120 protein-coding genes, 3 pseudogenes and 3 riboswitches are annotated in these 105,348 nt (G+C 54.5%); of the genes and pseudogenes, 54 read left to right on the top strand and 69 right to left on the bottom strand.

What is annotated here, in order from left to right:
* A pseudogene (locus AC3WQH_RS11570) lies at window positions 1-170 on the top strand (IS30 family transposase); the annotation flags it as partial.
* Between the two features lie 77 nt (window positions 171-247).
* Here AC3WQH_RS11570 and AC3WQH_RS11575 read toward each other — a convergent pair.
* Entirely contained in the window at window positions 248-856 is a 609-nt protein-coding gene (locus tag AC3WQH_RS11575) for a superoxide dismutase (protein WP_005827667.1), read from the bottom strand.
* Between the two features lie 192 nt (window positions 857-1,048).
* On the opposite strand from AC3WQH_RS11575, the gene AC3WQH_RS11580 reads away from it, so the two are divergent.
* Window positions 1,049-1,819, top strand: a complete 771-nt coding sequence (locus AC3WQH_RS11580) for a TSUP family transporter (RefSeq protein WP_005827665.1) — start codon at window positions 1,049-1,051, stop codon at window positions 1,817-1,819.
* Window positions 1,820-1,954: 135 nt separating this feature from the next.
* Here the strand turns inward: AC3WQH_RS11580 and AC3WQH_RS11585 are convergent, their stop codons facing one another.
* Both AC3WQH_RS11585 and AC3WQH_RS11590 read right to left on the bottom strand, forming a co-directional pair.
* A complete protein-coding gene (locus AC3WQH_RS11585) occupies window positions 1,955-2,140 on the bottom strand; it encodes a hypothetical protein (protein ID WP_005827663.1) in 186 nt (61 codons plus the stop codon).
* Window positions 2,141-2,158: 18 nt separating this feature from the next.
* A complete protein-coding gene (locus AC3WQH_RS11590; protein ID WP_005827661.1) occupies window positions 2,159-2,389 on the bottom strand; it encodes a YneF family protein in 231 nt (76 codons plus the stop codon).
* Between the two features lie 152 nt (window positions 2,390-2,541).
* Here AC3WQH_RS11590 and AC3WQH_RS11595 point away from each other — a divergent pair, with 152 nt between their 5' ends.
* Window positions 2,542-3,345 carry an N-acetylmuramoyl-L-alanine amidase family protein gene (locus AC3WQH_RS11595; protein WP_005827659.1) on the top strand — a complete coding sequence of 268 codons (804 nt, stop codon included), beginning with the start codon at window positions 2,542-2,544 and terminating at the stop codon, window positions 3,343-3,345.
* Window positions 3,346-3,364: 19 nt separating this feature from the next.
* Entirely contained in the window at window positions 3,365-3,658 is a 294-nt protein-coding gene (locus tag AC3WQH_RS11600) for a hypothetical protein (protein WP_005827657.1), read from the top strand.
* On the opposite strand, the gene prpE is transcribed toward AC3WQH_RS11600, so the two are convergent.
* The 7 genes from prpE to AC3WQH_RS11635 all read right to left on the bottom strand — a co-directional run bounded on the left by prpE (window position 3,643) and on the right by AC3WQH_RS11635 (window position 9,111).
* Window positions 3,643-4,464 (bottom strand): bis(5'-nucleosyl)-tetraphosphatase PrpE, encoded by an 822-nt coding sequence (gene prpE, locus AC3WQH_RS11605; RefSeq protein WP_005827655.1) that lies wholly within the window; start codon window positions 4,462-4,464, stop codon window positions 3,643-3,645. The genes AC3WQH_RS11600 and prpE overlap by 16 nt on opposite strands.
* Window positions 4,465-4,573: 109 nt before the next feature.
* Complete coding sequence (locus tag AC3WQH_RS11610) at window positions 4,574-5,203, bottom strand: response regulator (protein WP_005827653.1); 630 nt, start codon at window positions 5,201-5,203, stop codon at window positions 4,574-4,576.
* A gap of 7 nt (window positions 5,204-5,210) precedes the next feature.
* Entirely contained in the window at window positions 5,211-6,359 is a 1,149-nt protein-coding gene (locus AC3WQH_RS11615; protein WP_005827651.1) for a HAMP domain-containing sensor histidine kinase, read from the bottom strand.
* Window positions 6,360-6,372: 13 nt separating this feature from the next.
* Window positions 6,373-7,260 carry a cell wall-active antibiotics response protein LiaF gene (gene liaF, locus AC3WQH_RS11620; protein WP_005827649.1) on the bottom strand — a complete coding sequence of 296 codons (888 nt, stop codon included), beginning with the start codon at window positions 7,258-7,260 and terminating at the stop codon, window positions 6,373-6,375.
* A 14-nt stretch (window positions 7,261-7,274) separates the two neighbouring features.
* The gene (locus tag AC3WQH_RS11625) at window positions 7,275-7,853 is read right to left on the bottom strand and encodes a class I SAM-dependent methyltransferase (RefSeq protein WP_005827648.1); all 579 of its coding nucleotides are present in this window, start codon (window positions 7,851-7,853) and stop codon (window positions 7,275-7,277) included.
* Between the two features lie 92 nt (window positions 7,854-7,945).
* Window positions 7,946-8,641, bottom strand: coding sequence for a PspA/IM30 family protein (locus AC3WQH_RS11630; protein WP_005827645.1), 696 nt, complete (start codon window positions 8,639-8,641; stop codon window positions 7,946-7,948).
* Window positions 8,642-8,706: 65 nt separating this feature from the next.
* Window positions 8,707-9,111 (bottom strand): LiaF transmembrane domain-containing protein, encoded by a 405-nt coding sequence (locus AC3WQH_RS11635; protein WP_221843042.1) that lies wholly within the window; start codon window positions 9,109-9,111, stop codon window positions 8,707-8,709.
* Window positions 9,112-9,418: 307 nt separating this feature from the next.
* A riboswitch (cyclic di-AMP (ydaO/yuaA leader) is annotated at window positions 9,419-9,557 on the top strand.
* Between the two features lie 4 nt (window positions 9,558-9,561).
* Here AC3WQH_RS11635 and AC3WQH_RS11640 point away from each other — a divergent pair.
* The 3 genes from AC3WQH_RS11640 to AC3WQH_RS11650 all read left to right on the top strand — a co-directional run bounded on the left by AC3WQH_RS11640 (window position 9,562) and on the right by AC3WQH_RS11650 (window position 12,386).
* Window positions 9,562-10,083, top strand: coding sequence for a C40 family peptidase (locus AC3WQH_RS11640; protein WP_327953722.1), 522 nt, complete (start codon window positions 9,562-9,564; stop codon window positions 10,081-10,083).
* A gap of 218 nt (window positions 10,084-10,301) precedes the next feature.
* Window positions 10,302-11,021, top strand: coding sequence for a response regulator transcription factor (locus AC3WQH_RS11645; protein ID WP_005827638.1), 720 nt, complete (start codon window positions 10,302-10,304; stop codon window positions 11,019-11,021).
* Window positions 11,022-12,386 (top strand): sensor histidine kinase, encoded by a 1,365-nt coding sequence (locus tag AC3WQH_RS11650; protein ID WP_005827636.1) that lies wholly within the window; start codon window positions 11,022-11,024, stop codon window positions 12,384-12,386.
* A 154-nt stretch (window positions 12,387-12,540) separates the two neighbouring features.
* On the opposite strand, the gene AC3WQH_RS11655 is transcribed toward AC3WQH_RS11650, so the two are convergent.
* The 3 genes from AC3WQH_RS11655 to AC3WQH_RS11665 all read right to left on the bottom strand — a co-directional run bounded on the left by AC3WQH_RS11655 (window position 12,541) and on the right by AC3WQH_RS11665 (window position 15,206).
* Window positions 12,541-13,884, bottom strand: a complete 1,344-nt coding sequence (locus tag AC3WQH_RS11655) for a cytochrome P450 (RefSeq protein WP_005827634.1) — start codon at window positions 13,882-13,884, stop codon at window positions 12,541-12,543.
* A gap of 115 nt (window positions 13,885-13,999) precedes the next feature.
* A complete protein-coding gene (locus tag AC3WQH_RS11660; protein ID WP_492332048.1) occupies window positions 14,000-14,563 on the bottom strand; it encodes a biotin transporter BioY in 564 nt (187 codons plus the stop codon).
* A 79-nt stretch (window positions 14,564-14,642) separates the two neighbouring features.
* Entirely contained in the window at window positions 14,643-15,206 is a 564-nt protein-coding gene (locus AC3WQH_RS11665) for a hypothetical protein (RefSeq protein WP_327944534.1), read from the bottom strand.
* 170 nt (window positions 15,207-15,376) lie between these two features.
* On the opposite strand from AC3WQH_RS11665, the gene AC3WQH_RS11670 reads away from it, so the two are divergent.
* Window positions 15,377-15,682, top strand: a complete 306-nt coding sequence (locus AC3WQH_RS11670; RefSeq protein WP_007777213.1) for a hypothetical protein — start codon at window positions 15,377-15,379, stop codon at window positions 15,680-15,682.
* 234 nt (window positions 15,683-15,916) lie between these two features.
* On the opposite strand, the gene yhfH is transcribed toward AC3WQH_RS11670, so the two are convergent.
* The 3 genes from yhfH to AC3WQH_RS11685 form a co-directional block, all read right to left on the bottom strand.
* On the bottom strand, window positions 15,917-16,078 hold the full coding sequence (gene yhfH, locus AC3WQH_RS11675; RefSeq protein ID WP_005827625.1) for a protein YhfH: 162 nt from the start codon (window positions 16,076-16,078) through the stop codon (window positions 15,917-15,919).
* Window positions 16,079-16,260: 182 nt separating this feature from the next.
* Window positions 16,261-17,508 carry a threonine ammonia-lyase IlvA gene (ilvA, locus tag AC3WQH_RS11680; RefSeq protein ID WP_221843046.1) on the bottom strand — a complete coding sequence of 416 codons (1,248 nt, stop codon included), beginning with the start codon at window positions 17,506-17,508 and terminating at the stop codon, window positions 16,261-16,263.
* A gap of 498 nt (window positions 17,509-18,006) precedes the next feature.
* A complete protein-coding gene (locus AC3WQH_RS11685) occupies window positions 18,007-18,348 on the bottom strand; it encodes a hypothetical protein (protein WP_005827620.1) in 342 nt (113 codons plus the stop codon).
* Between the two features lie 175 nt (window positions 18,349-18,523).
* On the opposite strand from AC3WQH_RS11685, the gene rlmD reads away from it, so the two are divergent.
* Window positions 18,524-19,918 carry a 23S rRNA (uracil(1939)-C(5))-methyltransferase RlmD gene (rlmD, locus tag AC3WQH_RS11690; protein WP_290426517.1) on the top strand — a complete coding sequence of 465 codons (1,395 nt, stop codon included), beginning with the start codon at window positions 18,524-18,526 and terminating at the stop codon, window positions 19,916-19,918.
* Between the two features lie 7 nt (window positions 19,919-19,925).
* On the opposite strand, the gene AC3WQH_RS11695 is transcribed toward rlmD, so the two are convergent.
* Window positions 19,926-20,258, bottom strand: a complete 333-nt coding sequence (locus tag AC3WQH_RS11695) for a hypothetical protein (RefSeq protein WP_241752903.1) — start codon at window positions 20,256-20,258, stop codon at window positions 19,926-19,928.
* A gap of 68 nt (window positions 20,259-20,326) precedes the next feature.
* On the opposite strand from AC3WQH_RS11695, the gene AC3WQH_RS11700 reads away from it, so the two are divergent.
* The 3 genes from AC3WQH_RS11700 (at window position 20,327) to AC3WQH_RS11710 (ending at window position 22,615) form a co-directional block, all read left to right on the top strand.
* A complete protein-coding gene (locus tag AC3WQH_RS11700; RefSeq protein ID WP_129552246.1) occupies window positions 20,327-20,503 on the top strand; it encodes a transposase in 177 nt (58 codons plus the stop codon).
* A gap of 55 nt (window positions 20,504-20,558) precedes the next feature.
* A protein-coding gene (locus AC3WQH_RS11705) for an IS3 family transposase (protein ID WP_100225778.1) occupies window positions 20,559-21,679 on the top strand; the annotation gives its coding sequence in 2 pieces (ribosomal slippage) (window positions 20,559-20,808 and window positions 20,808-21,679; 1,122 coding nt in all).
* A 234-nt stretch (window positions 21,680-21,913) separates the two neighbouring features.
* Window positions 21,914-22,615 (top strand): VanZ family protein, encoded by a 702-nt coding sequence (locus tag AC3WQH_RS11710; protein WP_005830095.1) that lies wholly within the window; start codon window positions 21,914-21,916, stop codon window positions 22,613-22,615.
* Between the two features lie 377 nt (window positions 22,616-22,992).
* Here the strand turns inward: AC3WQH_RS11710 and AC3WQH_RS11715 are convergent, their stop codons facing one another.
* Window positions 22,993-23,079 (bottom strand): putative holin-like toxin, encoded by an 87-nt coding sequence (locus AC3WQH_RS11715; RefSeq protein WP_221175368.1) that lies wholly within the window; start codon window positions 23,077-23,079, stop codon window positions 22,993-22,995.
* A gap of 261 nt (window positions 23,080-23,340) precedes the next feature.
* Here AC3WQH_RS11715 and AC3WQH_RS11720 point away from each other — a divergent pair, with 261 nt between their 5' ends.
* Window positions 23,341-24,216, top strand: coding sequence for a radical SAM/SPASM domain-containing protein (locus AC3WQH_RS11720; protein ID WP_005830093.1), 876 nt, complete (start codon window positions 23,341-23,343; stop codon window positions 24,214-24,216).
* Between the two features lie 34 nt (window positions 24,217-24,250).
* Window positions 24,251-24,778 carry a DinB family protein gene (locus tag AC3WQH_RS11725; protein WP_005830091.1) on the top strand — a complete coding sequence of 176 codons (528 nt, stop codon included), beginning with the start codon at window positions 24,251-24,253 and terminating at the stop codon, window positions 24,776-24,778.
* Window positions 24,779-24,821: 43 nt separating this feature from the next.
* Here the strand turns inward: AC3WQH_RS11725 and AC3WQH_RS11730 are convergent, their stop codons facing one another.
* Window positions 24,822-25,250: a GNAT family N-acetyltransferase gene (locus AC3WQH_RS11730; protein ID WP_492332049.1), complete on the bottom strand. Its 429-nt coding sequence runs from the start codon at window positions 25,248-25,250 to the stop codon at window positions 24,822-24,824.
* 206 nt (window positions 25,251-25,456) lie between these two features.
* On the opposite strand from AC3WQH_RS11730, the gene AC3WQH_RS11735 reads away from it, so the two are divergent.
* Complete coding sequence (locus AC3WQH_RS11735; protein ID WP_007779537.1) at window positions 25,457-26,056, top strand: hypothetical protein; 600 nt, start codon at window positions 25,457-25,459, stop codon at window positions 26,054-26,056.
* A 94-nt stretch (window positions 26,057-26,150) separates the two neighbouring features.
* The gene (locus AC3WQH_RS11740; RefSeq protein WP_492332050.1) at window positions 26,151-26,597 is read left to right on the top strand and encodes an NUDIX domain-containing protein; all 447 of its coding nucleotides are present in this window, start codon (window positions 26,151-26,153) and stop codon (window positions 26,595-26,597) included.
* Window positions 26,598-26,773: 176 nt separating this feature from the next.
* Here AC3WQH_RS11740 and AC3WQH_RS11745 read toward each other — a convergent pair whose 3' ends face one another.
* The 8 genes from AC3WQH_RS11745 to AC3WQH_RS11780 form a co-directional block, all read right to left on the bottom strand.
* Complete coding sequence (locus AC3WQH_RS11745) at window positions 26,774-27,244, bottom strand: ankyrin repeat domain-containing protein (RefSeq protein ID WP_007779533.1); 471 nt, start codon at window positions 27,242-27,244, stop codon at window positions 26,774-26,776.
* Window positions 27,245-27,448: 204 nt separating this feature from the next.
* Entirely contained in the window at window positions 27,449-27,934 is a 486-nt protein-coding gene (locus tag AC3WQH_RS11750; protein ID WP_007779530.1) for an RrF2 family transcriptional regulator, read from the bottom strand.
* Window positions 27,935-27,953: 19 nt separating this feature from the next.
* On the bottom strand, window positions 27,954-28,676 hold the full coding sequence (locus AC3WQH_RS11755) for a DsbA family oxidoreductase (protein ID WP_005830077.1): 723 nt from the start codon (window positions 28,674-28,676) through the stop codon (window positions 27,954-27,956).
* Between the two features lie 133 nt (window positions 28,677-28,809).
* Complete coding sequence (locus AC3WQH_RS11760; RefSeq protein ID WP_005830076.1) at window positions 28,810-29,451, bottom strand: ABC transporter ATP-binding protein; 642 nt, start codon at window positions 29,449-29,451, stop codon at window positions 28,810-28,812.
* The gene (locus AC3WQH_RS11765) at window positions 29,448-31,103 is read right to left on the bottom strand and encodes an ABC transporter permease (protein ID WP_005830074.1); all 1,656 of its coding nucleotides are present in this window, start codon (window positions 31,101-31,103) and stop codon (window positions 29,448-29,450) included. The genes AC3WQH_RS11760 and AC3WQH_RS11765 overlap by 4 nt, the downstream gene beginning before the upstream one ends.
* A gap of 3 nt (window positions 31,104-31,106) precedes the next feature.
* Window positions 31,107-32,216 carry a Fe(3+) ABC transporter substrate-binding protein gene (locus AC3WQH_RS11770; RefSeq protein WP_005830072.1) on the bottom strand — a complete coding sequence of 370 codons (1,110 nt, stop codon included), beginning with the start codon at window positions 32,214-32,216 and terminating at the stop codon, window positions 31,107-31,109.
* 117 nt (window positions 32,217-32,333) lie between these two features.
* On the bottom strand, window positions 32,334-33,758 hold the full coding sequence (locus tag AC3WQH_RS11775; protein WP_005830070.1) for an ATP-binding protein: 1,425 nt from the start codon (window positions 33,756-33,758) through the stop codon (window positions 32,334-32,336).
* Window positions 33,755-34,432: a response regulator transcription factor gene (locus tag AC3WQH_RS11780; RefSeq protein WP_005830069.1), complete on the bottom strand. Its 678-nt coding sequence runs from the start codon at window positions 34,430-34,432 to the stop codon at window positions 33,755-33,757. The genes AC3WQH_RS11775 and AC3WQH_RS11780 overlap by 4 nt, the downstream gene beginning before the upstream one ends.
* A 161-nt stretch (window positions 34,433-34,593) precedes the next feature.
* Here AC3WQH_RS11780 and AC3WQH_RS11785 point away from each other — a divergent pair, with 161 nt between their 5' ends.
* On the top strand, window positions 34,594-35,118 hold the full coding sequence (locus AC3WQH_RS11785) for a superoxide dismutase family protein (RefSeq protein WP_492332051.1): 525 nt from the start codon (window positions 34,594-34,596) through the stop codon (window positions 35,116-35,118).
* A 216-nt stretch (window positions 35,119-35,334) separates the two neighbouring features.
* Here the strand turns inward: AC3WQH_RS11785 and AC3WQH_RS11790 are convergent, their stop codons facing one another.
* Window positions 35,335-36,180 (bottom strand): 1,4-dihydroxy-6-naphtoate synthase, encoded by an 846-nt coding sequence (locus AC3WQH_RS11790; protein ID WP_005830065.1) that lies wholly within the window; start codon window positions 36,178-36,180, stop codon window positions 35,335-35,337.
* Complete coding sequence (locus AC3WQH_RS11795; protein WP_310669972.1) at window positions 36,181-36,840, bottom strand: futalosine hydrolase; 660 nt, start codon at window positions 36,838-36,840, stop codon at window positions 36,181-36,183.
* Window positions 36,841-37,131: 291 nt separating this feature from the next.
* Here AC3WQH_RS11795 and AC3WQH_RS11800 point away from each other — a divergent pair.
* The 5 genes and pseudogenes from AC3WQH_RS11800 to AC3WQH_RS11820 form a co-directional block, all read left to right on the top strand.
* Window positions 37,132-37,394: pseudogene (locus tag AC3WQH_RS11800) on the top strand (nitroreductase family protein); the annotation flags it as partial.
* A gap of 348 nt (window positions 37,395-37,742) precedes the next feature.
* Entirely contained in the window at window positions 37,743-37,943 is a 201-nt protein-coding gene (locus tag AC3WQH_RS11805) for a cold-shock protein (protein ID WP_005830059.1), read from the top strand.
* A 408-nt stretch (window positions 37,944-38,351) separates the two neighbouring features.
* Entirely contained in the window at window positions 38,352-39,632 is a 1,281-nt protein-coding gene (eutH, locus tag AC3WQH_RS11810) for an ethanolamine utilization protein EutH (RefSeq protein ID WP_005830057.1), read from the top strand.
* A gap of 133 nt (window positions 39,633-39,765) precedes the next feature.
* The gene (locus AC3WQH_RS11815) at window positions 39,766-40,275 is read left to right on the top strand and encodes an FkbM family methyltransferase (protein WP_492332052.1); all 510 of its coding nucleotides are present in this window, start codon (window positions 39,766-39,768) and stop codon (window positions 40,273-40,275) included.
* A 249-nt stretch (window positions 40,276-40,524) separates the two neighbouring features.
* Entirely contained in the window at window positions 40,525-41,406 is an 882-nt protein-coding gene (locus tag AC3WQH_RS11820) for a YitT family protein (protein WP_005830053.1), read from the top strand.
* Window positions 41,407-41,477: 71 nt separating this feature from the next.
* On the opposite strand, the gene AC3WQH_RS11825 is transcribed toward AC3WQH_RS11820, so the two are convergent.
* Window positions 41,478-43,235, bottom strand: a complete 1,758-nt coding sequence (locus tag AC3WQH_RS11825; RefSeq protein WP_007779511.1) for a sensor histidine kinase — start codon at window positions 43,233-43,235, stop codon at window positions 41,478-41,480.
* Complete coding sequence (locus tag AC3WQH_RS11830; RefSeq protein ID WP_005830049.1) at window positions 43,232-43,954, bottom strand: response regulator transcription factor; 723 nt, start codon at window positions 43,952-43,954, stop codon at window positions 43,232-43,234. Before AC3WQH_RS11830 ends, AC3WQH_RS11825 begins: the two co-directional genes overlap by 4 nt.
* 137 nt (window positions 43,955-44,091) lie before the next feature.
* Here AC3WQH_RS11830 and AC3WQH_RS11835 point away from each other — a divergent pair, with 137 nt between their 5' ends.
* Genes AC3WQH_RS11835 through AC3WQH_RS11845 form a run of 3 tightly spaced genes read left to right on the top strand, consistent with a single transcriptional unit; the run spans window position 44,092 to window position 45,859 of the window.
* Window positions 44,092-44,775, top strand: coding sequence for an ABC transporter permease (locus tag AC3WQH_RS11835; protein ID WP_007779505.1), 684 nt, complete (start codon window positions 44,092-44,094; stop codon window positions 44,773-44,775).
* Window positions 44,775-45,710 carry an ABC transporter ATP-binding protein gene (locus AC3WQH_RS11840; RefSeq protein WP_429787755.1) on the top strand — a complete coding sequence of 312 codons (936 nt, stop codon included), beginning with the start codon at window positions 44,775-44,777 and terminating at the stop codon, window positions 45,708-45,710. The genes AC3WQH_RS11835 and AC3WQH_RS11840 overlap by 1 nt, the downstream gene beginning before the upstream one ends.
* Window positions 45,686-45,859, top strand: a complete 174-nt coding sequence (locus AC3WQH_RS11845) for a hypothetical protein (RefSeq protein WP_007779499.1) — start codon at window positions 45,686-45,688, stop codon at window positions 45,857-45,859. The genes AC3WQH_RS11840 and AC3WQH_RS11845 overlap by 25 nt, the downstream gene beginning before the upstream one ends.
* A gap of 313 nt (window positions 45,860-46,172) precedes the next feature.
* Here AC3WQH_RS11845 and AC3WQH_RS11850 read toward each other — a convergent pair whose 3' ends face one another.
* Complete coding sequence (locus tag AC3WQH_RS11850; protein ID WP_274388545.1) at window positions 46,173-46,877, bottom strand: HAD family hydrolase; 705 nt, start codon at window positions 46,875-46,877, stop codon at window positions 46,173-46,175.
* A gap of 148 nt (window positions 46,878-47,025) precedes the next feature.
* Here AC3WQH_RS11850 and AC3WQH_RS11855 point away from each other — a divergent pair, with 148 nt between their 5' ends.
* Complete coding sequence (locus AC3WQH_RS11855; protein WP_025845431.1) at window positions 47,026-47,526, top strand: hypothetical protein; 501 nt, start codon at window positions 47,026-47,028, stop codon at window positions 47,524-47,526.
* Window positions 47,527-47,585: 59 nt separating this feature from the next.
* On the opposite strand, the gene AC3WQH_RS11860 is transcribed toward AC3WQH_RS11855, so the two are convergent.
* Entirely contained in the window at window positions 47,586-47,996 is a 411-nt protein-coding gene (locus AC3WQH_RS11860) for an acyl-CoA thioesterase (protein ID WP_005830039.1), read from the bottom strand.
* A 153-nt stretch (window positions 47,997-48,149) separates the two neighbouring features.
* Between AC3WQH_RS11860 and AC3WQH_RS11865 the strand changes: the two genes are divergently transcribed.
* The 3 genes from AC3WQH_RS11865 (at window position 48,150) to AC3WQH_RS11875 (ending at window position 50,165) form a co-directional block, all read left to right on the top strand.
* Window positions 48,150-48,566: a DinB family protein gene (locus AC3WQH_RS11865; protein ID WP_492332053.1), complete on the top strand. Its 417-nt coding sequence runs from the start codon at window positions 48,150-48,152 to the stop codon at window positions 48,564-48,566.
* A gap of 22 nt (window positions 48,567-48,588) precedes the next feature.
* Window positions 48,589-49,113, top strand: coding sequence for a GNAT family N-acetyltransferase (locus AC3WQH_RS11870; protein WP_492332054.1), 525 nt, complete (start codon window positions 48,589-48,591; stop codon window positions 49,111-49,113).
* A 143-nt stretch (window positions 49,114-49,256) separates the two neighbouring features.
* On the top strand, window positions 49,257-50,165 hold the full coding sequence (locus tag AC3WQH_RS11875) for a DMT family transporter (protein ID WP_005830035.1): 909 nt from the start codon (window positions 49,257-49,259) through the stop codon (window positions 50,163-50,165).
* A 188-nt stretch (window positions 50,166-50,353) separates the two neighbouring features.
* Here the strand turns inward: AC3WQH_RS11875 and AC3WQH_RS11880 are convergent, their stop codons facing one another.
* The 7 genes from AC3WQH_RS11880 to AC3WQH_RS11910 all read right to left on the bottom strand — a co-directional run bounded on the left by AC3WQH_RS11880 (window position 50,354) and on the right by AC3WQH_RS11910 (window position 58,294).
* The gene (locus AC3WQH_RS11880; protein WP_005830033.1) at window positions 50,354-51,370 is read right to left on the bottom strand and encodes a S66 family peptidase; all 1,017 of its coding nucleotides are present in this window, start codon (window positions 51,368-51,370) and stop codon (window positions 50,354-50,356) included.
* Between the two features lie 579 nt (window positions 51,371-51,949).
* Window positions 51,950-52,348, bottom strand: a complete 399-nt coding sequence (locus tag AC3WQH_RS11885; protein ID WP_081494685.1) for a hypothetical protein — start codon at window positions 52,346-52,348, stop codon at window positions 51,950-51,952.
* Window positions 52,349-52,500: 152 nt separating this feature from the next.
* Window positions 52,501-53,952, bottom strand: coding sequence for a sensor histidine kinase (locus tag AC3WQH_RS11890; protein ID WP_005830031.1), 1,452 nt, complete (start codon window positions 53,950-53,952; stop codon window positions 52,501-52,503).
* Entirely contained in the window at window positions 53,952-54,647 is a 696-nt protein-coding gene (locus AC3WQH_RS11895; RefSeq protein WP_005830029.1) for a response regulator transcription factor, read from the bottom strand. Before AC3WQH_RS11895 ends, AC3WQH_RS11890 begins: the two co-directional genes overlap by 1 nt.
* Before the next feature lie 222 nt (window positions 54,648-54,869).
* A complete protein-coding gene (brnQ, locus tag AC3WQH_RS11900; RefSeq protein WP_197187280.1) occupies window positions 54,870-56,225 on the bottom strand; it encodes a branched-chain amino acid transport system II carrier protein in 1,356 nt (451 codons plus the stop codon).
* A 117-nt stretch (window positions 56,226-56,342) separates the two neighbouring features.
* Entirely contained in the window at window positions 56,343-57,272 is a 930-nt protein-coding gene (locus AC3WQH_RS11905; RefSeq protein ID WP_492332055.1) for a DNA-3-methyladenine glycosylase family protein, read from the bottom strand.
* Window positions 57,273-57,373: 101 nt separating this feature from the next.
* Window positions 57,374-58,294 (bottom strand): proline dehydrogenase family protein, encoded by a 921-nt coding sequence (locus tag AC3WQH_RS11910; protein WP_005830024.1) that lies wholly within the window; start codon window positions 58,292-58,294, stop codon window positions 57,374-57,376.
* Window positions 58,295-58,531: 237 nt separating this feature from the next.
* On the opposite strand from AC3WQH_RS11910, the gene AC3WQH_RS11915 reads away from it, so the two are divergent.
* Genes AC3WQH_RS11915 through AC3WQH_RS11925 form a run of 3 tightly spaced genes read left to right on the top strand, consistent with a single transcriptional unit; the run spans window position 58,532 to window position 62,702 of the window.
* On the top strand, window positions 58,532-60,262 hold the full coding sequence (locus tag AC3WQH_RS11915; protein ID WP_290426715.1) for a sigma-54 interaction domain-containing protein: 1,731 nt from the start codon (window positions 58,532-58,534) through the stop codon (window positions 60,260-60,262).
* Window positions 60,253-61,395: a winged helix-turn-helix domain-containing protein gene (locus tag AC3WQH_RS11920; RefSeq protein ID WP_238501808.1), complete on the top strand. Its 1,143-nt coding sequence runs from the start codon at window positions 60,253-60,255 to the stop codon at window positions 61,393-61,395. Before AC3WQH_RS11915 ends, AC3WQH_RS11920 begins: the two co-directional genes overlap by 10 nt.
* 59 nt (window positions 61,396-61,454) lie before the next feature.
* Window positions 61,455-62,702 (top strand): MFS transporter, encoded by a 1,248-nt coding sequence (locus tag AC3WQH_RS11925; protein WP_122952696.1) that lies wholly within the window; start codon window positions 61,455-61,457, stop codon window positions 62,700-62,702.
* On the opposite strand, the gene AC3WQH_RS11930 is transcribed toward AC3WQH_RS11925, so the two are convergent.
* Window positions 62,674-63,120 (bottom strand): PQQ-dependent sugar dehydrogenase, encoded by a 447-nt coding sequence (locus tag AC3WQH_RS11930; protein WP_005830018.1) that lies wholly within the window; start codon window positions 63,118-63,120, stop codon window positions 62,674-62,676. The genes AC3WQH_RS11925 and AC3WQH_RS11930 overlap by 29 nt on opposite strands.
* Before the next feature lie 445 nt (window positions 63,121-63,565).
* Window positions 63,566-64,186 carry a PilZ domain-containing protein gene (locus AC3WQH_RS11935; RefSeq protein WP_005830015.1) on the bottom strand — a complete coding sequence of 207 codons (621 nt, stop codon included), beginning with the start codon at window positions 64,184-64,186 and terminating at the stop codon, window positions 63,566-63,568.
* Window positions 64,187-64,304: 118 nt separating this feature from the next.
* Here AC3WQH_RS11935 and AC3WQH_RS11940 point away from each other — a divergent pair, with 118 nt between their 5' ends.
* Complete coding sequence (locus tag AC3WQH_RS11940; protein WP_005830013.1) at window positions 64,305-64,478, top strand: DUF5325 family protein; 174 nt, start codon at window positions 64,305-64,307, stop codon at window positions 64,476-64,478.
* A gap of 11 nt (window positions 64,479-64,489) precedes the next feature.
* On the opposite strand, the gene AC3WQH_RS11945 is transcribed toward AC3WQH_RS11940, so the two are convergent.
* Together AC3WQH_RS11945 and AC3WQH_RS11950 are read right to left on the bottom strand one after the other, a co-directional pair.
* Window positions 64,490-65,545: a tetraprenyl-beta-curcumene synthase family protein gene (locus tag AC3WQH_RS11945; protein WP_007783385.1), complete on the bottom strand. Its 1,056-nt coding sequence runs from the start codon at window positions 65,543-65,545 to the stop codon at window positions 64,490-64,492.
* A gap of 62 nt (window positions 65,546-65,607) precedes the next feature.
* Window positions 65,608-66,540, bottom strand: a complete 933-nt coding sequence (locus tag AC3WQH_RS11950) for a response regulator (RefSeq protein WP_492332056.1) — start codon at window positions 66,538-66,540, stop codon at window positions 65,608-65,610.
* A 344-nt stretch (window positions 66,541-66,884) separates the two neighbouring features.
* Here AC3WQH_RS11950 and AC3WQH_RS11955 point away from each other — a divergent pair, with 344 nt between their 5' ends.
* From AC3WQH_RS11955 to AC3WQH_RS11965, 3 genes are read left to right on the top strand one after another with little or no spacing between them, the layout of a single operon-like run.
* Window positions 66,885-67,832, top strand: a complete 948-nt coding sequence (locus AC3WQH_RS11955; RefSeq protein ID WP_005830008.1) for a TAXI family TRAP transporter solute-binding subunit — start codon at window positions 66,885-66,887, stop codon at window positions 67,830-67,832.
* Window positions 67,833-67,838: 6 nt separating this feature from the next.
* Window positions 67,839-68,372, top strand: coding sequence for a DUF1850 domain-containing protein (locus AC3WQH_RS11960; protein ID WP_005830006.1), 534 nt, complete (start codon window positions 67,839-67,841; stop codon window positions 68,370-68,372).
* Window positions 68,369-70,312, top strand: a complete 1,944-nt coding sequence (locus tag AC3WQH_RS11965; RefSeq protein ID WP_290426713.1) for a TRAP transporter permease — start codon at window positions 68,369-68,371, stop codon at window positions 70,310-70,312. The genes AC3WQH_RS11960 and AC3WQH_RS11965 overlap by 4 nt, the downstream gene beginning before the upstream one ends.
* Window positions 70,313-70,413: 101 nt before the next feature.
* Here AC3WQH_RS11965 and AC3WQH_RS11970 read toward each other — a convergent pair whose 3' ends face one another.
* A complete protein-coding gene (locus AC3WQH_RS11970; protein ID WP_005830003.1) occupies window positions 70,414-71,325 on the bottom strand; it encodes a CvfB family protein in 912 nt (303 codons plus the stop codon).
* 190 nt (window positions 71,326-71,515) lie between these two features.
* Between AC3WQH_RS11970 and AC3WQH_RS11975 the strand changes: the two genes are divergently transcribed.
* Window positions 71,516-72,295, top strand: a complete 780-nt coding sequence (locus AC3WQH_RS11975) for an undecaprenyl-diphosphate phosphatase (RefSeq protein WP_005830002.1) — start codon at window positions 71,516-71,518, stop codon at window positions 72,293-72,295.
* A gap of 51 nt (window positions 72,296-72,346) precedes the next feature.
* Here the strand turns inward: AC3WQH_RS11975 and AC3WQH_RS11980 are convergent, their stop codons facing one another.
* Both AC3WQH_RS11980 and AC3WQH_RS11985 read right to left on the bottom strand, forming a co-directional pair.
* Window positions 72,347-72,553, bottom strand: coding sequence for a hypothetical protein (locus tag AC3WQH_RS11980; protein ID WP_005830001.1), 207 nt, complete (start codon window positions 72,551-72,553; stop codon window positions 72,347-72,349).
* 80 nt (window positions 72,554-72,633) lie between these two features.
* Window positions 72,634-72,972, bottom strand: a complete 339-nt coding sequence (locus AC3WQH_RS11985) for a toprim domain-containing protein (protein WP_005829999.1) — start codon at window positions 72,970-72,972, stop codon at window positions 72,634-72,636.
* A gap of 154 nt (window positions 72,973-73,126) precedes the next feature.
* Between AC3WQH_RS11985 and AC3WQH_RS11990 the strand changes: the two genes are divergently transcribed.
* The 6 genes from AC3WQH_RS11990 to AC3WQH_RS12015 all read left to right on the top strand — a co-directional run bounded on the left by AC3WQH_RS11990 (window position 73,127) and on the right by AC3WQH_RS12015 (window position 78,512).
* Window positions 73,127-73,285: a hypothetical protein gene (locus AC3WQH_RS11990; protein WP_007783398.1), complete on the top strand. Its 159-nt coding sequence runs from the start codon at window positions 73,127-73,129 to the stop codon at window positions 73,283-73,285.
* A gap of 163 nt (window positions 73,286-73,448) precedes the next feature.
* Window positions 73,449-74,696 carry an MFS transporter gene (locus AC3WQH_RS11995; RefSeq protein ID WP_005829996.1) on the top strand — a complete coding sequence of 416 codons (1,248 nt, stop codon included), beginning with the start codon at window positions 73,449-73,451 and terminating at the stop codon, window positions 74,694-74,696.
* Between the two features lie 123 nt (window positions 74,697-74,819).
* Complete coding sequence (locus AC3WQH_RS12000; RefSeq protein WP_005829994.1) at window positions 74,820-76,154, top strand: ammonium transporter; 1,335 nt, start codon at window positions 74,820-74,822, stop codon at window positions 76,152-76,154.
* A 22-nt stretch (window positions 76,155-76,176) separates the two neighbouring features.
* The gene (locus tag AC3WQH_RS12005) at window positions 76,177-77,217 is read left to right on the top strand and encodes a DUF294 nucleotidyltransferase-like domain-containing protein (protein WP_007783404.1); all 1,041 of its coding nucleotides are present in this window, start codon (window positions 76,177-76,179) and stop codon (window positions 77,215-77,217) included.
* 12 nt (window positions 77,218-77,229) lie between these two features.
* Window positions 77,230-77,964 carry an exonuclease domain-containing protein gene (locus tag AC3WQH_RS12010; protein WP_005829991.1) on the top strand — a complete coding sequence of 245 codons (735 nt, stop codon included), beginning with the start codon at window positions 77,230-77,232 and terminating at the stop codon, window positions 77,962-77,964.
* Between the two features lie 44 nt (window positions 77,965-78,008).
* Window positions 78,009-78,512 carry a GNAT family N-acetyltransferase gene (locus tag AC3WQH_RS12015; protein WP_007783406.1) on the top strand — a complete coding sequence of 168 codons (504 nt, stop codon included), beginning with the start codon at window positions 78,009-78,011 and terminating at the stop codon, window positions 78,510-78,512.
* 145 nt (window positions 78,513-78,657) lie between these two features.
* Here the strand turns inward: AC3WQH_RS12015 and AC3WQH_RS12020 are convergent, their stop codons facing one another.
* The 4 genes from AC3WQH_RS12020 to AC3WQH_RS12035 all read right to left on the bottom strand — a co-directional run bounded on the left by AC3WQH_RS12020 (window position 78,658) and on the right by AC3WQH_RS12035 (window position 81,297).
* Entirely contained in the window at window positions 78,658-79,143 is a 486-nt protein-coding gene (locus tag AC3WQH_RS12020; RefSeq protein ID WP_492332057.1) for a YbaK/EbsC family protein, read from the bottom strand.
* Window positions 79,144-79,201: 58 nt separating this feature from the next.
* Window positions 79,202-79,921, bottom strand: coding sequence for an MOSC domain-containing protein (locus AC3WQH_RS12025; protein ID WP_327920757.1), 720 nt, complete (start codon window positions 79,919-79,921; stop codon window positions 79,202-79,204).
* Between the two features lie 24 nt (window positions 79,922-79,945).
* Entirely contained in the window at window positions 79,946-80,743 is a 798-nt protein-coding gene (locus tag AC3WQH_RS12030; protein WP_005829985.1) for an NAD kinase, read from the bottom strand.
* Window positions 80,744-80,847: 104 nt separating this feature from the next.
* Window positions 80,848-81,297, bottom strand: coding sequence for an NUDIX domain-containing protein (locus AC3WQH_RS12035; RefSeq protein ID WP_005829984.1), 450 nt, complete (start codon window positions 81,295-81,297; stop codon window positions 80,848-80,850).
* A 217-nt stretch (window positions 81,298-81,514) separates the two neighbouring features.
* Here AC3WQH_RS12035 and AC3WQH_RS12040 point away from each other — a divergent pair, with 217 nt between their 5' ends.
* Complete coding sequence (locus tag AC3WQH_RS12040) at window positions 81,515-81,853, top strand: hypothetical protein (protein WP_429779504.1); 339 nt, start codon at window positions 81,515-81,517, stop codon at window positions 81,851-81,853.
* Window positions 81,854-82,061: 208 nt separating this feature from the next.
* Here the strand turns inward: AC3WQH_RS12040 and AC3WQH_RS12045 are convergent, their stop codons facing one another.
* From AC3WQH_RS12045 to AC3WQH_RS12065, 5 genes and pseudogenes are all read right to left on the bottom strand, one after another.
* Complete coding sequence (locus tag AC3WQH_RS12045) at window positions 82,062-82,460, bottom strand: YugN family protein (RefSeq protein ID WP_005829981.1); 399 nt, start codon at window positions 82,458-82,460, stop codon at window positions 82,062-82,064.
* Window positions 82,461-82,609: 149 nt separating this feature from the next.
* Entirely contained in the window at window positions 82,610-83,419 is an 810-nt protein-coding gene (locus AC3WQH_RS12050) for an LSm family protein (RefSeq protein WP_492332058.1), read from the bottom strand.
* Between the two features lie 80 nt (window positions 83,420-83,499).
* The gene (gene thiO, locus AC3WQH_RS12055) at window positions 83,500-84,636 is read right to left on the bottom strand and encodes a glycine oxidase ThiO (protein ID WP_005829978.1); all 1,137 of its coding nucleotides are present in this window, start codon (window positions 84,634-84,636) and stop codon (window positions 83,500-83,502) included.
* Window positions 84,637-84,792: 156 nt separating this feature from the next.
* Window positions 84,793-84,908, bottom strand: a riboswitch (TPP riboswitch).
* Window positions 84,909-84,987: 79 nt separating this feature from the next.
* Window positions 84,988-85,206, bottom strand: a complete 219-nt coding sequence (locus AC3WQH_RS12060; RefSeq protein WP_307723519.1) for an excisionase family DNA-binding protein — start codon at window positions 85,204-85,206, stop codon at window positions 84,988-84,990.
* Window positions 85,207-85,227: 21 nt separating this feature from the next.
* Window positions 85,228-86,577 (bottom strand): annotated as a pseudogene (locus tag AC3WQH_RS12065) (glucose-6-phosphate isomerase); the annotation flags it as partial.
* A 197-nt stretch (window positions 86,578-86,774) separates the two neighbouring features.
* Here AC3WQH_RS12065 and AC3WQH_RS12070 point away from each other — a divergent pair.
* Genes AC3WQH_RS12070 through AC3WQH_RS12080 form a run of 3 tightly spaced genes read left to right on the top strand, consistent with a single transcriptional unit; the run spans window position 86,775 to window position 89,999 of the window.
* Entirely contained in the window at window positions 86,775-88,052 is a 1,278-nt protein-coding gene (locus AC3WQH_RS12070; protein ID WP_005829973.1) for an efflux RND transporter periplasmic adaptor subunit, read from the top strand.
* 40 nt (window positions 88,053-88,092) lie between these two features.
* Window positions 88,093-88,812 carry an ABC transporter ATP-binding protein gene (locus tag AC3WQH_RS12075; RefSeq protein ID WP_429779503.1) on the top strand — a complete coding sequence of 240 codons (720 nt, stop codon included), beginning with the start codon at window positions 88,093-88,095 and terminating at the stop codon, window positions 88,810-88,812.
* Window positions 88,809-89,999, top strand: coding sequence for an ABC transporter permease (locus AC3WQH_RS12080; protein WP_005829970.1), 1,191 nt, complete (start codon window positions 88,809-88,811; stop codon window positions 89,997-89,999). The genes AC3WQH_RS12075 and AC3WQH_RS12080 overlap by 4 nt, the downstream gene beginning before the upstream one ends.
* Window positions 90,000-90,050: 51 nt before the next feature.
* On the opposite strand, the gene AC3WQH_RS12085 is transcribed toward AC3WQH_RS12080, so the two are convergent.
* From AC3WQH_RS12085 to AC3WQH_RS12095, 3 genes are read right to left on the bottom strand one after another with little or no spacing between them, the layout of a single operon-like run.
* On the bottom strand, window positions 90,051-90,227 hold the full coding sequence (locus tag AC3WQH_RS12085) for a hypothetical protein (RefSeq protein WP_007783427.1): 177 nt from the start codon (window positions 90,225-90,227) through the stop codon (window positions 90,051-90,053).
* Window positions 90,228-90,278: 51 nt separating this feature from the next.
* A complete protein-coding gene (locus tag AC3WQH_RS12090; protein ID WP_155808584.1) occupies window positions 90,279-90,428 on the bottom strand; it encodes a hypothetical protein in 150 nt (49 codons plus the stop codon).
* The gene (locus AC3WQH_RS12095; RefSeq protein WP_007783428.1) at window positions 90,425-90,700 is read right to left on the bottom strand and encodes a YqkE family protein; all 276 of its coding nucleotides are present in this window, start codon (window positions 90,698-90,700) and stop codon (window positions 90,425-90,427) included. The genes AC3WQH_RS12090 and AC3WQH_RS12095 overlap by 4 nt, the downstream gene beginning before the upstream one ends.
* A 97-nt stretch (window positions 90,701-90,797) precedes the next feature.
* Here AC3WQH_RS12095 and sspK point away from each other — a divergent pair, with 97 nt between their 5' ends.
* Window positions 90,798-90,929, top strand: a complete 132-nt coding sequence (sspK, locus tag AC3WQH_RS12100) for a small acid-soluble spore protein K (protein WP_007783429.1) — start codon at window positions 90,798-90,800, stop codon at window positions 90,927-90,929.
* A gap of 27 nt (window positions 90,930-90,956) precedes the next feature.
* Here sspK and AC3WQH_RS12105 read toward each other — a convergent pair whose 3' ends face one another.
* Window positions 90,957-91,793, bottom strand: coding sequence for a glycosyltransferase family 2 protein (locus tag AC3WQH_RS12105; protein WP_005829962.1), 837 nt, complete (start codon window positions 91,791-91,793; stop codon window positions 90,957-90,959).
* 173 nt (window positions 91,794-91,966) lie between these two features.
* On the opposite strand from AC3WQH_RS12105, the gene AC3WQH_RS12110 reads away from it, so the two are divergent.
* The 4 genes from AC3WQH_RS12110 to AC3WQH_RS12125 all read left to right on the top strand — a co-directional run bounded on the left by AC3WQH_RS12110 (window position 91,967) and on the right by AC3WQH_RS12125 (window position 95,486).
* Complete coding sequence (locus AC3WQH_RS12110) at window positions 91,967-92,320, top strand: DUF3905 domain-containing protein (RefSeq protein WP_005829960.1); 354 nt, start codon at window positions 91,967-91,969, stop codon at window positions 92,318-92,320.
* Between the two features lie 108 nt (window positions 92,321-92,428).
* A complete protein-coding gene (locus AC3WQH_RS12115; protein WP_005829958.1) occupies window positions 92,429-92,731 on the top strand; it encodes an iron-sulfur cluster biosynthesis family protein in 303 nt (100 codons plus the stop codon).
* A gap of 63 nt (window positions 92,732-92,794) precedes the next feature.
* The gene (locus tag AC3WQH_RS12120) at window positions 92,795-93,910 is read left to right on the top strand and encodes a site-2 protease family protein (RefSeq protein WP_197187269.1); all 1,116 of its coding nucleotides are present in this window, start codon (window positions 92,795-92,797) and stop codon (window positions 93,908-93,910) included.
* 235 nt (window positions 93,911-94,145) lie between these two features.
* A complete protein-coding gene (locus tag AC3WQH_RS12125; RefSeq protein ID WP_005829954.1) occupies window positions 94,146-95,486 on the top strand; it encodes a hemolysin family protein in 1,341 nt (446 codons plus the stop codon).
* Between the two features lie 84 nt (window positions 95,487-95,570).
* Here the strand turns inward: AC3WQH_RS12125 and AC3WQH_RS12130 are convergent, their stop codons facing one another.
* The 3 genes from AC3WQH_RS12130 to AC3WQH_RS12140 all read right to left on the bottom strand — a co-directional run bounded on the left by AC3WQH_RS12130 (window position 95,571) and on the right by AC3WQH_RS12140 (window position 97,396).
* On the bottom strand, window positions 95,571-96,548 hold the full coding sequence (locus AC3WQH_RS12130) for a cation diffusion facilitator family transporter (protein WP_005829952.1): 978 nt from the start codon (window positions 96,546-96,548) through the stop codon (window positions 95,571-95,573).
* Window positions 96,549-96,731: 183 nt separating this feature from the next.
* Window positions 96,732-97,046, bottom strand: a complete 315-nt coding sequence (locus AC3WQH_RS12135) for a DMT family transporter (RefSeq protein ID WP_005829950.1) — start codon at window positions 97,044-97,046, stop codon at window positions 96,732-96,734.
* Window positions 97,043-97,396: a DMT family transporter gene (locus AC3WQH_RS12140; protein ID WP_005829948.1), complete on the bottom strand. Its 354-nt coding sequence runs from the start codon at window positions 97,394-97,396 to the stop codon at window positions 97,043-97,045. Before AC3WQH_RS12140 ends, AC3WQH_RS12135 begins: the two co-directional genes overlap by 4 nt.
* 112 nt (window positions 97,397-97,508) lie before the next feature.
* A riboswitch (guanidine-I (ykkC/yxkD leader) is annotated at window positions 97,509-97,612 on the bottom strand.
* 210 nt (window positions 97,613-97,822) lie between these two features.
* Between AC3WQH_RS12140 and AC3WQH_RS12145 the strand changes: the two genes are divergently transcribed.
* Window positions 97,823-98,284, top strand: a complete 462-nt coding sequence (locus AC3WQH_RS12145) for a low molecular weight protein-tyrosine-phosphatase (RefSeq protein ID WP_007783436.1) — start codon at window positions 97,823-97,825, stop codon at window positions 98,282-98,284.
* A 28-nt stretch (window positions 98,285-98,312) separates the two neighbouring features.
* On the opposite strand, the gene AC3WQH_RS12150 is transcribed toward AC3WQH_RS12145, so the two are convergent.
* The 3 genes from AC3WQH_RS12150 to AC3WQH_RS12160 all read right to left on the bottom strand — a co-directional run bounded on the left by AC3WQH_RS12150 (window position 98,313) and on the right by AC3WQH_RS12160 (window position 101,944).
* Window positions 98,313-99,122: an alpha/beta hydrolase gene (locus tag AC3WQH_RS12150; protein WP_005829944.1), complete on the bottom strand. Its 810-nt coding sequence runs from the start codon at window positions 99,120-99,122 to the stop codon at window positions 98,313-98,315.
* A 159-nt stretch (window positions 99,123-99,281) separates the two neighbouring features.
* Window positions 99,282-100,268 carry a hypothetical protein gene (locus tag AC3WQH_RS12155; RefSeq protein WP_197187266.1) on the bottom strand — a complete coding sequence of 329 codons (987 nt, stop codon included), beginning with the start codon at window positions 100,266-100,268 and terminating at the stop codon, window positions 99,282-99,284.
* 1,121 nt (window positions 100,269-101,389) lie between these two features.
* Entirely contained in the window at window positions 101,390-101,944 is a 555-nt protein-coding gene (locus AC3WQH_RS12160; RefSeq protein WP_025845385.1) for a DJ-1/PfpI family protein, read from the bottom strand.
* A gap of 156 nt (window positions 101,945-102,100) precedes the next feature.
* On the opposite strand from AC3WQH_RS12160, the gene AC3WQH_RS12165 reads away from it, so the two are divergent.
* Window positions 102,101-102,529, top strand: coding sequence for a winged helix-turn-helix transcriptional regulator (locus AC3WQH_RS12165; protein ID WP_005829938.1), 429 nt, complete (start codon window positions 102,101-102,103; stop codon window positions 102,527-102,529).
* 28 nt (window positions 102,530-102,557) lie between these two features.
* Here the strand turns inward: AC3WQH_RS12165 and motB are convergent, their stop codons facing one another.
* The 3 genes from motB to AC3WQH_RS12180 all read right to left on the bottom strand — a co-directional run bounded on the left by motB (window position 102,558) and on the right by AC3WQH_RS12180 (window position 105,016).
* The gene (gene motB / locus AC3WQH_RS12170) at window positions 102,558-103,361 is read right to left on the bottom strand and encodes a flagellar motor protein MotB (protein WP_005829936.1); all 804 of its coding nucleotides are present in this window, start codon (window positions 103,359-103,361) and stop codon (window positions 102,558-102,560) included.
* The gene (gene motA, locus AC3WQH_RS12175; RefSeq protein WP_007783444.1) at window positions 103,354-104,169 is read right to left on the bottom strand and encodes a flagellar motor stator protein MotA; all 816 of its coding nucleotides are present in this window, start codon (window positions 104,167-104,169) and stop codon (window positions 103,354-103,356) included. The genes motB and motA overlap by 8 nt, the downstream gene beginning before the upstream one ends.
* Before the next feature lie 115 nt (window positions 104,170-104,284).
* Window positions 104,285-105,016, bottom strand: coding sequence for a ZIP family metal transporter (locus AC3WQH_RS12180; protein ID WP_005829932.1), 732 nt, complete (start codon window positions 105,014-105,016; stop codon window positions 104,285-104,287).
* Between the last annotated feature and the right edge of the window lie 332 nt (window positions 105,017-105,348).

Consider the following 105,348-nt stretch of genomic DNA (forward strand, 5'->3'; position numbering starts at 1 on the left):
ATGCCAATGGGCTTCTCCGTGAATTTTTCCCTAAAGGTAAAGATTTTGCTGAAGTATCAACGGAAGAATTGATCCATGCGTTATATCTCATTAACAATCGTCCAAGAAAGTGTTTGGGTTGGAAGACCGCCTACGAATCATTCATGGAGGCAGTGTCGCACTTGGCTTGACAATCCGTCACACGATAAAAAAGGCTTGTCGCCCATACAGATGCGACAAGCCCTTTATGATTGCTCAAAAACCAAGATTACTTCGCAGCAGCAAAGCGTTTGCTTACTTCATCCCAGTTTACTACGTTCCAGAACGCGCTGATGTAGTCAGGGCGTTTGTTTTGGTAGCGCAGGTAGTAAGCATGCTCCCAAACGTCCAGGCCGAGGATAGGTGTTTTGCCTTCCATGATCGGGCTGTCTTGGTTAGGAGTGGAGGTGATTGCCACTTTGCCGCCTTCAGCAGTCAGCCAAGCCCAGCCGGAACCGAAGCGAGTAGTTGCTGCTTTTGCAAATTCAGCCTTGAAGTTGTCGAAGCTGCCAAAAGCCGCGTTGATCGCGTCAGCCAGTTCGCCAGTTGGGGCGCCGCCGCCGTTCGGGCTGAGGATTTCCCAGAACAGAGTGTGGTTAGCATGTCCACCACCGTTGTTGCGAACAGCAGTGCGGATCGACTCAGGCAGAGCGTCCAGGTTGCTAATCAGCTCTTCCACGCTTTTTTGTTGCAGGTCAGGATGAGCTTCCAGAGCTGCGTTCAGGTTGTTCACATAAGTAGCATGGTGGCGTCCGTGGTGGATTTCCATGGTTTGCGCGTCGATATGAGGTTCCAGTGCGTCATGTGCGTAAGGCAATGCAGGAAGTTGATGTGCCATTGTAACATTCCTCCTCAAAATATGTATGGGTCAAGCTACGACCTTATTATACTGCAAGACAACTACTTTTACAACAAATCGGTATGCAAAGTATATTAATCTAGCAATTCTTTTTAAACATTTCCAACTTGCAATCAAAAAGGAGAGTGCTAGACTTGGTTTATTACATACTTAGAGAATCAGGTGATTTCAATGGAAATGGACTTACTCACGGTATTGTTTCTCGCATTCTTCGGATTTGTCGCCGCTTTCATCGACAGCACGGTCGGCGGCGGCGGTCTTATCTCCCTGCCTGCGCTGCTCGGTCTCGGCCTGCCTCCCTATCTGGCGCTCGGCACCAACAAGCTCGCAGGCACGATCTCTTCTGCGACCAGCTCCTTCACTTTTATCCGCTCGGGCAAATACGACAAGAAACTGATGTTCATTCTTTTCCCGGTTTCGCTCGTAGGCGCTTATTTCGGAGCAAAGACGGTGCTGTTCGTTCCCCAGGAGCTGTTGAAGGTGCTCGTCATCGTGATGATGGCGCTGATTTTTGTCTATACCTTGTTCAACAAACGGTTCGGGCAAGACTCCAACTACAAAGGGATGACCAAGTTTACCCTTGGCATCGGCATTCCTTTTACCTTTTTGATCGGATTTTACGACGGCTTCTTCGGACCGGGCACCGGTTCTTTTTTCGTTTTTTTGATGGTGCTGCTGTTCGGCTATGACTTCGTGATCGCGGCAGGAAACGGGCGGATTTTGAATCTGGCCAGCAACCTCTCTGCGCTGTTCGTCTTCTGTCTGGAGGGCAAGGTCATTTTCCTGACCGGGCTTGTCATGGGGATCGCCATGCTGCTCGGCGCGAGCATCGGCGCCAAGGTCGCTATCAAAACCGGGGTTCGCTACGTCCGGCCGCTGTTTTTGATCGTCTCGATCACCTTGATTACGAAAATGATCTACGAGCTGATTTTTACCCAATAAGCAAAACCGCTATCGAGGCATGCTCAAGAATGAGCGTCCGCGGGCAGTTTCCTCCCGCAAGTTTAGCCGGATTGCCGTATGGCGATCCGGCTTTGTCATGCCCAAAATAAAAAGCCTGGCCAAAGCCAAGCTCCCCTACTCTTCTTTCCCTTTTCGTTGCTTCATGCGCAATATGATGCCGTCGATGAGAAGACCAATGCCCGCTCCGTAAAAAGGTGCTGCGAATCGGGTCCCTTCCCCCATCGGCAGATCTTTTAAATACACGACCAATACACCTGCAATAAAACCGATCATCGTGTAACGCAGACGGGTCGGTCCCATAACGACACCCCCTCCGCACTACTTCCCGAATTTATTTGGCATTTTCATATTTTTCATGGTACGGCTCATTTGTTTGAGCTGCTTTTGATTGAGGTTCATCCCCATAGAACGGGCCATGGCTTGCAGTTGTTTTTCGTCCATCTGCATGTTGGACATTTGTTTTTTCAAGTAATAAGTGCCTCCGGCAAAACCGCCCACGAGGCCGAGTAACAGTGTAACGATCGGGATTACCCAGTTGTACCAAGCCATCAATACATTACCATCCTCTTTGCGTAGTTACGAACTCTTTTATTGTACCATAGATGGGCATTCTGTACATTGCAACCCGCGAAATTGGTGAGACTGCCCCAAGCCATCTCGGCCATTCCAAGCATATCCTAATGGCAAGAGGTGATGCACAAATGGCTCCTATCCTGATTGTGGACGCCGGGCACGGTGGAGTCGATCCTGGCGGCGGCAACAACGCCCAGTTTCTCGAAAAAGATATGACTCTGCAAATTTCTTTGTATCAGTTCAATCGCTTCAAGGAACTGAACATTCCGGTCGCGATGACGCGAACAAACGATACTACGCTTTCCAGCGATGCACGGACGACTCTTGTGCGAAACAGCGGCGCGCGCTACTGCATATCCAACCATATCAACGCAGGTGGCGGCCGAGGCTCCGAGGTCATCTACTCGATCTATGGCTCCGCCGCCTTTCCCCGCATAATCCAGGAGGAGCTGGAAGCGGAGGGAATGCCCAATCGCCGGATTTTCACCCGGACGCTCCCGAACAATTCCAATCGGGACTACTACTACATGCACAGGGAAACCGGCAGCGTCGAAACCGTGATTATTGAGTACGGCTTCGCCGACAACCCGCTGGACGCCGACAAGCTCGCCAGGGATTGGAAACGGCTCGCCGAAGCGGTCGTCCGCGCTTTTTGCGAATACGCCAAGCTGCCTTACCGTCCTCCGGCCACACCAACCCCCGCTCCGACTCCAGCCCCTACTCCCGCTCCCACGCCGTCGCCAACGACTACTCCCAGCCCAGGAAACGGAGGTGGAGGAACGTTGCCAGATTGGAAACAGGAAGCAATCGACTGGATGTTTGACCAGGGTCTTTTGACCAACGAAGATTGGCGCAGCCAGGCTGACAAGCCTTTGCCGCTCTGGGCGGAGGCGATCATCTTGAAGCGCCTGTATGAGCTATTGAAAAAATAAGAAATGGAGGCAGTGTCCCGTGGGCTTCGATCTCGGCTTAATCATCGCCTTTGCCCTGGCAGGCACCGCTACCTTGTCTGATGTGCTTCGCATCCCCAAAAAGCTGCGCAGTTGGGTAGCCGTTGTCTTGATTGTCGGGCTGTACATGGTCAACCAATGGCTGTACTCGCCGGGCTTTGACTGGAAAACAGCGCTGATGGAAGGCGTAACAGCGGGCTTGGCCAGTGTCGGTATTCACTCGTCCGCGAAGAATACGATCGAGCAAGTCAGCAACAGAAAAAACCAGAAAAACGATTCTCAATCCGCCGTATAGCGCGTCAGCGGCGTATCTGCCAGACCTGAATAATTTTTCTTGGCCGGCACACTCAACACCTCGTCCTCCGGAAAGCGATAGGCGGTCAGCATTCCGCCAAACACGCACCCTTGGTCGATGTTGATTGTGCCGTTTTTTCGTTTCGGCTCCGGGTGGGGATCGTGTCCCCAGACGATAATCGGGCTTGTCACTTTTCGTTCCTTTGCCCACTCCCGGCGAATCGGACGGCCATCAGGCCCGGTCCCGGCTACGTCCCCGTAACGGCAAAACGTATAGACAGCCGGCGATTCCATGCCGATGTAGTCATCCTTAATGCCTGCGTGCACGGCAACGGCTTCCAGCTTGTCATGGCGGCGAATCATCATGTGCGATGGCGAGGAGAACAAGAGGCGCCGACTCTGCTCCCGCAAAAGAGACGCTTTTTTCGGCCCGAACTCTTGCTGGTAGAGCCGCAGCTCCTCCTCCACCTTTTCATCGCCATGTGCCAGTGTAACAGGTCTTCCGTCCAGCCAGCGGGCGATTTTCCAGCCGTGATTGCTGTCGACCATCTCCGCCAGCCCGGCTGTGACGTGGAGGTGGAAAAATTGCAGCATCTTGATGGAGTACGGCCCGCGACTTGTAATGTCTCCGAGGGAAAGGAGCTTTCGGCCCTGGGGGTGACGATAGGTGCCGTCCTGGCTCCGTTCGTACCCCAGACGCTGGATCAATTCCATAAACTCGTCGTAACAGCCGTGAACATCTCCGATAATGTCCACGCCATTGTCCGCCGAAAGCACCTTGGAGCGTGTCTGAGGTTTGTGCCTCATAGCCCGTCCCCTCCTTTCCCAATCTGTTACTTACTATCTTTACCACATCCGCAAAAAAAACTCAAAAAAGCCCCTCATAACGAGAAGCATTTTCGCTTTTTTCACGCTGTTAGCCAAGATTATGCGTGTGCACGTAAATGGCCGCCTGTGTGCGGTCCTCGACATTCAGCTTGGCGAGGATATTGCTGACGTGCGTCTTTACCGTTTTGATCCCGATAATCAGCTCGTCGGCAATTTCCTGGTTGGACTTGCCCTGGCCGATCAGCTTTAAAACTTCAAGCTCGCGCGGGGTCAACTGCTCGTGCGGGTGCGATTCCTGTCCGTGCCGGAAACGGGCCATGATTTTTCCTGCCACTCGCGACTCCAGTACAGGCTCTCCTGCTGCAGCCGAGCGGATCGCCTTGGCGATTTCGGCCGCACGCGAAGTCTTGAGCAAGTAACTGAAGGCCCCCGCTTCGATGACCGGATATACTTTTTCGTCGTCGATAAAGCTGGTGAGGACGATGACTTTGCTCGCTGGACAAGCTTCACGAATGCGCCGGGTCGCTTCCACACCGCCAATGCCCTCCATGACCAGATCCATGAGCACGACATCCGGTCGCAGCTCTACCGCCATCCGCACTCCTTCTTCTCCGCTGCCCGCTTCTGCCACCACCTCGATATCATCCTCGGTTGACAAGTAAGCAGCCAGCCCCATCCGCACCATCTCATGATCGTCTACCAGTAATACGCGAATCACAGAAATTTCACCCTTCCCGTTCCGGCTGTGACATCAAGGGAATCCGCACCTCGATTTGCGTCCCCTTGCCGATCGCTGAATAAATCTCCATCGAGCCGCCTACCTCGGCCACCCGCTCCTGCATGCTGCGCAGGCCGTACGACGTCATTTTTTCTCCATCCGGATCAAAGCCGACGCCGTCATCGGTTACCCTGAGCCGCACCTGCTCCTGCAAGGTAAACAACTTGACCGCAATCTGGCTGGCTTTGGCGTGCCGCAGCGTATTGGACAACGACTCCTGCAAAATCCGGAACAGATGATCCTCAATGCCGCTCGGCAAGCCTTCGACGTCTTCAATCTCCCACGTCAGCTCCATCGTATTTTTACGTTCCAGTTCATCCAAAAGTTCCAAGATCGCTTCTTTCAGCGACTTGTTTTGCAGCGTGGCGGGGCGAAGATGCAAGAGCAATGCCCGCATCTCCGCCTGGGCGGCCGCTGCCATTTCTTCCACCAGCTCAATCTGCTGGGCGGCGCGCTGCGGATTTTTCTCCACCAGCCGCCGCATCGCTGCCGTCGTCATGGCGATCGCAAACAACTGCTGACTGACCGCATCGTGCAGTTCGCGTGCCAAGCGCTGCCGCTCCTCGGTGACGGCTGCCTGCTTGACCTGCTCTGCCAGGGCCGCATTGTGATTGGACAGACGCTGCAAGGACGCGACCTGCTCCTCCCACTGCGAGGCCAGCCGATTCAACTGCCAGCCCAGCTCGCCGACTTCATCGACGCCCAAATCCGGCACGCGGTAGGAGAGCATCCCCCGCCCGAGCTTCATGGCGGCTTCCCACAACACGCTGAGCCTTTTCTTGAGCAGGTTCCCGACGATGTAGGAGATAATCAGCGCCACCAGCACACCGACCGGAAGCGACACGACAAACGCCGCCAGTTGCACCAGCCCGTCAGGCTGCGCGGGCAAGGTCACTCCCAAATAATCTTCCATCCACAAAACGACCTTCGGATCGCCAATCAGGCTGTTGTACCAGCGATGAACCTCCGGCATATCTTTCCACACAAAATAGAGCCAAAAGAAACAAATAAACGAAACGACCACTGCACTTCCGGCAAGCAGGACGCCGTAGCGCACATATTGCCACTGAATACTCGCTAATCGCTGTCGACGCATCCGCCAGTACCTCCTAGATGTACTTGACTTTTATATCGCCGACGAGCAGCGAGATATGCACATTCACTTTTTGAGCCGCCTCTTCGTATTGATCGGAGCGAATCATGACGCTGCGGTTGATTCCGCCCTGACGGTGGCTCAGCACTTCCAGATCGCCCAGACTCAGCTCTGCGTTGACAGAAACCGGGAGATCGACGGGAACGTATATCGTGACATCCCCCACCCAGCCTTCCACAACCAGCACCGCTTCATCCTGCATCAGCACCGCGCGGGACAGGTCTATGACCACATCCCCGATCCCGTGCCACACATGCAGGGCGCTCAGTTCAAAACGTCCCGAGGTCAGATGGTAATCCCCGATCAGGGAGCTGCGAGAATCTTTGGGCAAAATCCGTTCACGGTAGGCAGATTCTCCCTCCTGCTCAGGCAGCTTGCCGCGTGAAGGCTTCCATTTGTTCAAGCTGTCCAGCCATTGGGCAGCTTCCTGGCGAATCCCGCTCGGCTGAGCCGTTTGACTCCCGCCGCCCATGGCGGAAGCTGGCGTCTCATCCGGAGCTGAAAACGGCGGAAGGGGCGGACGATTTCCTCTTTCTTTGGTCTTGCCGCGAATCAATCGAAAGCCAAAATAAATAAACAGGACAGGCACAGCGAGTTGGAACAAATCGTCCACGCCGATGCCAAACCACATATCCAGCGCGATAATGAATCCTAAACAAAACAGAATGCCGCCGCCAATCCGCTTGTTCTGTCCCCACAGGCGAACGCCGAAGTAGACGAGCACCATGGGCCACAGGTCAAACAGACCGAACGAAATAATATGCAAACTGTCTAATAAAAGGCCGATTCCTGTCAAAATAATCAGGACGCCGGCCAACATTGTGTGCAAGCGGGACAGTTTCACAAAAGTCTCCTCTCTTACGCCCCATGCCGATCTTTTTCACTTTGTCCGTTACGACATGTATAAATGAATGCAGGTGGGATATTCAGCAAGGTGAAGTCTGTCTCTACCAAGGAAAAACGCGCCTGCAGCTCAGCCTGGAGTTGTAGCGAATATTGGAATGTAATGAACAGACCGCCTGGTTTCAATACCTTTTGCACTTCGTCCAGGATCGCTGTTCGCAACTCTTGCGGAAAATTGGCAAACGGCAGGCCGGAAATAATGACATCTGCCTTGCCAAGCTCCAGCTCCTCCAAATATTGTCCGAGTCTCGTCGCTTCTTCCCTGACAGGAAGATCAGGAAAGCGTGATTGAAGGATGGATCGAAACTGGCTGTCACGCTCCACAAGCACATAGTCGGTATCAGGATTGATTTTTTGATAAATGGTTTGGGTAAAAGCGCCCGTGCCAGGTCCCAGCTCAAGAATGACATCTGTTGAAGCCCAATTGACGTGGCTCAACATTCGCTCACATAAATACCGAGAGCTGGGGATCACGCTGCCTACACGTCCAGGCTCAGCGATGAACCTTCGCAAAAAGACCATGAAGTCTGCCAAGAATCGTACCTCCTAGGGGAAAAGCAGCCTGCTATACAGGCTGCCTGATTGACACACTCTATTCTACAACCAATCCCCCAGTTCCTGTCCAATCAAGATTGTTCCGGCTGGGCGGACGCTGGTTTTTTCTCCTTCAACGACGCCTTGATGCTGGCAAGCTCCGCATCCAGATCGTCTTTTTCCAGGTCAGACAACGCGCTCTCCCAGGCGAGGTTCGTTTGGCGCCATTGGCCGCTCATTTGTGCCTCCGCCTCCATACGCATCACTTTTTCTTCCATACGAGCGAACCCGCGGCCTGCGGACTGATTGCCAATCCCTGCTACCGCATGATTCACCTGCTTTTGCGTGCGGGCTACTTGTGCCCGTGCCATCAGCGTGAATTTTTTTGCGCGCATTTTATAGAACTCTTCCTTCAGTTCGGCCAGCTTTTCACGCATTTGCGTAGCGGCCTCGGAAGCTGCCAGATAGAGTGTTTCGTACTCGGCTGCACGAGCTTCATACTGCTTTTTGTCCGCAAGAGCGCGGCGGGCAAGCTCGTCTTCCCCTTCTGTCAACGCGAGCTTTACTTGACGGTCGCGCTTTTCGATCAAAGCGTTCGCTTCGTCCAGTTGCTGGCGGAATTTCTTTTCCAATGCTACCTGGCGGGCGACAGCCACTTCGACCTGTCCGATTTCCACTTCCATATCCCGCATGTATTGATTCAGCATAACTACCGGATCTTCCATCGAATCCAGGGCGTCATTTACCGAAGCTACTGTCAGGTCACGCAAACGTTTGAAAATACTCATTTTCAATTCCTCCTCATCATATCACATCGTGTCATTTCATCCAGAAGCTCTCGCGACATGGCTGCTTATGGCTGGCGGCGGGTCATTTCTCTTTCCCACGCGTCCAGCGTGTCTTCTTTTAATACTTTTTGTGCCCACTGACGTTCCCAGGCTGGCGGCGCTTCTTTGGGGACATGGCCGGGGCGCAGTAAGCGATACCCCAGATAAATCACACCAATGGCCAGTAAGCCGTGAAACAGCAGATGGAGCTTGCCGATCAGCATCAGGAACCCGAACAGGAAGATCACGATTCCCCAAAAACGCGAACCGGATTGTCCCATGATTTTTCGAGCGCCGTACAGCATGATGACCGCGGGAATCAAAATCCCGATCAGATCACCAAGGTCGATTCCGATTAAATCCAGGAGAACCAACCCGCCGACCAGCAAGAGAACCAGTCCGAGCAAAAACTTTCCAGACCGTTCGCTCATGCTCGCTTACCTCCTATCATCTCTTGCGTGTGGTGCTTGTTGAACCTTATGGCATTATTGTAGCCCCCCGCATAGGCTCCCCATAACGGGCGTGCGGTTGGTTTTTCCCTCCGTCCCTGGACGGAGAGCATTTCCTGCCGTAATCGGACGAGCCTGGTCCCCTCTTTTTCGCCAGCCAGCGCTTGCATTGTCGAAGCAAGACGTTACACCATTTGGCGAAATTTTGTGACAAAAAAGTGAACAAGCGGTCAAAAAAGAGGGAAAACGGGAAAAGCGTAGAATCTTCGTAAGGTGCGTGTAAAAAAACATCGAAAAATAGCCGAATTCCGTATGACGGAAGCGGGGGAACCAGTTTTTTTGGGGTGAATGATTGCCAGCTGGCAGTCTAGGGCGTCCTTTCGACCGAACCCTTCAGCTAACTTCGTAGGCTCACGAAAGGAGCAGTTTCTTTTGCGCAAGGTGGTAATGTCTTTCGTTATGGCTGGAATGCTTGTGATGGGGGCCGGCGCTGCACATGCGGCAGAGAGTGCAACACTCCAAGACGTAGTCAGCGAGCTGTATGGCGTCCCTTACAAAGCATCTGGCACGTCCAAAAAGGGCTTTGACTGCTCCGGTTTCACACGCTACGTATTTGATGCGTTAGGTGTAGACCTGCCTCACAATTCTGCCGCCCAATACGAACTGGGGACAGAGGTTGCCAAGAAAGACTTGCAGCCTGGAGATCTTGTGTTCTTCAATACAAACGGACGAAGCATCTCACACGTAGGCATCTACATCGGGAACGGCACATTCGTGCATTCGGAATCTGGCCGCGGCGTCGTCAACACCAAGTTGAACGACCCGTACTACTGGAGCAAGCGTTATGTTGGCGCCAAGCGCATCAGCACACCTGTTCTGGAAGCGGCAGCTCCGAAAAAGGAAAACGCGGTGCAAGCTGCATCGTTGTCGGAAAATCAAGCACAAAAGAAGTAGTTCGGCAAAAAATAAGAGCCAGGGACATTGCGTCTCTGGCTTTTTCTGACGAAATTTAGGACCAGGTCTAAAGAGGTGCCCCTACCTATAAGTAAAGATGCATGAATGGACGGATACTTGCCCTTATCATGTGAAAGCATGTTATGATAGACAGGATTAGTTCTTTGTGCCATAGCACCTCATCCACCTATTAATAGAAGTAACTGGGGGTAATTCCGGTGAAAGATCACATTTTGATCGTTGATGACAACCAGGAGATTATTGAACTGCTTGAAGATATTTTGGAAAACGAAGGCTTCCAGGTTTCCTCGGCGGAAAATGGCGAGGATGCGCTTGCTCTTCTGAGCCAGGGCGAGCGGCCCAACCTCATTTTGCTCGATATCATGATGCCGAATATGAGCGGCTACGAGCTGTGCTCGCAAATTCGCCGCGAATGGGATTTGCCGATCCTGTTTCTCAGCGCGAAAAGCAAGGCGGTCGACAAAGTCGTCGGCTTCGAAATCGGCGCCGATGACTACATTACGAAGCCGTTTGACACCGAAGAGCTGCTGGCTCGCATCCGCGCTCATCTGCGACGCTACGAGCGCATTCGCAAGCATACCGAGGAGCAGCCGGAAAAAGAGACGCCCAGCTCCCCGATCACCGTCCTGAAGTTCAAGGACTTGGAGATCCACAAGGAAACGTACTCTGTCTACGTCAACGGCCAGAAGATTGAGCTGTCCACAAAAGAGTTTCAACTACTGACGTTCCTCGCCGAAAATGCCGGGATCGTGTTCACGCGGGAACAAATTTACGACCGCGTCTGGGGGTACGGCTACGGCTCCCTCAACACCGTGACGGTCCACATCAAAAACTTGCGCGAGAAGCTGGAAACAGAACGGCAATTCATCAAAACACAATGGGGGACAGGCTACGTATTCATCGGGGAGAAACTGTAGATGAGTCTTCGCAACAAGCTTTTTCTCTCCTTTATCGCCTTGATTACCCTCAACATCCTGCTGTTCAAATTCGTCTTCCAGGACATCATCATCGACCAGTTGAAAAACGACCGTCACAACCAGTACCAGGCGGAAAAGGATGCGGCAGAAAAGGTCCGGCTCAACCAACTACTGCGCTCCAGCAACTTCAAGGACCCGATCGAGCGCCAGGAACTGGAGAAGCAGTTGCCGGAAGACGTCATGTACCGGATGGTCGTGAAGGACGCGAGCGGCAACACGATTTACCACAGGCCGTCACAAGCCTACTCCTTGAAGCTGTCCCTCCCTTCCACCACGAAAAGCGACCTGAAAGTCGTGGCAGAGTACCATTTTCAGCAGGAGCCTCCCCGTGCGGGAGAGATCGTCGTCTACTTCTACACGGACGATTACGACATGATGGCTACAACCGGAGTCTCCATGATGCTCTGGTTTATTTACGGAAGCCTCGTCCTCGTCGGCCTGCTGCTGCTCGCCCTGTTCCTCCGCTGGATTTTGCGCCCGGTCAATGAGCTGGCCCGCGTCACTCAGGAAATTCGCGAGGGCAAACGGCTTGTGACGTTTACGTACCGCTCGCACGACGAGTTCGGACAGCTTTTTCGCTACTTTGGCGACATGGTCGACGAGCTGCGCTTTTCCGAAGAGAGACAGTCGGAAATGATCGCCTCCATCGCCCATGATTTTCGCACGCCGCTGACCACGATCAAAGGCTACGCCTCCTACATCGGCTCCGGGCGGGTCACGGACCTGACGCGGATTCAGAAGCAAATGGGCAAAATCGAAGTGAAGACGAGCGATCTGGAAAAGCTGCTGGACGAGTTGCAGGACTTCACGGTGCAAAGTACGGAGGTGCGGCTCAACATTAGCCGCATTCACGTGAAAGGATTTTTGAAAGGAATTATCGAGGACTATTTGGCGCGGGTAAAGGAAGCCGGCCTGACGTTTCAATGGAAGTTGCGCGTATCCAATGAGCTGCACATCGAAGCCGATGAAACAAAGCTGCGTCGCGTCATGGAAAACTTGCTGAACAACGCGATTCACTACAACAAGCCGAATGGCTCGATTTTGGTTACATGCGACCAGCGGGAAGGCCACGTGCTGTTTTCCGTCATAGACAAAGGGGAAGGAATCGCAGCCGAGGATTTGCCCAAAATCTTCAACAAGTTTTACCGCGCAGAGAAGTCCCGCAACCGCAACAACGGCGGCACAGGGCTTGGGCTGACCATCTGCCAGAGCATCGTGCGCCGCCACGGCGGAGAACTCACGGTAAACAGCGAACAGGGAATAGGAAGCAGCTTCTCCTTCACCATTCCCTTTTATCACAGTTAGTTTATATAGATTTATTAGCAGTTAATTTATTTTTTATATTTCTCTGCTAAAGTATTTCTTGTAAGCATGTTGCTTTCAGTGATAAATAACCCCCAGTTCGGTATCTGACACATCACGGCGAAACCGTAGTGCAAAGATGCCTCTTTTTTTTGCCTTACTCCCGCTTTTCCAGGCGCATCGGCAGGCCGTTTTTCGGACGCAGCGTAACGAGCGGCTCCGGCTCCACTACTTGACCAGGCTCTGCCAGCCGCAGGCGGTAGCGCTGCGCGATCGTCGCCAAAAGCAGGGCAGCTTCCATCAGAGCGAAGTTGTTCCCGATACAAACCCTCGGCCCTCCCCCGAACGGAAAATAGGCATACGTCGGGTTGCGTTTCAGCAGATCGCCCGCGAATCGCTCCGGAATAAACTCATCCGGCTTCTCGTAGTAGCGCTCCAGACGATGCATGACAAACTGGCTCATCATCAGCGTATCGCCAGGCTGATACGTGTGATCGCCAATCTGTACCTCTTCGACCACTTCCCGATTAATCGTCCAGGCAGCCGGATACAGGCGCAGCGTTTCCGAAACGATGAGGCTCGTGTAGGTAAGCTTAGGCAAATCGTCGACCGTAGGCAGCCTGCCGTCCAATACAGTCGCCAGTTCCTCGTGCAGCTTGGCCTCGACATGCGGATGAGTCGCCAACAAATAAAAGATCCACGACATCGTATTGGCTGTCGTCTCGTGACCGGCAACGAAAATCGTCATGACCTCGTCTCTCACCTGCTCGTCTGTCATCCCTTGGCCGTCGTCCTCATCCCGCGCCGCAAGAAGCATCCCCAACAGATCGTCCTGTCTGTCGTCTTGGCTGTTTCGTCGTTCTTCGATCAAGGAATAAATCGTTTGATCCAGCGTTTCATTCGACTCCAGAAACTGTCGATTGCTTTTTGTCGGAACCGACAACGGAATGTCGATAAAGGAGGAAGCTTTGTTCGCCACATATTTCAGTCCGACGTCGATCGCATGTCCGATTTTGTCGGCGCCCTCCTTGATGCTTTTGCCAAACATCGTTTCCGTAATGATCGCCAGCGTCACCCGCATCATATCGTCGTGAATGTCGCGGACTTCCCCTGCTTTCCAGTCCTCCAACAGCTCGACAGCCTGGCGCACCATCGCCTGGCCGTAGCCGGCAATCCGCTCCCGGTGAAAAGCCGGCTGCATCAGTCTGCGCTGGCGCATGTGCTTCTTGCCTTCGCTGGTGAGAATCCCGTCGCCGACGACGGCTCTGGCGACCTGCAACCCTTTTCCTTTTTTGAAATGGTCTTGCTTGGTCACGAGCACTTCTTTGATCTGGTCGGGATTGGTCAGCAAATAGACATGCCTTTTCGGCCCAAAACGAAAGTGAACGACATCGCCATGCTCGGCAACAGCGTCGCGGATAAACTGCAGCGGGTCTTTGCGAAAAGCAAGCAAATTGCCGGAAATCGGCAAGCCGCGTGGGCCTGAGATTGTCACACCCATGGAAATCCCCCTCATGTGCTTCGATTGGATTACCGATAGTATCCGGCAAGAAAAGGAGTTTATGCGAAAAAAAAGCCACCTGAAAATTTCAGGTGGCGAAAAAGGCGTACCGTTGTTAGCGTGCGACAGGCTGCTCTGCGCGCAGCAGGCGAGAAGCGATCAAACGCTCCCGCACCTTGATGCCGATCAGCGCGGCGAGCACCGCTTTGATAACGCCTACGACCAAAAACGGCGTAGCGCCGAAGGCAATGGCTTTGTCCCACGGGATATCCAGCACGTATTTGAGCTGAACGCAACCGAAGGCGAGCGTCACGAACATGCCGATCACGTTGGCGACGACCGCATGCTTCAAGGTGAAGCCGAATTTTTCCAAATAAAGGCCCGTCACAAAGGCAGTGGCGATGAAGCCGAAAATAAACCCGCCCGTTTTGCCGACCAATACTTGCACCCCGCCGCTCGCTTCAGAAAAGACAGGCAAGCCGACCGCTCCAAGCAGCACGTAAATCAAAAGAGCGAGTGTACCGTAGCGGCTGCCCAGGATCGTCGCGGTCAAGCCTACCGCAAGCGTCTGTCCGGTGATCGGAATGAGCGGCAGCGGAATCGTCAACTGGGACAGCACAGCCGTGACAGCGGCAAAAATGGCGGACAACAAAAGCCATCTCAAACGTTCGTTTCTCATGCGTAATAGCCTCCAATGTTAACTAAAAATATAATAAGGTTAACAAAATGATAATACGCATGCTTGAAAATGTAAATCCCTATGTTTGATCGACGTAGTTTTGCAGACCGACCAGCGATTGAATCGTGTGCTCGATCAGCAGCCGCAGGTCGTCGATGTTGCCCTCGTCGATCTTGCGGTGAAAGTCCAGCGTCACGCGGTTTTCCCAACTTGGCGGCGGCCATTCGATCCGGTGCTCCGGCAGCTTCGCCGACAGCGTCTGGGTAATGTACGGGCGCTCTCCCCAAATGTCGTTGAGGATCGCCGTAATCTCTTTTGCGCTGTTCGGAATGTCGCCGGGCTTTTCAAGCTGCATGTAAAAATGAATGCAAATCGTGCAGCCGATATGCTCCACGAGCGGCGTTTCCAGTTGCTCCGCGGCTACGTCGCCCAGGCTCGTGCGCAGTTGCATTTGCGCCCGCACGCCCTGGTCATTTTCCGCGTACTCGGCCAGCTTGAAGTCGATCTGGAACAAGCGTTGGAACGTCGCCATATCCATGACGTCCGACCGATTGGTAATCGTGATCGCCCCGTCAAAATCGCGGTCGTACACCGCGCCTTCCAGCACCACTCGGATGTTGTCGAAGATGAGTGGATGAAACACAAGGCATCCTCCTTTCCTTTTCCTAGCATGCTTGCTGTCTCCTCGAACGGCTCTTCGTATCTAGCATGCCTGCTTTCTTGTGCTTTTGCAAGCGAGAGACGACTTCCCCATAGCGAAAAGCAACCCGGGAATGTTACCATGGAAAGGAACCAACGTCAGAGGTGACAAACATGTTTCTCATCGGAATTTTAGTCGTTGTTGCGATTTTCGGTGAAATTTTTCACCGCTTGAACCCGTGGAAAAAGCCCGAGCCGGCCTATGAGGAGCTGGTCGCGCAAATCAAGGAGGCGGACTGGTACAGAGAGCTTTCCCGCGACGAGGCATGCCGCCGCGTGCTGGAAAACGATCCGCACGTCCAAGCCTACTATGCCAGCACCTACGAAGCTCAGCGCTTGCTGACACAGGAGGGCTTCCAGCTCGGCCTGATCGACTACGTCAAGGAACAGGCCGCCAAGTCCCAGGCCAAACCGCATTGAATGGCAAAGTGCCGCTGCCAGACAAGCAGCGGCTTTTTTGTGGAAAAAGCTTCCGGCGCTTTTCATAAAAGTAGGGGAGAAGCGCATGCGGCACGGTTTGCCCAAATGAGAAAACTTAGGCTATTGGCGCAGCCCTGGGTGCACTGATACCGGATAAGAAGCTGATCGCACAAAAAAGGCATACCCTCTGGCTCCAGCCGTTCGGTACACCTGATCTATGCTGTATTCATCTGCTTACCGTTTTTGGTGGTAGTGCTTGTAGGCGTCGTAGGATGCCTGCTCCTGGCAAGTGAAGCATTCGTTCGCGTAAGACTCAGCCTGCTCGTTGATGGTCTGGCCGCAAGCTGCGCAGCATTTTGCTTCGAGGTTTCGGAAAAACGTAGTGATTGGCGTCATGATTATAACCCCCCGTGTGTTGTTATCTGTATTGTATTACAACAGAACCTGTTTTATAAAAGTTTGTTATAATACATTACGCCACAATACCTTCTTCTCTCGCTCAAATGCTCCCGTTTGCTCCATTTTTCGCTGTATTCATACATTTTTGCAAATTCGGCATCTGTTGTAACACAATGTTCTTAAATCAACAGGTTAAACAAATACGGATCGTTGGTGATCTCGACATAGCGGATGCCGTGCTGCTTCATCCGGCTAATCAGCGGCTGGTAGTCCTCCTGGCACTTCATCTCGATGCCGACCAGCGCCGGGCCGTTTTCCTTGTTGTTTTTCTTCGTGTACTCAAAGCGCGTGATGTCGTCGTGCGGACCGAGCACCTTTTCCATGAACTCGCGCAAAGCCCCGGCGCGCTGCGGGAAATTGATGATGAAATAATGCTTCAAGCCTTCATGCAGCAGGGAGCGCTCCTTGATTTCCTGCATCCGGTCGATATCGTTGTTTCCGCCGCTAATGATGCAGACGACGTTTTTGCCCGCGATCTGCTCCTTGTAGTAGTCGAGCGCGGCAATCGACAAGGCCCCGGCAGGCTCGACCACGATCGCGCTGCTGTTGTACAGCTCCAGAATCGTCGTGCATACTTTGCCCTCTGGCACGAGCACGATATCGCTCAGCACCTCGCGGCAAATGCTCATCGTCAACTGTCCGACCTGTTTGACTGCCGCTCCATCCACGAACTTGTCGATCTCATCGAGCGTCACGACGTCGTCTCTCTCCAGCGCCGCTTTCATGGATGCCGCTCCCGCAGGCTCCACCCCGATGATTTGCGTATCCGGGCTGATGCCTTTTACATACGTGCCGACCCCTGCCGCCAGGCCGCCGCCGCCGATGCTCATGAAAACGAAGTCAGCAGGCTCCTCCAGATCGTTCATGATCTCCAGCCCCACCGTGCCTTGCCCTGCCACCACCAGCGGATCGTCGAACGGATGGACAAACGTCCGGTCTTCCTGCAGGCAATATTTCATCGCTTCTGCGAACGAGTCGTCAAAAGTGTCCCCGATCAGCACGACCTCCACATACGAGCCGCCGAACCGTTTGACCTGGGAAATTTTTTGGCGCGGGGTCGTCGTCGGCATGAAAATCGTGCCCTGGATTTGCAGATTCTGGCACGAGTACGCGACTCCTTGCGCGTGGTTACCCGCACTGGCGCACACTACTCCGCGCTCGCGCTCCTCTGCGGACAGGCTGCGCATGAAATGGTACGCTCCGCGAATTTTAAAGGAGCGGACGACCTGCAAATCTTCCCGCTTCAAATAGACGTTGCAGCCGTAGCGCTCGGACAGCACGTCGTTTTTTTGCAGCGGTGTCTTCTCCACTACGTCTTTCAATCCGTGGTTTGCCACCACAATTTCTTCCACTCTCACTGTATGCATGACTCTCTGGCCCCTCCCAAACGTTGGTTGTCTCTTTTTTTCATAGAAAAAGCCTCCGCCTCGCCAGCAGCGCTTGGTTTGCGCACGGCTGGCTGAGGCGAAGGCATCGCGGTACCACTCAGCTTCTCTGTCTTCCTCACGAAAAACAGACTTGTAGAAGTTCCACGTGGGGAACTCCCGTCCGGTAACGGAGACGAATCCGTTGTCCTCTACTCACCGCCCGATTGCGGCGGCTTTCCAGAACACTGCTCCAAGGTGATTTTCAAAACAGGCTAGGCGGCCATTCTTTCAGCACGGGGAACGGCTCTCTGCACGCTGCTCTCTGTTCCTACTCTTCCTTTTCTACGCAACTGATAACGAACTATTCAAATTATTAGTTACAAATTATAATGCGACTCTGTTTTCTTGTCAAACAAAACCGCATCCTGCTTTGGATCGCGCACAAAAAAAGAGAGCTCACACCCGGGTGGCTCTCTTGCTTTATGCTATCGTCGGCTGTTACACCGCTTCGTAGATGGCTTCGTAGCGCTTGCCGATCTCTTCGTCGGTCAAACCGGCTTCACGCAGACGGCCGATCAGCGCATTTGCCCAAATCTCGGTGCGTTGCGCCATTTTCGCGTATTTTTTCGCTTCCTTCACTTTGCGCTTGGCGCGATCTTCGCCGTTCGATTTGAGGTTGTCGAGGATGAACAGCATGTGCATCGTATCTTCCTCGTTCAACTCTTTCCAGTTATCGTTCAGAAACGCGACTACTTTTTTGTAGTAGCCATCAAACTCTTCAAAGGAAATTTCGGTATCCATGTTGAGGTATTCTTTCATTTTGTCAAATAGCTCTTGCATCTAGCGTCACAACTCCCTCAGTATTCTCCGCACTATTATAACAAAAACAAGGCTGCACAGGAAGTTGCCATTATTTGTGAGCACAGCGCCCGGATGCGTGTGCACCCTCCCCATGCAACAAGTCTCGCAATCAACTATAATGAAAGGATACTGAATCGTCCTGAGGAGAACAAAGATGCCAACACACAAAAAGGAACAAGAGACAACGATACGCGTCGGCCAGCAAATGACGCTCACCATAAAAAGTCTGGGAATCAACGGCGAAGGGATCGGCTACTTCAAACGGAAGATCGTCTTCGTCGAAGGCGCTCTCCCCGGAGAGGTCGTGCATGCCGAAGTGACGGAAGCGCGGGAAAAGTACGCAACGGCCCGGCTGCTGCGCGTCGTGGAGAAGTCTTCCGCGCGCACAGTCCCGCCCTGTCCGGTCTACAAGGAATGCGGCGGCTGTAGCCTGCAACACATGGACTATGCGGCACAGCTTGCGAGCAAGCAGGAAATCGTCATCGAGTCTCTGCGCAAATACGCCCGCCTGTCCGATCCCCCCGTCGCCCCGACCATCGGGATGGACAACCCGTGGTCGTACCGCAACAAGGCGCAGTTCCAGGTGGGCAAGCAAAACGGCAAGCTCATCGCCGGACTGTACCAGACAGGCAGCCACAAGCTCGTCGATCTGGAAGGCTGCCAGGTGCAGCACGAGGCGACGACCAAAATCGTGCAAGCCGCGAAAAAAATCATCGAGGAGCTGGGCATCCCCGTCTACGACGAGCGCAAGCGGACAGGCGTCATCCGCACGATCGTGGCGCGAGTAGCTTTTGCCACAGGCGAAACGCAGCTAACGCTGGTGACAGCCACCAAGGAAATTCCCCGCGTCAAGGAGCTGATCCTGGAGCTGCGCACGCGCCTGCCCGAGCTTGTCAGCATCGCGCAAAACGTTAATCCGCAAAAAACGTCGCTTGTCTTCGGCGACCAGACGTTCTCCCTGTGGGGCAGACCTTCTATCGCGGAAAAGCTCGGGGAGCTGTCGTTTGACTTGTCGGCGCGCGCCTTTTTCCAACTGAATCCGGAGCAGACGAAGAAGCTGTACAACGAAGTGAAAAAGGCCGCCGCCTTGACTGGCAAGGAGCTTGTGCTCGACCTGTACTGCGGCACGGGCACGATCGGCCTGTGGCTCGCTCCGCATGCCCGCGAAGTGCGCGGCATCGAGCTGATCCCGGAAGCCGTCGAGGACGCCAACCGCAACGCGGCGCGCAACCAGGCGACAAACGCAAGCTTCCACGTAGGCCGCGCCGAGGTACTGATGCCAAAATGGGCCAAACAAGGCACGCGCCCGGACGTCGTCGTCGTCGACCCGCCGCGCACCGGGCTGGATGATGCGTTGATTCGTTCGCTGCTGGATGTGCAGCCAAAGCGGATTGTGTACGTGTCCTGCAACCCGTCGACATTGGCGAAGGACGTGGCGAAGCTGCTGCAGCGGTACGAGCTGGCGAGCGTGCAGCCGGTGGATATGTTTCCGCATACGGCGCATGTGGAGGTGACAGTGAGACTTGAAAGAAAAGATACAGCCAAGTAAACTGTACCTAATTTGAGGGGAGAGGGTGGGAAAGATTGTAGTGAATCTTAATCTTTCCGCCCTCGAACACTTCTATTTGGTGGATAAGCCTTTGTAGAACCTGCTTCAAAACTTGTTCATCTTCAATGTCAAGGTTAATGAAGCGTTCTACTTCTTTTTTAAAGGCTTGTAGCTGTTCATTGAGGTCTTTTCTTACTTCTAAACTGGATTGCAGTTCAGCCTTTTTGTTTGCAAGGTTTTGCTGTTGTTGGGTGATACGCTCATTTTGCTGTTTGAATTGTTCTGTTGTTATCGCCCCCTCAACGTGAAGGCTTAGTAACTTGTCACTTTTAAGCCCCAAAATTGGATTTGAGTCATACCCCCTTATCTTGTTAAGCTGATATCAGAAGAACAGAGGGGGATATTTTTATGCAACGGAGACGCTATTCAATCGAGTTCAAACAACAATTGATCCAGGAAGCCCACGAAGTAGGAAACGCTAGCCAAGTAGCCAGACGGCATGGGATAGACCCTAAAATGCTGTATCGATGGATACGTGACTCCAAACACGCAGATTGGCAGAATGGACAGGTTACACTTAGCTAGACAGGAAAATTAAGGTCAAGTAGACTACTACTAACATATCTGAGGAGAATCTACTATGACGAAAAAAGAAAGAAGGACATTTACGTCTGAATTTAAAGAACAGATGGTTCAGCTTTATAAGAATGGAAAGCCAAGAAAGGATATCATTCGTGAATATGAATTAACACCGTCTGCGCTTGACAAATGGGTCAAACAGAGTCAAACATCTGGTTCTTTCAAAGAGAAGGATAACCTTACCCCCGAGCAACAGGAACTTATCAAATTGCGGAAAGAAAATAAACAATTGCAAATGGAGAACGATATTTTAAAGCAAGCTGCGCTGATACTAGGACGAAAGTAAATGTGATTCGGAACAACCAGCACAAATACTCGATATCAGCAATGTGCAGAGTCCTACAATTACCAAGAAGTACATACTACTACGAGGCACAGGAAAAACACTCCGAAGATGAACTGGTCGAAACGATTACGGGAATCTTCCGCATCAGCCGCCATAACTACGGCACGCGTAAAATTAAGACGGAGTTAAAAAAGAAGGGCTTGATCGTATCCCGGCGGAGAATTGGCAGAATCATGAAAGAAAACGGACTTGTGTCATCGTATACCGTGGCTCAGTTCAAGCTTCACGTAGCGTCTTGCAATGAATCAAACGTGACAAACGAGCTTGATCGACAATTTGATCAGAGAGAACAACTGGCAGTTGTAGTGAGTGATCTGACATACGTGAGAGTCGCGCAAAAATGGCAATACGTATGTCTATTAGTCGATCTCTTTAACCGAGAAATTATTGGGTATAGTGCGGGACCACGCAAAGATGCAAAGCTGGTTTACCAGGCGATTGCATCCATTCAAACCGATTTAAACAGGATTCAAATGTTTCATACCGATCGTGGAAATGAGTTTAAAAATAAGCTCATAGATGAAGCACTGACAGCTTTCCGTATCAAGCGTTCCCTTAGTATGAAAGGCTGTCCGTATGATAATGCAGTAGCCGAAGCAACATTCAAAATCTTTAAAACTGAGTTTGTTAAAGGTCGGCATTTTGAAAGTTTAGAAAAACTAGTGCTGGAGTTATCCGACTACGTGCATTGGTACAATCATATCAGAATCCATGGCTCACTCGGTTATCTAACTCCTGTCGAGTACAAACTTGAACACCTTAAAAAAGTTGTCTAGTTTAGTGTTGACAATCCAGTTCAACAACCGTGACTCCTAATAGCGGCAACTTCTCGAAAAGTTTTGGTTCTCGAAGTGATGCAGCTCAATACTACATTGAGGCCGATAAAGGTAGCCTTGATTATTGGACAGTCAAAGGATCAGGTACTTTACAGACAAAGTAATGAAATTGCATACTAACGGCGGCTGATCGATACCGCCGTTACATCCCTTATACATAAGGAGAGGATTCACTTGCTGCTCTTCGAACGAGCTCCGTTGTTCATTGGCCTTGCCGCGATACTGATTTCAGCAATCATTCTTCGACTGGCGTGGAAAAAAAAGTATGGCTTTCTGTTCTTCTATACACTATTTTGTGTCTATGTCTTGCATCTTGGTAAGTATACACTCTTTCCGATTCCGATTGACCCGAGATTGATTGCTGACAAGGCTCGAGTGGCCAATACCTTCGCAGAAGAAATGAACCTGATTCCCTTTTTCTTTCCAGCAGGTTTTGGATTGGCAGACATGCAGGTTTTATTAAATATCGCATTAACCGTACCATTCGGATTTGGAATTTCGTTTTTAGGCAAGACTCACCTGCGAAAAATAGTTCTTCTCGGATTACTCGTTGGATGTACCATTGAATCGCTTCAACTTTTGATAGGTTTAGCTCTAGGATTTCCGTATCGCTATGTCGACATCAACGACGTAATCATGAACTTCCTCGGTGTCGTGATTGGATATGGGATTTTCCGGCTGTTTTCAATCGTTTTTATCAAAGTAACGAAAAAACCTCATTTCACGTCGGTTGTGCCACTTACGATTACGAATCAGCCCGACACCTCCGTTTCATCACTTATCGTCCGCATTGGACAAGCCAGCGTTGAGATTCGTTCAGGCTTCGCTCCTCACTTGCTCCGCAAAATCGTGCACGTCCTCGAAGCGCCATGCTGACGCTACCAAGCGTTGGTGCTTCTTGGGCATGCCCGAGCATTCACGGCTCTGGAGTAGTGTTTACAGTCGATTCTGCCGTTAAAAAACAGGTGTTTTTGATCGAATGCTTGATGTTTTCCATTGCACCTGTTTTGATTGAATTACTTGCTCTATACGAAGGAGGGTGTTTTTGTCCAAGTTGGCTGGTTTGCTGCTCAAAAATTGACATATCCCGCAAACTGATCTATCCTAAAATTAACAGTAGCTGTATATACTACAAAGAAGACCGCCCCGGCGGCAACCGGAACGGTCCATGCAATAGCATATCCCCTGCCAAGGGGTGCGGCTCCATTCGTTACATGAGAAGTAACCGTCAGAGTTGGTAGCTCAAGGGGCGGTTACTTCTTTTTTCTGTCGAAGGACAAGATCAACACGATCAACGTTGCAAATGAAATCATCAACGTCAGTGCTTGATAGACCTCCATATTCTCACCCCCTCCCTGTTCGGGATAGAGAGTGAGCCGCCGCCCCTCGGGAGCCTATGCTATTGCAGGAAGATTATACCACATGTTTTCAGAACTTTTCTACAACTACAACCTTTCTCCAGATGCGTCGCTCACGCACGGCGAGAGAGCATTGCGACAACTGCCCCCCATAATACACCGTTACCCCTCCCCCGCCTCCTATGGTACTATGTGAGGTATATTCGCACTTCACAATAGGACAACTGGAATGGGGACAATATTTTGAAAACGTTTAAAAAAGTTTATATAGAAATTACGAGCATCTGCAATCTCGCCTGTACGTTTTGCCCGCCGACGGAGCGCAAGGCTACGTTTATCTCGGTGGACAGCTTCGCGAAGCGGCTAGATGAGATCAGGCCGCACACCCGGCACATTTACTTGCACGTAAAAGGAGAGCCGCTGCTCCATCCGAAAATCGACGAGCTGCTCGACATCAGCCATGAAAAAGGCTTCAAGGTCAACATTACGACCAACGGCACATTGATTGCGAAAAATCGGCATAAGCTGCTGGGGAAGCCAGCGCTAAGGCAGATGAACTTTTCGCTGCACAGCTTTGACGGCCACCTCGGCTCGACCGACCGTGAAGGTTACTTGCGGGAGATTCTCTCCTTCGTCCGCGACGCTGCGGAGCACAAAGTCATCTTTTCCTTCCGCCTGTGGAATTTGACCCAAAACAACATCACGAACATTCAAAAGAGCAGAAACCGCCAGACGCTTGCAATCATCGAAAAAGAATTTGCGCTCGATTACCAGATCGAAGAAAAGGTCGAGCCGGGTAGCGGCGTAAAAATCGCCGAGCGCGTCTACTTGAACCAGGACCATGAGTTTCAGTGGCCGAGCATGACAGCTCCACGCGACGAGGGCCGGGGCTTTTGCCACGCCTTGCGCAGCCAGGCGGCGATTCTGGTCGACGGGACAGTCGTTCCGTGCTGTCTGGACGGGGAGGGCGTCATCAACCTGGGCAATATTCAGCAAGCGTCGTTTACGGACATCGTGGAAGGCGAGCGGGCCAATGCCATCGTCGAAGGGTTTTCTCGCAGGGAGGCTGTCGAGGAACTGTGCAGAAGATGTGGATATCGCCAACGTTTTGGCGCGTAGTGGATCAACCTGAATCGGACAAGGGGGCGTTTTGATGAATTTCAGCATGCATGAAGCTGTCGAGGTGTTGGAGCGTACGCCGTTGCTGCTGCAACAATTTTTATCCGGTCTATCGACGGGGTGGCTGACCTGTAACGAGGGCGAGGACACGTGGAACGCCGTGGAAGTGCTGGAGCATTTGATCGAGGCAGAGCGAACGAACTGGATACCGCGGCTGGAACTGATTTTGCAGGAAGGCGACAGCAAGCCGTTTCCCCCTTTTGATCGCTTTTCGCACCTGAACCGACGCACGGAGCAGTCGCTGGCGGAAAAGTTGCGCGAATTTACAGCGATTCGCCAGCAAAATATCGCTAGGCTGACGGAGCTGATCGATCCAGCGCTGCACCTGGAGCTGACTGGCCTGCACCCGGCATTCGGCGCGGTAAAAGCGCGGGAGCTGATTTCCACCTGGGTCGTCCACGACTTGACACACATCGCGCAAATCGTGCGGGTCATGGCGAAACGATACGGAACGGACGTCGGGCCGTGGAAAGCGTATTTGGGCATTTTGCAAAACAAATGACGCTTCCGGCAAAACCATGAGGGGATGGATTTCCCCCTCTTTTTTATGCCAGCTCTGAAAAATACCTGACCTCTTCGCTCTCCACATAAAAGCCGACCGACTCGTAAAGGAACAAAGCCGACTGATTGGTCGTCAGCACCGTCAGGCAGGCGTACGGCAGTCCATGTGCCTGCAAGTAAGCAAGTCCCTGCGTCAGCAAAAACTTGGCGAAGCCGCGCTGCCTCCACGGTTCGCGGACAAACACATCCTCAATAACCCCGTGCTCCTCCTCTTGCCACGCCATTAACCCGGCTGCGAGCGTGCGTTTTTGCCGGATGACGAGCGATGTCCAGAGCGGTTGCTTTTTGTATTCGGCGAGCCGTTCCGCCCCAAGCGGCGTGTCCGGCCAAATCTCCGCTTCCACCTGCAAATATTGCCGTTCCTCTTCAGGCGTCTCCATCTGCCACGGCGCAAACTGAAAAGCTTCGTCCAAAGCCCTCTCGCCAACAGGCTGATCGAGCTCGCGCCGCATCCGAAACAGGCTGTTCAGGTGGCGGAAGCCTTGCCGGATAAAAATTCCCTATTTTTTCGCGATGTCTTCCACTGTGTGATAAAATGCTAGATAGTTCCAAATGCCAGGCCAACGTTTGGCGAAAATGCTTGGCCGCATCGACTTTTTCAGCCCAAGGAGAGCCGCCCGTGAAAAAACTCGACCAGTTGCAGCTTGAGCATTTTCAACAGATGGAGCAGCTTGAGCTTCAATATTATAGCGCCGATTTCATTACGCCCAGCCAGGAAAGCTACAACTGGTACTGCTTCCGCCCGGACAGCATCGTCGCGATCGAAGCGGATAACCGCGTCGTCGCTTTCCTGAATTTGCTCCCGGTAAAAAAACATGTCTACGAGCAAATCGTCGCCGGCCGCTTCAACGACAGCTTGATGACGACTGCGGATATCGAAAATCCGGAGCAGTCGCCGGAGTCGGCGTATTATTTTTTGTCCTGTGTCGTTGTCGCTGATGCTTACCGGAAAAGTGCTGCCTTGCCGCTGATGCTCCACCATTATCTCGGCGTGCTGGATGGCGTGGCCGCAAGCGGCATTCGCATTCACTCCATCGCGATGGAGGCGGTGACCGCTGCCGGCAATCGGTTTGCGGAGCGGCTCGGCATGCGGCTTTTGTGTGAGAGCGACCATGATTCGCACGTCTACGCATGCGACTACGCAACTTTCCGAGAGCACGTGCATGCCCGCTATCCGCTGCCGGAAGCACAGCCCGGGCAAGCCGATGACCCGCAATAGCCAGACAAGAGGGCGGCGACTCGGTGCTGTCGCTCGCCATCCAGCGAGGAAACGAAAACGTCGCGAACTTTTTGCGGCAACAAGGAGCGAAACCATGACAACGAATACGAATACTATGGCACTTCCCCGCTTGGGCGTAGGCGCGGTGATCCGCAACGAGCACGACAAGATATTGCTCGTGTGGCGCAATCGTCATCCGGAGAAAGATACATGGAGCATTCCGGGTGGAAAAGTCGATCCGTACGAGCCGCTTGAGGCGTCAATCATCCGCGAAGTAAAAGAAGAAGTGAATCTCGACGTCGAAATTACAGGCTTGCTCTGCATGGCCGAGACGATCCGGCCGGACGAGGCAGAGCATTGGGTGTCCGCCATCTACGAAGTCCAAGTGCAAGCGGGAACCGCACGCAACATGGAGGAAGGCGGAGCGATCGGGGCAGTCAAATGGTTCTCCCTCGCCGAGCTTCCCGCCAATCTCGCTTGCTTCACCGTGCCTGCAATCGAGCAGTTGCAAAAACAAAGAGTGCAAACAAGCTGTTCCTGAAAAAAGGACTGCGCAATCCTCGTGCGCAGTCATGTTCGAGACTGCCACGTTTTTTTCATACTTTTCCCTACTGATCCACAGATGCGGTCGACCGCCCGCCTTCCAGCAGCGAGACACCTGGCGCGGGGAGTGGCGTGCAGCAGGGGTGCAACGTGTGGCGGACGCCATGCCGCACGTTAGCCAAGCAGCAAGGCAATCTCCTCTTCCTCGCGCCCCCGGGCGATAGCGAGCGGGGTCAGCCCCCGTTTGTCCCTCCGCGCTTTGTCCGCTCCATGCTCCAGCAATACTTCGATGACATCCAGCCGCTCCTCTCCGTCTGCTACTTGCGTGTGCAGCGGCGTGCTCCCGTCGTCCGCCGCTGCGTTCACGTCTGCTCCGTGCCGGATCAGGAGGGCGGCAATCTGCGGATACAAAACGATATGCAGCGGGGTACTTCCCTCGTCGTTACTGGCGCGGACATCTGCTCCTTGTCCTAGCAAAAATTCGATCAGCTCCTCGTTCTCCGTCATGACGGCCGCATGCAGCACGGAAAACTCGTACTCATCCTTGCCGTGAATCAAGGCAGGCTGCTTCTGCAAAATTCGTTTTACTTCGTCGAAATCGTCCATTTCCGCTGCCTCGTACAAATCCTCGAACGTATATGCCATCTTCAACGCTTACCTTTCCATGCAAACGATCGGGGAAAGCGCTGCTCGTACAGCCACGTCAGCTTCTGCACCTTCGCCCACGCTCCCTTTTCCGCGTGAGAAAACTTGGCTGCGCCAAGTTATTCGTGCAGCCTTGGTTGCACTTATCCGGAATAAGAGTCTTACCCATTCTTATCTGTACCAAAAAACCGACTCCTGCTACTGCTACAAGAGTCGGTTTTCCTGCTTGATCTCCAACAGTTCCTCGCTTGGGCCTACCTGCCCGAAGCCGATGCTGTCCATCACATCCGCCAGCGTGTACTGCCCGAGAAATAAAACAAGCTGCTGCTCGGCCTGGTTCATCAGCGCCTCAAGATGGCGGTCCAGTTGCACGCCAACCTCGCCGCAATCCAGCTCCTCCTGACTGTCTTCCTCGCGTTCGTCCGGAAGGGAGCGGTAAATATCGGCGAGCGTCAACTCCTTAGGGCACCTCGTCATGTAGTAGCCGCCGTCGCGTCCTTCCTTTGCCTCCACGATGCCAGCCCGGTTCAACTGGGCCATGACTCGGCGCAAAAAAGTCGCATGCGTCTTCACCTGTGCGGCAATGGCGGAGCTGGACAGCACACCGCCGCTTTGCGCCAGCCAGACCAGCACGTGCACGGCAATCCGGAAGCGCGGCTTGGCAATCTGATCGATTCGATTCAGCTTCATGCAACCACAACCTCGCCGTTTACAGCTTGCAGGAACCGTCCGCGCAGTTGTCCCCGGCTGTCTTTTCCTTTTCATCCTGACCGACAAGCGTCAGAGGGGCAGCGGCGTTTTCTTCTTCCCATACTTTGCCCAGCACTCCCAGGAACACTTCGTCCGGCTGAGCGCCGGAAACCGCGTATTTGTTGTTGAACACGAAGAACGGCACGCCTTTGATGCCGATTTCAGCGCCTCTGCGCTTGTCTTCCTGCACCTTGTCGCTGTACTCGCCGCTTTTCAGCATGGCGAGTGCCGCTTCGCGGTCCAGCCCGACCTCGGAGGCAAGCTGCGCCAGCACCTCGTGGTCTCCCAGGTGAAGCGACTCGGTGAAGTACGCTTTCAGGAGGCGCTCCTTCATTTCCGTCATTTTGCCATGGGCAGCGGCAAAGTGAGCCAGACGGTGCGCGTCAAACGTATTCGTCGGAATCATCGTGTCAAAATGATAGTCGAGCCCGACGCTTTTTGCTTGCTGGGCCACGCGATCATTCATGCTTTTGGCCTGTTCCAGCGGCATGCCGTATTTGCTAGCGAGCACGCTGTGTATGTCCATATTCGTATCGCGCTCCATGGTCGGATCGAGCTGGAAGCTGCGGTAGACGATTTCTACCTGATCCTTGTTCGGGAATTGCGACAGTGCGCCTTCCAGATGGCGCTTGCCGATATAGCAAAACGGGCAGGCAAAATCAGACCACACTTCTACTTTCATGTATGCATCCTCCTCATATTCAACGGTTCAGCGGCAATCGCGCCAAACCGTAAACTGCAATCGTCACAAGCACATTATACACGATGCAGGGGAATGCTGCTGAACTTTTCAGGAGGAAGCGACACTTTGCCCGTCAGCGAGCCATGCGGATGATCCGGTCGCAGATCGTCTCCGCATCTTCTCTGTCATGGGTCACCAGTATCGTCGTGATGCGCGCTGCCCGCAGCAGCTCCTGCAATTCCTCGCGTATTTTCTTTTTCAACTCTGCGTCCAGATTGCTGAACGGCTCATCCATCAACAGAATGGCGGGTCGAGGTGCCAACGCTCTGGCAAAAGCCACCCGCTGCTGCTGCCCGCCGCTCAGCTCATGCGGGTAGCGCTTGCCGAAGCTCTCCATTTGCACGAGCGCAAGCATTTCCCGAAGCCGTACCTCCCGTTCTTTTTTCGTCAGCCGATGCAGTCCAAACAAAATATTTTGCTCGACCGTCAAATGCGGAAACAGTGCATAGTCCTGAAAAATCATTCCGACTCCGCGATGCTCAGGCTCGACGAACTGCCGCGCATCGACCAGCACCCGTCCGTCGATGAGGATTCGTCCGCCCGCAGGAGCTTCCAGCCCCGCGATCAAGCGCAGCAGCGTGCTTTTTCCACAGCCGCTGTTTCCCAAAATCCCGACGATCTCGCCCTGCTCCATGCGCAGCGAAAAATTGCGCACGACAGGCCCGCTCCCCGCTCCGTAGCCAAACGTGATATTGTCCAGTTGAAAAAAGCTCATTTTGCCTGTCTCTCCCCTACCCAGTGATAAAAAAAGACGGAAACGATGCCGACCGCGACGATGAACAGCGACGGAATCGACGCTTGCTGGATTTGCTCATCGCTTGCGTATTGGTACGCCTTCGTCGCCAGCGTTTCGAAGTTGTAGGGGCGGAGCAGCAAAGTCAGCGGCAGCTCCTTGACAATCTCCATGAACACGAGAATAACCCCGGTCATGACCGCCCCTTTGATGAGCGGCAAATCGACCTTGAAAAAAGTCCGGGTCATCCCCATGCCGAGCATTCGCGCCGCCTCCGAATAGCGGTTTCCCGTCTTCTCAAAGCCGGCTTCGACCGCATTGAAGCCGACCGCCAAAAAGCGGATGATATAGGCAAAAACGAGCATGAACAGCGACATGCTAATCACCAGCTTGCCCTCTGGAAAGCCCAGCCAGGCGTACAGCGGACCCAGCTCTTTGTCGAGCGAAATCACGACGGCCAGCACGCCGATTGACAGCACCGCCCCCGGAATCGAGTACCCCATGGAAATCAGCCGCGTCATAACCATGGCGAATACAGATGTGCGGGAATAGCGAATGACGTTGGCGACCGTGACCGCAAGCAGCATCAGGAGCGCGATGGAAACAACAGAGATCGACAGCGTATTGGTCAAAAGCTGCACGAACCGCTCGTTCAGCACTTCCTGATACGTCCATGTTGCCCAGACCGCAAGCTGTGCCACAGGAATGAAAAAAGAAAGGGAAACGATCGCGATACAAAAGCATAGCGCGGCATACATGGGCAGCCCTGTCAGCTTTCTTCTGCGCAGCGTCGTGACCCGGTTCGTCGGCGAGCTGAACTTTTTGCGCTTGCGCACCAGCCGCTCCACGACAAAAATGCCGATAATCAGGCTCATCAGCCAGGCAGCCAGACGGATTGCCGAATCGACGTCGTACATGCCGAACCACGTCTTGAAAATCGCCGTTGTAAACGACTGAATGCCGAAGTGGTTAGTCACGCCAAAGTCGTTCAGCACCTCAAACGCGACCAGGCTCGCTCCCCCCGCAATAGCGGCCTGCGAGAGCGGCAACACGATGCGAAAAAAGATGTGAACCGAGTTTTTCCCCAGCAATCGGGCGTTTTCAATGAACGCCGCGCTCTGCTTTTCCAGAAACGTTTTCGTAATCAAGTACACGTACGGAAACAAAAACAGCGTGAAAATAAAAATGGCGCCCTTCATGGACATGATGTCAAAGTAGCGCTGATCGAACGTCCAGCCCCAGCCATTTCGCAAAAAAGTCTGGATGCTTCCGGTATAGCTCAGCATGTTGCCGTACGTGTAGGCCGCAATATACGGCGGGATCGCCAGCGGCAGCACGAAGGCGAACGCGAAAAAACGGCGCAGCGGAAAATCGTAGGCAGCCACCAGCCAGGCGAGCGAAACGCCTACGATGATCGTACAGGCTCCTGTTCCCAAGACGAGCCACAGCGATTCCAGGGCGTAATCGAGGAGCATGTACTCCTGAATGTGCTGCCAGTTTTCATTCGTGTGCGCAAACAGGCCGAGCAAAATGTAAAGAGACGGGAGAAGGGCCAAAATGGCCCCTGTCACGCTCAGCGCTACCCACCCGTTCAGCTTCCGTTTCAGGCTTCTTCGCAACGCAGCTCCCGTCATCGTTTATTTCCACCCTGCTTTGTTCATCAGCTCAACCGCTTTTTTGTTGTGCTCGCCAAGCTTGGCAAAATTGAGCTGCTGCGTCTTGAACTCGCCCCATTCTTTCAACAAGGCCGGCTTCTCCGCCTCCGCATTCACCGGGAACTCAAAGCTGCCTTGCGTCAACATCGACTGGCCTTCCTTGCTCGTGATGTATTCGATCAGCTTGACGGCGTTGTCTTTGTTTTTCGCATGCTTGGTCAAGCCGATGCCGCTAATGTTCACGTGCGTACCTGTCGTGTTTTGGTTCGGGAAAAAGACGCCGACGCTTTCTGCGACTTTCACTTCTTCCGCGTCTTTGGAATGCAGCATTTGCCCGACGTAGTACGTGTTCATCAGAGCGACATCTCCGACTTTGGCCGCGATCGCTTTCGCCTGGTCGCGGTCTCCGCCCTCTGGCTTGCGCGCCAGGTTGTTCGCCAGGCCCGTTGCCCAATCTTGCGCCGCCTGTTCGCCATTCAGCTCGATAAAGGAAGCGACCAATGACTGGTTGTACAAATTCGAGGAAGAACGAACGAGCACTTTGCCCTTCCATTTGTCGCTCGCCAAATCTTCATAGGTGGACAAATCTTCCGGCTTCACGCGGTCTTTTGCGTAGACGATCACGCGCGCGCGGGTCGCCATGCCGATCCATTCGTTGTCAGGATCGCGCCATTGGCTCGGCACGTTTTTTTCCACCTCTGCGGAGGCGATTGGCTGCAGAACGCCGTTTTGCTTGGCGTAGTTCAGCACGCCGCCGTCCACGGTGATGAACAAATCCGCCTCCGAGCTTTCACCTTCGCGCTTCAGGCGCTCCACCAGTTCCTCGGCTGTGCCTTTTACTTCATTGACCTTGATCCCCGTCTGTTTGGTGAACTCGGCAAACAGCTTGCTGTCTATTTCGTAGTGCCTTGCCGTAAATACGTTGACGACCTGGTCCTTGTCCTTCGCCGCCGTCTCCTCCGCTTTTGGCGCGGTAGTGCCGGCTTGCGGCTGGCTCGCGCTGCTCTCTCCCTGACCAGCTCCGCAGCCCGCCATGAATGGCACAGTCAGCATCGTAAAGAGCATGAGACTGAGCATGCTTGTTTTTCTCATTTTCGAATCTTCCCCTTTGCCTCAAGTTGTTTTGATAATGAATATCATTTCCAATCGACAAGGCTTATTGTAGCGAAGCAAAATGAGAAAACGATGAGAAAAACAAAAAAACTTTTTTCAGACGCTCTCCGCAATCGAGCGAATCGGCAACAGCACGTTGACAGTAGTGCCTTCCTGCTCGACGCTCTCGATCGTCAGCGCTCCGTTGTAACGCTCCACAAGCCGCTTCGCAATCGACAGCCCCAGGCCGTTTCCGTCCGTGGCGCCGCTTTTTCTGTTTCGCGCTTTGTCTACCCGGTACAGCCGATCCGTGACATACGGCAAGTCTTTTGCCGGAATGCCGATTCCCGCGTCGATAATCTCCAGGCGGGCTCGCTCGCCCTGAATGGCTGCCCTCACCGCGATTCTTTTTCGTTCCCGCGAATACTTGACCGCATTGTCCAAAAGAATCAGCAAAATCTGCTCCAGATGTTCTGCGGATATGGCCAGCTTCACCCCGGACAGCGCCTGCAGATCGCGCTCTATAATGAAGGCGGGATGAAGCACATTGACCTTTTTGACCGTTTGCGAAATGACCTGCTCCGGCTCGCATACTGCGGCCGCTTCATCCATTTGCAGATTCTCTGCCCGCGTCAGCACGAGAAGCTCCTCGACCAGCGCTTTTAATCTGGACAGCTCCTCCACGGATATTTGCAGCGATTCCTCCAGGACGGCCGGATCGTGCTTGCCCCAGCGGCGCAGCATGCCCAGGTGCCCTTCGACGATGGCGATCGGGGTGCGCAATTCATGCGAAGCATCCTCCACGAATTGCCGCTGCTGCTGAAAGGACCGCTCCAGCTTGTCCATCATCGCATTAAACATCTTCATCGTCGTGGCGAGTTCATCGTGATTGTCGTAAAACTCCACCCGCTCGGACAGACCCTTTTGCTTCACGTTTTTCATCGTTTCGTTCATCGCCTGCAGCGGCTTGACCAACTGCCGGGCCAGCAGTCTCCCGCCGAGTCCGCTTACAATGACCGCCGCGAGACAGCCGATCGCCATGAACCGGAACAACGCTCCGCTCAGCTTCTCGAACTCCTGGATGTTTTTCACGATCTCCACCGTGCCGTCAAACTGAAAAATCGTGATCGGCCGCTCCATCAACAGCAAGTTTTTGCTGATGTGCACACTCCGCCATTGCTCGCGGGGAGCACGCGTGATCGTTTCAGCCAGGCTGTCTTCGATCCCGTCCGACACGACGGCAACCGGCACGCCTTGCCCGTCGAGGATACGGATTCGCTGGTTGTGCTGGTTGATTTTTTGCAAAAAGCTGCGCATTTCGTCGAGATCGGCTCCCGCGAAGGAGATTTCCCGCTCCAGGGCAAAGTTGAGAATCTCGCGCATCGTCTGCTCGGCCGCTTGCTCCTCCTGACGCATCATCCACTTTTCCACAAAATAATATTGAACGGTATTGTAGGCGATGAACACCAAAAAGAGCAGCACGGACGACCAAAGCGTCAGCTTCCATTTGATCGGGAGTCTGGATGGGGCGTATCTTTTCATTTTCTCATCACGTAGCCGATCCCGCGAACGGACTGGATGTAGCTGCGCTCCTCAGGCGCGTCGATTTTGTTGCGCAAATACCGCACGTACACATCGACGACGTTCGTTTCGACGGCAGACTCGTACCCCCACACCGTATCGAGCAGCACGTCGCGCGGCAGGACGCGGTTAATATTTTTCATAAACATCACGAGCAGATCGTACTCCCTTTTGGTCAATTCGAGGCTCTGTCCGCCTTTTGCTACCGTTCGCGCCTCCAGGTCAACGGTCAGCTCGCGAAAAACAAGCTTGGCCCGCAGCGCGTCGGTCTGCTCCTCCTGCCTGCGAAACACGACACGCATTCGCGCGAGCAACTCCTCAATCGCAAACGGCTTGGGAATGTAGTCGTCCGCGCCGCTGTCCAAACCCGAGACGCGATCATCCACACTGTCTCTTGCCGTCAGCATGATGATCGGCGTTTTTTTGCGCTCGCGAATCTTGCGGCACACTTCCATCCCGTCCATTTCCGGCAGCATCAAATCAAGCAGGATGAGGTCCCACTCTTCCTTCAACGCGAGGTCCAGCCCTGTTCTTCCTTCATCGGCAACCGCCACGAAAAACGATTCGTGACGCAGCTCCAGCTCGATGAACCTCGCCATATTTTTTTCATCTTCAATCAAAAGCACTCGTTTCATCGTTTGCTCACCTTTTGTCCCCGCGGGGGAAGTCCATCTGATTGTAGATGATAATAATTATCAGCGTCAACATTCGCCGCCCATCGAAAAGATGAACCATCCGCCCATTCGCGACATAGGATGAACATCGTAACGATCACGAAAGCGAAGGTGGAGTGTACATGAACGGATATCCTCCCTATTTTTACGATACGCGCATGATTTCTTCCCACTATGCGCACACCCCGACACAGGCTTATGCCCAGATTCAGGGCGGTCCGCTGGCTCCGAACCTGAACGGCTATATCGTCTTCACCGATGTCCCGTACGGAACGGAGGTTTACGTCGAAGTCATCGGCCTGCCTCCTTACAAGCCCGCGACTGGCAATCAGCAGCCGATTGGCCCTTTTGGCTTTCACCTGCATGAACATGGCGTCTGCACCGTCGGCAATCCGGACGATCCGTTCACCGCAGCCGGCTCCCACTGGAATCCGACCAACCAGCCGCACGGCAACCACGCTGGCGACTTCCCTGTCCTGTTTTCCAACGACGGCTATGCGCGGATGAGCTTTATCACCAACCAGTTCAGGGCGGCAGATGTCGTCGGCAAATCTGTCATCATCCACCAAAGCCCGGACGACTACCGGACACAGCCTGCGGGCAACAGCGGCAAGCGGCTGGCCTGCGGGATTATCCAGCCTGCCTAGCGACCGCGCCATTTTTGCTTCCGCTATGCGAATCCATCAGGCGAGAGCAGGACACAGCCGTGCCGTGGACAGCTTCGTACCCTCGGCTGCCGTGGCAACAAAAAAAGCACAGAGACTCAAGCCCCTGTGCTTCCTTCGTTTTCTTTTGTTATGCGCAAAGACTTGTCACATCGGCAAAAGGCCAGTCCTTCGCGCGACCGCCATTTCTGTTGCCTGTTATCCGCGCAGCAGCGACAAGTCGAATCGAGGGACAAGCCCTTCCTCGGCAGCGCGCCCCAGCAAGGCGGTGATAGCTGCGTAGCCGTCCTCTCCGAGATTGCGCGTAAATTCGTTTACGTACAGGGCAATGTGTGCCTGGGCAACCTCGAAGGACAGCTCCTGGGCGTGGCACATGACGTACTCCTGCGAAGCGGTCGGATGAGCCCAGGCGTATTCTACAGACGCGCGCGTCCAGTTCGCCAGCGCTTCGAGATCCATTGATCTTTTGGCGATGATCGCCCCGAGCGGAATCGGCAGATTGGTGTCTGCTTCCCACCAGTTGCCCAGATCGGTCATGAGGGCCAGCCCGTAGTTTTGATAAGTAAAACGCGCTTCGTGAATGACCAGGCCCGCGTCGATTTTGCCGTCGCGCACGGCAGGCATGATTTCGTGGAACGGCATCACGACGATTTCCCCTACACCGCCCGGGACGTTTTGCGCAGCCCACAAACGGAACAGCAGGTACGCCGTCGAGCGTTCGCTGGGAACGGCCACCCGCTTGCCGGAGAGCCGGGCCGGGTCGTTGGCGCTTGCGCCTGCATCGCCCTGTGTCAGCACGAGCGGCCCGCAGCCTCTGCCCAAAGCCCCGCCGCAAGGGAGCAACGCGTATTTGTCCAGCACCCACGGCAGTGCCGCATAAGAAATTTTCATCACTTCCGGCCCCTCGGCACGAGTCGCCAGCGTGTTCGTAATATCAATGTCGGCATACATGATGTCCAACTCGGGCGCACCCGGAATCAGCCCGTGTGCCCAGGCGTGAAACACAAACGTGTCATTTGGACACGGAGAAAACGCAATCTTCATTTACAGCACCTCCCGCAAAACTGAGCTTCCTTTTCGCAGCGCTTCCAGCGCGTCCTTGATTCGCCACGCCGACTTGTCGCGCGGGCCAATCGCATTGGAAACCGTCCTGATCTCCAATACAGGCACGCCAGCCGCATGCGCAGCGACCGCCACACCGTATCCTTCCATGGCTTCCGCGAGCGCTTCCGGCATCCTGTCAGCCAAAGCCTGTGCCGTTTCCGCCGTTCCCGTCACCGTAGACAGCGTCAGGATCGGTCCGCGACCAACGGGCAAGCCCGCTTTTTGCATGGCGCGCTCCACACGCTCTGCCAGCTCGCCAGCCACGGGCACACGCGCCGAGCCAAACCCCAGCTCGTCCACGCTGCAAAAGCCATCCGGCGTCTCCGCTCCCAAATCTGCGCAGACGATCTCACTGGCTACCGCAATCGAGCCGACCTCTGTCCGGCCGACGAAGCCGCCGCAAATCCCCGCGCAAACCACCAGGTCGTACTGCGCCTTTGCCAGCGCCCGCGCCGTACTGGCAGCGGCCGAAGCTGGCCCCACGCCTCCGACGGCCACCGTGAACCGTGCGTCCTCGCCCAGCCCTTGCATGACCGCATCCCGCTCTGCCGCTACCGACGTCACGACGAGAATGCGCTGCTTTTTTTGCTCATCAAGCATTTCCAGCCTGCCCTCCTTCCTCTGCTTCCCTTCTTTATTTCATACAGCTTTCTTGAAAAAACATTTCCTCCTCCACGTTATCGCTACTTGTCCTTCGTGTAAAGAGTTTGGGGTGTTTGACAGACAAATGCGCCGCTGCTGTCGCCAAAACGCATCCGTCTGCTGGAAAAGGATTAACAACGATTCTTCAATAAAATATATTTAGTTACGAAAAGTAATTATATTACATTGAATAAGTTTTGCATTTTCCATGCATCCTGTTAAAGAAAAAAAGCCATTGGAGGTATGAATCTGAGTAAAGATTTTTTCACAGCCGTAAAAGACAGACGCACCTATTACGGAATCAGCAAGGAAGCTGTTGTCTCTGACGAGCGTATTCGCGAGCTTGTCGAAGAAGCCGTCAAGCATACGCCTTCCTCCTTCAACTCGCAAAGCGCCCGCGTCGTTGTGCTTCTGGGCGAACACCCATGCTGTGGAGCATCACCAAGGAAACGCTACGCAAAATCGTGCCAGCCGAAAGCTTCGGACCGACAGAAGAAAAAATGAACGCGTTCGGCAAGCCAACCGCACAGCCTGGCGAAAAACAGTTCCAGCCCATCGCGGAACGAGTGAAGTTTTTCTCCTTATCGCTAGGTAAATTCCCCCATTAATAAGGCGGCGCGCGAGACATCCAGTCTTTTCGCCGTCTTTCCTTGTTTTTTTGCTGTACGGATCTGAAAGTAACTGATTGATTTCCGCTCCTGTCTGTGGTAGTATTAATTTAAACAAAAGAAGTTTCAAATGAGTGTTCACATATTGTAAAGGGTTTACAGTTATGTTTGAACCTTTCACAATGTGTGAATTTTATTTTATCCACAAATAAAAGTTGCATATTCATTTTAACTTTGTTGGAGGTAACACCCATGCAAACAGGTACAGTAAAATGGTTCAACGCTGAAAAAGGTTATGGTTTCATCGCAGTTGAAGGCGGAAACGACGTATTCGTTCACTTCAGCGCAATCACTGGCGAAGGCTTCAAAACTCTTGAAGAAGGCCAACGCGTTGAATTCAACGTGGTAGAAGGCAACCGCGGACCACAAGCTGAGAACGTAGTAAAACTGTAATTGGCTCACAAAGCTGCCCTTGCTTGATAGCAGGGCGGCTTTTTTTCGCTCTTTTTCAACCTGCGCGGCCGCTTTTTGTCGGTCACCCGCCATAAAATTCGGACTTTGTTCCTAAAGAGCTGTTGACAACAGACAAAGCTCCCCATATAATCACGGTATAATGCAGCGAAAAGCAATGGCGCTTTCCAGCATGAAGTTTTCAAAATTTACACAATGATACAAGCTGAGACATCATTCCTTCGCTTATTTTTTAGTCTCGTTTGAAAGCGGTTCCAGATGATTTATCAATCTTCAAGCTGTTTAACAAGTCCATACGAAAATAAGCAAAGGCGCTTAGGGCAAATCCCCGGTTTTCAGGGATCCTAAGCGCTTTTATTGTTTACATCTTTCAAAAAGGTGGGGTTGTCCATGGAGCACATTGGAAGTGTCATTATTTACATCATCATGCTATGCGCAGTCATCGGTGCTGTCGCCGCAATCCGCAACAGCGATGAAGGGCTTGGCAAGGAGTTCATGGAAGGAATTCACTCAACCGGTTACATCTTCGTTCCCGCAGCCGGGATCATGGCCTCCCTCCCTTACATCTCGTGGTTTGTGGAAAAAGCGGTGTCGCCGATTTTCCACAAAATCGGCGCCGATCCTGCCCTCGCGGCAACAGCCATTTTGGCTTCCGACATGGGTGGCTACCAGTTGGCGAACATCTTGAAAAGCTCGACAGAAGGCTGGGTAATGGCTATGGTCGTCGGTCTGATGGCTGGTGCGACCATCGTTTTCTCCATTCCAATGGGGCTGGCCATGCTCGACAAGCGCGACCACAAATACATGGCGCTTGGCGTCATGTCCGGGATTTTGACTGTTCCGATCGGCGCTTTCATCACCAGTGCCATTCTCTCTCTGTCAAACGCGCAAGTTCGTGCTGAAATCTCTACAAACGCTGACTCCACGTATGCGTTTGCCATCGGAATCGGCCAGGTGCTTTTGAACTTGTCCCCTATCCTGATTTTTGTTGTGGCGATTGCCGCAGGTCTGCGCTTCATGCCTGACCTGATGATTCGCGGATTCATGATCTTTGGTAAAACAATGGACGCTGGCATCAAACTCGTTCTCGTGTTTTCGATCGTGGAATACTTTACAGGCATTTTCTCTACCGTATTCGGCTCTTGGGGATTCGATCCGATCATCGCCGACCCGAAAGACCAATACCGCGCGCTGGAAACAGCCGGTTACATCGGAATCATGCTCTGCGGTGCGTTCCCGATGGTGTACTTGCTGCGCAAATACGCGGCGAAGCCACTGGAAGCGCTGGGCAACAAGCTGGGCCTCAGTCCTACAGGCAGTGCGGGGCTGCTGGCAACTGTCGCCAACATTTTGGCCATGTTCCGCCTCGTGCGCTCCATGCCGCCAAAAGACAAAGTCATCAACATCTCCTTCGCGGTATGTGCGGCGTTCTTGCTGGGCGACCACTTGTCCTTCTCCGCGAACTTCCAGCCTAACATCATCTTGCCGGTGATGCTCGGCAAGCTCGGTGCAGGTGTGATCGCCATCGCGCTCGCCTACTGGCTCTCTGTGCCAAAAGCGCTGGAGCTGGAGAAACAAGACCGCGAAGCTGGCATCATCGGTCCTGACGAATACATGGACGGACACGGCGAGCAAAAAGCTTCTACTGAAGTAGCGGCTACCAAAGAGTAAGACAAAGTCACGCTTTTCCGCATAACAAAAAGGCTGTCCCTGGAGACAGCCTTTTTTCTTTTGCCCTTTTGCCATGCCGTAATGAAAGCAACACGTCTCAAAACGTCCTGCTGTACATAATCTGTAATGTATTTTGCAAAACCACCAAGGAGGTAATTCCCGGATTTTTCACGATCGGGTTCACGCCTATCCGCTGGCTGCCTTTTCCCGGCCGTCCCGCATCGCGTTCTACGCCTCCCGCCGCTTCCTCGGCAACAGCTCCCTGCACCAGCACAGCGCAGACTACCACAAGCACTACAAGGACGAATTTGACTGTATCGAAGCAGAAGCCGCTGCCGTCGATGAGCTTATCCGTGCCGACGAGCGCGTCGACTTTGTCAAAATCGACATTGAAGGCGGCGAGTATCAGGCTTTTCTCGGCATGGAAAGAATCATCGCGAAGCAGGCGAAAACCGTCGTTTTTGAACTGAACCACCATATGCTCCAGGCGGATTGGGAGCCGTTTGCCCAGCTTTTGCACGACTATCGGCAGACGTTTGCCAAGCGCTTTTTCGTCCTCGATGCAACAGGGGCCACCGTCGAGATCGACCTCGACATCGTGCTTGCTACCAGGGAGTGCCCGTATCTGGTCATGTCAGACTGATCTGCCAGACGCCAAATTTTGGCGCGCAGCACAAAATCGTCCTCGCCTGCTTTCGGCGCCGCTTTCCAGACTAGACTGGCGAGCGCTTGCGTCCAGGCCATCCCGTGCAAGCTGCGTGCCTTCTCCCATATTTCATTATCCATATCAGATTTTGCTATTTTTTTCGTATAATGTGCAATTGAGCAGTAGTCAATCAAAAATGAATGTTATAATAAGAGAGTAGAAAATTTCACAATGGGGAGAGAAACGATGGAACAACAAAATGCAATTTCGACTCATCAAAAATTACCCATTGGAAAGTTGCTGAAGAGAATCTTCTTTATTCTCGTCGGTGCTTCCCTTGTATCGGTAGCTTTGGAGATTTTCCTCGTGCCGAACAAGATCATCGACGGAGGAATTGTAGGTATCTCCATCATTGCCTCGCATCTCACTTCTCTTTCTCTTGGCATTTTCCTGTTCTTGCTTAATCTGCCTTTTCTCATAATCGGATATAAGCAAATCGGAAAGACGTTCGCTATTTCCACGCTGTTTGGGGTCAGTGTCATGTCCGTGGGTACGATGCTGTTGCACGAAGTCCCTGGCTTGACGGATGATCCGCTGTTGGCAGCCGTGTTTGGCGGCATTATTTTGGGAATTGGCGTAGGGCTCGTCCTGCGTTACGGCGGCTCTCTGGATGGTACGGAAATCATTGCGGTACTGTTTAACAAAAAGTCTCCGTTCTCCGTTGGTGAGATCGTCATGTTTATCAACCTATTCATTTTGAGCAGTGCCGGATTCGTATTCGGTTGGGATCGCGCGATGTACTCGCTGATCGCCTATTACATTGCTTTCAAAATGATCGATCTGACCATCGAAGGCTTCCAGGAATCCAAGTCGGTCTGGATTATTAGCGACAATCACAAGGCATTGGGAGACGCCATCGTTGCCCGTCTGGGACGCGGTGTCACCTATTTGAAAGGTGAGGGTGGCTACACCGGCGATGACAAGAAAGTCATTTTCTGCATCATCACCCGTCTGGAAGAGGCCAAGCTGAAGCTGATCGTGGAAGAAATCGACCCGAGTGCCTTCCTCGCAGTCGGCAACATCCACGACGTGCGCGGCGGACAATTCAAGAAAAACGCCATTCACTAGGCAAATAAAAAAGGTGTCGTCTGCACGGGCAGCGGCACCTTTTTTGTATTCGCGCTCCGACTTGGAACAGCTCACTGTCCGGCTGGCTGGCACGGAAAGGTCATGACAACCTCCGTTCCTTTTCCCGGCTGGCTTTTGACGTCGATTTGCCCTCCGTGCGCGATGACGAGCTGCTTCGCAATCGCCATTCCCAATCCTGTCCCGCTCGTGTCCTCCTCGGTATGGCCTCCGCGGTAATAGCGCTCGAACAAGTTTGCCAACGTTTTTTCATCCATCCCCGGGCCGTTGTCCGCAATCCGGACAACAAAGCTGTCTGGTGCTGCGAGGCTAACCTCTACGCGCACAGCCGTCCCTTTCGGCGTATGCCGGATCGCATTCGTCAAAATGTTGATGATGATTCGCGAAAACCATTTCGGATCGACCATCGCGACTATTTTTTCCTCGCGCGCCTCAAACCCGATATCGTGCCCGGCTGCGTCCGGCTCGTTGACCAGGTCAGCCGTAATGCGGCGGATCGCCTCCACGACCGGGACGGGTTCCTTGACCATGGACAGCGCGTGGTTTTTCAGGCGGTACGTCAGGTTCAAGTCTTCAATCAGGCCGTTCATGTAGTCTGCCTTTTCCCGGATCGTCCGGCCAAACTGGCTGACTTCCCCTCTGCCCCACTCGTACTGCTCCGACTCCAGCATCGTCGCATAGCCGAAAATCGAGCTGAGCGGCGTCTTCAGGTCGTGGGAAAGCCCGGATATCCATTCCTCGCGCGTCCTCTCCACGTCCTTTTGCCGTTCCTCATTCGCCTGCAGCGTATGGCTGAGCTTCGCCAGCGCGTCAAAAATGTCCTGAAAGACGGCAAACGACTTCTTGCGCTTCCCTTTTCGCGTCGTCCCGACACGCCGTCCGTTTTTTCCTGTCGGCTCTGCATAGCGCCCCTGCGCCAGATTGCCCAGCCAGTTCACCATGTGCAACAGCGGCTTCCCGATGCGCAGCGCATACCAACTGCCTGCGACCAGCACGGACACGATCAGAATAATCCCCACCTGCCAAAAAGTGTCCGCGATCATGCTGTCGACAGACTCTGCGGCAGCTCCGGGACGGTACCACGGATTCGCCATACCGACTACGTACGTAAGCCCGCTCTCCTTGTCGTAACGGCTGACGGTAAAGTCCGGAGTATTTCTGTTTTCGTTTTCCATCTGCAACAGTTGGATCAAGTCGAGTTGCTCGGCCATCTGTGGCGCGTTGTACTGTCCGCTGAGCCGCCCTTGCCGATCATAGACGGCGTACCACGCCTTTTCCCGGGAAAAGCTCTGCGCCAGCTCGGCCGGGACAGCCGCACCGTTGGCAGGCTTCGCTGCGAGCAGTTTTGCCATCAAGGCATTTTCCGGCGCGGGTGCTCCGTACAACACGATTGCTTTTTTGTTTGTGTTTGCCTCCGGCAGATCCACTACCCAATGCTTCACGTGGTAGAGAGCGCTCTCGTCATTTTGCGCCTGCGCGATCCACTCTCCAGGCTCGTACTCCTGCGGAACATTGTCCGGCGTGCGGTACGCGTACAGCAGCTTGCCGTTGCGGTCGATGATTTGCAGCCAGCCGTTGTGGCTGTCGACACTTTTTCGTACCCGGTCGTTGACGCTGACTTTTCCCTGCTCGTATTCAAGCTGCATTTGCAGGTCGGAAGCCACCAGGCGCGACAAGTCTGCCTCCATCTCCTCGTTCATCAGCCGAATGCCCAAAAGAACCAGCGACACGATCAGGCACAGGAGCAGCACCAGCAAAAAGCCGAAAAACTGGCGGACGTATTGCAGAATCAGTTTTTTGCGCAGGTTCATGCCTGTCTCCCTGGCGTCACCAGCTTGTAGCCCAACCCTCTTACAGTAAGCAAATACTTGGGCTGTCCCGGATTTTCCTCGATTCGCTGGCGGAGCTTGTGGATGTGCACCATCACTGTATTTTCATCAAACAATCCGTACTCGTCCTTCCAGACGTGATCGTATATTTGCTCTTTGGTGAACACGCGGTTTGGATGCTGGCAAAAAAACACGAGCAAGGAAAACACCTGCGCCGGGCAGTCCACCTGCTCGCCGCCTACGATCAGCTCGGCAGCATCCGCATTGACCTGGAAACGGCCGAAGTCGTAAATTTTTGGCTCCGGGGGTGCGGCAGGAGCGGCCATTCCCATTGTCCGGCGCAGGTGGGCCTTCATCCGGGCGACGACCTCAAGCGGGTGAAACGGCTTCGTAATATAATCGTCAGCCCCGTGGGCAAAGCCGCTCAGCTTGTCAAAATCCGTTCCTTTCGCCGTCAGGAAAAAAATCGGCGCCTTCGTGCGCTGGCGAACGGCGGAGCATAGCTCGAAGCCGTTTTTGTCCGGCAGCATCACATCGAGAATCAGCAAATCATAGCGGCGCTCCTCTACCAATCGCAACGCCTGCTCTGCTCGCGTGCACGTATCTATGTAAACGAAGCCTTCTTTTTGCAGCACCGTTTTCAGCATGTGCAAAATCGCTTCCTCGTCGTCTACCAGCAAGATTTTCGCTTCTTTTTCCACGTTCTCACTCCCTTTTTCTCCTTCATCATATCACGGGCGAGGGGCGGCTACGAAAAAGATAAGGTAATGGTAAGGTTGCGGTTTCGTACAGGAAAGATTCGTCGCTTATGCTGAAAGGGAAAGGAGCGATCACGCTTATGTGGGCTATTTGCAGGCACGAATATGTTCGATTGTTTAAAAGCATCAAGTCATTGATTACGATCGCCTTTATCGTCGGCGTATCGTATTGGGTTTCCGATCTGGTCAATCGGGCGGCGGCTTTTGTCCCGGCACAGGATCTGGCGCAGGGGCACGCCCTCGGTATTTTTACACTGATTATGCTCCTGGGGCCGCTGTTCGTATTCAGCTTGTCCCATGACGTCATCAACCGCGAGCTGGCGGGGCGGACGATGCGGTTTCTCGTCACGCGCACGTCCCGGAACCAGATTGTCCTCGGGAAATTTCTCGGGGTCGTCTGCTTCTGGCTGAGCTGTCTTGCGATTACGTTCGGCGTGGTGCTGGTCACTGTCCATACGTTTGACGGCAAAACCTTTTGGCAGTGCCTGTCGCTGCTCGTCTATTGCATCTCGCTGGCGCTCTTGCTCTCGCTTGTGGTCCCTCGGCCGAGCTACACAATGTTTCTCGGCATCGTCGCCGCGATGCTTCTGCCTGGACTCGGATTGTGGAGCACCTTCTCCGACCATCCGGCCGCTCAGTGGATCGCCTATTTGACCCCGTTTGTGTTTATGGAAAAAGGCGGCGCCTGGATCGGGTTTATCTGGCTCTATGCCGCTCTGTTTCTCGGCGCTTCCATGTACTTGTTCCAAAGGAGAGATTGTTGATGGCCGTCATTGAAACGCTGCAATTGAGCAAACGCTTCGGCGATCGCACCGTTGTCGATCAGGTGAGCTTATCCGTGCGAGGCGGAGAAATTTTCGGGTTTCTGGGGAGAAACGGGGCGGGGAAGTCTACGTTTATCAACATGCTGACAGGCATCATCCGCCCGAGCTCGGGCAGTATCCGGATGTTCGGCCACGATGTCCAGACGGAAGACTGGAAGCGACGCATTGGCGTGTTGCCCGATTATTCCACCTTTTACGACTCTCTGTCTGCTGCGGATCACCTGCGCTATTTCGCCCGCGTCAAAAAAGTTGGACTGACGCATGAGGACTGCATGCGCATCCTCGACGCCGTAGAGCTTGGCGAACACGCTGCGCGCAAAGCCAAAACGTTTTCCTTCGGGATGAAAAAGAAGCTGGGCATTGCCCAGGCAATGGTCGGCGACCCGGAGATTTTGTTCCTCGACGAGCCGACCTCCGGCGTTGACGTCGAGTCAGCCCTGCACATTCAGGAGCTGCTGTTGCGCTTGCATCAGCAAGGCAAAACGATTTTCATGACCTCGCACAACTTGCACGAGGTAGAGAAAATTTGCACCCGCATCGCGATTATGAAAAGCGGCAAGATCGCTTCAGAAGGCAGCCTCACCGAACTGCAGGCCGCCCAGCAAGCCTGGCGGCAGGTCCAGGTGCGCCACTCCGCCTTTTCCGCAGAAGAACAAGCCGCGCTGCGCGCCTTTGTCGAGTCGCTGAGCCGCAACATCCGTTGGGGAGAAGGCCGCTTCCAGCTTCAGGTAGATGAGGAGCAAAAGGTGGCCGCATTGGTGTGCGCCCTCGTGCAAGCGCGTGTGGACATTTACGGCGTGAACGTCGATGTGCCCTCTCTGGAAAAATATATTTATGCAGGAGGATGGGGATGTCTAGTGGAGTTTTTACGCTGATTCTGGCGACAGTGTTGGCGTATCGGCTGATATTTGGAAATGGCGAGTGGACTGTTTCGATGTATATCGTCTGCGGGCTGCTCGCGGTCAATCTGGCCTGGGCGGCAAAGCGGTGGAGCGAGCGGAAAGCTGCGCGGCGAGGGGAATAGAAAAAGACAGCTCTTGACCCGGCTGTAGCGAAAACACGCGCAAGCTGCGGTTGGCAGGGTGGCGATTTCGTTGGCGGAGGGAAAGAGCTGTCTTTTTGGGGGAGGTTGTTGATGGGGGGTGTAAATGCTGGCTACGAGTGAGTATAGCTACTGTTGTGGGCCGTCGATCTGTCGTAAGTTTTACTACAGGCTACTGCTGCAGCCCGTCGCTGCTGTCGCAAGTTTACTACTGGCTACTGCTGTGGCTGGCGCTGCTGGCACAAGTTTACTACTGGCTACTGCTGCGGTCCGACGCTACTGTCACAACTCCACACTACAAATACGCTGGCAACTGCTCCAGCCGTTCGATAACGGCCAGCGGCTGATGAGCAGAAGTGGCCTTTTTCCCACGTGGATTCAGCCAGACAGCGGAAAACCCCGCATCAATAGCTCCTGCCACATCCGCTTCCCATGTATCGCCAACAAACAGCACCTCGCTGCTCGCCACGCCGAATCGCTCTTGCGCCGCCGCATAAATCCGCGGGTCCGGCTTATGGTAGCCGAGCAGCTCGGAAATCACCACCCGCTCTTGCGGGAAGTAAGCAGACAGCCCCAAACGCTCCAGCTTGATAAACGCCATGTCTACCGGACCATTGGTGACGATGCCAAGCTTATGCTCCTCTGCCAGCTTCGCGATGACAGCCTGCACAGCCGGATCAGGCTGGACGGCCTCGAGGCAAGCCGCCTGGTAAGTCCGCTGGAAATCGTCAGCCTCTTCTACTGCGATCGTGCGGTTTAAGTCGGCCATGGCCCTCTGCAGGCGCAACTGGCGATACTGCGTAAAATCGTACTTTTTCGCTATAACATCCACCCACAGATCGTCTCCGTGGCGGCGCAACGCCGCAAGCAGCTCCGCGCCGTCCAGGTCAGTCGTGAGTGCATGTGTGGCAATCGTCTGCTGCATCCCTTTTTCCCAGCAAGCAGAAAAATCAAACAGCGTATCGTCGAGATCAAACAATATCGTGCTGAATCGAGACAAGATGGTCACTTCCTCTTCCCTGTTTTCCTCCATTTTTCCTCTAAAAAATATCTGCGTGAGCCGCTGTCTTTTGCTAAGATCATTGTAACGGATTATCGGCGTCACCATAACAATTTTGGCACATTTTACGAAAAAGGAGGCTGACGGTATGTCAGAAGAAAAAATCGACCAACTGCTGGAAGGAATGAATGAGCTTCGTTTGGTTACGCGCGCCATTTTGGACAGGCAGGACGAGACAGACGCCAAGCTGGAAGCTTTAACGATGGAGGTGCATCAGCTTAAAGGTGAGGTCGCTGAGCTGAAGCATGATGTAGCTGTGCTCAAGCAGGACGTGGCTGAGCTGAAGCATGATGTAGCTGTGCTCAAGCAGGACGTGGCTGAGTTGAAGCATGATGTAGCTGTGCTCAAGCAGGACGTGGCTGAGTTGAAGCATGAGGTGGCCGTACTCAAGCAGGATGTTGCCGAGTTAAAGCAAGATGTCAACGTGCTCAAACAGGACGTGGCTGAACTAAAACAAGACGTCGCCCTGCTCAAACAGGACATGGCAGATGTCAAAGACGGCCAGGACCGCCACGAACGCGTGCTGGAAACGCTTGCCCTGCGTGCGCTGGAGTGGAATGCGTTTCGCCTCGACCAACTGCGCAAGTAAGCGTGCAGGCAAGGCAGGAGGCAAGTGACCATCGTCCATTGCCCCCATTGCATCGAAGGTTATGTGGCTGCCAGCTCTTTTTCCAACGCGGCTTTCAATTCATCCGGCAGCGCGACCGACCGTCTCGTGTTCGCATCGATCATGACCATTGTGACATCGGCGTCTGCGGCCAGCACGTCCTCGCTGTTGTACAGCTCATGGCGAATCACGAAGCTTTTTTCTCCAACCCGCAGCGCAGTCGTAAGCGCGTACACCTCTTCGCGCATATGCAGCTCTTTTCGATAGTTGATATTGATATTGACAACCACAGGCATTACGGCCCGCCGCTTCAATTCATCGAGCGTAAATCCCAGTTGCCAGATCCAGTCAAACCTCGCCCACTCCATGTACTCCAAATATTTGGCATTGTTCACATGACCGATGACATCAATATCCGTAGATTGCACGGTAAACGCAAAGCGATGGGCCATCTCTCTCACTCCTTGGACTGTTTCTTCCAGTATAACGAATATCGGTAACTGAGTGAATATTCATTCAAAATATTCCAAACGATTCTGCTGGTCTTTCCCTCTGTTTCTCCTATAATAAAAGAAAAGAACAAGCGATCTGGAAAGGATGGCTGGATGTTTGAGCAGGAACTGCTGCCTTCGCTGCAAACGGCCCGCTCCCGTTACATGGACGCGCCGGCCAATCTGCAGGCTGACGAGCTTCCCTTAAAGCTCGCCCCGGGCTCTAATTCCATCGGCTTTTTGATTCGCCATATCGCCGAAGTCGAGTATCGGTTCTGTCTGATGTTTTTTCAGCGTCCACTCCCTTCCGACATCTCGTTGAGCACCATCGGCCCGGTCAAAGACGAAGGGAACTTCACCGATCTGGCGGCGCTTCTCGCCATCTGTGAAGCCTCGTACCGCCATCTGGTCGACTCTCTCGCTGCGCTGCCGCCCGAAGCATGGGATGTTCCGTGCGAAGCTCCAATCGGCATCCTGACTCCCCGTCAGGCACTCGGACGCCTGGCTATCACGGCGGACAGATCGGGCTGATTCGCAAATACGGAGGGACCAAATGACACTGAAGCTCACCGGGGAAAGGCTCGCCATCCGCGAATTGCAGCGCGCAGAGCTGCCGTTTGTGCTGGAGGTGTACAACAGCAACCCCGGGTACAACCTGCTGCGCCACAACGTCAGCACCATGACTCTCAGCGAGCTGGAAGCGGAGTACGATTCGACGCTTGCCATTCCCCAGGGATATTGGCTGCTTTTGGCCGTAGAAGGGACACCCGTTGGCGTGATGCACGTCGTCCTCGCAAGCGATAGCGAGCCGAAAAGCTGGATCAGCCTGCTCGTCTTGCACGCTTCCTGGCAGAAAAAAGGACTGGGTAAAGAAGCGGTGAAGCTGTTCGAGAGCTTCTGCGCCGTACACGGCACCCGGCACATCCACCATGGAGTCATCGCGCATAATGAGCCCGCTCTGCGCTTTTGGGGCAGGCTCGGCTACGAACAGTATCGCCAGGTGGAAGCGCCCGTTGGACTGCTGACGCAGCCAGTGCTTTTGGTCGCAAAATGGCTTGACTCCCCATCTGAGCCATAAGGAGGTGAACCGCAATGAAGCGTCGCCTGTTCGAATGTGATGTACCTGTCCTCGCCTAGTCGGTGAGGAAGCGGTTTTTCTAACGGCCTCCCGGCTAACAAGCCTGACTGTACCATTCAGATTCATTCCGGGAGGGACTATTCATGTCGCATTCACAATGGAAGCAATCGTTACTCGGCGCCATTTGCCTGACTCTCGCTGCCGCAATTTGGGGTGGCGTCTACGTCGTGAGCAAAGTCGTGCTGGACGTCATTCCGCCGTTTACGCTTTTGATCTTGCGCTTCGGCATCGCGCTGATCGTTTTGGGGGCTTTCGCTCTCGCTCGCAGAGAAACCGTCCTGAAAAAAGATTATCCGCTGCTGATGACCATTGCCTTTGTCGGGGTCACCATCTCAATCGCGGCGCAATTTCTCGGCACGAAGCTCTCGACCGCGCATATGGGCGCGCTGATTACTTCCGCTTCCCCTGCTTTTATCGCCATTTTCGCGGTTTGGCTGCTCAAAGAGAAAATCCACTTCAAGCAGGCAACAGGCATTTTGCTTGCAACCGTGGGCGTCATCATCGTCATCGGCGTGCCGGACCAGGCGGACGCCCAGTCGTCTCTGACAGGCAACCTGATTCTGCTCGTGGCAGCGGTAAGCTGGGGGCTTTACACCGTCCTCAGCAAAAAAGCGACGCAGCGTTATTCCTCTCTGCTCGTCACAACGTACGTGGCCTTGTTTGGTCTCGTCTTCACCAGCCCTGTCATGGTCTGGGAACTGTCTGTCACGCCTGTCTCCTGGCAGTTTGGCTGGGAGATTTGGGCCGGTGTGCTGTACATCGGACTCATCTCGACAGCCGGGGCGTTTTACCTGTGGAACAAAGGCTTCGAACTGATGCAGGCGGGCAGTGGGGCAGGTTTCTTCTTCGTCCAGCCGATCGTCGGCGCATTTCTGGGCTGGCTTCTGCTGCACGAGCACCTGGGCGTCAGCTTTTTCGTCGGAGCGGCCTTTATTTTTCTCGGCGTAGCCCTGTCGAATCTGCACAAGCGCGAATCGTCGGAAAGCAATTGACGTTTTCAGACGGGTAAGACCGTTACGAGCTTGAGTAAACATGGCTTCATCCATTTTTACGCGAAGCCCTTCGCCCCCCTTGTCCCTACACAGCGCGAACGAACGTTTACAAACTCGTATCGCCTACTCGAAAAAAGGACAGCAGACTTCCTGCTGTCCTTCTCTATATGCCACTATCTAGCCCACCACTACGGACAAAAAGTCTGCGTCACCCGCGGCCTTTCCCCGGTCATGTCGATCTCGGCGCGCGCTCCGTTTACAAACGTCATCTGCGGAGGCACATGCCCACAGTCGATGTCGTACAGGATCGGTACCCGCAGCTCTGCGGCCAGCTCCTGATATACATCTTCTGCTGTATAGCCGTCTACGGGTTGATTCGCTGCGCTGCGCCCAAACATGATCCCGGCGCAATGCTCGAACCAGCCTGCCAACTTCATCTGTACAAGCGACCTGCGCAAATCGGCAGTCGACAGCTCGCAATTTTCCAGGTACCAGACGATCGGTTCGTTCTGAATCCGCTCTCGTTGAAACCGCCGGACATCTCCGTAAGGCGTCCCGACGACGTGGCGGATGACGTCAATGCAGCCGCCAAGCAGCCGTCCTGTCAGTTTTAGCGGTGCGGCTTCAGTCGATTTCCAGCGGGTCGGCTCTGTGAGGTGAAAAACAACCGGAGTGGGCTTGTCATGCTGCCATTGCGCCTGGTAGAGAGCCGATGCCTCCTGCACAACCTGCTCGCCTGCCCCAGTCGAAAGCACCGCCTCCCACTTGGCTGTCGTCTCATCCATGGACGTTCCGCGCAAATCGATCAGGTTGGCTCCGTGCGCGGTTGCCAGGCCCGTTTTCAGTGTAATGACAAAAAGCAGCAGGCTGACATCGGAGTAGCCGAGCACCCATTTGGCAGGTAAGGCTTCGAAATCAAGGTACTCAAGAATTTCAATCAGCAGCTCGCCGCCCCACGGCGGGATAATCAGATCAATGCTGTCGTCGCGGAGCAATGCGTTAAACTCGGCCGCACGGACTTTTGCCTCCGCAGACTTGGCTTTTTGCTGCGTCCAGGCTGTGTCCTTGCACACGGTCTGGTAGCCGCGCTCCTCCATCCGCCTGCAGGCGAGCTTGAGCAGCTCATGCAATTCGCCCGGCACCCCTGAGGACGGAGCAGTAACCCCGATCGTACTTCCTTTTTTCAAAGACGGATATGTAATCACGACAGTTTCCTCCCGCCAAACCGTTTTTTGTCTTGCTTGTCAGCCGCGCTATTGCAAAAGCGCATTGCTCGATGAGAAGCCAGAGAGTAGGCATGGGCCTACGCCAACATGACCTGGGCTTGCATTGCCTGACTTGAGCGTGCGTAACCTTACTTGGACTCACGTTGCCTGACTCGGGCTTGCGTAACCTGACAGGCGCTTACGTTGCCTGACTTGGGCTAGCGTAGCCTGACTAGAGCTTGTGGGCCTGCGAAACATGACATGACCCGCCAAACATAACCCGGGCAACGTAGCAAAACCCGGCCTTCCCCAACATTCCATGCATTTGAAACCGAAAATCACGAAGCTTACATCCCATGCGCTCACAGCACCAACGCATTCCCCGCCCCCTGTTGAAAACTACCCCCACTTTACAATAAATTCAACAAAAATTCCAATTGCAACATCTTTTCACACAAACGCCCCGATCAGAAAAAAGCAAAAAAAAGACGGCCTATAGCCGCCAAATATATATAAAACGGGAGGGAAGTAGAGGAGTTTCAACAAACGTTAACAAACGTGTTTCCAGTTGGCGAATCGTTACTGCTTGCTCGCGTCAGTCGAAGTCGACTGATCGGCAGATCCGCTGTTTTCCGTTCCAGTCGAACCAGTTGTGCCAGACGATGCGTCAGACTTGCTGTCTGAACTGCTGTCACTGGCTGGTGCATCAGCGCTTGCCGGGGCATCAGAAGAGGGGCCTGTGCTGTCCGAACCGCCTGTGGTCGTATCGGAGCTGTTTGCCGATGCATCTGGCGTCGATTGATCTTGCGAAACCGAGCTGTCGGTTGATTGTCCATTATCAGAAGAAGCCGGTGTCGTTTGGCTTGTGCCCTCTTGCTGCGTCGCTGGTTCAGGCGTCCCTGTTGTGCTGGAGCAGGCTACCAGGCTTCCAGACAGGAGCAATGCGACAGTTGCAATGGAAAACCATTTTTTATTCATGTTCATTCTCCTTTCATCCTTGGCTTTCGTGACCTTCTCGCCGTCACAAGTACATCGTAACGGGCAAAGATAACCATTCTGTAAGGAGAATAGGAGAATTTCATGATCCAATTATGAAAAAAGTATGACCATGACGCCAGCCAAGCTTTGGGTCATGACGATTGTTTCGCGGGCGGCGCCGTCATTTTCGGCAGCAGGATGGTAAATGTGCTTCCTTGTCCCGGCACGCTTTCCACGCTGCACTTGCCATCGTGCAGCTCGACCAACTCTTTGACGATGGCAAGGCCAAGACCTGTGCCTTTGTTGTTTTTCGAGCGGCCGCGATCCACCTTGAAAAACCGCTCCCAAATCCGGTTCAGATCGTCTGCGCCAATGCCCATGCCCGTATCCTGCACCTGGATGCACACCCATGGGTCCTGCAGTTTGGCCGTCATCCGGATTTCGCCCGCTGCCGTGAACTTGAGCGCATTTTTTACCAGGTTTTTCAAAATTTGCGCCACCCGATCCTTGTCCGCATAAATGCGCGGCAGTTCCTCTTCGACCTCGACTGTGAGCTGAAGCCCTTTTTCCTCCGCCTCCTGGCGGAAGGAAAAAGCGACCCGATTCATCACCTCTGCGACATCGACAGGGAACTTCGCGAGATTGACCTCGTTGTTTTCCAGCTTCATCAAATCCATCAGGTCATCGACCAGCCGATTGACCTGCATCGTCTCCGAATACATGACGGCGTAATATTTTTGCCGGGCCTCTTCGTCCTCTACCAGCCCGTCCTGCAGCGCCTCCAAAAAGCCTTGTATCGCTGTGAGCGGCGTGCGCAGCTCGTGGGACACATTGGCGAGAAAATCGTTGCGCACCTGCTCCAGATGGTGCCGTTCCTGCTCCACCTTTTCCAGCTTTTCTGCCATCGTGTTGATCGTCTGCGCCAAATCGGCAATTTCATCGTGCGTGTCTACCTGGACACGCTCCGCGTAGTTGCCCCTGCCGATCTCCGCCGCCGTCCGCTCGATCGTGCGCAGCGGCCGCGAGATCGACCAGGACAGGTAGGAAACCATCGCGGTAGACAGCACAACGCCAAACAGCGTCGCCCACAAAATCGACTCGCGCATTTGTCCGAATGTTTTTTCGATCCCTTCGATGGGAGCGTGCAGGATGATTCCTCCGTACACATTTTCGCCCTCGCCCCATGGAACGGAAACCGAGAGCATCGGGTCTTCCAGCCCTTCGATTTTCAGCTCGGAAATCGCATTTTTGCCTTTTAGCACGTTGTCGGCAATCGAAACCGCCACCGACTTTCCGGTGAACACCTCGTCCTTCATGGAGGTCGCGACAATTTTTCCTTCTTTATTGAACAGCCAGATTCGCGTGTCGAACGACTCATCGAGCATCGCCAGCTTGTCCAGGAGCGCCTTGTTCACTTTATTGCTGTTGTGAATCGCGACGTTGACCTTCTTCGCCATCCGCAACAGCTCTTCTTCCTTGGAGTTGTAAATATACTCCCGTGCGAAAAACGACAGCAAAATGCCGGAAATACCCAGACCGACCAGAACAGTCGACAAAAAGCTGAACAGCAGGCGGCGGAAAATGCTTTTGGAAGTACCGAGCATCAGGATTCCACCCCAAACTTGTAGCCGATCCCCCATACCGTGTGGATGCACTCGTAAGGAAGCTTATCCAGGCGTTGTCTGATCTTTTTGATATGAACATCAATCGTCCGGACATCTCCGAAGTAGTCGAATCCCCATACCTGCTCCAGCAACTGCTCGCGCGACCAGACGCTGCCCGGCGATTTCACCAGTTGCACGAGCAAATCAAATTCCTTCGGGCGAAAGCTGACCTTTTCTCCCGCGACGATCACCTCGCGCTTGTCGAGATCGATCGTGAGCTGATCGAAGCTGAAAATGCGCGGCGCGTCTTCCTCCACCTTTGGCTTCGGCTGCAGGCGGCGCATGATCGCCCTGATTCGCGCTACCAGCTCGCGCGGGCTGAACGGCTTGGTTACATAGTCATCCGCTCCCAGCTCCAGGCCGAGCACGCGGTCAAATTCCTCATCTTTTGCGGTTAGCATAATAATCGGTGTATCCCATTTTTTGCGAATTTCCCGACAAGCCTCAAAGCCGTCCATTTGCGGCATCATTACATCGAGAATCAGCACATCCGGCTGTTCGGTCTCTACAAGAGCAAGAGCTTCCCGCCCATCCTTGGCGACGACAAGCTCAATCTGTTGTTTTTCAAAATAAAGGCGAATAATTTCGCGTACATTTGGATCGTCATCAGCAACGAGGACCTTCATCTGGGTCATGGCTAACAACCTCCCTTCCTTTGAACGGCATGGGAAAATAGTGCCGTTTTTGCGACGCTACAGCTTTTTCCCATGGTAACACAGATCGCAAAAGTTGTGGACGGATAGAAGTCCTAACTGGCAGGGAATAGCAGGAAGTCTGCAAGAAAAACACGCCAAAAAACGCGCCAAACCTCAAGCGAGGCGGCGCGTTTTTTCCTTGTTTTTATGAATCTGCCAATGTTACACCTTGCCGAGCTTTTGCTCCAGCACTTCCTGCTTTGCTTTTCGTTCAGGGCGCAAGCTGCCCCAGAGGAAGCCGAGCAACGCGCCAGCAATTGCCGGAAGCAGCCAGCCGATGCCTTCCTTGTGCAGCGGCAAATGGTCCAGGATCGGAGCGAGCGCTGCGATCTTGATGCCCGCCGTCGCGAGTCCATCCAGCAGGCTGATGACCGCCGTAGCGATGATAGCGCCGCGATAGACTGCGGAGTATCCTTTGAACCATTGGTGGAAAAAGGACACGAGCATCAGCACGATCGCCAGCGGGTAAATCGCCATCAGCACCGGAACGGAAATGGCAATCAGTTGCGTAAGCCCTACGTTGGCAACTGCCGCGCTGAACACGCTCAAAATCACGGCCATCATCTTGTAGGAAGCGCCCGGAATACGCTCGGAGAAAAAGCGGCTGCAAGCGGTAACCAGACCGACAGAGGTCGTCAGGCAAGCGAGCGTGACCGCCCCGCCAAGCAGCAGCGTGCCGAGCGGACCAAACAGATGCAGGACTGCGCCAGTCAAAATTTGTCCGCCGTTAGCGGACTGTCCCAGCGAGTGGCTCGTTGCTCCCATATAGCCGAGCGCCAAATAGACAAGCCCCAGGCCGATTGCCGCAATCACCGCTGCCTTGATCGTCGACCAGGTCAGCTTTCTCGGATTGGTAATGCCTTTTTCCCGCACGGCGGCAGTCACGACGATCCCGAACACCATCGCGGCGAGCGCATCCAAGGTCAGGTAGCCTTCGACAAACCCTTTGAAAAACGCTGCGTGCTGGTAGTCGCCTGTCGGCGGTCCAACCTCGCCAATCGGCTGAGCCAGGGATGTGAAAAACATGACACCGATAATGACAAGCAGGGCAGGAGTCAATACTTTGCCGATCCGGTCGACCAGCTTGCTCGGATTGAGCGCCAGCCAGAAAGTGAGGGCAAAGTAAACAATCGTTGTAACGAACAGAGGAAGCGAGCTGTCCTTCATCGTCTCAGACAAAAACGGCAGGACACCCATTTCATACGTAACGGTACCCGTGCGCGGAATCGCCATGAACGGCCCGATCGACAAGTACACGATAAACGTAAACACCGTGGCAAAAACGGGATGCACTCTCCCCGCCAACGTTTGCAAATTGCCGCCGCCCAACCCGACGGCGATGACGCCAAGAAGCGGCAAGCCTACGCCCGTGACGATAAAACCGAGCATCGCGATCCACACATTTTCACCCGCTGCCTGTCCCAGCGCTGGCGGGAAAATCATGTTTCCTGCTCCGAAGAACAGGGCAAAAAGCATAAGACCGACAGTAATGATTTCTCTCGTTGAAAGCTCTCTCATGTTGTCCCTCTCTATATTTATTATTTTAATAAAATTTCCATTAGTATAACTTAATATTTCTTCACTTTTCAACAGTCGATTTGTTGAAAAGTAAAGAATTTTTGGCAAACAAGGGAGCTACTCCTCCCAAACCTCTTTTCGCTTCACCGCTCCCACCGCTTCCCAAATGTAGAGAGAGTAAATGCTGCGCCATGGCGCCCAGCGCTCTCCTATCCGGCGAATTTCTCGCTCGTCCGGCTTGTTGTCCATTTTGTACACGAGCGCGATCCCGTTGCGCAGCCCGATGTCCGCTGCCGGCAGCAAATTAGGGCGGCCCATTCCGAACATCAGCAGGCACTCGACCGTCCAGCGGCCAATGCCGCGCAGGGTAGTCAAATGCGCGATAATCTCCTCGTCCTCCATCGCCCACAGCCGCTCCAAATCAACCTTTCCGTCCACAATCGCACGCGCGTAGTCAATGATATACTCGGCTTTTCGCTGGCTGAACTGCAACGGGCGCAAGTCTTCGGTCGACAGCCGCGCGACGGCCTCCGCAGTCGGAAACGCGAGAAATTTCACGCCTTGCTCGTCTGCCACCTCTTCGCCAGCCAGCGTCAGCAAACGCTGGGTCAGATTCGCCGCAAAGGTTAAATTAATTTGCTGACCAATTATCGTCTTGACCATCGACTGAAACAGATCAGAGTCGTGCATCAGCCGCAGGCCGGAAAAGCGATCGACAAGCACAGCCAGCTCCGGCTCTTCTCTCATCTGCTCGTAAATCGGCAAAAGGTCGAGGTCTGCGCTGAAAACGTGACGAATCGTCCGTTCCAGCTCGCGCTGCTCCGCCGCAGACAAGGCAGAGGCCGTCTCGTTTTTCAGGGCAGGCTGTTCAAGCTCGCCGACAAATTGTACGCGCGTCAACACCGGGCGCGTCCCGACCCGAAAAATGCGCCGCAGCATGTTGTGTTCCGGCTGTACTTCCAGTTGCGGATCAGGATGGGTTTGCAGGCGCTGCAGCAGACGCTCGAAAGAATACGGAGGTGTCAGTGGAATGGTGAATGTACGCACGAAAAACGGCCCCTTTCTCCCTAAAGGAAAATTCTTGCTCCATCCTAACACAAAACACCTCCGAAAGCTCTTTCGGAGGTGTCTTCTTTAGCATGCCCGCCTTACTTCGTAAACATTCCTTTGAGCACGAACTTCACGTTTGCCGGGCTTTCTGCCAGACGACGCATGAAGTAGCCGTACCAGTCGTTGCCGTATGGGACGTAGACGCGCATTTTGTACCCTTCACGAGCGAGGTCGATTTGGGATTGGGTGCGAATGCCGTACAGCATCTGGAATTCAAACTGGGTGCGCGGAATGTTGTATTCTTTTTCCAACTGCTTCACATAGGCGATAATGTTGTCGTCGTGGGTTGCCACCGCAGCGTATCCGCCGTTCAGTAAATGCTGCTTGATGATTTTTTTGTAGTTTTCGTCTACATCGGCCTTGTTCGGGTACGCTACTTCCGGCGACTCCTTGTAAGCGCCTTTTACCAGACGGAAGTTCACCTTTTTGTCCTTCAGGCTGTCGATGTCGTCGGATGCCTTGTACAAATACGCCTGAATCACGGTTCCCACGTTTTCGTATTCTTCCAGCAGCTCGTTCAAAATTTCCATCGTTACATGGTTGTGTGCGTAGTCTTCCATGTCGATCCGCACGAAAATGTTGCCGTTTTTCTTCGCCGAGTCGAGAATGCGGCGCATGTTGGTCATGCACAGCTCACGGCTGATGTCCAGGCCGAGCGAGGTCATTTTCAGCGACAGGTTGCAGTCTACGCCGGACTGGTGAATCGCTTCCAACGTTTTGATGCAGTAGTCAGCAGACTCGTTTGCTTCTTCCAGGCTGAAAACAAATTCCCCCAGATGGTCGAGCGTGCACACAAGACCTTGCTGGTTCAGTTTGCGAACGGCGGCGATGGCTTCTGCAATCGTGACACCGGATACAAAGCGGCCGGCCCCGAAGCGCAGGCCCCATTTTTTAGCAGCCGCGTTCAGTGCTTTGTTTTTGGATAAAAATAAGAAAAAATCTTTCATGGCTTGTTCCATCGTTGACTGTCTCCTCCTCAACGTACTCTGCGTCATTTGTACTAGCATGAACCATGCCAACGCATCTTGGTAAGCTATATTTGACTTTGCCAATGGTTACGGAACACGAATGCTGTACATACTTTTCAACACATATGTACATTTCGTGTCTATCCTTGTACACTTCTGATTAGATACGATTCGCAGCAGGCAAGAGCCAGTTCCTTTTACCTGTTAGTGTGGATAGGAAGTGACGATTTGAAACCTCTCTTTTCAATGGATAGTGCTGTCTCTGACTTGGCCGCTCCCGTGAATCCTGTCGATGTCAAAATACGCGAAGGCGAAAAAGAAGGTGTGTGGCAAGAAGGCGAGCGTGCCGTAAAGGTGCTTCCCGTCCCCCGGACAGCTACGCTTGCGCAATGCCTGGGGCAAATCCGTCAGGCGCTCGCTTCCGCCCATTTGCCCACGCTGGCAGTTGTCGATGAAGCAGGACGTGCAACAGGGATTGTCTTGCCCCAGCAACTGCTGGAGGCATTTGCCAACCTGGCCCAAAACCAGTCTGTTTTGCTCAGCACCTTGATGGATACGATGAGCGAAGCGATTACGATTGTGGACTCCAACAACATCGTCCAGTACTGGAACCGGGCAGCGGAAACGATTTATGAGATCGACCGGGCGCAAGTGCTGGGCACTTCACTCGACGAGCATTTTGCCAGCGAGTCCATCCGGCTCCTCGACGCCTTGCGCCAAGGCACGTCAGTCCAACGGGTTTACCACATTCCCCGTCCAGACAGCCACGTCCTGATTAACGCCGCCCCGATTCGCCAGGGGGGGCAGATCATCGGGGCGATCTCCATCGAGCAAGATATTACGGAGCTTGTCCGCCTGAATGAAGAGTTGGCGCACACGACCGCACACTTGCACAATCTGCAGCAGGAAATGAGCAGGTTCCAGGCGGCCGACGACCCTTTTTACGCGATCAAAGGGCATTCTGCCCCCATCCAGTCTGCCATCAGTTCGGCCAAAAAAGTCGCGCAGACCGATGCCACCGTGCTGATCTACGGCGAGAGCGGCGTAGGCAAAGAATTGTTTGCCAAAGCGATCCACCAGGCCAGTCGGCGGCGGGAAAAGCCGTTTGTCGCGATTAACTGCGGAGCGATTCCGGCTGCCTTGTTCGAAAGCGAGCTGTTCGGCTATCAGGGCGGAGCTTTTACGGGGGCGGAGAAAAAAGGCAAGCCCGGCAAGCTGGAGCTGGCGCATGGCGGCACGCTTTTCCTCGACGAAATCGGCGAGCTGCCCCTGGAGTTGCAGGTCAAGCTGCTTCGCGCCCTGCAAGAGCGGCAGTTTTACCGCGTAGGCGGAACCGAGCCGATCACCGTCAATACCCGGATCATCGCAGCAACCAACCGCCAGCTTGAGCAGATGGTGGCCGACGGACGATTCCGCGAAGACCTGTACTATCGGCTCAACGTGTTTTCGCTGGAGATTCCTCCGCTGCGTGCGCGGCGCGAAGATTTGCCGGAGCTGGTGCAAATTTTCATCCACGAGTATTCCGTCGCGCACGAGCAAGCCGTCCCCCGCATCCCGTCCGAAGTCATGCAGGCGCTGTACGACTACAGTTGGCCCGGAAACATCCGGCAATTGCGCAATGTCATCGAACGGCTGTCGATCCTGCAAGAAAACGGCGTCATCTCGCCGGAGCATTTGCCAAGCGTCATCCGCTCCCAGCCCGAACCGATTGCCCCTGCTTCCTTCGCCTCGCTGGGCGGTGCGTACACAGCGCCTGCTGCGTTGCATCCGGCCCCGGCCACTCCGCTTGCCCTGCACCATCCGGCAGGACCAACGGAAAAAGAACGGGTCATCGCCGCTCTGGAGCGCACGTACGGCAACAAAAAGGCGGCTGCCGAGCTGCTCGGCATTTCGCGCGGCACTCTTTACAATAAGATGAAGAAATACGGTCTTGATGGGGAGTCGTTCAGATGGAATTGATCGCCTGGGAGGATGACAAGCTGGAAGTTCGCTACGGCGGGGAAGGCATTGTGCTTTTGCCGAAGGAATACGCTTTGCTGAAATATTTGTACACGTGGAAAAACCGGAGCTTTTCCCGGGAAAGCCTGCTCGACGCCGTATGGCCGCTGGAGGACCCGACTGACCGCACGATTGACGACCACATTTACCGGCTGCGCAAAAAGCTGCAAAAATGGTCGCACCTGTTCACGATCGACACAGTGCGGGGAGTCGGCTACCGGCTGAGCTGGAAGCAGCATCAGCCGCCCCAGTTGCATGCCTGGAAGCAGGACTTTTCGGAAAGTATCCGCACGATGCTGTCCGCCTATCACGGCATGGGGATGGGCGCGGCCCTGCAAACTCTCGCGGCCAACCAGGAAGTGCTCGGCTTTCAGTTGGACCCTTTTTACGCCATCTACATCCGCTTTGTCACGGGCGACTTTGCCTGGTTTGTCGCAGACGACGACACGCCCCTGTCGGAAAAGCTGTTTTATCTTTTTCACCTGTATCACATGACCGAAATGGATGCAGAGCAAACCGCCAAGCTGTTCCAGACCATCGTCAAACATCAGGCGTCCATGCCGCAAATTTTTCAGGATGAGCTGCAAATCAACGCAGTCGCCCTGTATGCCAACATGGGGGAGTGGGAGCTGGCGCAAAAGCAGGTCGCGCACGCCCGGACGATCGTCGAGCAGATGGATTCGGACAGCTTTACCTTGTTTTTGCTGGCGGGCGAAACAAGGCTTGCGCTGCTGTCCGGATCGGTCGAAAAAGCCGAGGGGCTGCTGCAGCAAGCATTTGCCATCCTGCACAGGCTGCCGATGCAGCGTGAGGTGGGCAGCTTCAAGCTGCTGCAAGGGCTTTGCCAGTATCGCCAGCAGGAGATCGCCAAAGCGCGGCGGCTGGTGGATGAAGGAGTCGAAGTCATCCGGGCCACCCAGTTTGTCCCGCACCTGATCTACGCGGTGCACAACATCCTGCTGTTTTTCCGCCACGTCCCTTGCGATGCCAAATGGCAGAGCCGCTACGAAAAAATGTGGCACGACTTGGCTGTGCAGTACCAGTTCGAGCATTTGAAAAAGTCGGTCGTCCACAAGCTTTCTGCCCTCTTATGATACGCCTCTGACAAATCCCTTTTATCATCGAATCAGTTCGAAGCGATGGAGGGATTTTTTTGCTTACCGAAAACAAGACGTTTCGCACGCTGCTTTTCGCTTACGGGCTGTCTACGCTAGGGGACTGGTTCGACTTTATCGCGGTCGCCATCTTCCTGGGCTACGTCTGGCATGCCGATCCGATGACGATGGCGCTTTTGCCGATTGCGTATGCGGCTCCCGGCATTTTGCTCGGACAATTCGCCGGGGTGCTGGCCGATCGTGTCCATAAAGTACGCATGATGATCGCGGCAAATCTGATTCAGGCGAGCCTCACCCTGCTGTTGCTCGCCATGCCTGATCCGCTCTGGTTTCTGCTCGTCATCGCCTTGCGCTCCTGCGCTTCCGTCTTCAACGATCCGGCTCAGCAAACCTTGACGCGGCAAATCGTCGCACCGGAGCAACTGCTTCAGGCGACCTCGCTGAACGGAGCCGTTTTCCAAAGCGGCAAGCTGATCGGTCCACTGATCGGCGGGATGGTCGCCGCCATGGTGACACCAGCGCTCTGCCTCATCATCAATGCCGTGAGCTACCTGCTCTCCGCCGTCTTGCTTTTGACCATTCGCCACGTGGAGAAAAAGCTCCCCCGCCCCGCTTCGTGGGAAAAAACGATTCCGTTTCGCCTCGCCTGGCAGGAAGGCTGGGCCGTGTTTTTGCAAAACCGCGTCTTGCTGTTTAGCTCGCTTTTTTCCTTGCTGGCGATGATGGCGATTCAGCTTGCGGACGCGCAGTTGCCTGTCGTGTTCAGGGAAAAAGTGCCGGGGCATCCGGAGGTCGTCGGGTATTCCGTCAGTGTGATCGGGCTTGGGGCCTTGCTCACGATCACCTGGTTGCATCGGCGCAAAACGATTCGCTCGTTCGGCTGGGTGCTTGGGGGCGGCGTGCTTTTGATCGGCGCGTGCTTTGCCTGGATCGGCCTGTTCCAGCCGGGCGGCGGCATCCACTGGCTGCTGGCGGCTTCGCTGCTCGCTGGCATCGGTACGGGACTGACTTCGGTCGGCACCAACTACCTCGTGCAAAAAGAAACGCCCACGCACGCACTCGGCCGAGTCAGGGGCATTATTGATTCGCTGTCCAGCGCGACGTTTATTGTGGCGCCGTTACTGGGCGGCGCACTGATGACCTGGCTCGGGCCGGCGCAAGCCTTTTTGTGGGTCGGCTCGCTGGTCGGGGCTGTCGGCGGCGGGGCGATTCTTTTGCAGCGCTGGATTTGGGGAAAGCGCGACGCAGACACTGCCGCTACGGCTGCTGCAAAACAAGCCGGATGATCCGGTCATCCCCGTCTCTCGGCTCGCCGCGCCCATCGCGGTTGTTGGTCAAAAGGTAGAGCGATCCATCCGGGCCTTCCACAACATCGCGCAGACGTCCTAGCTCATTGGCAAAAATCGTGGACGCCTCTGTGACGGCATCGGCGCGGCCAGGGTCCAGCTTCACGCGCAATAGTTGCTGACCGCGCAAGTTCGCAATGAGCAACTGCCCTGCCCACGGCCCTTTGCGGACAAAAGCCATGCCAGACGGTGCCCATGTCTCGTCTTTGCTTTGCCAGATCGGAGTTCGCATCCCTTGCTGCTCCTGATCGCCCGTGATCGCGGGCCAGCCGTAGTTTCCTTTTGGCTCGATCCGGTTCAGTTCATCGTGCGCCGACGGGCCGTGCTCGGAGCTGTACCACCTCGCGATTCTTTTCATGCCATCCCTCCTTTGGGTTTGATCCAGTGCGAATCAGGCAGCATTTTCGCTCGGATTCGTTCGTCCGGCGCTTGTCCAGCCCGGGCAAAAGAGCCTCGCCAGCAAACAAACTGCCTGTGATGGCCGAACCGCTTTGCGTACATCGGCTCCCACATGGACAAGAGAACTTGTTCCGTGCCAACAGCCGCCCGCTCCCATGCAGCACGATGACGGCAAGCAAATGAACGGACACTTCAAAACGGACAAAAGACTGAAAGATCAGAATGAAAATGACGTTATACAGACAAAGCTTCGCGAGCCAACGTTTTTGTTCCTCTTTTTGCTGAACAAAAAACCTGCCCCCTAAATCCGAAGACGCCCCCATCGCCACTACCCCAATCATTTCTAACGAAGCGGCCTGATTGCAAAAAAAAAAATTGGTCCCGTTGACCAATTCGCGAAAAAATTATTCGATTTTCACTTGCCTGCGTTCCTCGATTTGCCTGTGCAAAATGTACTTGCGCAAATTGTGGAAGTGCCGGGCCGTGATTGCTTTGATCGTGCAGCCGTAAAAGTAGTGGGGGCCTTCAATCCGTTCGTGAATGACTTGCAGCTCTGCCTTTACTACCCCGTCCGGCCTGTTTCGTCCGTACAGCTCAAAAGAAAACACAATGGCCTGGTCGATCGGGACGGGCTTGTCTGCCCGAAACGCCAGTCCTCCAAGGCTCAAGTTCACCAAATAGGCCATTTGACTGTACACGGAAAAAAACGAATCCGGCTCCTGAGTCGGATATTGCACCCAGCCTTTTACCTCCATGTCGAAGCGGGGATAGCGCCTACGCTGCTCGCGGAACTCGCTGATCGTAGGCGAATGGAACAAAAACAGCCGATTTTTGTCCTTCGCCACCACGACGGCATCAAAATTGCTGATGGTTTCATAATCAGCGGTCAACAAGCAAGGAATCTGATCGCCGACAGTCACTTCCAGGTGACGGGGGAAAACCGCTTCGATCAAGTCTCCTTCTTCATATGTCACATGGCCTTCCACCAATTGATTCCCTTTTCTAATTTGTATAATGCTTTCCATCTACGTTCTCCACCACTTCGTACAGTAATTTACTAGGTTTTCCGGAATCTTTCCCTAGATGCTTTTCGCGGAAAATAAGGTATAATGGGAACATTGACAGATAGGAGGTTACAAACCGATGAATCGTTATCAAATGGTAACACTGGCTTTGGCATTTTGCGTAACCGCCTGTCTCATCGGAGTTGGCATTTCCATCGGGGAAAAAAGCCCCCTCGGCATCCTTGGTTGTATCGTTGTTGCCTTCTCATTGATGGGATTTGGCTTTTCGTACAAGCGCAAGCATATGCGCTAACCTCTTCTCCGTTATCGCCGTACAAGCAGGCTGTTCACGTAAAACAGAACAGATGGCAAACCTTTTGCCTGTTTCAGCAGTTGTCTAGCGATAGTATAAATGTGTGGCTGACTGCGGTTTACTTTGCGATCAGCCAGATAAAATGCGACCAGCCCGTCCACGATCATACGGTGAAATGCAGGATTTGGCAAGCGTTTAACGCTTGCCTTTGCTTGTTTAATGAAAAATTGCAAGCGCTCCGTCGCCACCTGCTCGGAATCGTAGTAGCTTACGAAGTTCAAGTCCCCGCCCAGTCTGTCTTCCTCCAGGTCAATCAAGTAATCCAGCAGTATATGTAATCCGCAAAGCCACGGAAAATAAGCCTCGCTGACCGTGTTGATCGTCTCCTCGCTGACATCGTCCTCTGTCGCCAGGCAAAACAGGGCAAAAATCCCGATCGTCGAGCCTGTTACCGCCGCAAACTCCTGCCATTGCAAATAGTCGTATCGCTCCTTGTACTCATCCCACCAGGCCAAAAGCTCGCCCTCGCGCAAATGCTGGGCGATGTGCTTGTGCACTTGCAGATCGCTATACAAACAGGAAAAGACGAGCACTTGCGGCTGAATCTTGCTGTAAGCGGGCAACTGTGCTGCATACCGCTGACAGGTTTGCACCAATCCGGCCAAAAAGCCTCCGTCATCCTTGTCCTCGCGGTATTGGTAGTAATCGCGCAACGGCGCTCCAGGTGTCAGCGCATCCTGCATCGAGAAATGCAGTTGCCGAAAGTCTTTTGGGTCCAGTGAAGTGCTGCGATCGCACAAATTGTCCAGATAGTCGCTGATCGTCTGGTAAGCGACGATCAACGGCACGATCGTCTCCACGTACGGGATGACCTGCGTGGCGTAGACGCATCCTCCCTGGCAATGAAATTTTTTGGAGTTCATGCTGTCCTGCGCCTGCTTCCTGAGCTCCGGGTTGGGAATCGCCTGGGCTCGCTCGTACCAGGCTGCAAACTCCCGCTCCAGAACAGGCTGAACATGACGATAGACCCGATATAGTAACTGCCATGGATTGCGTAGTTCGCTCACATGCTTCCCTCCCAAAACAACAATAGAAATATCTTACCACATTTGCATGCGCACTCCAAAAGTCACCCTTGCAATACCCCTAGCCTTCTTTTTGCTTCCATGTAGAGGACGTAGATGAATTTTTTCGTGTGAATGCGGGTGGGAGGAATCGACATTTCCACCTGGTTTTCCAGCTCGCGCATGCGCTTGCGGACTTCCGTGAAATCAAAAAACAGGGCCGCGTAGCTTTCAAACTTCGGGTGGCCAAAATCGGTCAGCCCGAGAGAGGCGAGGTGCGTCAAAGCTTGATAGATCACTCTTCGCACTCGCTGCTCGGCTGCTTTGCTCTCTTTCTGGATCAAGGCAGCCACTCCTGTTCCCAGCTTGCGCTCCGCCACGGCGGCGAACATGTCGCGCAGCGAAGGGAGCTTCGCCTCGGTGCCGTTGTCCTTTTCGAAGCGATGCAAAATTTCCATCATCGCCAGCAAATCTTTGCTCCCTTTTTCGCTGATGACGCCAAGCTCGGTCAAAAGAAAGGTGGCCGAAGACAAAATGCTCCGCTCCGAATAGGCGTGCTCGACAGGCCGCGTGAAAGCCGTCTGCGCAGACAATACATGCAGGGTGCGCTGGATGCCCTCGATGGATTGCTGCAGCAAGATTCGCTCCCGCACCTTTTGCAATACGCTGATGACCTCCAGCCGATTCACAGGCTTCGTCACGTAGTATTCAATCCCGAGCGAATACGCCTCCGCGATCAACTCTTTCGACTCGATCTGCGAGATCATGACGATTTTTCCTGTGTAGCGGTTCAACTGCCGGATCGTCTCGATGCCATCCCGCTTGGGCATCAGCATGTCGATCAGTAAAATGTCCACCTGCTTCCAAATCAAAAAATCATGGTCAACGAGGGAGCCGTCCTCCGCTTCCCCGCACACCTCTCCCAAATCGGCATCTTCAACGATTTGAGCGAGCATGAATCGCACAGCAGCATCGTCGTCCACGATGAAGTAGCGCATCCGTCCACCCCTTTTTCGAATCAGACTCGCGACTGGCAAACCGTCGCGGGTATTTTTCTTGTGCATGGCCGATGATGCAGCGTATTAACGTGAAAGAGCGAAAGTCGATACAAAAACACCGTACGAAAAACCAGGACTGACAAAGATGGCGGCAAGCATAATTTTTCAAAATAAAAAGATAATTACCCTGATCCAATCTGTTCTGCACAAGACGAAGATGGGGAAGCACTGCCTTTCCTATTTTACTATATTTTTCTATAGGTTATTGTAGTTTTTTCTAGTCGTCCCCTTACAATTCGTAATGAACGATATATACATAATTTTCTGACAAGGGGGAATTGTTTTTGAAAAAGCGTTCTGTTCTCTTCTCGCTCATCTTGCTTCTCTCCATGGCCTGGATGACCGCATGTGGCGGCGGCAGCCAGCAACTGGTGATCGCGACAGGCGGCACAGGCGGCACGTACTATCCGCTCGGCGGCGGAATGGCCGACCATATCACGAAAAACGCCGGCGTGACAGCCACAGCGCAGGCTACGGGCGCCTCTGCCGAGAACATCCGGCTGCTTCGCGACAAAAAAGCGGATATCGCCTTTACGCAAAACGACATCGCCGAATACGCCGCAGCGGGAACGAACATGTTTCAGCAAGATGGCAAAATAGATTCGTTCCAGGCTTTGGGCGCTCTGTACGACGAGACGATTCAGATCGTCGTCTCGGCTGACAGCAACATCAAAAGCGTAGCCGATCTGAAAGGAAAGCGCGTCTCTGTCGGCGCTCCGGGCAGCGGTACGGAGATCAACGCCCAGCAAATTTTGGAGGCGTACGGGCTGACATTCGACGATACGCAGTTGCAGCGGCTCTCGTTTGCCGACTCGGCCAAGGCGATCCAGGACGGCAAGCTCGACGCCGCGTTCCAGACTGCCGGGACTCCAACTGCCGCCATCACCGAGCTGGCTGCCACGACAGGCGTGAAAATCATTCCGATCGACAACGACAAGATCGACGCGATTATCGCCAAATACCCTTACTACGTCAAAACAACCGTTCCTGCGAATACGTACCAGACCGTTCCCGAGGAAGTCACGACCGTGTCCGTCAAATCCATGCTGCTGATCCGCTCCGATCTCGACGAAGACCTCGTGTACAAGGTGACAAAGGCGATTTTCGATAACACCGACAAGCTCGGCCACGCCAAGGCCAAGGAGATCAAGCTCGACAGCGTGCTCAGCGGCGTCAGCATTCCGATCCATCCCGGGGCGAAAAAGTACTTTGACGAAAAAGGCGTGAAGTAACAGCGTATGGCTGCAATCCGGTCTGCGGCTTTTGGAGAGAGGCGGAATCTGTTCCGCCTTTTCTCCTTCCTGGCTTTGCTTTTGCTCGTCATCGTCGCTGTCATCCCGCTTTTTCCCGTCTTGGTGGTGCGCGACAGCACGAGCAACGAAGTTCTCTGGAGCCACCGCATCGCGCAGGACGGCTCCTTCGGCATTCGCTGGACTCATTCTATTCATCGTTCTACCGTCGAAGAGCGCTATCGTCTGGAAGCCGGGCAGATTGTCCTCGTTAAGCTCCGCTTTCACGACTACGGCATTGGCATGGAAAACGAACTGGCCGCAGGCGAGGAGCTGGCGCTCGCAGACGGACAGTTCGAAGTGCGCAACATGCACCGCGCCTTCCCCGCGCTCCATCTGTTTATCGGACAGGTTCGGGCGAATCATACGTTGCTTTTCGCCGGACAAGAGCTGCCGCTTCGCTCGATTGGCAAGCCCGGAGAGGCTGTCGTCATTCAGGCGGAAAAGCGATCCATTTTAAGCGAGTTAGGAGGTTACGAATGAGTACAACGAACATCAACCAGCAGGAAGTGGAAAAACTCATCGCGCAATACGACAAGGAATCCGCCACACGCCAGCTCGCCGGGCCGATGAAATGGATCACCTTTTGCCTGTTGGTCCTCTTTTCCCTCTACCAGCTTTCCAGCACGCTTTTCCTCGTCCTCCCGCCGCAAATCCATCGGCCGATCCATCTGGCGTTTGGACTTTGTCTCGTCTACCTGCTCTACTCAGGAACCGCCAAGGGCGACAAAGGAAAGGTCGGGCTCGTCAACATCGTTCTCGCTCTCCTGGGCGTAGCCGTCACGATGTACTGGGTGTTTGATTATGAGGGACTGGTCACGCGGACGGGCAACTACACGACATTGGACATGGCTGTAGGCGGAATCGCCATCCTGCTCGTGCTGGAAGCGGCGCGCCGCGTGGTCGGCATCCCGATCACCCTGATCGCCGTCATTTTTCTCGTCTACACGTATCTCGGCCCGTACATGCCGGGCTTTTTGCAGCATCGCGGCAGCGACCTCGACCGGATTATCGGCCACAGCTACTACACGTTGGAAGGGATATTGGGCACGCCGCTCGCCGTCTCGTCGACGTTCATTTTCCTGTTCGTGCTGTTCGGCGCGTTTCTGGAAAAGACAGGGGTAGGCGAGTATTTCAACGATTTGTCGCTCGTCATTGCCGGCAGACGAATCGGCGGCCCGGCCAAGGTAGCGGTGTTTTCCAGCGCCTTGCAAGGGACGATCAGCGGCAGCTCCGTCGCCAATGTCGTCACCTCTGGCGCCTTCACCATCCCGATGATGAAGCGGCTCGGCTACCGCTCGGAATTTGCCGCAGCCGTCGAAGCGTCCTCTTCCACAGGCGGACAGATTATGCCGCCCGTCATGGGGGCCGCCGCCTTTCTGATGGCGGAGTTCATCGGCGTGCCGTACCTGGAGATTGCCAAATCCGCGGCTTTGCCCGCGATCCTGTTTTTCGTGGGCATCTGGATCATGACGCACTTCGAAGCGAAGCGGCTCGGCCTACGCGGCTTGACACAGGAAGAGCTGCCCGACAAAAAAGCCGTGCTGAAAAAAATGTATCTACTCCTGCCGATCGCCATTATCATCGCCGCCTTGATGATGAATATTTCCGCCGAAAACTCCGCCATCATCGGAATCGTCTCAACCGTCGCAGTCGGCGCTTTTCGCAAAGAGACGCGCATGTCGGTTGCCGACATCCTCGAAGCGCTCGCCTCTGGCGCCCGCGTCGCTCTCGGCGTCGTGGCGGCGACGGCTTGCGCGGGAATCATCGTCGGTACGATCACGCTGACGGGCATCGGGCTCAAGCTGGCGAACGGACTGATCGACCTGGCAGGCGGGCAATTGTTCCTCACGCTGTTTTTCACGATGATCGCTTCCTTGATCTTGGGCATGGGGACGCCGACTACCGCGAATTACATCATCACCTCAACCATTGCCGCTCCCGCGCTGATCCAGTTGGGCGTGCCCGCGATCGCCGCCCATATGTTCACGTTTTACTTCGGGATCGTGGCTGACATTACGCCGCCTGTCGCGCTGGCCGCCTTCGCCGCATCGGGCATCGCCAAGTCCAAGCCGATTCTCACCGGAGTGGAGTCCACCCGACTTGCCATCGCCGCCTTCATGGCTCCTTATATTTTCGTCGTCTCGCCTGCGCTTTTGCTGATTGATACGACTTTTACCGAGTCGCTCTGGGTGATGTTTACTTCTACCGTCGGCATGATCGGGGTCGGGGCAGGGCTGATCGGATACTGGATGGCAAAAATGAATCTGCTGGAGCGGCTGCTCGCGGTCGTCGGAGGTGTGCTTGCCGTCATTCCCGGCCTCGCGACTGACATTCCTGGCTTCATCCTGCTCTCGCTCGGTTTTTGCTTCTCCTACTACAAAAGCCGCAAGCAAAAGCAGCAGGTGCAAGTCACTCCCTAGCCGGACGGCTTTCGCGCATGCTTCCCATGCTAAATTGAAAAATCCCTCCCGGCGCGTCCCCTCTGCTTGCAGCAAGCAAAGGGCGCGGGGGAGGGATTTGTTTATTTTTCGTCGTCGCGGCGGATGATTTTCGTCCAGCCGTCAACCTGTTCCACGCGGCGCTCCTTCATGAGCTTGCCGAGCGCCCGTTTGAAGCTGGACTTGCTCATCTGGAATTTTTCGCGGATGATATCGGCTTCCGTACTGTCCGTGTAAGGCATGGCCCCGTCACGATTAATCAAATAGCGCAAGAGCTTGTCCGCATCCTCGCCGTACTGCACTTCCTTGCGCTCCTTCATCGAGCCGTTCAGCCGCCCGTCTTCGCGCACGTAGCTGATGCGGCAGCGAATCGTCTGGCCCAAGCGCAGGCGGCCTACCATCTCGTCGCGGTGGATAAACAAAATATGGTCGTCCTCTGTCAGCAAAAACGCCCCTGCTGCAATGACCTTGTAGACGGTACCTTCCACCTGCTTGTTTCGCATGCTTTCGTCAGCGGGCACGGCGATTTTCGTCACTTCCGCTTCGGTTACAGGCTTGGCGAGCAGCCGTCCGAGCTTGTCCTGCTTCAATGTCACCAATATTTGATCGCGCGGGCGCGGCCATTCATCGGCGAGCTTTGGCAGGTCATCGACAAACAGCAGCAAATCTTTTTTGATCCCGTTGTCCAAAAACACGCCCATCCGCGGCGATACATCCACGACCTCCAGCCAGCCGTACTCTCCCATGCTGACATAAGGCATGTCCATCGTCGCTGCCAGCCGATTTTCGTGGTCGTGGTACAAAAACACTTCTACTTCATCGTCTACATGCAGACGCTCATGCGCTTCCTTTTCATGCAAAAACACTTCATCGTTGCCCTCGCGCAAAAAATAGCCGATCTCCGTTTTGCGCGCCACTGTCATGGTAAGCGTCATGCCCGCCTGCAGGCTTCCCGTCGCAGCCAACTGCGGCTCGCGTTTTTTCTTTTTGTGCATGGTTGTTTCTTCCTCACTCTCTTCCTATATGCACACTAACTATACCCATCCCGGCCGGGAAAATACCACAACTTTTTTTGCTCAGGCCGCCCCCAAAAGGCAAGTCTTGTCTCCGTGAACATACATATGACAGTAAGGCCCGGCTTGTACCCGGTTTCATTTTGCCAACAGACAGGAGTGACCTATGTCCATGCTCGTTCTCTTGGAACATATTTTCCTCGGAATCGTCCAGGGATTGACGGAGTTTTTGCCGATCTCCAGTACAGGCCATCTCGTCTTGTTCAGAAAGCTGTTCGGCATGCAGGAAGTCGGTCTGCTCTTCGACACGATGCTGCATTTCGGGACGCTGATCGCTGTCGTGATTGTATTTTGGCCGCAGATTCGCTACATCGTCTTAAACCCGTTTTCCAAGCTGACGAAGCTGCTCGTCGTCGGCACGATTCCTACGGCGGCGATCGGGCTTTTGTTCGAAGACTACTTCGAGGAGATTTCGCGCACCGGAATCACCATCGGCTGGGAGTTTCTCGCCACGGGCGCCATTTTGTGGGCCGTTGAATCCATGCGACGGGGCGAGCGCAAATTCGACGACATTCGCTACACGGATGCGCTCATCATCGGCACGCTGCAAGGGGCTGCGATCTTGCCCGCGATTTCCCGTTCGGGGCTGACGATCGCCGGAGCGCTCATGCGCGGAATCGACCGCGCCGACGCCGCGCGCTTTTCTTTTTTGATTTCCTTGCCTGCCATCCTGGGGGCATGCGTGCTGCAAACAGCCAAGCTGGCGGCTGCCCCGCTCGATACCGCGCTGCTCATCCCGATGCTCGTCGGAACGATGTGTGCCGGACTGGCCGGGTACGTCGCCATTCGCTGGATGCTGAAAATTATCAGCACAGGCTCGATGAAGGGTTTCGCTGTCTACGTCTGGGTATTGGGCGCTTTGATTCTCGCCCTCCAGTTTTTCGGCTGGTAGTCAGGAGAAAAGTGGAAAAAGGAAAAAGCCGGCTGCGCCAAAGCCGGCTTTTCATCTGCTTTCTTCCTTGTCAGGGTAACGGCTGGCGACCAGTTTGCCTACGAGCAAAATAATGCCGTAGAAGGCGGTAGCCAAGAGGGACGTCGCCAGCCAGGTCGCTGTACCCAGCGCGAGATAGAGCAGCGCATGAGCAATGAAAATGCCCAGCAGCCACATCAGGATGTTCATGCGATTTAAAAAGGTCATCAAGCCGCGCAATTGCCTTGCACCTCCACCAATCCATCTACTACTGTTATAGCCGATGGCGAGGTGTTTTATCCCCTGACGGCTTTCCAGCATCAGGAATCGAGGTTTACCACGGCAAATCCGGCCCGCTCCAATATTTCAGCCAACACAGGCAACGGCGTGCTCGCCACTTCCCTGTACATTTTCGGGGTGTAGAGATGCACAGCGTGCGGGAAATCGTCGGACAAGCTCGCCCGCAGTTTTTTGCCGCTGTCATCTTCATCGGTAAACAGGTACACTTCGTCTGCCGATTCCGCTTGCGCCAAAAGCTGCTCGCCTTTTTCCTGGCTGTAGGAGCCGTATGTGCAGTAGATGGTCACAGGCTCTGCCAGTACGCGGAGCAGTTGCTCCTTGTCTGTCTTCCCTTCCACGATAATGACACATCCTCCCATGCCATCCCCTCCTTTTTTACACAAACCTCTTTTCTCTATAGTATATCTTACGCTTCCACATAGACAGCCGCTCTGCGGGAAAATGTGGGACGATTACTTCTGCCGCTGGCTAGGCATCGTAAAACAGAAGCCAGATGATGAAGGGGGAAGCACCATGTCCAAGTTCAAAAGCGCGAAAAACTTGAACCAGAAAGGTTTGGCTGTAGCCGGACTGACCAGCAGCACCGTTGCGGACGACACGCATACCGACAACAACCAAGGCTCTTCCCGACAACAGCAGCACAACGAGCAAAACAACAGCACCCAAGGGTAAATTTTTTCAGCGGCTTCTTTCCGGAAGCCGTTTTTCATGAACGGAGCGCGCCTCTGGTTGAAACGGACAGCCAATCGTCTGATCGCTTCTTTACTTTCCCTCTTCGCCTTGCTACGCTTAGATCAAAATCTTTTGACTACGTACCATGAAGGAGAGATTACACGTGGACTCATCCTCGGTCTTATGGAAAAACCGCTCGTTTTTGAAGCTGTGGCTGGCGCAATTGACAGCCAACGTCGGAGATCAATGCTACAGCTTCGCCCTGCTCTGGTATTTGCTGCAGGCGACCAAGTCGGGAACGGCACTCAGCCTGCTAGCGATCCCGGAAATGGTGGCCGGACTGCTTTTTTACCTGATCGGCGGCGTGCTTGCGGATCGGTACAGCCCCCGCCTGCTGATGGTCGGCGCTGACGTCGCCCGCATATTTGTAGCGATCGGCGTCGGGATCATGGCTGCTATGGGCATCGAGCAGTTTGCCTTTTTTCTCGTGGCGCAATTTTTGCTCGGGCTGTTTTCCAGCCTGTTTCAGCCCGCACGCACAGTTGCGCTCAAGTCTGTCGTTTCGGTTGAACAACTGGGGCGGGCAAACGCGATTTTGGACACGACCTTTCGCACCGTCCGGATTGCAGCGCCGATGACGATCGGGCTGATTGCCGCAGCCGTGCCGCTCTCCACCCTGTTTTTCGTCAATGCCGCCAGCTACATGCTCTCTGTCGTTTTCTTGTATACGCTTCGCGTCTCCCTGCACGATCAGGCGACAGCCTCCGCAGCGAAAATGACTCCCGGCCAGTACGTGCGCGACATTGCAGAAGGGGTGCGGGAATTGCGCAAAAGCCGACTGCTGCTCCTGGTCTTGCTGTTTAGCAATATGGGCTTTCTCGTCTGGCAGGTGTGCTACAGTGTCGGCTTTCCTTTTCTCGCGGAACGCATCCAGCAAGGGGACGGGAGTACGCTGGCGATGCTGATGGGCTTTTACGGCGTAGGCAACCTGCTCGGCAGCCTGTACATGTCGCGGGCGTACTATACGCGCTACTTGCTGGTCATTCTCATCGGGTGGACGCTGCAAGCGGGTGGCTTTCTCCTGCTCGCCACAGGAGGCACGGTGCATTGGCTCGCTTTTCTCGGAGCAGCCGTAGCCGGGGTCGGCGGACCGTTCATCGGCATCCCGACCGTCACGGCGATCCAGATCAAGGCCGCCAGCAGCAGCACAGGCAAAATTTTTGCGATCAACATGCTGATCTTTACGTTCTTCTCGATGCTGTCGAGCAGCCTTGGCGCCATCTGGCTGGGAAGCTGGCCAGTAGAACAGCTCTTTTTCATCAGCGGGCTGTTTCTCGCCGCGATGTCTGCGACAGGATTTTTTATCGACCAACGAAATTCGCGCCAACAACACCAATCCGCCTCTGTGTAGACAGAAGGATTGGTGTTTTCTGTTTCTTTGTGAAAAAAGAATTGCATTCCGTTTTTACATGTCATATAATCTGACATAAATAAAATGAATGTCAGAATACCTGACATAAAAGGAGTGGAATGAATGGAACCGACTCTCACTGATCTATCGTCCGCCATTGATGCCACATGGGTCATGGTCTCGGCCATTTTGGTCATTCTCATGCAAGTAGGGTTTGCCTTGCTTGAGGCCGGATCGACCCGGATGAAAAACGCAGGCCACGTCGCAGGCAAAACCGTCCTCACCTTCGGCATTTGCTCCATCGCCTTTTGGGCGTTCGGCTTCGGTCTGACTTTTGGTGACGGCAACTCCTTCATCGGCTTATCCGGCTTTTTCTTCGACGGCTTGAAAAAGGACGCTTTCTCCGCCTTCTCTGCCGCTACGGTTCCGATCTCGATTCTCTTCCTCTTCCAGCTCGCCTTCGCGGCGGTTTCGCTGGCGATCGCCTGGGGCGGTTTTGCCGAGCGTGCCAAGCTGTCCGTTTACTTTATTTTCAGCGTATTGTTTACCGTCCTCATCTATCCTGTCGTCGGCCACTGGGTCTGGGGTGGAGGCTGGCTCGCCCAGCTCGGCATGCAAGACTTCGCCGGCTCCACGGTTGTCCATCTGCAAGGCGCCATCGTCGCACTCGTCGCTACCGTTCTGTTGAAGCCGCGCATCGGCAAATACAACCGTGACGGCAGCTCCAATTTGATCCCCGGCCACAACCAGGTGTACTCCGTGCTCGGCGTGCTGTTTCTGTGGATCGGCTGGTTCGGCTTCAACGCAGGCTCCACGCTCGGCAGCACCTCCGGCTTTTTCGGCTATGTCGCCGTTACGACTAATCTCGCTACAGCAGCAGGCGCTGTCGCCGCCCTCGCCATTTCCTGGATCGTCATGGGCAAAGCTGACATCCCGAGCATGCTGAACGGCGTTCTGGCCGCTCTCGTCGCCATCACTGCTTCGTGCGCATTCGTCGAGCCGTGGGCTGCCGTCGTGATCGGCGCAGTGTCAGGTATTCTTACATTCTATACTTCCATCTGGTTCGATCGCATGGGAATTGACGATCCGGTCTTCGCCTTTTCCGTTCACGGCGTAGCCGGAATCTGGGGCACGCTGTCCACTGGCCTGTTCGCTACGCCGGAGCTTGCGGAAAAAGTCGGGGTAGGCGGCGCCGGACTGTTTTACGGCGGCGGGCTGCACCAGCTCGGTGTACAGGCGCTTGGCCTCGCAGGCTCCATGGCTTATGTGTTTGTTGTAGCGTACGTCATTTTGTCCATCCTGAAAGCGACTATCGGACTTCGAGTCACAGAAGAAGAAGAGGTGGTTGGCCTTGACCTTAGCGAACACGGGGGATACGGTTATCCCGAACTACTGCAGCCCGAGCGCATTCGACCCTCTGCGTCCCAGCAAAGCGGCACCTCTCACACTCTCACCTGAGCAGGTAGCGCGTATCCGGCAGGTGGAATCGTTCGCCGAGCTCGCGCAACTTCGCCAGCAATTGCTTGACCCAGATCCCTTGCGCCAATTGAACCGCGCAGGGGAGATGGCCCCTTTTTCAATCGTAGTGAACTTGATTCACGACAACCTTATCCGCCAGGGCGTTCTGCTTGCCGTAGACGCTCTGGCTAAAAGAGGTGTCGGCACGCCGCCCGTCCCGTTTGCCTTTTTGCAATTCGGCAGCGGCGGACGCTTCGAGCAGGCCATCATCAGCGACCAGGACAACGGGCTTGTCTACTCGATCCCCGAGCACCTCAACGAAAGCGAGCAGGAGCGGGTTCACGGCTATTTTCAACTGCTGGCCGCGACCATCGTTTCCGGCCTGGAGGAAGCAGGCTATCCGCCTTGCCAGGGCAATGTCACCTGCCTCTCTCCGAAGTGGCGCGGCAGCGTCGACCAATGGATCGACCAGTTGGACAGATGGATCTCTCACCCGGTCTGGGAAAACGCCCGCTATTTGCTGCTGGCAAGCGACGTGCGCGTCCTGTACGGAGAATCGGCCATTTTCGCCCCTGTCCTGGACCGCTTCCGGCAGCTTTTGGCCGGGAATACGTTTTTGCTCGATCGGCTGGTCAGCAACACTTTGCATTACCGCGTGCCGCTCGGCCTGTTCGGAAGGGTGCTGCCCGAGGTCACCGGGCGGTTTCGCGGAGCCATCAACATCAAGTACGGCGTCTATTTGCCGATCGTCAACTGCGTGCGGCATTTCGCCCTGGCGCACGGCATCTTCGTCAGCTCCACGCTTGAGCGGCTGGGCGAGCTGGCGGAAAAAGGCGTGTGGAGCAAAAGCTTTTGCGACGAAATAGCCGCGCATTTTCGGCTGATCCAGGGGCTGCGCCTGACCGCCCTCTTGCACTGGGAGGACGGCCATTACACGAGCAACAGCTACATCAAGCTCAGCAAGCTGTCGCCTGATTCCATCACACAGGTGCGCGAAGCGATGAAGCTCGCCATCCGCCTGCAAAAAATGACGGCGAAGCTCCCGTCCACCTTCAGGGGATAGGAGGAGACGCATTTGGCAAAATGGGACTTCATCGGCCGCTTGTGGAACATGAACCGCGGAATGGCAGGGGTGCCGGGCGACTGGAAGTGGGGGCTTGGCGACGACGACAAACAGCACCAGGCTTATCTTCGCTCCATCTCCAAGGAAGCAAGACACGTCGATTCCAGCGAAAACATCCCGCTTGCCGATCTGGAGGTGGTCGTCGTCGACCTGGAGACGACCGGCTTTTACCCCGATCACGGAGACGCGATCATCTCGATCGGCGCGGTGGCGATGCGCGGGGAAAAGCTGCTGCTCGGAGATTCGTTTTACACGCTGGTCAATCCGGGGCGCACGATCCCGCCCCACGTCCGCTCGCTGACCGGGATTACCGACGATATGACTGCGGACGCGCCCGATCTGTTGGAAGCTCTCTCGCGGTTTTTCCGCTTCGTCGGAGATCGTCCGCTCGTCGCCCATCACTCCCGGCATGAGCGCGAATTTTTTCGCTCCGCCCTCTGGAAAACGAGCCGACGACCGCTGACTCACCGGATGCTCGACACGATGCTTTTGATTCGGCTGTTGAGCAACCCGATCGGCAACGGCTCGCTGGACGCCCTCTGCGCCCAGCACGACATCCCGATCTCCCGCAGGCACCACGCCTACTGTGACGCCGTGGCCGCCGGGACGCTGTGGGCGAAGTATTTGACAAAAGCGCAGCAGGCCGGATACACCAATCTCCGGGATGTGTACGAGGCGCTGCGGTAGAACAGGCGAGGAATCGCTGTTTGATTTTGAAGGAGTCGGTATTCATGCTGCTGCAAATCAGGGAAGCTGTTTTGGACGATTTACCTGCCATGCTGGCGATTTACAACCATGCGATTGCCCATCTGGCTGCAACTTTCGACCTGGAGCCGCAGAGTTTGGCCCAGCGCGAAGTCTGGTTTCACAAGCACACTGAAGCTCATCCGCTGCTCGTCGCCGAAGCGGACGGGCAAGTGGTCGGCTATTGCTGCCTTTCTCCTTTTCGCGAAAAGCCGGCGTACAGCAAAACGGTCGAGCTGTCTGTCTACATTGATGCGCAGCAGCGGGGATGCGGTGTCGGTACGGCCTTGATGAGCGACATCTTGCAGCGGGCGGAACAGCTCGGCTACCACACGGTCATCAGCGGCATTACGGGTGGAAACGAGGCAAGTGTGCGGCTTCATGAAAAGTTCGGGTTTACGCTTGCGGGAAAATTCCGGGAGGTGGGCTTCAAATTCGGCGAGTGGCACGATGTGCATTTTTATCAATTGATGCTGGGAAAAGAAGCGTGAAGCTTCCCCTGCGCGAACGAACAAAAGCCGGCAATCCACGGTGTCATGCGGATTGTCGGCTTTGTTTTTGCAAAAAACGTTTCGCCATTTTCCGAAAAGCAGCAGAACTGCTTGTCTGCCTGCGGCCGGCAAAACGGTCATGTTTTTACGAGGCTGGTGCAGCAGCCGCATCGATCTCGACGGCTTTGGTCATGGCAAGCAATGCCGCGTAGGTGACGGGCAAAAGCGATTCGGCAACGCCCGCAGCCGTATAGACGACAGGGAAGCGCCGCAGGGAAGTATCGACGAAGACGGGCACTTCCTCCTGCAACGCAAACGGACAGACAGCGCCTACGCGATAGCCTGTCACCTTTTCCACTTCTTCGGCGGAGGCCATCTTCGCCTTGCCCGAGCCAAAAGCGGCCTTGACCTGCTTGGGATGGATCTTGACATCTCCCGCTGCGACAAACAGCGCAAACTGGTCGCCAACTCGAAACAGGATCGACTTGGCGATTTGTCCCACCTCGCTGCCCAACGCTTCGGCGGCTGCCTCGGATGTAGGAAGCGGCTGCTCGAACAAAATCGGCTCGATTGCGGGATCGTACTGCTGCACAAAAGCCTTCACTTTTTCTACAGGACTCATCACGGTCATCTTTCGCACCTCCACTAGCCAGTTGCCGAGGCAAAAGCAGTTTGCCTCGCCTTTTTGCCTACTCCAGAATAAACACCTCGTCGCCCTGCGACACCGTACCTGTCGTCACCACAGAGGCGTACACGCCAAAATGGTTTTCGTGGCGCTTCACGCATGCTTTCAGCACAGCCGGGTTTTTCTGCAGCGTATCGGGGTCGATGTTCACGTACATGCAACGCTCGCAATGCTTGGTAACCTGCAGGGTAACATCGTTGATTTGCAGCTTTTTGCCCAGCCATTTGTCTTCTGCGAACGGTTCGTCGTCTTCGAGCTCGACGATGAGGTTTCCGCGAAAACGTCTCGGGTCAATCCAGTCGCTGCCGATCACCCGTGCCAGCTCGCGCAGGGAGGCGTCCGTCACCAAAAGAATGTGGTCCTCCCAGTTTTTCCCTCCCTCTGTCGGGAGACTGCGCATCGGTGTCACCGCTCTTTTCGCTGTCTCTGCGACATGGGCGAACAGCGACTCTCCCCACGTATGTACGCTGCCGTCACGCGCTTCAACTTGAACGTCGGGGTATGCTTCTTCGCCCGTCTTTTCCCCCATGCTGGCATGGTAGCCGAGCAGCGCCGGGACGACGTCTGCACTCAAATATTTTCCGCCGCGAGAGTCGTCCAGAAAGTAATAAGCCCGATCGCCGTACAGGCCGAAAACGTCGACCTCCGACGTCGTCAGTTGCTCGCCCTGCATCGCTTTTACCGGATGGCGGAAAATGCTTTGCAGTGTTCCTAGCTTTTTCAATGATATCCCCTCCCCCAAGTCTCTCTATCCTTTGATAAACGAATTGCGCACCCTGCTCCAAAACGTCAGTCGCTTGTAGCGGGCGAATTTGACTTTGCCTTGCCCGACACGGCACATAATGGAGCGCACGCCTCTCCACACCGCCTGCTCGCGATCGAGGCCGATCATGATTTCCGGGTTCATGACAATCAGCTCTACTTCGTGATGCTTGGGCAAAACGAGCGAGCTGTTGATCGTCCGGTACGCCTGGTTGTTGATGGAGGCGATTTCGGACAGTTGGATCGCCTCGATGGACGGATGCACGATCGCTCCATCCACGGCTTTGTTGTAGGCTGTACTCCCCGATGGCGAAGACACGATCAACCCGTCGCCGCGAAACGTCTCCAACTCGTCCCCGTTAATGTAGACGCAAGCGACCAACGTCGAGAGGGACGCGTTGCGCAGGACCAGTTCGTTCAACGCCCATTTTTCGTATCGCTGGCCATCTGCTGTATCAATCCGGCACTGGACCGTCGGATACTCGACGATCGCCGGTTCGGCGTGCAGCAGCCGGTCGACGAACTCATCCAGCTCCTCCGGCCGCCAGTCGGCGTAAAAACCGAGGTGTCCCGTATGAATCCCGACATAGGCCGGCTCCATGCCGTATTGATGGACGGCCTCGAGCAGCGTCCCGTCCCCTCCGATTGAGAGCACCATGTCAGGCTTGGCCTCCGTTCCGTTCACAAACGTGTAAGGACTGCCTGCCTCGCGCAGCTTTTCCTTCAACAAATGTTCTACTTCCCGTGTATAATCGTCATTTCGCAGTACAGTCGCAATCTTCATGCTGGTCTGCCCTCACTTTTATCCTTCGAAGCGGTCAAGTACGCTCGTTTTGTTGATCTCACTATACCACATGGGAAAAGGAGATGCATGGAAACGGCCGAGTCTCACCATCGCTCTTCGCGGAAAGACTGGGCGCAAAATTCCGCCAATCGCTTTCGCGTCGAGGGGGTCATGTCGTCCGGGAGCTGGTCCCACAAAAAGTAGCGCATGTCCCGGACTTCATCGGCGTCGATCTTGCCTGTCCCGGGCTGGATTTGGCAGGCGTGGAACAGGGCGATGTGGTCGCGCTTGCCTTCGCGTTCGCTGTAATACAGGTGACAGAGCCTGAGCTCGCCAGCCACGAGGCCGCATTCTTCCCGCAGCTCTCTGCGGGCTGCCTCCCAGAACGATTCTCCTTTTTCGACTCCGCCGCCGGGCAAGTACCAGCCGGGTACATAGGTGTGCCTAATGAGCAGGACGCCTTTTTGTTCGTCGGCCACGATGAGGCGCACTCCGAGAGTCAGCGGCTTGCGGATTTTCCAATACCATTTCGCTATCGCATGGTACCACGCCATGCTGTCGCCTCCTGTCTCCTGTCAGGACGTCGTTTTTCACGGGTGTCTCGGGTCGGTCATTCTGCTGTTAGGGAAATATTACCTGACTAATAGTGGAAAAACAAATCTTTTACAAAGGTTGTTGTTTGTTGTTTTTGGTGATGCGGGGAAAAAGTGAAAACATTGAAAAGAGCGTTTGCCCGTTGCTGTTGGCGAGGCGAGGGAAAAAGCAAAAACATTGAAAAGACCGTTTGCCGTTGCTTTTGGCGAAGGCGAGGCAAAAGCAAAATCATTAAAAAGCCCGTCTGTCGTTGCTTTTGGTGAGGCGAGGAAAGAGGAGAAATCGCTGGAGCTTCTTGGGATACCCGCTGGGGGCTGGACTGCCCGGCTCCGGGGAAAAAGCAAAACCGCGTCCAAAGTGGTCGATTCAGGATGTGTCTCAGAGTGGACGCTTAAAAGCGTGTTTTGCTTTTTCCCCTCCACCTCGGTCGGTATCCCAAAGAGCTTTCGCGGATTTCTCCTCTTTCCTCGTCAGCGGCTTGCTTGGGTGGGCGTGGGTTTTTTAAAACGTTTGTAAAGAGTTTTTCAAAGACGGTTTTCATGCTAGAAAAAATAACCACCCGATCCGGGGTCCTCAGGCAAGATTTGCTGCCCTCAATCTGTGCAATACTTTCTGCAAACAGAACAGGGCTGAAAAAGCATATCCATTTAAAATCCATTCCTCGCTGCTGCTTTCATCGAAGCGAAGCAAAACAAAAAAGCAGGCCTGCTCCAAGGCCCGCTTTTCATCCGAGACGATTTTCCAGTTCTTTGACGATGGCCTCGGCCTTGCGAATCCAGCGGGGGTCGATCTCGGCATCTTTGTCGAGCGGCTCCTGGAACTGGTTCATCACGGCTGAAGCGACGGGGGCGTAGTAGCCGATATCTTCCTCTACACCTGTGTTGTAGACGTGGCGCAAAACAAACGGTTCGCCCAGTTCCAGCCACGCGTCGGGGCTGTCGAGCTCGCCCTGCAAGACTTTTACCGGGAGGCGGAGGTACACGGTGTTCCTGTCGTCAAGGGTGCGGTCGAAATAGCCGTGTTCGTAATCCCAATTCGCCAGTGTAAAATGCGGCTCGAGCGACTCGCGGAAATAGCCGAACGTCGCCTTCGTCCCTGGTAAGCTGCTTTGAATTTTCTTCATTTCTATCCCCTGCCTTCGTCACATACTACTGGTAGTGTGCGCCAAAACGGCGGGTTGTACTCACAGGCGAGGGCAGGCAAAACGAGCAACAAGCCTCGCTGCCGGAAGTGCGGATGACAAGAGGCTTGGTAGCTCTATGCTTTCAGGTTTTAGAGCAGCGCGATCGTCAAAAGCGTAAACAAGGCGAGCGGAATGATTCTTTTGCCTCTTCGGCACGGACGGCGGCGTTTTTTCCTCGGCACGACGACTGCAGCCGGAGGTGGTGGCGGCGGTGGATACGGGTAACACGGCTGAGGCGGGTAGGGCGGGAACGGTGGGAACGGCGCCATGTACGGATTGAAGCCGGAATAAGGGCTGACGAAAGGAGCGCCCTCTCCAAACGGACTCACCTGGCCGTACGGAAAGCTCGGACTGCCAAACGGACTTACTTGCCCATATGGCTGGCCCGGACTGCCGAACGGGCTTACCTGCCCAAACGGCTGATTCGGGCTGCCGAACGGACTTACCTGCCCATACGGCTGGTTTGGGCTGCCGAATGGGCTGATCGGAGCGTATGGATAGCAATCGTCCGCGTAAGGGCTGACTTGACCAGCAGGAGGCCGATTCGGCTGGCTGCTGCTGCCAAGCGGACTGACATCGCCAAACGGCTGGTATCCGCCATATGGATAGCCGTAGGGAGTCCAGTCCGGGTACATGCCCCAGTCTCCATGCGATTTGCGGCTGGCTACCTCTTCGAACTCGTAGTCGTCTTCCTCTGCATCGGGATCGTCCACTTCCACATATACATTCTGATCGTCAAAGTCCACGATCACGCCTTCAAAAATCTGGCCGTCAATCGCTTCAATGCGCACCTTTTTCTCGACGTGTTCTTTGCATATGTTGTGCACATTTTCACGCATATCCTTTATCAGACTGACCGTCTGGACGTCAGCCTGGTACAGGTTTTTTTCAGACTGCATGGAAACTCCTCCCCTTCTGGTGTTTCTTTATTACCATATACAGGTGCCCATGGGGAGGTGTACCGGGTTTGCAGTTCGGACTAGCCCATTTTGTTCGACGTTTCGTCTGTTTTTGCCAAAAAGCGGGATGGCAAAAACGGCGTCAGACGCTCTGTCTCGCCTTTTTCCAGGTAGTCGGCCATCCATTTCGCGGTAGCCGGGGACAGCAAGATGCCGTTGCGGAAGTGCCCTCCGGCAATCGAAAGCCCGTCCCAGCCGGGCACGGGACCAAGCAGCGGCTTGCCATCTGCGGTAGCTGGCCGCAGTCCGCCCCACGCCTCCAGAAAAGCAGCGCCGTGTAAGGCCGGGACGTACGGCATGACTCCGTTCAGGATGCTGGCCAAGCCCGCCATTGTAACTTCGCGCTGAAAGCCGCTTTCGTCTTCTGTCGCGCCGATGACGATTTTCCCGTCTTTCTTCGGCGTGATGTAGCCGGAGGTGCCAAAAATGACGGTGCGAAGCGGGATGCCTGCGGAGGATACCGCCGCGATCTGGCCGCGAACCGGGCGAACGGGAATCGAAACGCCGAGCATTTCCAGCATGATGCCCGCCCACGCGCCTGACGTGATGATCGTTTGCTCCGCCCGCAGCGGTCCAAGCGAACTCTCCACGCCGACTACCCGGCCGCCTTTTACCGCGATGCCGCTCACGACACAGCCTGCGTGCAACGCGACGCCTTGCAGCCGGCATGCTGTCACCAGAGCGCGCAGCAGCATGCGGTTGTTGATATGCCCTTCGTACGGAGAGTAGATGGCTGCCTGCGCCTGCTCGGTCAAAAGCGGCTCCACCTCAGCCAGTTGCTGCCGCTCCGTCAAAAGGTGGACGCTGTGCCCCGCTTCTTTTTGCCAATGGTACTTCGCCAAAAGCTGTGCCTGCTCGTCATCGTTGAGCGCGACCGTCAGCAGCCCTTCCAGGCTGAGCTGGACGTCCCCTCCGGTAAACTCTTCCAGCTCGGCCGCCCACTGCGGGTAATAGGCCAGCGAAGTCATGCCCAGATCGAGCATCGGGCCTGGGGCCGTAAACTCCTTCAACGGCGCGAGCATCCCCGCCGCCGCAGAAGACGCCTGTCCGCCCCATTCTCCCTGCTCGACCAGCGTGACGCTCCTTCCTCTTCGTGACAACTCATAAGCCAGACTTAATCCGATAATTCCTCCACCCACTACGAGACAATCGCTCAATTTTTCTCTCTCCTCGCTTGTTGTAATCTCTTCGGGGCCGTTCGAAAGCGCCGTTGTAGCCAAAAGCCCCTGGCGCAGTCGACAAAATGAAAAAAACCACCTTCTCCTTCACAGGAAAAGGCGGGCTTCATACGCATCGTAACCAAATAAAAAAGCGCTGTTTGCCGGCAACCGTATCCCTGCGCCGGCATGATCCGGATCAGGTGCAATGGGTCGACGGTCGTTGCTTCCATCCTCTCAGCCCCGCATGAAGGACTCCCCGAGTTGCTTGATCTTTTATTTTCGTTCACCCACCAAGTATAGTCCTCTTGGGCGCGATCTGACAAGATGGTCTGCGCTTTCATCCTCAGCTTAATCCTCGTCTTTCACATCGTAGCTTTCCGGAACCGTCTCGTGACGCGCCGCTTCCTCGAACTCGCGAAGCTTGCGCATTTCCTCCAGATGGTGATTGAACTGCTCCTTGTTGATGATGTACTCGTTGCCGTCGTGGAGAGCGCGGATTTTGCCCTGATGAATTTTTTCCAAAATAAACGTTTCAGGAAGCTCCAAATACGCCGCTGTCTCCTCCACAGTCAAATACGTCTTGTTCTCGCGCAATCTTGCCTCCAGTTCCGCTTTCTGCTGCTCGAATCCAGGTTTTCCCAGAAGGGCGAACATGTTGGCCTTGTACGCCTCCACCCCGGGCTGATCGAACGGGTTGACCCCTAGCAAATAGCCGCTGATCCCGCACGCCTTTTCAAAAAAGTAGATCAGGGCGCCGAGATGGTACGCTGTCGCCTCTGGCATCTCCACAAGCAGGTTCGGTACGCCGCCATCTACATGGGCCAGTACCGTTCCCTCGAAAGCCTTTTTATTGACAAACCCCATCCGCTTGCCGGACAGGAAGTTCAACCCGTCCACATCGAGCGGGTCCTCCTGCACGGTCACGTCGACGGCGGGCTTGTTCACCGTAACAACCGTTTCAAACAACTGCCGCATGCCGTCCTGTATGTACTGCCCCAACGAGTGCAGGTCCGTGGAAAACTCGGCTGACGCGGGAAAAATTCCTTTGCCGTCTTTTCCTTCCGACTCCCCGAAAAGCTGCTTCCACCACTCCGCGAAAAAGCGGAACTGCGGCTCGTAGCTGACCAGAAGCTCCACGGTTTTACCTTTGCGGTACAGCGCATTGCGAATCGCCGCATACTGGTAGCACGGATTTTCGTACAAATCCATGACCATGTAGCGCTCGCTCGCGTCTTGCGCGCCCTTCATCAGCGCGTCCAGATCGGCCCCGCTCACTGCGATTGGCAACAGTCCGACTGCGGTCAGGACGGAAAAACGTCCGCCGATATCGTCCGGAATGACGAAGCTTTCGTACCCTTCGTCCTCCGCGAGTCTTTTTAAGGCGCCGCGCGTTTTGTCCGTCGTAATATAGATGCGCTTCTTCGCCTGCTCGCGGCCGTACTTGTTCTCCAGCCAGGTGCGCAGCAGCCGAAAAGCGATCGCGGGCTCTGTCGTCGTGCCCGACTTCGAGATGACATTGATGGACACGTCTTTTCCTTCGAGCACGTCCATCAGATGAGAGATATAAACCGGGCTGATATTGTTCCCGACAAAATAAATTTCCGGAAAACGCCGCTTCGACTTCGGCAGCAAATTGTAAAAGCTGTGGCCCAAAATGTCCAGTACAGCTTTCGCCCCTAAATATGAACCCCCGATTCCAATTACCAAAAGCACATCCGAATCAGCCTGGATACGCGCCGCCACCTGGCGAATCCGCTCAAATTCAGCGCGGTCGTACCTCTGCGGCCAATCAACCCAACCGAGATAGTCTCTGCCTGGACCCGTTCTTTTGTGCAACATCTCATGCGCCTGCCCGATCGCCGGGGCAAGCTGCTCCCACTCATGCTGTCTCACAAAGGCGCGTGCATTAGAGTAATCAAATCGAATCGCTTGGTTCATGGCTCCCCTCCCAAGGAACGTCATCTATTTTCTTATCTTATCACGCCAAAAGCCAGAAAGTTGCTTTCCGTCAAAACATCACAAAATGTGAGCAAATCGTGAACAATTCGCCACAAGTGTTACCTTTTTCCAGACCTGGCGTAAGACTTCACCGAGCAAAGAAATAATACGGTTCCTAACAGCAAGGAGAAATGAACATGAAAAAACGGTGGTGGATCATCGGTTCCGTGGTCGTCCTGCTCGGTGCGGGCTTCGTCGGAATCAACATGATGGGCTCTCAGCAAGCCATGGGCATGCCGGTAAACATCGGGGCTCCGACCAAGTCAGTCCTGGAGAGCAAAATTTTGACCTCGGGGATCGTCACGGTAGAGGACAAGCAAAAGCAGTATGCCAACGTAACCGGAACCTTGCGCGAGTTTGTGGTGAAGGAAGGCGACAAGGTCAAGAAAGGCCAGGTCATCGCAAAAATCGACACCTCGGATGTCGACGGCAGACTGCTTGATCTGGAAGCGCAAATGGAAGTAGCCAAAGCCAATCTGGCAAAAGCCCAGATCGGGGCAGAGCCGGAAGAAGTGGCGCAGGAGCGCGAGCGGGTCAATCAGGCCCAGCGCGAATACGACGCAGCCAAACGCGAGTACGATCGGATCCAGCAACTGTTCGCTTCGGGGGCTTCCACGCAGCAAGAGTTGGACAAGGCCAAATCTGTTTTGGACAACGCCCAGTCTTCCCTGAATGTCACGAAGCAACAGTTTGCCCTCAAGCAAAAAGGGCCGCGCAAGGAAGACATCGCCGCCCAGCAGGCGCAAATCAACAAGCTGGCCGTAGAGCGCAGCCAGTTGGAAAAAGAGCGCGTGCAAAGCGTCCTCGTCGCGCCGATGGACGGAACAGTCATTGGCGTGGCGGCCGAGAACGGCCAATACGTCAGCAAAGGCACGGAAATTTTGACGCTGGCCAACCTGAACAACCTGCTCATTCAGGCTGATATTAACGAGTCGGACGTCGGCAAACTGAAAATCGGCCAGTCCGCGACGATTGAAGGAATTACGCTGGGCAAGCAACTGCTGAACGCCCAAATTACCCGGATCGCGCCGATCGCGACCACTACGCAAAGCAGTTCGGGCCAAGGCGAAAAAACGCGCGTCAAAGTCATCCTCAAGCCGCAGGGCGATTTGAGCGCACTGAAGCCAGGCTTCCACGTGGACATCAACATCATGGTGGAAAAAATCGAAAACGCCCTGCAAGTTCCCATCGAGTCCGTTCAGCAGGACGCCGATGGCAGCACCTTCGTATGGATCTCCGCTGACGGCATCGCCAAGAAGCAAAAAGTCGTTACAGGCACAGAAAATGAGCTGTTCTCCCACATCAAGTCGGGACTGTCAGGAGACGAACAAATCATTTTGGGACCTGTCGACGCTCTGAGCGAAGGAGCTGCGGTCATGCCGATGAGCGGCGGTGCTGCTGCGCTGGGCATGTAACGACTGGACGCGTTCCACGTAAAAAGGAGGTCAGCCGACAATGCTTCAGATAGAAGGCTTGACGAAATCATACAAGACAGGCGATACTACCCTCCCGATCCTGAAAGGCGTCTCCCTGCTAGTGGAAAAAGGCGAATTTGTCGCCATCATGGGACCATCGGGATCAGGGAAATCGACGTTCATGAACATGCTGGGCTGCCTGGATCGTCCGGACTCGGGGACGTACATTCTCGACGGCATCGAGGTCAGCAGCCTCAAGGACAAGCAGCTCGCCTATGTTCGCAATCAAAAAATCGGCTTCGTTTTTCAATCGTTCAATCTGCTCGCGCGCTCCACTTCTTTGCACAACGTGGAGCTGCCGATGATGTACGCCAACATCAGCCGCTCGGAAAGACGCAGTCGCGCCACCGAAGCGCTGAAGCGAGTCGGGCTTGCTGAGCGCATGAACCACAAGCCGACACAGCTTTCCGGCGGACAAAAGCAGCGGGTCGCCATCGCCAGAGCGCTGGTCAATCGACCCGCCATCCTGTTGGCCGACGAACCGACAGGGAACCTGGACAGCCGCTCCGGCGTCGAGATCATGGCGATGTTCCAGGAGCTGCACGCCCAGGGCGTCACGATCATTCTCGTCACGCACGAACTGGACATCGCCCAGCACGCCGAACGGATCGTCACCTTCAAGGACGGCGTCATCGTCCGCGACGAACGGGTCGAGGAACGCATTTTCTCTACCCCGTCTGACGAGGTGATTGTCACATGAATTTTATGGAGAGCTTTTACACCGCCCTGGAAGGCATCTGGGCGAACAAAATGCGTTCCTGCCTGACCATGCTCGGCATCATCATCGGCATCACCTCCGTCATCGCCGTAACGACACTTGGCGAAGGCGGACAAAAAGCGATTAACGACGAGATGGAAAAATTCGGCCAGAACACGTTCAACGTCTTCATCAACTGGGACACGAAAGAAGAGATAGCCGCAGACGACCTGACCATCGAGGACGCCGAGGTGCTCAGCCGAATCAGCCCGGCAATCGAGTACATCGTCCCGTACAACTCCCATACAATCGAACTGAAAGGCCCGAAAAAAGAAGAGCGGGTCAACCTGACCGCCAGCACCGCCGACTACTTTGCCATGCAGAAGACGATGAAAGTGGCCAAAGGACGCCTGTTCAACAGCGCGGATGACAAGGAGCAGCGCGCCGTCGTCGTGCTGGAGGACAAGCTCGGCGAAAAGCTGTTCGGCCAGATGAACCCGATCGGCCAGCGCGTGCGCTGGGGCAACAACTCGCTCGTCGTCATCGGTACGTACACAGAGGAAAAGTTCAAGTTTGACATGGGAGCAGAGACGTTTGGCGCGGTTGTCCCCATCCGTTATTACCACAGCCTGCAGGAAGAGCCATCCGTCCAGATGTTCATGGGCAAAGCCGTGGACAAGCCGTCTGTCGACCCTGCCATGCAGCAAGTCAAGCAGTATTTGACCCGCAAGCATCAAAAACAAGACCACTACATGGTGCGCAGCATGCAGGAATCGGTCGATCAGTTCAACCAGTTGACAGGCACATTGACACTGATCTTCAGCGTCATCGCCGGAATCTCGCTCGTCGTCGGCGGGGTCGGCGTCATGAACATCATGCTCGTTTCCGTCACAGAGCGCACGCGGGAAATCGGGATTCGCAAGGCGCTCGGGGCAAGGCGCAGCGACATTTTGATCCAGTTTCTGATCGAATCCGTCATCGTCTGCCTGATCGGCGGCTTGATCGGGGTCCTGTTCGGACTGGGCATCGCCGCCCTGATTGCGCAGTTTGCCAATCTGCCGCCGCTTCTGTCCTGGAACAGCGTGTTCATCGCCTTTGGCTTCTCCAGCGCAATCGGCATCTTTTTCGGCCTGTATCCGGCCAACAAGGCCGCCAAGCTGGACCCGATCGAAGCGCTTCGCTACGAATAATTTCAGCAACAAAAAACATGCACCTGTGCAGCTTGAGCCACAGGTGCATGTTTATGTTGGAAACGTATCAGTCATCAGCTTCAAAAGAAAAAAAAGCGCAATCCCGACACTCGCGACTGTCCACCAGAGCGTTTTGCTGTCCGTCTTGTCTGCCTTGTAGATACCGCTCAGCTTCCAGGTGCCTACAGCTACACAAAGGAGACTGAGCAGGAGCAGGATTGTCCCCATGGTCTCCCTCCTTTCCCCTCTCCTAGCTATATGGGGAAGGAGGGAAAAAAATCACTCCTTGGGCTGCTTTTTCCCTAACCGGCCAAGGACTTGCTGGCCGCGCTGCTTGATCGACTCATCCTTGAGAGCGAGCTGCCGTTTTTTCATCAGGCCGTTTTTCGACGTATCCGGCCTCTCCGTCTGCCGTCCATCGCGCATCAACTGTACTTGCCTCCGCCTTTTTTGTCGTAGTCGGCCAGCAGTTCCGCAAAGCTTTTGTTGCGCTCGCGCTCTTCCTGCTCGCGGCGCTTTTGCTCGGCCGCTTCCTTCGCCTTGCGCTCGCTTTCGGACTTCATTTCTTTTTCCAACTGCTTCAGCTTGGCCAATGCATCCGCATTCACCATATCCTTCAGGCTGCCGAGAGAAGATTTCGCTTCTGTCGCTGTATCCAGGTTTTGACGTTGTGGTTGCTGTTTTTGTTTTTTCTTCGCCATGTGAGCTGCCATCCTTTCCCTATCGAATTCACGCCCATTCTCCAGCGCCTTTTGGGTCATACTATTTTTACGCTTCGCATGAAGAGGAGGACGAGACATGGTACGCAATAAAGCAAAAGACTTTGGAAAAACCGCAGAAATTCGTGGCCCAAAAGCCCAGTCTGAAGCCGTCCGTTCCAACGGTTCCATTAATAGTGAACCACAAGAGCGGTTAAAAGAAAACCGTTAGGCACAAAGTAAACCGCCGGGGCTATGGTCATGCCCGGCGGTTTTTTTTCGTCGGCTGGCTGCTTGCGCCCAGTCTTTTTTGCACACACTCCTGCTTCAATAGCGTCAGCTTATCGTCCAACTGGAATTGGCAGCCATTTTTTAACAAACGTTTTCCGAGATCGCGCTCCATCTCAATCCGCGGCAGCTCGCGAAAAAGTCCTGCTTTTTGCAGGCTTTCCCGCCGCAGCGAGACGTGCTGGGTGTCAAACAGCGTCCACGGCGAGCGGTGCCGCGCCAGCTTCGCCCCGTATTTCTCCCGGGCGGCCAGCCGCTTCTGCGCGATTGGACAGGGCAAGCCGATGTGAAATGGCAAGCCGTTTACAATCTGGCTCTCTTCCAGCAAAGGGACTGTTTCCACAAGCGTATGCGGCCGCTTCACATGCGGGTATTGCTCCAGCCAGAGCTGGCACTCCGCATGCTGTGTCGCGCTGAAGCCCGGCTCATACACCGAATAGATTCGTTTTCGATCCTGCCCGAGCAAGACCAGGTGGCTCGCTTTTTCATGTGCCTGCTGATGCACGCCGATGAAGCTGCGGGGTACGATCATCTGGGCAGCGAGGAAGACGATCAGCTCGCCGCGCGCCAACTGTATCCCTGTGTTCAGCAGGTGGGCAAGCGGTTTTTTGGCCCGAAACTGCACGTAGTTCAGCGGAAAATGAGCGGTAAACCGGGACAGCTTTTCCCTCGTCGCATCCGTTGAGGTGTTGTCCAGCACGATCACCTCGAACTCCTCGAAGGCGCAGTATTGCAGGTTGAAGCCGAACAACGTGTACAACAGTTGATCGTCTGCGTTTTTGGCAGGAATAACGACACTGGTCAGCATCGAATCTCCCCCTTTTTGTAGCATATGCAGGTGGCGGCAACTTGGGCTGGGCTTGGGTCGCGGCCATGCTTGCGCGCTGCTCGCCGTATAAGGGAAATGCGACTGATGCATGCTAAAAGCGAGCATGCCTCGCTGGCAAACATACGGCTGTGTGGATAAAGGAGGTCCAACGAATGGACAACGACCAGAAAAACAACGAGAAGACGAAGGATATTTCCCTCGATGGAACCTTGCCGCATCAGATCAGCGCGCCTGACTTCAAAAAATCGTCCCGCACGATCCAGCGACCTTTTGTCAACGAGTTTGGTGTGGTGATCGGAGACAGCCAGTACGAATCCAAAGAATCCCCGTTGAACAACTGGAGCACTGACACCGACCCTTCGATCATGGCAGGCGACCAATGGGTGCACCCGACCAACGACATCGGCTGGAACTCCTACGAAAACAAGGAGCTTTTGGAGGACAGACCCATAGGCAATGCCCGCTTCATGCATCCGACGAAAGACGTCAGCAAAGGCAAGGATTAACCGCTGTCCGTAAAAAAGACCGCCCATTCGGAAAAGACAGGCCAACCGAATGGGCGTTTTTGGTTTGTGTGCTACAATGGGCTTGAAACGATGGAAAGGAGCTTGCCCATGAGCATCACACTTGCAATAGAGCCCGCATTCTCTCTCGCCTACCAGCGCTATGCGGAATTTCGACCGGGCGATACGCTGCGGCTGTACGTACGGACAAGCGGACCCGGAACGGGCGGACTGTTTTATGCGATTGAAAAAGACGAGGCCATGCCTGGTGACGCCGTTTTCGAAGTGGAAGGCTTGCGCTTTGTGATCCGGCCGACCGATTTCTGGTTTTTCGACGGCGGACAGCTCGGCTTTGATCCTACATACGGAGAGTACGGCTTTCGCTTCGCGAATCCGCGCCTGGAAGGCCAGTAGAAACTTTCCCGGGCGTCGTCCGTATGAAAGAAAGACTGCCATGACGTATGGGAGGAGCTTTTGATGAAAAAAAGTCGTTCGGTCCTCTTGGCCATCGGTGCTTTTTTGCTGGCCAATTTCAAATGGTTAATCGGCATCCTGAAGTTTTCCAAATTCGGCACGACCTTGTTGTCAATGGTCATCAGCCTGTGGGCGTACGCCATGTTTTACGGCTGGAAGTTCGCCGTGGCGCTCGTCTACCTGATCTTCGTCCATGAAATGGGGCACGTCATCGCTGCCAAACGAAAAGGCATCGCGACTTCGCCAGCCGTCTTCATCCCGTTTGCGGGTGCTTTTATATCCATGAAAGACATGCCGCGCGATGCCAAAACAGAGGCCTATCTCGCTTACGGCGGACCGCTTGCCGGCATGATTGCCTTTTTGCCTGCCCTGCCGCTGTACTGGTGGACGCAGGACCCGTTCTGGGCATTGGTCATTTACCTCGGCGCCCTGCTCAACCTGTTCAATTTGCTGCCTGTCTCTCCGCTCGATGGCGGGCGGATCGTCTCTGTGCTGTCCACAAAAATCTGGTTCTTCGGGCTGGTCGGACTGGGGATCATGCTGTTTGCCAATCCGGGGCCTATCATGGTGCTCATCTTCATCATCGGCCTGATTACGTGGTGGAGTCGGCTGCGGGAAAGCTACCAGCACCAGGTGCTCCAGTACGAGCGGGACAAAATCGCCGACTTTTTGCAGAGCATCGCCCAATGGCCCGAGCTGGAAACGACCTGGGACACGCGCGTTCGCCTGAACGAAGAGGTCACCGCGCTCAACCAGGCAGAGCCGGACAAAGGCTTCCTCGTCCCTTTTCTCCAGGACGAAAAACGCCTCATCCGCGACCGGAAACGGCTGGACAAGGTGTACATGAACAGAAAATGGGAACTGTTCAAGCAATGGGAGCGCGAGCCGATTCTCTTCATCGACTCGGACCCGCTGCGCCCTGCCCCTTCCGAATTGCTGCGCGAAGCAGAGCAAATGGCTCGTCAGCGGCTGACGGAAATCGAAGAGCAAATGCATCGGCTGACGACGTACTATGTAGCACCGGCGGCAACCAAGTGGAAAGTGCTGGCTGCCTACCTCGGCCTGGCCGCTGTCCTGTCGGCCTTCTTCGTCTACGGACAGCAGATTTTGCACAGGTAGCGCGGGCTTTTTCGCCTCGGTCCCGCCTGCCTGGAGCGGACAGTTTGACCATCTGTGACCTTCTGCGGCCTTCTGTGGGCGCAAAATCGTGCGCTATGGATACCTGAAGGTCGCTCTTCCCCAGCAAGGGGGCAGAAACGGCTGCTACGGTGATTTATCGCTTTTGAGAGTTGTCGCCAAACAGAGTAAAATAGAAGCGTACATTCATAATATTCCAGAGAGGATGACTTTTTACTTGGACACCGTCCCGATAGTGCTCAACCTGCTGCTTGTCATATTTCTTGTTTTTCTCAACGGCTTTTTCGTCGCCGCTGAGTTCGCTCTCGTCAAGGTGCGGCAAACGCGCCTGACGCAAATGGTGAATGAAGGAAACAAACGCGCTGTTTACGCCCAAAAAGTAACGCAAAAGCTGGATGGCTACCTGTCTGCTTGTCAGGTCGGGATCACTCTCGCCTCGCTCGGACTGGGGTGGGTCGGGGAACCGGCTATCGCCCACATGATTGTCGAACCGCTGCTCGGTTCAACAGGGATGCCTGACTATCTGATTTCTGCGATCTCTTTTGGGATAGCGTTTGCGATCATTACCTTCCTGCACATTGTCCTGGGTGAACTGGCGCCGAAATCATTGGCCATTCAAAAAGCAGAAGTGACTTCGCTGTGGGTTGCCGCGCCATTGATGTTTTTCTATAAATTGCTTTACCCGGCGATCTGGTTTTTGAACGGAACAGCCAACGCCCTGATGAAACGCTTTGGCCTCGAAGCTATTTCGGAGCATGAAGCGGCTCACACGGAAGAAGAAATTCGCATTCTCGTCAACCAGAGCCACCAAAGCGGCCATATCGACCAAACCGAGCTGGCGCTGGTGGAACACGTTTTCGACTTTTCCGAAACCCTTGCCCGGGAGACGATGATCCCGCGCATCGACATGGTTTGCTTATATAGCACGAACACCTTTGAAGAAAACCTGGAGATCATCCGCACCCAGCGACACACCCGTTTCCCTGTAGCGGATGATGACAAAGACAATATCATCGGCTTTGTCCACGCGACCGACTTTTACCTCGCGGCCCTGCAAGACGGGCATGTCGAGCTGGATTCGCTGCTCCGCCCGGTTCTGACTGTTCCGGAAACGATGGAAATCAGTACGGTCCTGCGCCTGATGCAGAAAAAACGCTCGCAGCTCGCGATTGTCATCGACGAGTACGGCGGTACAGCCGGACTGGTGACCATGGAGGATATTTTGGAAGAAATCGTCGGCGATATCCAGGACGAGTTCGACGAGGAAAGACCGGAGATCGAAAAGCTGGAAAACGGCCTCTCCGTATCCGGCATGCTGACGCTCGCTGACTTGAACGACCACCTTCCGTTCGAACTGGAATCGGAAGACGTGGACACGATCGGCGGCTGGCTGTACAGCCAACTGGAAGAAGATATCGCGGTGGGCGCTACGGTAGAATGGGAAGGCCATTTGTTCACCGTCAAGCAGATGGATAATCACCGCGTCACGCGCGTGCTGATTACGCCGATCAAAAGCGATGAAGCACAGCAGCCGGAAGAGCTTTTGACCGTCTCCTGATCGCCTGCGCATCGCAATCAATAGCGAAAGCCCCTCACCTTGCAGCATAAGGTGAGGGGCTTTTTTCCTGTTAATTCGCCGGGGTCAGGTTGTTTCGAGGATGTTCGGCCGCTCCCAGTCGCTTACGCCGTTGTCCTCCAGAATGCCCATCGTCACGTCGCTGATGTCCGGATCGGTCAGCAGGCTGTCCCTGATGCGGTATTTGATGTCGTCCGCTACCGCCAGCGTCAGGCCCGTCCGCAGCTCCACGTAGCACTCCACATGGTAAAACCGCCCTTCCTGGACGATCCGCAGCCGGTTGATATCGACCACATCCGGATCGGCAAAAATGATCGCGGCAACCCGGTCCTCCACTTCTTTCGGAGCCGCTACCCCGATCAGTCCGACCATGTTGTCGTACCCGACCTTGAACGCTACGCCGACCATCAAAATGCCAATCAGGATCGTCGCGATGCCGTCCAGGAGGGCAAATGTCGTAAACTGCGTGACAATGACCGCGATCAAGGCCAATAGCGCGCCTGTCGTAGCCACGATGTCCTCGTAAAAGACGAGGCGCGTCGGCGGCGCCGCCCGTCCCACATGGCGAAAAGCAGCGGGGACGATCGCCCAGCCCTTCGCGTCGACACGGGTTTCGTGGACGATCTCTTTCATCGCTTTGACCAGCACGTAGCCGTCGACGACAATCGCCAGGAACAAAATGATAAAATTAAGCCAGAAGTGACTGGAATGCGCAGGCTCCTTGAGCAGATGGAAGCCTTCCATGATCGTTTCGTACGCCATGATCGTCACGACGATGACCGCGATCATGCAAAACAGGTTGATAACGCGGCCAAATCCGGTCGGAAACCGCGGCGTCGGCTTTTTCTCCGCCAGCACGCTGCCGAAAAAGACGAAGCCCTGGTTCACCGCATCGGCAATCGAGTGCATCGCCGACGCAAACATGGCCCCGCTGCCGCTGTACGCAGCGGCGACCCCTTTGACAATCGCCAGGCCCATATTGCCCAAGGCGGCCGTAGCCGAAGATGTGTTTCCTTTTTTTAACGTTGCCCAAAAAGAGCCCATGCTGCCATGTATCCCCCTCGAAAAAAATCCTGTTCTTGTTTACTATTCCCCACGAAGAACCATCGTCCCTTTTCAAAAAAAGGAAAAAAATGAAAACAAGCGCCGTTGGCCGAATCAACAGTGCGGCGCCGCTTCCGGGCAGCAGCTCTCCAGGAGCCATCTGTTTCGATAGCAGCCGTGCCTTTACGCCAGCAGCTTCAAACCTGCCACCGACACGATGACCAGCCCGATGAACAACAGCCGCAGCCCGTCTTTTGGTTCTCCGTAAAACAGCATGCCTACGAGGGCGCTTCCCACCGTGCCGATGCCCGTCCAGACCGCATACGCCGTCCCCATCGGAATCTCGCGCATCGCCACAGACAGCAAGAGAAAGCTGAGCGAAAATCCGCCGAGCAGCACCGCCCAGGAGCGCAGGGACGGCTTCTGATTCACCTGCGAAATCCCCATGACACCGACTACCTCAAACAGTCCGGCCAAAATCAGGGACACCCATGTCATGCGACTTCCCCCTCCTTGTGCGCATCTCCCTCATGCTCATGCGTGACCAGCTTCAACCCGATAATGCCGACGAGCAGCAGAGCGATCAGCCCTACCTTGGCCCAACTGAACGGCTCCTGAAAAACTGCCATCTCGACGATCACCGTACCCGCTGTTCCCAGTCCGACAAAGACGGCGTACACCGTGCTCGTCGGCAGCCGCTTGCCCGAATAGATCAATACCGCGAAGCTGACCAGAATCGCGACAACGGTCAGCAGCCACTCCCAAAAACTGTCGGCGTGCTTCAAGCCCGCTACCCACATCACCTCAAACATTGCAGCGGCCACAACCAAAAGCCAGTTCTTTCCCACCACAATCCCTCCTTTTGTCTATCGTTCCCCAAGCGCAGCTTGCGCGCAGGCTCATCCGGAGCACCTTTTTCACACAAGCAAAAAAAGCCGCGGGCGAATACCGTCTCAGATATTCTCCCGGGCTTTTATCCCTCCGTGTACACGGCCGCAGCCGTGCGTTTTCTCTCGGTCCAGTCCGGCCAGCCTCCTGACCGCGGAACCCTAGAAAACGTATCGTATGCAATTCGAACATGGGGTAACTGGCTCTTATTGTAGCAAAAGCAAGGCGATTTTTGCAAGAACTGCGAGCAGGACACGTACGGGCGCGGAAAACCAGCCTGCTTTTTAGCCGTCGGGCAGTTTTTTTCAAAAACAGCTTCTTGTGCTATTCTAGCTAAATAGAAAGATCGTCCCAAACCGATCAAAACAGTGAGGAGGAGAAAACCGATGACAAGCGTACTGTTTGTCTGCCTCGGCAATATTTGCCGCTCCCCCATGGCGGAAGCCGTTTTTCGCCATCTCGCGGAGCAGGAAGGCTTGGCCGGGGACATTTCCATCGATTCGGCGGGAATTGGCGGCTGGCACGCGGGTGAGCCGCCGCACAAAGGCACGCAAAAAGTTTTGACCGAAAAAGGCATCGCCTGCGACACGCTGCGCGCCCGCCAGATTACCCGCAACGATTTTACCGAGTACGACTACGTCGTATGCATGGACGACGAAAATTTGGCCGCGCTCATGAAAATGGCTCCCGCAGGCAAAAAAGTGTACCGCCTGCTCGATTTTGCCCACGCCGTCCAGGAGCAAAACGTGGAAGACCCGTACTACACAGGGCGCTTTTCCTACGTCTACGACCTGGTGGAAGCTGGCTGCCGCGGTCTTTTGGCAGAAATCAAACGCAAAAAGGGATAGCCCGCTTGTCAGGGCATCCCTTTCTTTTTTATACTGCCACTGTTTTTTCCGCCCACAGCCGTCCCAGCCAGCTTACGGTGTTGCCGATCAGCTTGCTGTAGCTGTCCGCAGATGAAAACGTGTGGTCCCCGCCTACAATCACTTCGGTTTCGCACGCGCCTCGTCTGCGCAAACGCAGCTCCCGCTCATAATGGAACATCGCATCGACAGGAATCACATCGTCGCGATTGCCGTGCAAAATGAGGACATCCCCCTCAAACTGCTTGGCGTGGCGCAGCGGCTGGGCTCCGTTCAACGATTGGAAAAACCGCCCGGAGAGCAAATAGCCGTTGTGATCCGTTGTCCCTAATGCAAGCGCGTCCTGGTACTCGTTTTCCCCGACAATCCGCACAATGTCGTCAAACGGCTGCGCTACCGGAGCCCACAGCGCGAGCGAGTGAATCCGCTTGTCCTGGCTTGCCGTCAGGACGGAAACGGCTCCGCCAAGGCTGTGCCCAAGCAGCGTAATCCGCTCCTGGTCGACATGCTCCAGCCCTGCAGCGTAATCGAGCACGTCGCGCGTCTGCTTCAAAAGCACATCCAGCCCGCCAGCCCCGTAGTCGCCGTCGCTTTCCCCGCAGCCGCCGTAGTCGAAGCGCAATACGCCAAACCCGTGCGCGGCGAGTTCTCTGGCGGCCTTTACAAACAAGCGGTTGACGCCAATCCGACTGCCGATAAAGCCGTGGCAGATCACAACCAATGGGTATTTTGCGACCGTTCTGCCGTTTTCCTGCTCTGGCTCATGCAACGTTGCCACCAACGTAACTGTATCGCTTGGAATATGTAATGTCCGTTCCAAAGAACTCACCTCTTTTATTTATAGTATTCCGAGTTGTTTACTTTGTTATTGACTTTATTATCCCCTTTTTCCGCGAAAATGTCAAGAGCCACCTGCGATTGGCACAGGTGGCTCTTGAGTAGCAGAGGCGACGGGAAAAGGCCCGAGAAGCGCGGCGATTTACGGCTGGATGGATTTGCCGATTCGCTGTTGCAAGAGTTCAAGCAGTTGCATCCATTCGCGGCCTTGCTCGGAATCTTCCGCTCCGGCATACTGGTGCTCGCTTGGATAGAGCGAGTAAAATGCGCCCGCTTTGTTCTCCCCGAGCTTGGTGAGGAAAGGATGCTCCTGGTAGTACGGCAGCTTTTCCTGCTCCTTGCTCAAACGGACAACGGTTGCGAGCAGCACGTCCTTTTTGGCTGCTGGATCCTTGTAGAAAAAGTTCAGGCACGGCGGGTTGCCTTCTTCGTTCGCGCAGGTGGACTGCTCGATTTTCAGCTTGCTCATCGCTTTTTCCGGCAAAAGAATCCGGTAGCCGAGCGTGCTGTCGTACGCTTTCATCGTCTCGAATGTTTTCTCGATGTTTTGGTCGTTCAACGATTCCGGCGTATTCCAGATGCCTACCGACTTTTCCGATGCAGGTGCGACACTTTCGATGAACCATTGATCCCCTTTTTGCGTCACGCCGATGATGGCCCGGTCTGTGCCGAACTTCCCTGTGGAAGTCACCAGGTCAAAATCGACCTGGAATTTCAACGTTTTGGTTTGCGCTTGTGCCTGGGCTTGCCCGCTGTCGGCTTTGTCTTCTGTTATGCTTGTGACCGTAAAGCCCTCAACCCACGGGCTGGATGCCCCCGTCACCCAATGGAAGCTCTCCATTGGTGTCTTTAGCCCCAAGCGCGCCTGTTCGGTAAACAGCGCGTATTGCAGGGCGCCGTTTCGCATTTTGACCGCTTTCGCCCATGTTTGGACTGTTTCGTACGGGGAAGTGGGAACGATCCCGCTCTCCAGCATTTTCAACTGCTCGGCCAGCGTGCTTTGCGCAGCTTCCGCCGGTTTCTCCACTGCTGCTGCGGCGTTGGCTGGCTGCTGCGCAATCGAGGCTGCAGAATAGGCTGTCACCCCGATTGCCAGTGCCGACCCTAACGCGATGAGTTTTTTATACATTTCTGAACGCCTCCCGGTTGATCGCGATGCCTGTCAAACACACATCTCACAGTTATTAGACGACGGAGCGGGCGTTTTGTAACACAATTGGCTGGAAAATGTTTGCGTTCGCGTAAAAAACTTGGTTGCGCCAAGCCTTTGGCGGAGGCTTCGTACCCAAAGGGCACAAGTCTTGCTTTCTCCTTTGGGGCGAAGGCTGCTATGTTGGCCATATAGGTGGATGAAGCGTATCCGTTTTTGGGTTGAAACTATAGCAGCATAGTAGCATGGTGATGTGGGCATGGGGCTGTCGGGGCGTTTTTGCTTGAAAAGCTCCTTCATCGGAACTTTTGGTGTGGCGAGGAAAGAGACGAAATCGCGGTAGCTTCTTGGGCTCCCTGCTGGGGGGGAGGACTGCCCGGCTCCGGGGAAAAAGCGAAACCGCGTCCAAAAGTGGTCGATTCAGGTAGCCTCTCAGAGTTGGACGCTAAAAGCGTGTTTCGCTTTCTCCCCTCCGCCTCGGTTGGGAGCCCAAAGAGCTTTCGCGGATTTCGTCTCTTTCCTCGTCAGGGGCCAAGGGGATGGTCGGAGGGGGAAAGAAAACGCAGGATAAAAAGCATCATACAAGAATTTCAAAGAAGGAGTGCGGGCATTCGTGTGGACCTTCTTGAGAGCTATCATTCTACCTGTTTGACCATACACAATGCTTTTTGAAATTTTTCCCTTGCCTTACGCTTCTTGGCTTCCTGATTAACAACAACCCCAAAATCAACCCCGAACGACAGAAACAGCTCGTAGAGGAAACAGGAGAAAGCAAGCGAAGGTCTTTGGGACTCCTACCTAGCCGGAGGAGAAAAAGGAAAACACGCTTTTCAGCGTCAACCTGAACCTACTTCTTTTGAATCCTCTACTTTTGACGCGGTTTTCCTTTTTCTCCGGAGGCGGACAGTCTTCGCTCCCCCGCCAGAGGCCCAAGTACCTGTAGCGCTTTCTCCTGTTTCCTCTCACCACTACCGCTACGATCAACCGTTTTCCAAGCTGACAGTCCGTCTCGCAATGCTGCCCAAGAGTCTTATCCATTCCTGATGTCTATAAAAAAAGCCGATTGCGCCCCCATTGGCGAATCGGCTTTTGGCTTGTAATTAGGCATTTACTTGCTTCACAAATTCTTTCATCAGTTGCGGCAGGTCGTTCCAGGCGTGCCCGGAAATCAGGTTGCGGTCTACGTGGAAGCGAGTCTCGATGTACTTGGCTCCCGCTGCTTCCACCTCTGGACGGCAAGCGAAGTAGGCAGTCATCTCGCGGCCTTTGATCTCGTCGGCGATGACGGTAAGTGCCACGCTCGCATGACACAAAATCATAACTGGTTTATCATGTTGGAAGAAATGGCGGGCGATGCGGGCAAAATCTTTGTGCAGGCGGATATGCTCAGGAGCACGTCCTCCTGGAATAATCAGCGCATCGTACTGCTCTGGATTGATCTCGTCGAAAGTGGCGTGCGCTTCGATCTGGTAGCCGTGCTTTTCCGTGAAGGTCTGCCAGTCTTCAAAATCGTGCACGACGGTGTTGAGCACTTTTTTATCGGTAGGGGAAGCGATCGTCACGTCGAACCCTTCCTCCAGGCAGCGGTAGTACGGATAATAAGCTTCCAGCGCCTCTACGGCGTCACCTGTCAGCATCAATACTTTTTTGGCCATGATGGCTTCACTCCTTTTTTCCAAACGATAGGATTGCTTTGCTTTCCACATCGCTTATTATAAAGGCGTGCGCCTGGCAACATAAGAATGCACTTTTTTGTGCGGTAGTTACCAAAAGGGTACCTATGGACAAACCGTAAGCAAAGGGAGAAAACCATGTCTGACCTGAGAAAAGAAACGATGGAAAAAATCCGCAACGGCGATTTTACTTGCTCCAAGGAGCTGACGCTGTCCATGTTCAGCGGCAAGTGGAAGGTCGTCATCCTCTGGCACCTCGGTGTGGAAGGCCCGCACCGTTTCAGCGAACTGCAGCGGCTGTTTCCGAAAATCACGCATAAAATGCTGACGAACCAGCTCAAGGAGCTGATCGAGGACGGAATCGTCCATCGCGAGGTGTATCCCGAAGTTCCGCCACGCGTGGAATACTCCATGACGGAGCTAGGGATGACGCTTTTGCCGATCATCGAGCTGATGTATGAGTGGGGAGAAAAACGGATGGAGCAGTTGAGGCTCGCCATGGGAGAACCGCAGGCATCCAGTGCAAGCTGCGATTGTCCAAAAGCTCCCGAAAATAACGAAGGATAGCACCTGAATCGGGCGCTATCCTTTTTGCTTATGGATTGACACTGTTTTTCGGCGGGGAGGCCAGGTCGCGCAAAATCGCTACCTCTACCCGTCTGTTTTTCGCCCGGCCTTCCGCTGTCGTATTCGGGGCTACCGGATGGTACTCGCCCATGCCAGTCGCGCTGAATTTGGTCGGGTCCAGTTTTTTGTTTTCCAGAAGCACTTTCAAAAAGTTGACGGAGCGCTTGGCGGAAAGATCCCAGTTGGACGGAAATTCAGCACGATGAATCGGCACGTTGTCCGTATGTCCGGTCACGGTCACCTTTTTCGGATGGGGAACGAGCATCGCGGCCATTTCGCTTGCCAGCTTTCTCGCTTCCGGCTTCAGCACGGCGCTGCCGGAGTCGAACAAGGCGTTGTCCAGAATCGTAATCAGCAGCCCTTCTTCGGTCAGCTTCGTCTGGAGCTTGTCCTGCAGCTTGTTTTGCTGGATGTAGCCTTCGAGCTGTGTTTGCAGCTTTTTCAAGTCCTCTGTCTCTTTGCGGACGGCTTCCTCCAGCTTTTTCTCTTCTTCTGTCTTCGGCCTTTCCTGAGCGCCTTTATGTATCGTTTGCTGCATCATGTTCGGGTCGAGCGGAATCGGGCTTGGCTGGTCCAGCACGCCCACTCCGCCGTTCAGCGCAACGTTAAAGGAGCGAACCATCTGGTCGAACTTCTTGGCGTCCATTTCGCTGGAGGCAAACAATACGATAAACAAAGCGAGCAGGAGGGTGAGCAAGTCCGCGTACGGAATCAGCCAAGACTCGTCCATATGCTCTTCGTGCTGAGCATGTCTCTTCGGTCGCTTAGCCATTTACCGCAGCTCCTTCCTCCCTCTTCTCTTCCTTCATTTCTTCCTTCATCTCGGCACGCTCGTTGTACGGGATGTACACCAGAAGCTTCTGCTCGATAGCTGCCGGAGAAACGCCAGCCTGGATGGAAAGAAGTCCTTCTACCATGATCTTTTTGATCTCGATTTCCTGTTTCGATTTTCGTTTCAGCTTGGTTGCAAACGGGTGCCACAGCACGTACCCGGTGAAAATACCGAGCAAGGTCGCCACGAACGCGGCCGCAATGGAAAGGCCGAGTGCGTCGATATCGCTCAGGTTGCCGAGCGCCGCAATCAGACCGACTACCGCTCCGAGTACCCCGAGGGTCGGAGCGTAGCTACCCGCCTGGCTGAACACAAGCGCACCTGCCTGATGGCGTTCCTCGATGGCGTGAATTTCCTCATTGAGCACGTCGCGGACGAAATCCGGCTCGCCCCCGTCGATAATCATCTTCATGCCGTTGCGCAGGAAAGGGTCCTCGATCTCATCGGACGTGTTTTCCAGCGCGAGCAAACCTTCGCGACGGGCGATGGAAGCCCAGTTCATAAACTGACCGATCAATTCCCTTTTGGCAGGGAGTTTTTGCTCGCTAAAAATAACCTTGAAAAGGGCAGGAATCCTTTTGATTTCCGACATGGGAAATGCGTTGAAAAGGGCGGCGATCGTACCCACGATGATAATCATGAACGCTGCCGGATTCAGCAGGGCCGAGGGACTCGCGTGCTTCAAGATCATCCCGACCACTACTGCAACAATACCTAGTACGATACCTATCAAGGTAGACTTTTCCATCGTGACACTCCCTATTACCATAATCGAAATCTATCTATATTATGGTTTCGGTTTTTTTCGCCGCTTTTGTGAGGGGTAGTTGCACAAATTCCGCATTCTTTCGCAAAAAATCCGCTCACCCGAAAAACTGCACCAGCCCGATCATGACCAACAGACCCAAAATGAACGAAAAAGTCGCGGAGCGCGCATGGCCGTCCCCGTGGCTCTCCGGGATCAACTCCTTGTAGACGATAAACAGCATCGCGCCTGCTGCAAACGCCAGGCCGTACGGCACCAGCCCTTTGACTACGGCGGTGAGGTAGTAGCCGCAGATCGCCGACGCGATTTCCACCGCTCCTGTCATCGTCGCCAGGAAAAAGGCTTTGAGCCGGCTGACCTTTTGATTAATCAGAAAAAGCGCGACCAGAAACCCTTCCGGCGCGTTTTGCAGGCCAATGGCAAAGGCGATGAGGCCGCCAAGCTCCGGCTGCTCGCTCGAATAGCTCACCCCGACCGACAGCCCCTCCGGGATATTGTGCAAGGTAATCGCCATCAGGATCAACAGCGCCTGCGAGTCCATCGCGATGTTGACTCTCGTGTGCTCCAGATCAATATGTGGAATCACGCTCTCCAAAACGGTGAGAAAAAGCGTCCCGGTGAGCACGCCCAGACAGACGATCATAAACGGGGCGTTGGACATCGCCTGCGGAATCAGGCTGAACGTCGCTGCCGCCACCATGATGCCAGCGGTAAAGGCCAGAAGAATATCCCGCCAACGGTGCGTGACCGTGCGAAAAAACAGAATGGGCAGAGCCCCGACCCCCGTTGCCATCGCGGACAGAAAACTCCCCATCAAAAGCTGTTCCATGAAAGTTCCTCCACGAGTCGTATGTATTGTCGCATTTCAATCATCCAGATACAGGGGGCAAGATTGTCCCTCCTGTTAGCTTATAATAAAACGAGGCGGAACATGTTAAAAAGTTCATCGCTGCGGCAACAAAAAAACGCCAGAAACACTGGCGTTTTCGAGGCGTCGCGGCTATGTTTCCGCGCGATACGTCTTGCCCAGCTCAGCTCCCAGGCCAAATTGAGACTCCCACGGCTAAAGCCGCAAGCCTTCCACAATGACTAAGCGTTCGCAGTCCATTTCTGTTTTGAACAGCCTTCAAGATGAGGGCATCTCATTGCCCCTCCTAAGAC

It is taken from the genome of Brevibacillus sp. FW301-21C12A (genome assembly GCF_058788915.1).

Bases quoted from the DNA above. Each gene is read 5' to 3' on its own strand.
- AC3WQH_RS11585 (WP_005827663.1), bottom strand. From the start codon at position 2,140: ATGGGACCGACCCGTCTGCGTTACACGATGATCGGTTTTATTGCAGGT.
- AC3WQH_RS11875 (WP_005830035.1), top strand. From the start codon at position 49,257: ATGTCGCATTCACAATGGAAGCAATCGTTACTCGGCGCCATTTGCCTG.
- prpE (WP_005827655.1), bottom strand. From the start codon at position 4,464: ATGAGGCACAAACCTCAGACACGCTCCAAGGTGCTTTCGGCGGACAAT.
- sspK (WP_007783429.1), top strand. From the start codon at position 90,798: ATGGTACGCAATAAAGCAAAAGACTTTGGAAAAACCGCAGAAATTCGT.
- AC3WQH_RS11685 (WP_005827620.1), bottom strand. From the start codon at position 18,348: ATGCAAGAGCTATTTGACAAAATGAAAGAATACCTCAACATGGATACC.
- AC3WQH_RS12075 (WP_429779503.1), top strand. From the start codon at position 88,093: ATGCTTCAGATAGAAGGCTTGACGAAATCATACAAGACAGGCGATACT.
- AC3WQH_RS12050 (WP_492332058.1), bottom strand. From the start codon at position 83,419: ATGCAGTCTGAAAAAAACCTGTACCAGGCTGACGTCCAGACGGTCAGT.
- AC3WQH_RS11860 (WP_005830039.1), bottom strand. From the start codon at position 47,996: ATGGCCCATCGCTTTGCGTTTACCGTGCAATCTACGGATATTGATGTC.
- AC3WQH_RS11795 (WP_310669972.1), bottom strand. From the start codon at position 36,840: ATGCTTGATGAGCAAAAAAAGCAGCGCATTCTCGTCGTGACGTCGGTA.
- AC3WQH_RS12180 (WP_005829932.1), bottom strand. From the start codon at position 105,016: ATGGAACAGCTTTTGATGGGGAGTTTTCTGTCCGCGATGGCAACGGGG.
- AC3WQH_RS11590 (WP_005827661.1), bottom strand. From the start codon at position 2,389: ATGGCTTGGTACAACTGGGTAATCCCGATCGTTACACTGTTACTCGGC.
- AC3WQH_RS11765 (WP_005830074.1), bottom strand. From the start codon at position 31,103: ATGACGGGAGCTGCGTTGCGAAGAAGCCTGAAACGGAAGCTGAACGGG.
- AC3WQH_RS11940 (WP_005830013.1), top strand. From the start codon at position 64,305: ATGAATCGTTATCAAATGGTAACACTGGCTTTGGCATTTTGCGTAACC.
- AC3WQH_RS11865 (WP_492332053.1), top strand. From the start codon at position 48,150: ATGTTTGAGCAGGAACTGCTGCCTTCGCTGCAAACGGCCCGCTCCCGT.
- AC3WQH_RS11790 (WP_005830065.1), bottom strand. From the start codon at position 36,180: ATGAAGATTGCGTTTTCTCCGTGTCCAAATGACACGTTTGTGTTTCAC.
- AC3WQH_RS11805 (WP_005830059.1), top strand. From the start codon at position 37,743: ATGCAAACAGGTACAGTAAAATGGTTCAACGCTGAAAAAGGTTATGGT.
- AC3WQH_RS11935 (WP_005830015.1), bottom strand. From the start codon at position 64,186: ATGGAAAGCATTATACAAATTAGAAAAGGGAATCAATTGGTGGAAGGC.
- AC3WQH_RS11715 (WP_221175368.1), bottom strand. From the start codon at position 23,079: ATGGAGGTCTATCAAGCACTGACGTTGATGATTTCATTTGCAACGTTG.
- AC3WQH_RS12155 (WP_197187266.1), bottom strand. From the start codon at position 100,268: ATGTATAAAAAACTCATCGCGTTAGGGTCGGCACTGGCAATCGGGGTG.
- AC3WQH_RS11950 (WP_492332056.1), bottom strand. From the start codon at position 66,540: ATGCGCTACTTCATCGTGGACGACGATGCTGCTGTGCGATTCATGCTC.
- AC3WQH_RS11840 (WP_429787755.1), top strand. From the start codon at position 44,775: ATGGCCGTCATTGAAACGCTGCAATTGAGCAAACGCTTCGGCGATCGC.
- AC3WQH_RS11770 (WP_005830072.1), bottom strand. From the start codon at position 32,216: ATGAGAAAAACAAGCATGCTCAGTCTCATGCTCTTTACGATGCTGACT.
- AC3WQH_RS12095 (WP_007783428.1), bottom strand. From the start codon at position 90,700: ATGGCGAAGAAAAAACAAAAACAGCAACCACAACGTCAAAACCTGGAT.
- AC3WQH_RS12135 (WP_005829950.1), bottom strand. From the start codon at position 97,046: ATGACATGGGTGTCCCTGATTTTGGCCGGACTGTTTGAGGTAGTCGGT.
- AC3WQH_RS12115 (WP_005829958.1), top strand. From the start codon at position 92,429: ATGAGCATCACACTTGCAATAGAGCCCGCATTCTCTCTCGCCTACCAG.
- AC3WQH_RS11700 (WP_129552246.1), top strand. From the start codon at position 20,327: ATGCAACGGAGACGCTATTCAATCGAGTTCAAACAACAATTGATCCAG.
- AC3WQH_RS12015 (WP_007783406.1), top strand. From the start codon at position 78,009: ATGCTGCTGCAAATCAGGGAAGCTGTTTTGGACGATTTACCTGCCATG.
- AC3WQH_RS12070 (WP_005829973.1), top strand. From the start codon at position 86,775: ATGAAAAAACGGTGGTGGATCATCGGTTCCGTGGTCGTCCTGCTCGGT.
- AC3WQH_RS12085 (WP_007783427.1), bottom strand. From the start codon at position 90,227: ATGGGGACAATCCTGCTCCTGCTCAGTCTCCTTTGTGTAGCTGTAGGC.
- AC3WQH_RS11820 (WP_005830053.1), top strand. From the start codon at position 40,525: ATGGAACAACAAAATGCAATTTCGACTCATCAAAAATTACCCATTGGA.
- yhfH (WP_005827625.1), bottom strand. From the start codon at position 16,078: ATGACGCCAATCACTACGTTTTTCCGAAACCTCGAAGCAAAATGCTGC.
- AC3WQH_RS11650 (WP_005827636.1), top strand. From the start codon at position 11,022: ATGAGTCTTCGCAACAAGCTTTTTCTCTCCTTTATCGCCTTGATTACC.
- AC3WQH_RS11895 (WP_005830029.1), bottom strand. From the start codon at position 54,647: ATGACCCAGATGAAGGTCCTCGTTGCTGATGACGATCCAAATGTACGC.
- AC3WQH_RS11920 (WP_238501808.1), top strand. From the start codon at position 60,253: ATGGAATTGATCGCCTGGGAGGATGACAAGCTGGAAGTTCGCTACGGC.
- AC3WQH_RS11835 (WP_007779505.1), top strand. From the start codon at position 44,092: ATGTGGGCTATTTGCAGGCACGAATATGTTCGATTGTTTAAAAGCATC.
- AC3WQH_RS11965 (WP_290426713.1), top strand. From the start codon at position 68,369: ATGAGTACAACGAACATCAACCAGCAGGAAGTGGAAAAACTCATCGCG.
- AC3WQH_RS12105 (WP_005829962.1), bottom strand. From the start codon at position 91,793: ATGCTGACCAGTGTCGTTATTCCTGCCAAAAACGCAGACGATCAACTG.
- eutH (WP_005830057.1), top strand. From the start codon at position 38,352: ATGGAGCACATTGGAAGTGTCATTATTTACATCATCATGCTATGCGCA.
- AC3WQH_RS11750 (WP_007779530.1), bottom strand. From the start codon at position 27,934: ATGAAGCTGAATCGAATCGATCAGATTGCCAAGCCGCGCTTCCGGATT.
- AC3WQH_RS12045 (WP_005829981.1), bottom strand. From the start codon at position 82,460: ATGAAGAAAATTCAAAGCAGCTTACCAGGGACGAAGGCGACGTTCGGC.
- AC3WQH_RS11780 (WP_005830069.1), bottom strand. From the start codon at position 34,432: ATGAAACGAGTGCTTTTGATTGAAGATGAAAAAAATATGGCGAGGTTC.
- AC3WQH_RS11630 (WP_005827645.1), bottom strand. From the start codon at position 8,641: ATGAGTATTTTCAAACGTTTGCGTGACCTGACAGTAGCTTCGGTAAAT.
- AC3WQH_RS11595 (WP_005827659.1), top strand. From the start codon at position 2,542: ATGGCTCCTATCCTGATTGTGGACGCCGGGCACGGTGGAGTCGATCCT.
- AC3WQH_RS11655 (WP_005827634.1), bottom strand. From the start codon at position 13,884: ATGGGTGTGACAATCTCAGGCCCACGCGGCTTGCCGATTTCCGGCAAT.
- AC3WQH_RS11910 (WP_005830024.1), bottom strand. From the start codon at position 58,294: ATGGAACAAGCCATGAAAGATTTTTTCTTATTTTTATCCAAAAACAAA.
- AC3WQH_RS12020 (WP_492332057.1), bottom strand. From the start codon at position 79,143: ATGACCGTGATGAGTCCTGTAGAAAAAGTGAAGGCTTTTGTGCAGCAG.
- AC3WQH_RS11845 (WP_007779499.1), top strand. From the start codon at position 45,686: ATGTCTAGTGGAGTTTTTACGCTGATTCTGGCGACAGTGTTGGCGTAT.
- AC3WQH_RS11755 (WP_005830077.1), bottom strand. From the start codon at position 28,676: ATGAAAGTAGAAGTGTGGTCTGATTTTGCCTGCCCGTTTTGCTATATC.
- rlmD (WP_290426517.1), top strand. From the start codon at position 18,524: ATGCCAACACACAAAAAGGAACAAGAGACAACGATACGCGTCGGCCAG.
- AC3WQH_RS12145 (WP_007783436.1), top strand. From the start codon at position 97,823: ATGACAAGCGTACTGTTTGTCTGCCTCGGCAATATTTGCCGCTCCCCC.
- AC3WQH_RS11785 (WP_492332051.1), top strand. From the start codon at position 34,594: ATGAACGGATATCCTCCCTATTTTTACGATACGCGCATGATTTCTTCC.
- ilvA (WP_221843046.1), bottom strand. From the start codon at position 17,508: ATGCATACAGTGAGAGTGGAAGAAATTGTGGTGGCAAACCACGGATTG.
- AC3WQH_RS11960 (WP_005830006.1), top strand. From the start codon at position 67,839: ATGGCTGCAATCCGGTCTGCGGCTTTTGGAGAGAGGCGGAATCTGTTC.
- AC3WQH_RS11580 (WP_005827665.1), top strand. From the start codon at position 1,049: ATGGAAATGGACTTACTCACGGTATTGTTTCTCGCATTCTTCGGATTT.
- motA (WP_007783444.1), bottom strand. From the start codon at position 104,169: ATGGAAAAGTCTACCTTGATAGGTATCGTACTAGGTATTGTTGCAGTA.
- AC3WQH_RS11990 (WP_007783398.1), top strand. From the start codon at position 73,127: ATGTCCAAGTTCAAAAGCGCGAAAAACTTGAACCAGAAAGGTTTGGCT.
- AC3WQH_RS11890 (WP_005830031.1), bottom strand. From the start codon at position 53,952: ATGCTCGGTACTTCCAAAAGCATTTTCCGCCGCCTGCTGTTCAGCTTT.
- AC3WQH_RS11760 (WP_005830076.1), bottom strand. From the start codon at position 29,451: ATGAGCTTTTTTCAACTGGACAATATCACGTTTGGCTACGGAGCGGGG.
- AC3WQH_RS11575 (WP_005827667.1), bottom strand. From the start codon at position 856: ATGGCACATCAACTTCCTGCATTGCCTTACGCACATGACGCACTGGAA.
- AC3WQH_RS11745 (WP_007779533.1), bottom strand. From the start codon at position 27,244: ATGGCATATACGTTCGAGGATTTGTACGAGGCAGCGGAAATGGACGAT.
- AC3WQH_RS11670 (WP_007777213.1), top strand. From the start codon at position 15,377: ATGTTTCTCATCGGAATTTTAGTCGTTGTTGCGATTTTCGGTGAAATT.
- AC3WQH_RS11970 (WP_005830003.1), bottom strand. From the start codon at position 71,325: ATGCACAAAAAGAAAAAACGCGAGCCGCAGTTGGCTGCGACGGGAAGC.
- AC3WQH_RS12030 (WP_005829985.1), bottom strand. From the start codon at position 80,743: ATGAAGATTGCGACTGTACTGCGAAATGACGATTATACACGGGAAGTA.
- AC3WQH_RS11975 (WP_005830002.1), top strand. From the start codon at position 71,516: ATGCTCGTTCTCTTGGAACATATTTTCCTCGGAATCGTCCAGGGATTG.
- AC3WQH_RS11855 (WP_025845431.1), top strand. From the start codon at position 47,026: ATGTCAGAAGAAAAAATCGACCAACTGCTGGAAGGAATGAATGAGCTT.
- AC3WQH_RS11740 (WP_492332050.1), top strand. From the start codon at position 26,151: ATGACAACGAATACGAATACTATGGCACTTCCCCGCTTGGGCGTAGGC.
- AC3WQH_RS12160 (WP_025845385.1), bottom strand. From the start codon at position 101,944: ATGGCCAAAAAAGTATTGATGCTGACAGGTGACGCCGTAGAGGCGCTG.
- AC3WQH_RS11870 (WP_492332054.1), top strand. From the start codon at position 48,589: ATGACACTGAAGCTCACCGGGGAAAGGCTCGCCATCCGCGAATTGCAG.
- AC3WQH_RS11775 (WP_005830070.1), bottom strand. From the start codon at position 33,758: ATGAAAAGATACGCCCCATCCAGACTCCCGATCAAATGGAAGCTGACG.
- AC3WQH_RS11985 (WP_005829999.1), bottom strand. From the start codon at position 72,972: ATGGGAGGATGTGTCATTATCGTGGAAGGGAAGACAGACAAGGAGCAA.
- brnQ (WP_197187280.1), bottom strand. From the start codon at position 56,225: ATGAGAGAGCTTTCAACGAGAGAAATCATTACTGTCGGTCTTATGCTT.
- AC3WQH_RS12120 (WP_197187269.1), top strand. From the start codon at position 92,795: ATGAAAAAAAGTCGTTCGGTCCTCTTGGCCATCGGTGCTTTTTTGCTG.
- AC3WQH_RS11825 (WP_007779511.1), bottom strand. From the start codon at position 43,235: ATGAACCTGCGCAAAAAACTGATTCTGCAATACGTCCGCCAGTTTTTC.
- AC3WQH_RS11930 (WP_005830018.1), bottom strand. From the start codon at position 63,120: ATGAAAAGAATCGCGAGGTGGTACAGCTCCGAGCACGGCCCGTCGGCG.
- AC3WQH_RS12110 (WP_005829960.1), top strand. From the start codon at position 91,967: ATGGACAACGACCAGAAAAACAACGAGAAGACGAAGGATATTTCCCTC.
- AC3WQH_RS11615 (WP_005827651.1), bottom strand. From the start codon at position 6,359: ATGCGTCGACAGCGATTAGCGAGTATTCAGTGGCAATATGTGCGCTAC.
- AC3WQH_RS12000 (WP_005829994.1), top strand. From the start codon at position 74,820: ATGGAACCGACTCTCACTGATCTATCGTCCGCCATTGATGCCACATGG.
- motB (WP_005829936.1), bottom strand. From the start codon at position 103,361: ATGGCTAAGCGACCGAAGAGACATGCTCAGCACGAAGAGCATATGGAC.
- AC3WQH_RS12080 (WP_005829970.1), top strand. From the start codon at position 88,809: ATGAATTTTATGGAGAGCTTTTACACCGCCCTGGAAGGCATCTGGGCG.
- AC3WQH_RS11635 (WP_221843042.1), bottom strand. From the start codon at position 9,111: ATGAGCGAACGGTCTGGAAAGTTTTTGCTCGGACTGGTTCTCTTGCTG.
- AC3WQH_RS12165 (WP_005829938.1), top strand. From the start codon at position 102,101: ATGTCTGACCTGAGAAAAGAAACGATGGAAAAAATCCGCAACGGCGAT.
- AC3WQH_RS12035 (WP_005829984.1), bottom strand. From the start codon at position 81,297: ATGGCGTGGTACCATGCGATAGCGAAATGGTATTGGAAAATCCGCAAG.
- AC3WQH_RS11885 (WP_081494685.1), bottom strand. From the start codon at position 52,348: ATGAATAAAAAATGGTTTTCCATTGCAACTGTCGCATTGCTCCTGTCT.
- AC3WQH_RS11725 (WP_005830091.1), top strand. From the start codon at position 24,251: ATGAATTTCAGCATGCATGAAGCTGTCGAGGTGTTGGAGCGTACGCCG.
- AC3WQH_RS11660 (WP_492332048.1), bottom strand. From the start codon at position 14,563: ATGAGAAACGAACGTTTGAGATGGCTTTTGTTGTCCGCCATTTTTGCC.
- AC3WQH_RS12130 (WP_005829952.1), bottom strand. From the start codon at position 96,548: ATGGGCTCTTTTTGGGCAACGTTAAAAAAAGGAAACACATCTTCGGCT.